At 67.3% G+C, this 114034-nt stretch carries 102 protein-coding genes, 1 tRNA gene and 6 pseudogenes (1 of these 109 cut by a window edge); 56 read left to right on the top strand and 53 right to left on the bottom strand.

What is annotated here, in order from left to right:
• The 8 genes from bamA to pyrH all read right to left on the bottom strand — a co-directional run.
• Positions 1-939: the 5' portion of an outer membrane protein assembly factor BamA gene (gene bamA, locus BLV97_RS08190; RefSeq protein WP_081825119.1), read on the bottom strand. 1443 nt of this gene lie to the left of the window's left edge; 939 of the gene's 2382 nt are visible here — the first part of the coding sequence; its start codon is at positions 937-939; its stop codon lies off the left edge, out of view.
• Positions 940-1146: 207 nt separating this feature from the next.
• Positions 1147-1284, bottom strand: a complete 138-nt coding sequence (locus tag BLV97_RS21165) for a hypothetical protein (RefSeq protein ID WP_176992639.1) — start codon at positions 1282-1284, stop codon at positions 1147-1149.
• Positions 1285-1501: 217 nt separating this feature from the next.
• Positions 1502-2839, bottom strand: coding sequence for an RIP metalloprotease RseP (gene rseP / locus BLV97_RS08180; RefSeq protein ID WP_035844373.1), 1338 nt, complete (start codon positions 2837-2839; stop codon positions 1502-1504).
• A 20-nt stretch (positions 2840-2859) separates the two neighbouring features.
• Positions 2860-4026: a 1-deoxy-D-xylulose-5-phosphate reductoisomerase gene (gene dxr, locus BLV97_RS08175; protein WP_035844375.1), complete on the bottom strand. Its 1167-nt coding sequence runs from the start codon at positions 4024-4026 to the stop codon at positions 2860-2862.
• A 3-nt stretch (positions 4027-4029) separates the two neighbouring features.
• Complete coding sequence (locus BLV97_RS08170) at positions 4030-4812, bottom strand: phosphatidate cytidylyltransferase (protein WP_035844377.1); 783 nt, start codon at positions 4810-4812, stop codon at positions 4030-4032.
• Positions 4813-4832: 20 nt separating this feature from the next.
• Positions 4833-5492 (bottom strand): polyprenyl diphosphate synthase, encoded by a 660-nt coding sequence (gene uppS / locus BLV97_RS08165; protein ID WP_244520997.1) that lies wholly within the window; start codon positions 5490-5492, stop codon positions 4833-4835.
• Between the two features lie 117 nt (positions 5493-5609).
• Positions 5610-6176 carry a ribosome recycling factor gene (gene frr, locus BLV97_RS08160; RefSeq protein WP_035844381.1) on the bottom strand — a complete coding sequence of 189 codons (567 nt, stop codon included), beginning with the start codon at positions 6174-6176 and terminating at the stop codon, positions 5610-5612.
• A gap of 140 nt (positions 6177-6316) precedes the next feature.
• Complete coding sequence (gene pyrH, locus BLV97_RS08155; protein WP_081825120.1) at positions 6317-7090, bottom strand: UMP kinase; 774 nt, start codon at positions 7088-7090, stop codon at positions 6317-6319.
• A gap of 128 nt (positions 7091-7218) precedes the next feature.
• On the opposite strand from pyrH, the gene miaA reads away from it, so the two are divergent.
• The 6 genes from miaA (at position 7219) to BLV97_RS08125 (ending at position 15665) form a co-directional block, all read left to right on the top strand.
• Complete coding sequence (miaA, locus tag BLV97_RS08150) at positions 7219-8085, top strand: tRNA (adenosine(37)-N6)-dimethylallyltransferase MiaA (RefSeq protein ID WP_035844382.1); 867 nt, start codon at positions 7219-7221, stop codon at positions 8083-8085.
• Positions 8086-8285: 200 nt separating this feature from the next.
• Positions 8286-9134 carry a helix-turn-helix domain-containing protein gene (locus BLV97_RS08145; RefSeq protein ID WP_081825121.1) on the top strand — a complete coding sequence of 283 codons (849 nt, stop codon included), beginning with the start codon at positions 8286-8288 and terminating at the stop codon, positions 9132-9134.
• A gap of 319 nt (positions 9135-9453) precedes the next feature.
• Positions 9454-11097 (top strand): ABC transporter substrate-binding protein, encoded by a 1644-nt coding sequence (locus tag BLV97_RS08140; RefSeq protein ID WP_035844405.1) that lies wholly within the window; start codon positions 9454-9456, stop codon positions 11095-11097.
• 91 nt (positions 11098-11188) lie between these two features.
• Positions 11189-12280: an ABC transporter permease gene (locus BLV97_RS08135; RefSeq protein ID WP_035844383.1), complete on the top strand. Its 1092-nt coding sequence runs from the start codon at positions 11189-11191 to the stop codon at positions 12278-12280.
• Between the two features lie 10 nt (positions 12281-12290).
• The gene (locus tag BLV97_RS08130) at positions 12291-13475 is read left to right on the top strand and encodes an ABC transporter permease (RefSeq protein WP_035844384.1); all 1185 of its coding nucleotides are present in this window, start codon (positions 12291-12293) and stop codon (positions 13473-13475) included.
• A gap of 102 nt (positions 13476-13577) precedes the next feature.
• On the top strand, positions 13578-15665 hold the full coding sequence (locus tag BLV97_RS08125; protein WP_035844385.1) for a dipeptide ABC transporter ATP-binding protein: 2088 nt from the start codon (positions 13578-13580) through the stop codon (positions 15663-15665).
• A gap of 6 nt (positions 15666-15671) precedes the next feature.
• On the opposite strand, the gene BLV97_RS08120 is transcribed toward BLV97_RS08125, so the two are convergent.
• The 3 genes from BLV97_RS08120 to BLV97_RS08110 all read right to left on the bottom strand — a co-directional run bounded on the left by BLV97_RS08120 (position 15672) and on the right by BLV97_RS08110 (position 17764).
• Positions 15672-16469: a hypothetical protein gene (locus BLV97_RS08120; RefSeq protein ID WP_035844387.1), complete on the bottom strand. Its 798-nt coding sequence runs from the start codon at positions 16467-16469 to the stop codon at positions 15672-15674.
• Positions 16470-16601: 132 nt separating this feature from the next.
• Positions 16602-17222, bottom strand: a complete 621-nt coding sequence (locus tag BLV97_RS08115) for a lytic transglycosylase domain-containing protein (RefSeq protein ID WP_081825122.1) — start codon at positions 17220-17222, stop codon at positions 16602-16604.
• A gap of 149 nt (positions 17223-17371) precedes the next feature.
• Positions 17372-17764: a VOC family protein gene (locus BLV97_RS08110; RefSeq protein WP_051646171.1), complete on the bottom strand. Its 393-nt coding sequence runs from the start codon at positions 17762-17764 to the stop codon at positions 17372-17374.
• 283 nt (positions 17765-18047) lie between these two features.
• On the opposite strand from BLV97_RS08110, the gene BLV97_RS08105 reads away from it, so the two are divergent.
• The 3 genes from BLV97_RS08105 to trpE all read left to right on the top strand — a co-directional run bounded on the left by BLV97_RS08105 (position 18048) and on the right by trpE (position 22819).
• The gene (locus BLV97_RS08105) at positions 18048-19238 is read left to right on the top strand and encodes an aminotransferase (protein WP_035844389.1); all 1191 of its coding nucleotides are present in this window, start codon (positions 18048-18050) and stop codon (positions 19236-19238) included.
• A 158-nt stretch (positions 19239-19396) separates the two neighbouring features.
• On the top strand, positions 19397-21298 hold the full coding sequence (locus tag BLV97_RS08100) for a peptidyl-prolyl cis-trans isomerase (protein WP_092164012.1): 1902 nt from the start codon (positions 19397-19399) through the stop codon (positions 21296-21298).
• 9 nt (positions 21299-21307) lie between these two features.
• A complete protein-coding gene (gene trpE / locus BLV97_RS08095) occupies positions 21308-22819 on the top strand; it encodes an anthranilate synthase component I (protein ID WP_035844415.1) in 1512 nt (503 codons plus the stop codon).
• Positions 22820-23004: 185 nt separating this feature from the next.
• Here the strand turns inward: trpE and trpD are convergent, their stop codons facing one another.
• Complete coding sequence (trpD, locus tag BLV97_RS08090) at positions 23005-24018, bottom strand: anthranilate phosphoribosyltransferase (RefSeq protein ID WP_035844417.1); 1014 nt, start codon at positions 24016-24018, stop codon at positions 23005-23007.
• The gene (locus tag BLV97_RS08085) at positions 24015-24596 is read right to left on the bottom strand and encodes an anthranilate synthase component II (RefSeq protein ID WP_035844429.1); all 582 of its coding nucleotides are present in this window, start codon (positions 24594-24596) and stop codon (positions 24015-24017) included. The genes trpD and BLV97_RS08085 overlap by 4 nt, the downstream gene beginning before the upstream one ends.
• Positions 24597-24822: 226 nt before the next feature.
• Here BLV97_RS08085 and BLV97_RS08080 point away from each other — a divergent pair, with 226 nt between their 5' ends.
• The 5 genes from BLV97_RS08080 to lexA all read left to right on the top strand — a co-directional run bounded on the left by BLV97_RS08080 (position 24823) and on the right by lexA (position 29771).
• Complete coding sequence (locus tag BLV97_RS08080; protein WP_051646174.1) at positions 24823-26487, top strand: divergent polysaccharide deacetylase family protein; 1665 nt, start codon at positions 24823-24825, stop codon at positions 26485-26487.
• A gap of 9 nt (positions 26488-26496) precedes the next feature.
• A complete protein-coding gene (gene trpC / locus BLV97_RS08075) occupies positions 26497-27315 on the top strand; it encodes an indole-3-glycerol phosphate synthase TrpC (protein WP_035844420.1) in 819 nt (272 codons plus the stop codon).
• Positions 27312-27791, top strand: a complete 480-nt coding sequence (gene moaC, locus BLV97_RS08070; protein WP_176992642.1) for a cyclic pyranopterin monophosphate synthase MoaC — start codon at positions 27312-27314, stop codon at positions 27789-27791. Before trpC ends, moaC begins: the two co-directional genes overlap by 4 nt.
• Positions 27788-28987, top strand: a complete 1200-nt coding sequence (locus BLV97_RS08065) for a molybdopterin molybdotransferase MoeA (RefSeq protein WP_035844424.1) — start codon at positions 27788-27790, stop codon at positions 28985-28987. The genes moaC and BLV97_RS08065 overlap by 4 nt, the downstream gene beginning before the upstream one ends.
• 67 nt (positions 28988-29054) lie before the next feature.
• Complete coding sequence (lexA, locus tag BLV97_RS08060) at positions 29055-29771, top strand: transcriptional repressor LexA (RefSeq protein ID WP_035844426.1); 717 nt, start codon at positions 29055-29057, stop codon at positions 29769-29771.
• Here the strand turns inward: lexA and BLV97_RS08055 are convergent.
• Positions 29768-31891 carry a ComEC/Rec2 family competence protein gene (locus tag BLV97_RS08055; protein ID WP_244520992.1) on the bottom strand — a complete coding sequence of 708 codons (2124 nt, stop codon included), beginning with the start codon at positions 31889-31891 and terminating at the stop codon, positions 29768-29770. The genes lexA and BLV97_RS08055 overlap by 4 nt on opposite strands.
• Positions 31892-31969: 78 nt before the next feature.
• On the opposite strand from BLV97_RS08055, the gene gltX reads away from it, so the two are divergent.
• From gltX to BLV97_RS08030, 5 genes are all read left to right on the top strand, one after another.
• The gene (gene gltX, locus BLV97_RS08050) at positions 31970-33373 is read left to right on the top strand and encodes a glutamate--tRNA ligase (RefSeq protein WP_035844441.1); all 1404 of its coding nucleotides are present in this window, start codon (positions 31970-31972) and stop codon (positions 33371-33373) included.
• A gap of 83 nt (positions 33374-33456) precedes the next feature.
• Positions 33457-34752, top strand: coding sequence for a citrate synthase (locus BLV97_RS08045; protein WP_035844443.1), 1296 nt, complete (start codon positions 33457-33459; stop codon positions 34750-34752).
• A gap of 273 nt (positions 34753-35025) precedes the next feature.
• Entirely contained in the window at positions 35026-36219 is a 1194-nt protein-coding gene (locus BLV97_RS08040; RefSeq protein WP_035844444.1) for a phosphoglycerate kinase, read from the top strand.
• A 61-nt stretch (positions 36220-36280) separates the two neighbouring features.
• Positions 36281-36670, top strand: coding sequence for a rhodanese-like domain-containing protein (locus BLV97_RS08035; protein ID WP_035844446.1), 390 nt, complete (start codon positions 36281-36283; stop codon positions 36668-36670).
• Between the two features lie 101 nt (positions 36671-36771).
• Complete coding sequence (locus BLV97_RS08030; RefSeq protein WP_035844448.1) at positions 36772-37701, top strand: class I fructose-bisphosphate aldolase; 930 nt, start codon at positions 36772-36774, stop codon at positions 37699-37701.
• A gap of 179 nt (positions 37702-37880) precedes the next feature.
• On the opposite strand, the gene BLV97_RS08025 is transcribed toward BLV97_RS08030, so the two are convergent.
• Positions 37881-39515, bottom strand: coding sequence for an acyl-CoA dehydrogenase family protein (locus BLV97_RS08025; RefSeq protein WP_035844450.1), 1635 nt, complete (start codon positions 39513-39515; stop codon positions 37881-37883).
• A 167-nt stretch (positions 39516-39682) separates the two neighbouring features.
• On the opposite strand from BLV97_RS08025, the gene BLV97_RS08020 reads away from it, so the two are divergent.
• Positions 39683-39985 (top strand): FtsB family cell division protein, encoded by a 303-nt coding sequence (locus tag BLV97_RS08020; RefSeq protein ID WP_035844451.1) that lies wholly within the window; start codon positions 39683-39685, stop codon positions 39983-39985.
• A 61-nt stretch (positions 39986-40046) separates the two neighbouring features.
• A complete protein-coding gene (locus BLV97_RS08015) occupies positions 40047-40784 on the top strand; it encodes a hypothetical protein (RefSeq protein ID WP_035844453.1) in 738 nt (245 codons plus the stop codon).
• Here the strand turns inward: BLV97_RS08015 and arsJ are convergent.
• From arsJ to BLV97_RS08000, 3 genes are all read right to left on the bottom strand, one after another.
• On the bottom strand, positions 40739-41956 hold the full coding sequence (arsJ, locus tag BLV97_RS08010; protein WP_092164021.1) for an organoarsenical effux MFS transporter ArsJ: 1218 nt from the start codon (positions 41954-41956) through the stop codon (positions 40739-40741). The two genes, BLV97_RS08015 and arsJ, sit on opposite strands and share 46 nt — an antisense overlap.
• Before the next feature lie 135 nt (positions 41957-42091).
• On the bottom strand, positions 42092-42790 hold the full coding sequence (locus tag BLV97_RS08005; protein WP_035844454.1) for a GntR family transcriptional regulator: 699 nt from the start codon (positions 42788-42790) through the stop codon (positions 42092-42094).
• The gene (locus BLV97_RS08000; protein ID WP_035844456.1) at positions 42787-44151 is read right to left on the bottom strand and encodes a formimidoylglutamate deiminase; all 1365 of its coding nucleotides are present in this window, start codon (positions 44149-44151) and stop codon (positions 42787-42789) included. Before BLV97_RS08000 ends, BLV97_RS08005 begins: the two co-directional genes overlap by 4 nt.
• Before the next feature lie 75 nt (positions 44152-44226).
• On the opposite strand from BLV97_RS08000, the gene hutI reads away from it, so the two are divergent.
• The 3 genes from hutI (at position 44227) to hutU (ending at position 48744) form a co-directional block, all read left to right on the top strand.
• Entirely contained in the window at positions 44227-45417 is a 1191-nt protein-coding gene (hutI, locus tag BLV97_RS07995; protein WP_373296448.1) for an imidazolonepropionase, read from the top strand.
• Positions 45407-46942, top strand: coding sequence for a histidine ammonia-lyase (gene hutH, locus BLV97_RS07990; protein ID WP_035844459.1), 1536 nt, complete (start codon positions 45407-45409; stop codon positions 46940-46942). The genes hutI and hutH overlap by 11 nt, the downstream gene beginning before the upstream one ends.
• A 104-nt stretch (positions 46943-47046) precedes the next feature.
• Entirely contained in the window at positions 47047-48744 is a 1698-nt protein-coding gene (gene hutU / locus BLV97_RS07985) for a urocanate hydratase (RefSeq protein ID WP_035844462.1), read from the top strand.
• Positions 48745-48836: 92 nt separating this feature from the next.
• Here the strand turns inward: hutU and BLV97_RS07980 are convergent, their stop codons facing one another.
• The 11 genes and pseudogenes from BLV97_RS07980 to BLV97_RS07935 form a co-directional block, all read right to left on the bottom strand.
• Entirely contained in the window at positions 48837-49748 is a 912-nt protein-coding gene (locus tag BLV97_RS07980) for an NAD(P)-dependent oxidoreductase (protein WP_035844464.1), read from the bottom strand.
• A gap of 139 nt (positions 49749-49887) precedes the next feature.
• The gene (locus BLV97_RS07975) at positions 49888-50613 is read right to left on the bottom strand and encodes an Ntn hydrolase family protein (protein ID WP_035844467.1); all 726 of its coding nucleotides are present in this window, start codon (positions 50611-50613) and stop codon (positions 49888-49890) included.
• A 75-nt stretch (positions 50614-50688) separates the two neighbouring features.
• Entirely contained in the window at positions 50689-51504 is an 816-nt protein-coding gene (locus BLV97_RS07970) for a transglutaminase family protein (protein WP_035844469.1), read from the bottom strand.
• Positions 51501-52457 carry an alpha-E domain-containing protein gene (locus BLV97_RS07965; RefSeq protein ID WP_035844472.1) on the bottom strand — a complete coding sequence of 319 codons (957 nt, stop codon included), beginning with the start codon at positions 52455-52457 and terminating at the stop codon, positions 51501-51503. The genes BLV97_RS07970 and BLV97_RS07965 overlap by 4 nt, the downstream gene beginning before the upstream one ends.
• 4 nt (positions 52458-52461) lie before the next feature.
• Positions 52462-53877, bottom strand: a complete 1416-nt coding sequence (locus tag BLV97_RS07960) for a circularly permuted type 2 ATP-grasp protein (RefSeq protein WP_092164011.1) — start codon at positions 53875-53877, stop codon at positions 52462-52464.
• A gap of 313 nt (positions 53878-54190) precedes the next feature.
• Positions 54191-54982 (bottom strand): ABC transporter ATP-binding protein, encoded by a 792-nt coding sequence (locus BLV97_RS07955; RefSeq protein WP_051646177.1) that lies wholly within the window; start codon positions 54980-54982, stop codon positions 54191-54193.
• A gap of 10 nt (positions 54983-54992) precedes the next feature.
• Complete coding sequence (locus BLV97_RS21950) at positions 54993-55127, bottom strand: ABC transporter ATP-binding protein C-terminal domain-containing protein (protein WP_425285086.1); 135 nt, start codon at positions 55125-55127, stop codon at positions 54993-54995.
• Positions 55128-55232: 105 nt separating this feature from the next.
• A pseudogene (locus tag BLV97_RS07950) lies at positions 55233-55751 on the bottom strand (ABC transporter ATP-binding protein); the annotation flags it as partial.
• 14 nt (positions 55752-55765) lie between these two features.
• Positions 55766-56980: a branched-chain amino acid ABC transporter permease gene (locus tag BLV97_RS07945; RefSeq protein ID WP_035844476.1), complete on the bottom strand. Its 1215-nt coding sequence runs from the start codon at positions 56978-56980 to the stop codon at positions 55766-55768.
• Between the two features lie 3 nt (positions 56981-56983).
• A complete protein-coding gene (locus BLV97_RS07940) occupies positions 56984-58015 on the bottom strand; it encodes a branched-chain amino acid ABC transporter permease (RefSeq protein WP_035844479.1) in 1032 nt (343 codons plus the stop codon).
• Between the two features lie 115 nt (positions 58016-58130).
• On the bottom strand, positions 58131-59474 hold the full coding sequence (locus tag BLV97_RS07935; protein ID WP_035844481.1) for a substrate-binding protein: 1344 nt from the start codon (positions 59472-59474) through the stop codon (positions 58131-58133).
• Positions 59475-59996: 522 nt separating this feature from the next.
• On the opposite strand from BLV97_RS07935, the gene recJ reads away from it, so the two are divergent.
• The 3 genes and pseudogenes from recJ to BLV97_RS21945 all read left to right on the top strand — a co-directional run.
• The gene (gene recJ, locus BLV97_RS07930) at positions 59997-61739 is read left to right on the top strand and encodes a single-stranded-DNA-specific exonuclease RecJ (RefSeq protein WP_092164010.1); all 1743 of its coding nucleotides are present in this window, start codon (positions 59997-59999) and stop codon (positions 61737-61739) included.
• Between the two features lie 82 nt (positions 61740-61821).
• Positions 61822-61896 (top strand) — tRNA-Glu (locus tag BLV97_RS07925).
• A gap of 11 nt (positions 61897-61907) precedes the next feature.
• Positions 61908-62159, top strand: a pseudogene (locus BLV97_RS21945) (DUF6538 domain-containing protein); the annotation flags it as partial.
• Positions 62160-62414: 255 nt separating this feature from the next.
• Here BLV97_RS21945 and BLV97_RS07915 read toward each other — a convergent pair.
• Together BLV97_RS07915 and BLV97_RS07910 are read right to left on the bottom strand one after the other, a co-directional pair.
• A pseudogene (locus BLV97_RS07915) lies at positions 62415-62703 on the bottom strand (transposase); the annotation flags it as partial.
• Positions 62704-63044: 341 nt separating this feature from the next.
• On the bottom strand, positions 63045-64160 hold the full coding sequence (locus tag BLV97_RS07910) for a PAS domain-containing sensor histidine kinase (RefSeq protein ID WP_051646178.1): 1116 nt from the start codon (positions 64158-64160) through the stop codon (positions 63045-63047).
• Between the two features lie 501 nt (positions 64161-64661).
• Here BLV97_RS07910 and BLV97_RS07905 point away from each other — a divergent pair.
• Genes BLV97_RS07905 through BLV97_RS07890 form a run of 4 tightly spaced genes read left to right on the top strand, consistent with a single transcriptional unit; the run spans position 64662 to position 68590 of the window.
• Positions 64662-65756, top strand: a complete 1095-nt coding sequence (locus BLV97_RS07905) for a substrate-binding domain-containing protein (protein WP_035844501.1) — start codon at positions 64662-64664, stop codon at positions 65754-65756.
• A 1-nt stretch (position 65757) separates the two neighbouring features.
• Entirely contained in the window at positions 65758-66663 is a 906-nt protein-coding gene (locus BLV97_RS07900; RefSeq protein ID WP_210184782.1) for an ABC transporter permease, read from the top strand.
• Positions 66648-67517, top strand: coding sequence for an ABC transporter permease (locus BLV97_RS07895; RefSeq protein WP_210184781.1), 870 nt, complete (start codon positions 66648-66650; stop codon positions 67515-67517). Before BLV97_RS07900 ends, BLV97_RS07895 begins: the two co-directional genes overlap by 16 nt.
• Entirely contained in the window at positions 67517-68590 is a 1074-nt protein-coding gene (locus BLV97_RS07890) for an ABC transporter ATP-binding protein (protein WP_035844503.1), read from the top strand. The genes BLV97_RS07895 and BLV97_RS07890 overlap by 1 nt, the downstream gene beginning before the upstream one ends.
• 114 nt (positions 68591-68704) lie before the next feature.
• On the opposite strand, the gene BLV97_RS07885 is transcribed toward BLV97_RS07890, so the two are convergent.
• The gene (locus tag BLV97_RS07885; RefSeq protein ID WP_035844506.1) at positions 68705-69625 is read right to left on the bottom strand and encodes a LysR family transcriptional regulator; all 921 of its coding nucleotides are present in this window, start codon (positions 69623-69625) and stop codon (positions 68705-68707) included.
• 218 nt (positions 69626-69843) lie between these two features.
• Between BLV97_RS07885 and BLV97_RS07880 the strand changes: the two genes are divergently transcribed.
• The 9 genes from BLV97_RS07880 to dsbG all read left to right on the top strand — a co-directional run bounded on the left by BLV97_RS07880 (position 69844) and on the right by dsbG (position 78840).
• Positions 69844-70617, top strand: a complete 774-nt coding sequence (locus BLV97_RS07880) for a 5-oxoprolinase subunit PxpA (protein ID WP_035844508.1) — start codon at positions 69844-69846, stop codon at positions 70615-70617.
• Positions 70618-70640: 23 nt separating this feature from the next.
• Positions 70641-70874, top strand: a complete 234-nt coding sequence (locus BLV97_RS07875; RefSeq protein ID WP_035844511.1) for an acetyl-CoA carboxylase — start codon at positions 70641-70643, stop codon at positions 70872-70874.
• A 1-nt stretch (position 70875) separates the two neighbouring features.
• A complete protein-coding gene (locus tag BLV97_RS07870) occupies positions 70876-72258 on the top strand; it encodes an acetyl-CoA carboxylase biotin carboxylase subunit (RefSeq protein ID WP_035844513.1) in 1383 nt (460 codons plus the stop codon).
• Complete coding sequence (locus BLV97_RS07865; RefSeq protein WP_035844516.1) at positions 72258-73133, top strand: 5-oxoprolinase subunit B family protein; 876 nt, start codon at positions 72258-72260, stop codon at positions 73131-73133. The genes BLV97_RS07870 and BLV97_RS07865 overlap by 1 nt, the downstream gene beginning before the upstream one ends.
• Positions 73123-74094, top strand: coding sequence for a 5-oxoprolinase subunit C family protein (locus BLV97_RS07860; protein ID WP_035844519.1), 972 nt, complete (start codon positions 73123-73125; stop codon positions 74092-74094). The genes BLV97_RS07865 and BLV97_RS07860 overlap by 11 nt, the downstream gene beginning before the upstream one ends.
• Before the next feature lie 70 nt (positions 74095-74164).
• Positions 74165-75229, top strand: a complete 1065-nt coding sequence (gene torT, locus BLV97_RS07855) for a TMAO reductase system periplasmic protein TorT (protein WP_035844521.1) — start codon at positions 74165-74167, stop codon at positions 75227-75229.
• Between the two features lie 63 nt (positions 75230-75292).
• A complete protein-coding gene (locus BLV97_RS07850) occupies positions 75293-76792 on the top strand; it encodes a sugar ABC transporter ATP-binding protein (protein WP_035844523.1) in 1500 nt (499 codons plus the stop codon).
• Complete coding sequence (locus BLV97_RS07845) at positions 76782-77789, top strand: ABC transporter permease (protein ID WP_035844525.1); 1008 nt, start codon at positions 76782-76784, stop codon at positions 77787-77789. Before BLV97_RS07850 ends, BLV97_RS07845 begins: the two co-directional genes overlap by 11 nt.
• 88 nt (positions 77790-77877) lie before the next feature.
• Complete coding sequence (gene dsbG / locus BLV97_RS07840) at positions 77878-78840, top strand: thiol:disulfide interchange protein DsbG (RefSeq protein WP_051646179.1); 963 nt, start codon at positions 77878-77880, stop codon at positions 78838-78840.
• Positions 78841-78933: 93 nt separating this feature from the next.
• On the opposite strand, the gene BLV97_RS07835 is transcribed toward dsbG, so the two are convergent.
• From BLV97_RS07835 to BLV97_RS07820, 4 genes are all read right to left on the bottom strand, one after another.
• Positions 78934-80616, bottom strand: coding sequence for an AMP-binding protein (locus tag BLV97_RS07835; protein ID WP_035844527.1), 1683 nt, complete (start codon positions 80614-80616; stop codon positions 78934-78936).
• Between the two features lie 372 nt (positions 80617-80988).
• On the bottom strand, positions 80989-82218 hold the full coding sequence (locus tag BLV97_RS07830) for an acetate/propionate family kinase (RefSeq protein WP_051646180.1): 1230 nt from the start codon (positions 82216-82218) through the stop codon (positions 80989-80991).
• A complete protein-coding gene (locus BLV97_RS07825) occupies positions 82215-83609 on the bottom strand; it encodes a bifunctional enoyl-CoA hydratase/phosphate acetyltransferase (protein ID WP_035844529.1) in 1395 nt (464 codons plus the stop codon). Before BLV97_RS07825 ends, BLV97_RS07830 begins: the two co-directional genes overlap by 4 nt.
• 245 nt (positions 83610-83854) lie before the next feature.
• Positions 83855-84997 carry an alpha-D-ribose 1-methylphosphonate 5-triphosphate diphosphatase gene (locus BLV97_RS07820; RefSeq protein WP_035844533.1) on the bottom strand — a complete coding sequence of 381 codons (1143 nt, stop codon included), beginning with the start codon at positions 84995-84997 and terminating at the stop codon, positions 83855-83857.
• 77 nt (positions 84998-85074) lie between these two features.
• Here BLV97_RS07820 and BLV97_RS07815 point away from each other — a divergent pair, with 77 nt between their 5' ends.
• Positions 85075-85764, top strand: coding sequence for a DUF1045 domain-containing protein (locus tag BLV97_RS07815; RefSeq protein WP_035844535.1), 690 nt, complete (start codon positions 85075-85077; stop codon positions 85762-85764).
• Here the strand turns inward: BLV97_RS07815 and phnN are convergent.
• Genes phnN through phnG form a run of 7 tightly spaced genes read right to left on the bottom strand, consistent with a single transcriptional unit; the run spans position 85740 to position 90675 of the window.
• Positions 85740-86297, bottom strand: a complete 558-nt coding sequence (gene phnN, locus BLV97_RS07810; RefSeq protein ID WP_035844537.1) for a phosphonate metabolism protein/1,5-bisphosphokinase (PRPP-forming) PhnN — start codon at positions 86295-86297, stop codon at positions 85740-85742. The two genes, BLV97_RS07815 and phnN, sit on opposite strands and share 25 nt — an antisense overlap.
• Positions 86294-86980 carry a phosphonate C-P lyase system protein PhnL gene (gene phnL, locus BLV97_RS07805; protein ID WP_035844538.1) on the bottom strand — a complete coding sequence of 229 codons (687 nt, stop codon included), beginning with the start codon at positions 86978-86980 and terminating at the stop codon, positions 86294-86296. The genes phnN and phnL overlap by 4 nt, the downstream gene beginning before the upstream one ends.
• 4 nt (positions 86981-86984) lie before the next feature.
• Positions 86985-87758, bottom strand: coding sequence for a phosphonate C-P lyase system protein PhnK (gene phnK, locus BLV97_RS07800; RefSeq protein ID WP_035844540.1), 774 nt, complete (start codon positions 87756-87758; stop codon positions 86985-86987).
• Entirely contained in the window at positions 87755-88588 is an 834-nt protein-coding gene (locus tag BLV97_RS07795; protein WP_092164007.1) for an alpha-D-ribose 1-methylphosphonate 5-phosphate C-P-lyase PhnJ, read from the bottom strand. The genes phnK and BLV97_RS07795 overlap by 4 nt, the downstream gene beginning before the upstream one ends.
• 4 nt (positions 88589-88592) lie before the next feature.
• The gene (locus BLV97_RS07790) at positions 88593-89669 is read right to left on the bottom strand and encodes a carbon-phosphorus lyase complex subunit (protein ID WP_035844544.1); all 1077 of its coding nucleotides are present in this window, start codon (positions 89667-89669) and stop codon (positions 88593-88595) included.
• The gene (gene phnH, locus BLV97_RS07785; protein ID WP_035844546.1) at positions 89669-90238 is read right to left on the bottom strand and encodes a phosphonate C-P lyase system protein PhnH; all 570 of its coding nucleotides are present in this window, start codon (positions 90236-90238) and stop codon (positions 89669-89671) included. Before phnH ends, BLV97_RS07790 begins: the two co-directional genes overlap by 1 nt.
• Complete coding sequence (gene phnG / locus BLV97_RS07780; protein WP_244520991.1) at positions 90238-90675, bottom strand: phosphonate C-P lyase system protein PhnG; 438 nt, start codon at positions 90673-90675, stop codon at positions 90238-90240. The genes phnH and phnG overlap by 1 nt, the downstream gene beginning before the upstream one ends.
• A gap of 121 nt (positions 90676-90796) precedes the next feature.
• Here phnG and phnF point away from each other — a divergent pair, with 121 nt between their 5' ends.
• Complete coding sequence (gene phnF / locus BLV97_RS07775) at positions 90797-91624, top strand: phosphonate metabolism transcriptional regulator PhnF (RefSeq protein WP_092164006.1); 828 nt, start codon at positions 90797-90799, stop codon at positions 91622-91624.
• Positions 91625-91674: 50 nt separating this feature from the next.
• Complete coding sequence (locus BLV97_RS07770; RefSeq protein ID WP_308430845.1) at positions 91675-92850, top strand: alpha-D-ribose 1-methylphosphonate 5-triphosphate diphosphatase; 1176 nt, start codon at positions 91675-91677, stop codon at positions 92848-92850.
• 28 nt (positions 92851-92878) lie between these two features.
• Here the strand turns inward: BLV97_RS07770 and BLV97_RS07765 are convergent, their stop codons facing one another.
• Together BLV97_RS07765 and BLV97_RS07760 are read right to left on the bottom strand one after the other, a co-directional pair.
• On the bottom strand, positions 92879-93796 hold the full coding sequence (locus tag BLV97_RS07765; protein ID WP_035844551.1) for a CehA/McbA family metallohydrolase: 918 nt from the start codon (positions 93794-93796) through the stop codon (positions 92879-92881).
• A gap of 251 nt (positions 93797-94047) precedes the next feature.
• A complete protein-coding gene (locus tag BLV97_RS07760; protein ID WP_081825125.1) occupies positions 94048-94515 on the bottom strand; it encodes a MarR family winged helix-turn-helix transcriptional regulator in 468 nt (155 codons plus the stop codon).
• Between the two features lie 299 nt (positions 94516-94814).
• On the opposite strand from BLV97_RS07760, the gene BLV97_RS07755 reads away from it, so the two are divergent.
• The 8 genes from BLV97_RS07755 to BLV97_RS07720 all read left to right on the top strand — a co-directional run bounded on the left by BLV97_RS07755 (position 94815) and on the right by BLV97_RS07720 (position 102611).
• Complete coding sequence (locus tag BLV97_RS07755) at positions 94815-95849, top strand: substrate-binding domain-containing protein (RefSeq protein ID WP_244520996.1); 1035 nt, start codon at positions 94815-94817, stop codon at positions 95847-95849.
• A gap of 70 nt (positions 95850-95919) precedes the next feature.
• Positions 95920-97161 (top strand): urea ABC transporter substrate-binding protein, encoded by a 1242-nt coding sequence (locus BLV97_RS07750; protein WP_035844554.1) that lies wholly within the window; start codon positions 95920-95922, stop codon positions 97159-97161.
• A 115-nt stretch (positions 97162-97276) separates the two neighbouring features.
• Positions 97277-98143: a branched-chain amino acid ABC transporter permease gene (locus BLV97_RS07745; RefSeq protein ID WP_035844559.1), complete on the top strand. Its 867-nt coding sequence runs from the start codon at positions 97277-97279 to the stop codon at positions 98141-98143.
• A complete protein-coding gene (locus BLV97_RS07740; RefSeq protein WP_035844560.1) occupies positions 98143-99198 on the top strand; it encodes an ABC transporter permease subunit in 1056 nt (351 codons plus the stop codon). The genes BLV97_RS07745 and BLV97_RS07740 overlap by 1 nt, the downstream gene beginning before the upstream one ends.
• A gap of 1 nt (position 99199) precedes the next feature.
• Positions 99200-99928, top strand: coding sequence for an ATP-binding cassette domain-containing protein (locus BLV97_RS07735; RefSeq protein ID WP_035844562.1), 729 nt, complete (start codon positions 99200-99202; stop codon positions 99926-99928).
• The gene (locus BLV97_RS21560) at positions 99925-100626 is read left to right on the top strand and encodes an ABC transporter ATP-binding protein (protein WP_035844563.1); all 702 of its coding nucleotides are present in this window, start codon (positions 99925-99927) and stop codon (positions 100624-100626) included. Before BLV97_RS07735 ends, BLV97_RS21560 begins: the two co-directional genes overlap by 4 nt.
• Before the next feature lie 75 nt (positions 100627-100701).
• Positions 100702-102216 (top strand): amidase, encoded by a 1515-nt coding sequence (locus BLV97_RS07725; RefSeq protein ID WP_035844565.1) that lies wholly within the window; start codon positions 100702-100704, stop codon positions 102214-102216.
• 95 nt (positions 102217-102311) lie between these two features.
• Entirely contained in the window at positions 102312-102611 is a 300-nt protein-coding gene (locus tag BLV97_RS07720) for a putative quinol monooxygenase (protein ID WP_035844566.1), read from the top strand.
• Positions 102612-102615: 4 nt separating this feature from the next.
• Here BLV97_RS07720 and BLV97_RS07715 read toward each other — a convergent pair whose 3' ends face one another.
• Positions 102616-103440 (bottom strand): HTD2 family dehydratase, encoded by an 825-nt coding sequence (locus BLV97_RS07715; protein ID WP_035844568.1) that lies wholly within the window; start codon positions 103438-103440, stop codon positions 102616-102618.
• A 21-nt stretch (positions 103441-103461) separates the two neighbouring features.
• On the bottom strand, positions 103462-104625 hold the full coding sequence (locus tag BLV97_RS07710; protein ID WP_244520995.1) for an acyl-CoA dehydrogenase family protein: 1164 nt from the start codon (positions 104623-104625) through the stop codon (positions 103462-103464).
• Between the two features lie 306 nt (positions 104626-104931).
• On the opposite strand from BLV97_RS07710, the pseudogene BLV97_RS07705 reads away from it, so the two are divergent.
• Positions 104932-105534: pseudogene (locus BLV97_RS07705) on the top strand (CoA transferase); the annotation flags it as partial.
• 97 nt (positions 105535-105631) lie between these two features.
• Entirely contained in the window at positions 105632-105817 is a 186-nt protein-coding gene (locus BLV97_RS21775; RefSeq protein ID WP_280138178.1) for a hypothetical protein, read from the top strand.
• Here the strand turns inward: BLV97_RS21775 and BLV97_RS07700 are convergent.
• Positions 105798-106088, bottom strand: a pseudogene (locus tag BLV97_RS07700) (integrase core domain-containing protein); the annotation flags it as partial. The gene BLV97_RS21775 and the pseudogene BLV97_RS07700 overlap by 20 nt on opposite strands.
• A gap of 136 nt (positions 106089-106224) precedes the next feature.
• On the opposite strand from BLV97_RS07700, the gene BLV97_RS07695 reads away from it, so the two are divergent.
• Positions 106225-107508, top strand: a complete 1284-nt coding sequence (locus BLV97_RS07695; RefSeq protein ID WP_035844572.1) for an IS110 family RNA-guided transposase — start codon at positions 106225-106227, stop codon at positions 107506-107508.
• Between the two features lie 214 nt (positions 107509-107722).
• Here the strand turns inward: BLV97_RS07695 and BLV97_RS07690 are convergent.
• The 5 genes and pseudogenes from BLV97_RS07690 to ectA all read right to left on the bottom strand — a co-directional run.
• Positions 107723-108610, bottom strand: a pseudogene (locus tag BLV97_RS07690) (transposase); the annotation flags it as partial.
• 466 nt (positions 108611-109076) lie between these two features.
• Complete coding sequence (locus BLV97_RS07685; protein WP_035844573.1) at positions 109077-110504, bottom strand: aspartate kinase; 1428 nt, start codon at positions 110502-110504, stop codon at positions 109077-109079.
• 3 nt (positions 110505-110507) lie between these two features.
• On the bottom strand, positions 110508-110906 hold the full coding sequence (locus BLV97_RS07680; protein ID WP_092164005.1) for an ectoine synthase: 399 nt from the start codon (positions 110904-110906) through the stop codon (positions 110508-110510).
• Positions 110907-110910: 4 nt separating this feature from the next.
• Positions 110911-112200, bottom strand: a complete 1290-nt coding sequence (ectB, locus tag BLV97_RS07675) for a diaminobutyrate--2-oxoglutarate transaminase (RefSeq protein ID WP_035844577.1) — start codon at positions 112198-112200, stop codon at positions 110911-110913.
• A 59-nt stretch (positions 112201-112259) separates the two neighbouring features.
• Entirely contained in the window at positions 112260-112793 is a 534-nt protein-coding gene (gene ectA, locus BLV97_RS07670) for a diaminobutyrate acetyltransferase (protein ID WP_244520990.1), read from the bottom strand.
• Positions 112794-113054: 261 nt separating this feature from the next.
• Here ectA and BLV97_RS07665 point away from each other — a divergent pair, with 261 nt between their 5' ends.
• A complete protein-coding gene (locus BLV97_RS07665; protein WP_035844582.1) occupies positions 113055-113561 on the top strand; it encodes a MarR family winged helix-turn-helix transcriptional regulator in 507 nt (168 codons plus the stop codon).
• 281 nt (positions 113562-113842) lie between these two features.
• On the top strand, positions 113843-114034 hold a 192-nt coding region (locus BLV97_RS07660; protein ID WP_143037501.1), incomplete at its 3' end, for an FAD-dependent oxidoreductase.

Below are 114034 nucleotides of genomic sequence, written 5' to 3'. Positions count from 1 at the left end.
CTTCTCATAGGGCTTCGCGCTCAGCCCGGGGACATCGCTGGCCATGGTGATCTTGCCGAAGGTATAGGGCAGCCCCTCATGCACCGTGAAGGTCAGGAAAAAGCCCGAGCGGTTGCGCTCGAATTCCGAGGCGACATCGAGGATCTCGAAGTCGATGAAGCCGCGGCGCTGATAGAATTCGGTCAGCTTCTGGCGATCTTCCGCGATGCGCTCGTGCAGGTAGGTGTCGGATTGGATGAACTGATGCAGCAGCCCAGCCTGCTTGGTCGCCAGCACCTGCCGCAGGCGGCGGTTGGTGAAATGCTGATTGCCGATGATCGAGATGCGCTGCACCTCGGTGGTCTTGCCCTCGCGGATCTCGAACACCAGATCGACGGCGTTGTCGGGCCGTTTGATGATCTTCGGCGTCACGATCGCCGCGTAGCGGCCGCGGGCGTAGTAGAACTTGGCGATCGTCGCCGCGTCGGCCTCGGCCTGGGCCGGGGAATAGACCCGATGCGCGGTTGATTTGATCAGCTTCGACAGTTCCTTGTCCTTGTAGCGCTCGTTACCCTCGAAGGCGATCTTGTCGATCGTCGGATATTCGGTGACCTTCACCACCAGCGTATTGCCGCGCGGGGTCAGAACGATGGACTCGAACAGGTGCTTCTGGGCAAGGCGCTGATAGGCGTCGTTCAGGTCGGCCGCGCTCAGGGCCTTGCCACGCTGAAGATGCAGGATCGAAACGATGGTGCCGCTTTCGATATGCTGGTTGCCTTCGACCTTGATCGAGGTGAAGCGGTAGCTTTGCGCCTGGGCCGCCGGCGCGCTTGCCACCAGCGCCGCGCCGGTGCCAAGGATCAATGGACTCGACAGCAGGAGGACACCCAGCGAAGACAAGCGCCGCCGCGCCCCGCGCCGTTCCGCGCCAGCCGCCCGGCAACCGGATGTGTCGTGCATTTTCTGTCCCCGCCTCTTGCTTTGATCGCTTCGTTCTGAGTAACGGCATTGGGGGGGGATGTCAAAATGGCACGCGCATCTTCGGGCCGCCAATCGGCGCCTTCGGGCCGGGCCTTCGCGGCGCCCCGCAAACCCCGCGGCAAACCCCGCGCAAGCGCGCAGCAACGCCGCCGCGGCGGCCCGCAGGTTCGCGCGAATGTCAGAGAATCACAGGCCCGCGATCGCCGTGCCCAGGAAGGCCCCGGCCAGAAGCCCGACAATGATCGTGCCGACCACGAACAGACGGTCGAAATTGATCTTCAGCAGCAGCGAAAGGCCCCGGTAACCGCTCTGGATCGTCTGCATCGCCTCACCTCGCCGCGGGTCGCCCGGCGGGCAACCTTGCCCGCAATCGCGCCCCGCATATTCACCCGCCTGCATTTCTAGGGGGTGAATATGGCGCGATTGCGGCGAAATGCCGGCAACGCTTTGAACCCAATAGCGCATTCGCGAAACCTGCGCCGCCGCAAAGGCCGGCAGGCCGGGTGCCGTGGTCCGGGTTCGCGGGCCGACCGAGGCAGCCTCAGGGGCAGGTCACGTCATTGGTCAGCGCGAACGCCATCAGCGCCAGGATGATCACCAGCCCGCCCCCCATCAGCAGCCGCAACGCCTTTTCGCTGGGCGGATGGCCGGTGATCGCCTCCCACAAATGGAAGACCAGATGTCCGCCATCGAGCACCGGCACCGGAAACAGGTTCAGAATCCCCACCGCCGCGGAAAGCAGCGCGATGAACCAGATGAAGCTGGACAAGCCCTGCGCCGCCGCCGCGCCCGAAGTCTCGGCGATGCCGATCGGGCCGCGCAGGTTGCACGAACTGATCGAGCCGGTCGCCACATGCCACAGCGCGGACAGGCTGGTCTTGGCGGTGTACCAGATCTGCTCGGTCCCAAGGCCGAGCGCCTCGATCACCCCCGGCGTGCGGGACTGAAGATCGAAGAAATACCCCCCCGAGATGCCCATCAGCCAGCGGGTCTCGAACCCGCCGCCGGGCTTCGGCAGATCGGTGCGTCGCGGCGTCAGCGTGACCGCGCGGGTCTTGCCGTCCTTCCACACGTCCAGCGTCAGCGGCTTGCCGTCCGAATTCGACACCAGATCCTGCAACTGCGAGAAGGCGTAGATCGGCTTGCCGTCGACCGCGGTGATCACGTCGCCATGGTCCAGCCCGGCCTCGGACGCGGCCGAAAGCGGCGACACCGCGGCGACATAGGGCGGCAGCGGGAAGGGCCCGGTGACCTGACGGCTCTTGCCGTCGCGGGTGACCTCGTAGGTCACCTGGGGGCTGGGCTTGAGCGTCTCGATCACAGCGGCGAAGGCCGCGCCGGTGGAGGTGGGCGTGCCGTTCACCGCGACGATCCTGTCGCCGGGCTGAAAGCCCTGCTCGCTGACCGGCATCGGATGCAGAGACCCGATCACCGCATTGCCCGTGGGCACCCCCTGATACAGGAAGAAGCCCGCGAAGATCAGCGCCGAGAGCATGAAATTGAACATCGGCCCGGCCAGCACCGTCGCCGCCCGCGCCCAAAGCGGTGCGCCATGCATGGTGTGGCGGCGTTCTTCCGGCGTCATCTGGTCCATGGATCCGTCGTCGCGCCCCGAGGCCGCGTCGGAATCGCCGGCAAAGCGCACATAGCCGCCCAGCGGCAGCAGCGCGATGCGCCAAAGCGTGCCGTGCCGGTCATGCGCCGAAATCAGCGTCGGGCCGAATCCCAACGAGAAGACCTCGGCCTTGATGCCGGAAATCCGGCCGACGATGTAATGGCCATATTCATGCACCGTGACGATGATCGACAACGCAATGATGAAGGCAACCGCCTGATAAAGAACCCCGCCCGACGACGGCAACAGCCCCAGAATGTCCAAACCAACGGTCCTCTCTCAACTCACGTCCTGTCGCGGATCACCTCGGCGGCCCGTACCCGAGCCAGATGGTCCATCTCGATCACGTCTACAAGGCTTTCCGGGGCGGAAGTAAGACCTGGATCGCGCGAAAGCCGGGCAAGCGCCTCTTCCACGACCACCGCCATCTGCGAAAACGGCAGCCGCCGCGCGATGAAGGCATCAAGCGCCACCTCCTTCGCCGCGTTGAAGGCCGCCCCCGCCAGGCCACCGATCGTCATCACCTCTCGGGCCAGGCGCAGCGCGGGAAAGCGGGTCTCGTCGGGGGCCTCGAATTGCAGCGTCGCGATGCGCGCCAGATCCAGCCGCTCGACCGGCAGCGCGCGGCGCTCGGGCCAGTTCAGCGCATAGCCGATCGCGTGGCGCATGTCCGCCGGCCCGATATGCGCCATCAACCCGCCGTCGATGAAACCCACCAGCGCATGGACGATGGATTGCGGGTGCACGATAACTTCGATCCGATCGGGGTCGATCCCGAAGAATTCCCGTGTCTCGATGACTTCCAACGCCTTGTTGAACAGGCTCGCCGAGTCGATAGAGATCCGCTGCCCCATGTCCCAATTGGGATGCACCACGGCCTGCGCGGGCGTGGCACTAGCCATGCGCTCAGAGCTCCAGCCCCGGAAGGGCCCGCCCGAGGCGGTGATGATGACCCGCTCGACGGTGTCGATGTTTTCGCCCGCCAGGGCCTGGAACACCGCCGAATGTTCGCTGTCCACGGGCAGGATCGTGGCGCCGTGGCGGCCGGCCTCGGCCAGCAGCAGGGGCCCCGCGGTGACCAGGCTTTCCTTGTTGGCCAGCGCCAGGGTCGCGCCCTGTTCAAGCGCCTTGAACCCCGGCGCAAGCCCCGCCGCGCCGACGATCGCCGACATCACCCAATCCGCCGGTCGCGCCGCCGCCTCGGTCAACGCGTGCGGCCCCGCCGCGACCCCGATGCCCGACCCCGCCAGCGCCGCCTTCAACGCATCATAGCAATCATCATGCGCGGTGACCGCCAGTTCGGCGTTCAGCGCCCGCGCCTGGCGCGCCAGACGCTCCACGTTGCGCCCCCCGGTCAGCGCCACGACCTGGCAGTCGTCGGCGCGCGCGATCAGATCGACGGTGCTCTCGCCGATCGAGCCGGTAGAGCCGAAGACGGTGACCCTGCGCATGGCCTAGATCCTCACACTGGGAACGGTCACGAAAAGCGCGACCAGAAGCATCATCAGCGCCGCGCCGAGCAGCCCGTCGAAACGGTCGAGCAGCCCGCCGTGGCCCGGGATCAGCCGAGAGCTGTCCTTGACCCCCTTGCGGCGCTTGATCGCGCTTTCGGTGATATCGCCCAGTTGCGACGCCAGCGCGACCAGGGCCGAGATCCAGATCAGATCGATGCCGGCGGTGGTGAAGCTGATGAACACCGCGCCCACGATCGCCGCGCCGATCCAGCCGGCGATGGTGCCCGACCATGTCTTCTTCGGGCTGACCCTGGGCCAGAATTTGGGCCCCCCGATCAGGCGGCCGGCGAAATAGCCGCCCACGTCCGAGGCGATGACCACCAGGATCAACCAGAACAACCAGACGCCGCCATTCTCCAGCCGGAACCAGTAAAGCCCATGCGCCGCGATCAGGATCGCCAGCGCATAGGCGGCAAAGATGAGCCGGTCGCAGCGGATCGCGCAGGCCCCGGCCAGCGGCGCCGCCAGCAGCAGCAACTGCGCCGCCCCCGGCGGGATCATGCTGGCCGAGAACAGCGACACCGCCGCCAGCGTCCCCAGCGGCACCGCGGCCTGACCGGCGCCCATCATCCCCGCCAGTTCCCACACCATCAGCCCGGCGGCCAGCACCGCCAGCGCGCCAAAGTACCAGCCGCCCAGAAATACCGCGACCATCCCCGCCAGCGCCATCAGCGCACCCGAGATCATCCGGATCTTCAGATCGTCCCAGCGCGCCGCGCTCATGCCCGCTTCCCCCAACCTGCCTAGATCACCGCGCCAAACCGCCGCTCGCGCCCCGCGAAACGGTCAAGGATTCGCGCCAGCTCCTCGGGCGTGAAATCGGGCCAAAGCGTCGGCGTGAACTCGTATTCTGCATAGGCCGCCTGCCAGAGCAGGAAATTCGACACCCGGGTCTCGCCGCTGGTGCGGATCACCAGATCCGGATCGGGTAGCGCATGGGTGTCCAGCGCGGCGGCCATTTCCCCGTCGGACAGCGCCGCAAGATCGCCGCCCTGCGCGGCCAGCGCACGCACCGCGCGCAGGATCTCGTCGCGGCCGCCGTAATTGATCGCCACCGTCAGATTGAGCCGGTCGTTGCCGGCGGTGCTGGCCTCGATCCCGGCCATCAGGCGCTGCAGCTTCTGGTCCAGGCGACTGCGCTCGCCGATGAACCGCACGCGCACGCCCTCTTCCGACAATCGCCCCGCCTCGCGCTGGATATAGCGCGAGAAGATGCTCATCAGGCCCAGGACCTCTTCGGTCGAGCGTTTCCAGTTCTCGGTGGAAAAGGCATAGACCGTCAGCCAGCGCACGCCCAGATCGGGGCAGGCGCGGACGATCTGGCGCACCCGTTCGGCGCCGCGGCGATGACCGACCAGCCGCGGCCAGCCGCGCTGGCTGGCCCAGCGCCCGTTGCCGTCCATGATGATGGCGACATGCTCGGCGCATTTGCTGGCCGCCGGCGTCCCTGCCGTCTCATCCTTGGCGGCCACCTGTGGTCCTTCCTCGGTCATTGCCTCGCCCGCGCCCGTTGCGGTCGCCTAGACCTGCATGATTTCCTGCTGCTTCGTTTCCAGCGCCTTGTCGATCAGGCCGATATGCTTGTCGGTCAGCGCCTGAACCTCGTCAGCCCACATCTTGTTGTCGTCCTCGCTCATGCCGGCGGCCTTGGCCTTCTTGAGCTGATCCATCCCGTCGCGGCGCACGTTGCGGATCGCCACGCGCGCACTTTCCGCATATTGCGCGGCGACCTTCGACAGCTCGCGCCGGCGCTCCTCGTTCAATTCGGGGATCGGCAGGCGAATGATGGTGCCGTCGACCACCGGATTGATGCCAAGGCCGCTTTCGCGGATCGCCTTCTCGACCTTGCCGACCATGGCCTTGTCCCAGACGTTCAGCGTCACCATGCGCGGCTCGGGCACGTTCACCGTGCCCAGCTGGTTGATCGGGGTCTGCTGGCCATAGGCATCGACATGCACCGGCTCCAGCATCGAGGCCGAGGCCCGCCCGGTCCGCAGGCTGGCGAATTCGTGGCGCAAGGACGTCAGCGCGCCGTCCATCCGGCGCTCTAGATCGTCAAGGTCAATCTCCGTCGCATCATCCGACATGGCTCATCCCTATTCTTATCGCCTCTTTGGGCATTTTCCGAACCGGTCCCCGCCCGAACCGGCCCATGCTTTTGCGGGGCCCGGCCGCCCCCGGGGTCTTCCGGCGCCCATATAGCAGCATGTTCGGGCCTTGGATAGGTTCAGGCATGCACCTCTGTATAGGTGCCCTCGCCCCGCAGAATGCCGCAAAACCCGCCCGGTTCGTCAAGCGAGAACACGATGATCGGCAGCTTGTTGTCGCGCGCCAGCGCGATCGCCGACGCATCCATCACCCCCAGGTGCTTTTGCAGCACCTCGTCATAGGTGACCTTGTCGTAGCGCTTGGCGTCGGGGAATTTCTTGGGGTCCTTGTCATAGACCCCATCCACCTTGGTGCCCTTGAAGATCGCCTGACAGCTCATCTCGTTGGCGCGCAGGGTCGCGGCGGTGTCGGTGGTGAAATAGGGGTTGCCGGTGCCGGCGGCGAAGATCACCACGCGCTTCTTTTCCAGATGCCGCACCGCGCGGCGGCGAATGTAGGGCTCGCACACCTGATCCATCGGAATCGCGCTGACCACGCGGGTGAAGATGCCCTCGGCCTCCAGCGCGGCCTGCATCCCCAGCGCGTTCATCACCGTGGCCAGCATGCCCATGTAATCGGCGGTCGTGCGTTCCATCCCCTGGGCGGATCCCTGCAACCCGCGGAAGATGTTGCCGCCGCCGATGACCATGCAGATCTCGACCCCCAGATCGTGCACCGCCTTGACCTCGCGGGCGATGCGCTGGACGGTGGGCGGATGCAGGCCAAAGCCCTGATCGCCCATCAGGGCCTCGCCCGAGATCTTGAGGAGCACCCGCTTGTAGGCAACCTCGCCGTGCTTGCCGGCCGGCGTTCTGGCGGCGTTCGGCTTCGGTTGCGCGGCGGTGTCGGGCATCGTGGGAACTCTCCGGCTGTGGGTTTCTTGACTTGGCGGCAAAATGTCGGAAAACGCGGCCGGGTTCAACGACGAAACAACCGCATCGCGGAAGCGCGCGCCGCGCGATATCACACAGGGCCTGTAACATGCTGGAATTGATCGACAATATATCGCCCGATCAACCTGTGCTGATCGCCGGGCCGACGGCGTCGGGGAAATCCGGCCTGGCGCTTGCGCTGGCCGAGCGCCAGGGCGGGGTGATCGTCAATGCCGACGCGCTGCAGGTCTACGACTGCTGGCGGGTGCTGACCGCCCGCCCCAGCCCGCAAGAAGAGGCGCGCGCGCCGCATCGCCTGTATGGCATGGTGGCGGCGGATCAGGACTGGTCCGTCGGCCATTGGCTGCGCGCCGTCGCGCCGCTGCTGCAAGGCCCCCAGCGGCCGATCATCGTGGGCGGCACGGGGCTTTACTTCTCGGCCCTGACCGAGGGCCTGGCCGAGATCCCCGCCACCCCGCCCGAGATCCGGGCCGAAGGCGATTCCCTGTCTCTGGGTCAACTGCTGGAGGCGCTCGACCCCGAAACCCGGGCGCGGATCGACACCCGCAACCGCGCGCGGGTGCAGCGCGCCTGGGAGGTGCTTCGTGCCACCGGTCGGGGGCTGGCCGTCTGGCAGGCCGAGACCGGCCCGCCGCTGCTGCCGCCCGGGCGCGCCGCGCGCCTGGCGCTGCGCCCGGGCCGCGACTGGCTGGCCGAACGCATCGCCCGGCGCTTCGATCAGATGATGGCGACGGGCGCGCTGGACGAGGCCCGCGCCGCGCTTGACGGCTGGGATCCCTCCCGCCCCGCCAGTCGCGCGATCGGCGCGCCGGAACTGATCGCCCATCTGCGAGGCGAGATGTCGCTACCCCACGCCGTGGAGGCCGCCAAACTGGCCACCCGCCAATATGCCAAACGCCAGCGCAGCTGGTTTCGCAGCCGCATGTCCGACTGGCAGGCGGTGCCCCTGCCCTAGCCGCCGCCGCGCCCGGTGGCAACAGACTGCCGATGCTCCATCCGGGCGAAAGAATCGGGTTTCGCTTCGAAGCCATGGCGCCTAGATTCGCTGCAATGACCCAATATCAATCCGCCGCAAGCCTGTCCCAGCGCCCTTCCGCGCCTGCGCCTGAACGCGCCGCACCGCCGGATCTGGCGCCGCATCGGAAGCAGGCCCCCATGCACGATCGCGCCAACAACCCGCCCACCGCCGCCACCCCGTCCGCCGACGGCGCCCCGGCCGACCCCGCCCCCGCGCAACTGCGCATGATCCCGATCCCGCGGCTGGCCGCGCATGGGCGCTGGCGGGTCGAGGCGATGCGCTCGCTGAACGAGCCGATGTTGTTGTGGTTCACCCGCGGCCAGGGGCGGATCACCGTTTCGGGCGTCACCCGCGGCTACGGGCCCCACAACGCGATCTTCCTGCCCGCCGGGGTGATGCATGGCTTCGACGTCTCGTCCCATGTCTTCGGCACCGCGGTCTTCTTCGGTGCCGCGCGCGGCCTGCCGCTGCCGGAAACGCCGCTGCATCTGCGCATCCGCGACCAGCAGCCCCAGGCCGAACTGACCGGCATCCTCGACAACATCCACCGCGAGCTGGAAGGCGGTCGCCCCGGATATGACCGCGCCGCCGGCCACCATCTGGGCCTGCTGGGCGTCTGGATCGAACGCCAGGTCGCCGCCCAGGACGGCGCGCCCGCCCCCGATGCCGCGGCGCGGCTGGTGGCGCGCTTCACCGCGCTGGTGGAACGCGATTTCCGCTCGGGGCTGGGGGTGGCCGATTACGCGGCGGCACTGGGGGTCACGCCCACGCATCTGACCCGCGTCTGCCGCCAGTGCTGCGGCCGCTCGGCGCATGAGATCGTCCAGGACCGGGTGCTGTTCGAGGCCCGAAAGCTGCTGAAGGAAACAGACCTGCCGGTGGGCGAGGTCTCGCGCGCACTGGGCTTCACCACGGCGGCCTATTTCACCCGCGCCTTCCAGAACGCCGTCGGCAAGACGCCCTCGGCCTTCCGCCGGGGCGCGTGACTCCGCTCCGGCGATCGGTGCCCACCGCGATCGTCACATCACCCTGTCCCATCCCGCCACCGGAGCGGCCGGGAGATGCATCGACTTCTCGGGGTTGACCTCCCCGCCGGTGTCGTTTCTGTTATGGTCGGATGTCGCATTCGACACATCATATGCCAAAGTCCAGCGTTGACGGCGGGCGTTTTCTGAGGCGCAATGGCGTGGTGGAAAATTCCCTCTGCAAACGCACGCCGGGCGGAACCGGCGGTGGACATCGGCGCGCGATGCGTCAGAGCGGACAACAGAAATCCATACAGGGAGCTAACACCAGATGACGGACATGTCTCATCCGCGGGTCCATCCCGCTGCGGAAATGTACGCGAAAGAATGCCGCGACGGAGAGATCAGTCGCCGCGAATTCCTCACGCGGACCTCGGCGCTGGGGGTTTCGGCCGCCGCGGCCTATGGCCTTCTGGGCCTGAACGCACCGGCCTATGCCGCGGGCGAAAAGCCCGTACACGGCGGCACGCTGCGGGTTCAGATGCAGACCAAGGCGCTGAAGGATCCGCGCACCTACGACTGGTCGCAGATGGCCAATTTCAGCCGCGGCTGGCTGGAATACCTGATCGAATACGAACGCGACGGCAGCTTCCGCGGCATGTTGCTGGAAAAATGGGAAGCCAACGCCGACGCCACCCAGTACACGCTTTACCTGCGCAAGGGCGTGACCTGGTCTAACGGCGACCCCTTCACCGCCGATGACGTGATCTTCAACCTGACCCGCTGGGCCGACGGCACCGTCGACGGCAATTCGATGGCCACCCGGATGGCCTCGATCCAGGACGCCAAGACCAAGAAGCTGAAGGACGGCGCGGTCGAGAAGGTCGATGATCACACCGTCAAGGTGCATCTCAACGCCCCCGACATCACCATCGTGCCGGGCATGGCCGACTATCCGGCCGCGATCGTGCACAAGGGCTACGGTGGCGGCGATCCGTCGAAGAACCCGGTCGGCACCGGCCCGTTCAAGCCGACCGAGAACCAGGTCGGCGTGAAACAGGTGCTGGAGCAGAACAAGGCGCATCCCTGGTGGGGCACCGATGTCTACGGCGGGCCCTATCTGGACAAGATCGAGTTCATCGATCTGGGCACCGATCCTTCGGCCTATGTCGCCGCCGCCTCGTCGGACGAGATCGACATGACCTACCAGACCACCGGCGATTTCGTGAAGCTGTTCGATCAGCTGGGCTGGGACAAGTCCGAGGTCACCACCGCCAACACGCTGTGCGTGCGTTTCAACCAGTCGGTGAAGCCCTATGACGATCTGAAGGTGCGCAAGGCGCTGCAAACCGCGGTCGACAACAAGGTGCTGCTGGAGCTGGGCAACAACAACGCCGGCACCGTCGCGGAAGATCACCATGTCTGCCCGATCCACCCGGCCTATGCCAAGATCCCGCCGATCCCGGTCGATCCCAAGGGCGCCAAGAAGATGCTCGACGACGCCAAGATGGGCGATCACGAGTTCGAGCTGATCTCGCTGGACGACGATTGGCAATCGGCCACCTGCGACGCCGTCGCCGCCCAGTGCCGCGACGCCGGCATCAAGGTCAAGCGCACCATCCTGCCCGGCTCGACCTTCTGGAACGACTGGCTGAAATACCCGTGGTCGTCGACCGAGTGGAACATGCGTCCCCTCGGCGTGCAGGTGCTGGCGCTGGCCTACAAGACCGGTGTGCCGTGGAACGAGACCCATTTCTCGGATCCCGAGTTCGACAAGCTTCTGGCCGAGGCGATGTCGATCGACAATGCCGACAAGCGCCGCCCGGTGATGGCCAAGCTGGAACATATCATGCAAGACAAGGGCGTGATCATCCAGCCCTACTGGCGCAAGCTGTTCCGGCACTACAAGAAGACGGTCCACGGCGCCGAGATGCATCCCACCTTCGAGATGCATTCCTACAAATGGTGGAAGTCCAAGGCCTGACCGGGCCTGACAGCGGGGCCGCCGCGCCGGCCCCGCCCTTCCTTCCCGGCGCGAACCGCGCCGCAAGACCCGGACCGGGAGTGGACGATCCATGCTCAAGTTCCTTGCCAGGCGTCTGGTGACGATGTTGCTGACGGCGCTGTGCCTGACCTTCATCGTCTTTGCGCTGACCAACCTGCAGCCCAATCTGGAAAAGCTGGCCAAGCAGCAGGCGTCGGTCCGCATGAGCGACGCCCAGGTCACCAGTTGGCTGGCCCGCCACGGCTATGCCCGGCCGCTGCTGCAGCGCTACGGCGAATGGCTGGGCGTCCTGCCCGGCTGGACCGGCAAGAATGCCGACGGCAAGCCCACCGGCCGCTGCCTAAGCCATTACGAAGGCGTCAAGGGCGCCAAGATCCCCACCTACTGCGGCATCCTGCAGGGCGATTGGGGCTATTCCACCGTTTTCCGCGAAGGCGTGGGCGGGATCCTGGCCACCCGCCTGACCGCAACCGGCTGGCTGATGCTGTGGGTGCTGATCGTGATGATCCCCACCTCGCTGATCATGGGCGTGCTGGCGGGGATGCGAGAAGGCTCGCGCCTGGACCGGTCGCTTTCCGTCGCCTCGATCGCCTCCACCTCGACGCCGGAATATGTTTCGGGCGTGGTGCTGATCGTGCTGTTCGGCTCGTCCTTCACCGGCCTGTCGCTCTTGTTCAAGCAATGGGGGCTGATCTCGGGCGGGGTGATCTTGAAGGGCAACGCCACCTCGGCGATGTCGCATATCACCTTCGACAACTTCGCCCTGCCGGTCCTGACGATCTCAATCTACGGGGTGGGTTATATCGCGCGCATGACCCGGGCCTCGATGACCGAGGTGATGACCGCGCAATATATCCGCACCGCGCGCCTGAAGGGGGTAAGCTTTCGCAACGTGGTGCTGCGCCACGCGCTGCGCAACGCGCTGATCGCGCCCTTCACGGTGATCATGCTGCAGATCCCCTGGCTTCTGAACGGCGTCGTCGTGACCGAGACGCTGTTCAGCTACAAGGGCTTCGGCTGGACGCTGGTCCAGGCGGCCTCGAACAACGATATCGAGTTGCTGATGGGCTGCTCGGTGGTGGCGGTGATCGTGGTGCTGCTGACGCAGCTGATCTCGGATATCGGCTACGTCTACCTCAACCCGCGCATCCGCATCTCGTGAGGATCTGACCATGGAAAAACTGACCTGGCCGCAGATCCTCCTGGCGATGGGCGAACGTTTCTGGCCCGTGTGGATCGCGCTGGCCCTGACCTTCGCGGTGTCGATCCTCTTCAAGCGCCGGCTCGGCCTTTACGGCAAGCTGTTCGACAGCCCGATCGCGATGATCGGCTTCGGCCTGGTGATGTTTTGGGTCTTCGCGGCGCTGTTCGCCCCGATCATCATCACCCATGGGCCGCTAGAGCAGCTGCCCGGGATGCGCAACGCCACGCCGGGAAAGGCGCTGCGCGACGCGCATGGTGGCTATCCCTATTACCTGTTGGGCGGCGATACGCTGGCACGCGACGTGTTCTCGCGCATGGTGGCGGGATCGGTCGTGGTGATCCGCATCGCGCCGCTGGCGACGATCTTCGCCTATATGGTGGGCATCACCCTGGGCCTGCCGGCGGGCTACTACGGCGGGCGGTTCGACACCGCGCTCAGCTTCGTGGCGAACCTGATCCTGGCCTTCCCGGTGATCTTGCTGTTCTACCTGCTGGTGACGCCGCAGATCGTGCAATCGGGGGTGCCGCAATACATGGCGGCGGTGCTGTTCCTGTTCCCGATCCTGTTCCTGGCCGTGCTGATCAATTCGCGCTTCCATGTGAAGCCCGCGTTTCGCAACGCCGCGATCGCGCTGATCCTGGCAATCGGCGGCTGGCTCTACCTCTCGACGCTCAGCCAGCCCGGCACGCCGTTCCACCTGCTGCCGCGCGCGCTCGATCTCTTCAACATCCCCGGCAACACGATGATCGTCTTCGTCTCGGTGGTGTTCGTCAACTCGCCCACCGTGTTCCGGATCGTGCGCGGCCTGACCTTCGACATCAAGTCGCGCGATTACGTCGCCGCCGCCCAGACCCGCGGCGAGGGGCCATGGTACATCATGCTGTGGGAAATCCTGCCCAACGCCCGCGGCCCCCTGATCGTCGATTTCTGCCTGCGCATCGGCTACACCACGATCCTCCTGGGCGTGCTGGGCTTCTTCGGCCTCGGCCTTTCCCCCGAAAGCCCCGACTGGGGCTCCACCATCAACGCCGGCAGCCGCCTTCTGGCGATCTATCCGATCCCGGCGCTGGCCCCCGCACTGGCCCTGATGAGCCTGGTTCTGGGTCTCAACCTCCTCGCCGACGGATTGCGCGAAGAAAGCCTGAAGGACTGAAGATGTTCCCCACCGGCTCTTCATCTTGGCGAAAATACTCCACGGGGGTCTGGGGGTGTGAAACCCCCGGCCCCGCCCCAACACCCCTCACCGGAGGTGACGATGTCTGATTGGGACCCCTCCCAGCCGATCCTGGAAATCGAGAACCTCTCGATTTCCTTCTTCACCCGCCTGCGCGAGATCCCGGCGGTGATGGATTTCTCCTGCACCGTGATGCCGGGCGAAGCGATGGGTCTGGTCGGCGAAAGCGGCTGCGGCAAGTCCACCGTGGCGCTTGGCGTGATGCAGGATCTGGGCCGCAACGGCCGCATCGTCGGCGGCCGCATCAAGTTCAAGGGCCGCGACCTGAACCTGATGTCGGATGCCGAACTGCGCCAGATCCGCGGCTCCGAGATCGCGATGATCTATCAGGAACCGATGGCCAGCCTGAACCCGGCAATGAAGATTGGCGCGCAGCTGGCCGAGGTGCCGATGATCCACCAGGGCATGGCCAAGAAGGCAGCCTGGGCGTTGGCCCGCCAGATCGTCGAGGACGTGCGCCTGCCCGATCCGGACCGCATCCTGAAATCCTATCCGCATCAGCTTTCGGGCGGGCAGCAGCAGCGCATCGTCATCGCCATGGCGCTGATGTCGAAGCCCGCACTTCTGATCCTCGATGAACCGACCACCGCGCTCGACGTCACGGTCGAGGCCGGCATCGTCGATCTGGTCAAGGAGCTGGGGCGCAAATACGGCACCTCGATGCTGTTCATCAGCCACAACCTCGGGCTGATCCTAGATACCTGCGACCGGCTGTGCGTGATGTATTCGGGCGAGGCGGTGGAAACCGGCAGCGTGCGGGAAGTCTTCGACAAGATGCGCCATCCCTATACCCAGGCGCTGTTTCGCTCGATCCCGCTGCCCGGCGCCGACAAGAACGCGCGCCCGCTGATCGCCATTCCGGGCAATTTCCCACTGCCGCATGAACGCCCCGAGGGCTGCAATTTCGGCCCGCGCTGCGATTATTTCCAGGCAGGCCGCTGCGACCGCGGCGCGATCCCGATGGAAGAGGTCCCCCATGGCGACCGGCACGAAAGCCGCTGCCTGCGCTTTGCCGAAATCGATTGGGCCGCGCCGCCCGCGGCCGGCAAGACCTATCAGAAGGCCGAGCCGGGCGAAGTGGTGCTGCGCATGGACGATCTGCGCAAGTACTACGAGGTCTCGGCCAACGCGCTTTTCGGCCGATCGGGCGAGACCAAGGTGGTCAAGGCCAACGAGACCCTGACCTTCGAGGCCCGCGAAAGCGAGACCCTGGCGATCGTGGGCGAATCGGGGTGCGGAAAATCCACCTTCGCCAAGGTGCTGATGGGGCTGGAAACCGCGACCGCGGGGCGGGTGCGCCTGTACGGCGAGGAAATCCAGGACACCCCGATCGAGAAGCGCAATACCAACACCGTGTCCTCGGTGCAGATGGTATTCCAGAACCCCTTCGACACGCTCAACCCGTCGATGACCGTGGGTCGCCAGATCATCCGCGCGCTGGAAGTTTTCGGCGAGGGCAAATCAGACCGCGAACGGCGCGAGAAGATGCTCGACCTGATGGATCTGGTGAAGCTGCCACGCGAATTCGCCGACCGGATGCCGCGCCAGCTGTCGGGCGGCCAGAAGCAGCGCGTCGGCATCGCCCGGGCCTTCGCCGGCGGCGCCAAGATCGTGGTCGCGGATGAACCGGTCTCGGCGCTTGACGTGTCGGTGCAGGCGGCGGTGACCGATCTGCTGATGGAGATCCAGCGCCGCGAGAAGACCACGCTTTTGTTCATCAGCCACGATCTGTCGATCGTGCGCTACCTCGCCGACCGGGTGATGGTGATGTATCTTGGCCATGTGGTCGAGATGGGCACCACCGACGAGGTCTTCGCGCCCCCCTATCATCCCTATACCGAGGCGCTGCTGTCGGCGGTGCCGATCGCCGACACGCGGGTGAAGAAGAAGCGCATCGTGCTGGACGGCGATATCCCCTCGGCGGTGAATCCGCCGCCGGGCTGCCCGTTCCAGACCCGCTGCCGCTGGAAATCGCAGGTGCCCGGCGGGATCTGCGAAACCGAGGTGCCGCCGATCAAGAAACTGCCCAGCGGCCATCAGATCAAGTGCCACCTGACGGAAGACGACTTTGCCACGATGGAACCGGTGATCGAGATCGCGGCCGAATAGCCGCGCCTAGCCGATCGGCAGATGGATCAGATGCAAGAGCCGGCCCATGTCGCCGCCGCTGACCTGCACCATCGCGGCCACGGCGGTGACGCCGCCCGCCGTGACGCGGATCATCGCCGCGCGGCGCGCGGCGCGCAGCCCGGCACGCATCTCGGCGCCGAAGCGGTGTCCGGCCTCGCCCGACACCATCTGACGCAGGCGCACGCCGCAGGCGTGAAAGGCGGCCTCGGACTCGGTTCCCATCCAGGCGGGCATGGGGCCCACGGGGCGCATCGTCGGCGCCGCTTCCAGCGCCCGCCCGGGCAGCGGCTGGAAGAAGGCGGGCGGGATCTCGAAGGCCGCCTGGCGGTTGCGCCGCGCCCGGCGTCCGCCCAGGGCCGCCAGCCCCGCGCGAAAGCGCAGCCGGTAATAGCGCGCCTCGGCGCGGCCAAGGCCCAACTGCCCGGTCGGATAGGCGCTGACCCCGAAGCGCGAGACGATCGCGCGCAGCGCCGCCAGCGTCGCGGCATCGGCCTCGGGCAGCGGGCCCGCATCGGCGGGGCGCAGATACAGTTCGGGGCGGAACAGGCGCCAGAACAGCCGGATCGCATTGGCGCGGTCCATCTTGCAGCGGATCATCCACAGCAGGCAAAGCCCTTCGGCGCCCGCAAGGTCGGTGTCGGCGCCCAGGATCATCCGCCCCCAGACATCCTGACGCTGGGTTTCGAGCCAGCGGATCATCATCGCCCAAGGCGCGGTGGGATCAGCCAGCCGATCGGCCTCGGTGACGGTACAGCGCGGCGGTTCGCGCGTCGCATCAAGCATGTCGCATCCCTTCGCAATCTTCCCCAGGATGAAAGTGGCAGGGGATTGGGGCGGTTTTCGGGCCGTCAATTCCGGCCCGGAAAACAATCGACGCATGATGTTGCGCAGATGGAAACAGTTGGCCCGCGCCGCCTAGCCGCCCAGAATGGCGCGCACATAGTTGCGGGTTTCTTGATAGGGCGGGATGCCGCCGTATTTTTCAACCGCGTCGGGGCCCGCGTTATAGGCCGCCAGCGCCAGCCGCCAGCTGCCGAAGCGTTCGTACATCATTTTCAGATACCGCGCGCCGCCGCGCAGGTTTTCCTGGGCATCCTGGGCGTCGACCCCCAGCCTGCGCGCCGTCGCCGGCATCAGCTGCGCCAGCCCACGCGCGCCCTTCGAGGACACCGCGCCGTGGTTCCAGCCGCTTTCGCGCTGCACCAGGCGCAAGAACAGCCCTTCGGGAATGCCATAGCGCCGCGCCGCCTCTCGGGCCAGCTTCATATAGCGGCCCCGGTAGCGGCCCGCATAGCGTTGCAGCGCCCCGGGCTCCAGCCCCGCATCGCCGTTCAGGCTACCGGACCGCGAATACTGGCTGGCAAGCTGGGTGTCGAGAAAGCGCACCTGCGAGCGGAAGATCTTGCTGCGGCTGGCGTTGCCCGAGATCACCAAGCCATCGTCGAACCCTCCGGCACGGGCCGGAAATGCGCTGCCGGCACAGGCCATGAACCCCAGTCCGGCCGCGGCCAGCGCCGCGATCGTGCCCCGTGTCATCTGATCCCCCGGTTCTGTCCCACGCCTGCCGGCGCCCCTGGCCGGCCCGGGCGCGACTATATGAAGAACCGCGGCACTTTTCCACCCCCCCGCCAGGCGCCGCCCTCGCCAGCACCGCGGGGCTCCGCTTCCCGCGCCGGCCGCGTCGATCAAGCCCGTCCAGCCGCCACGGCTGGTTCGTGATCGACATATTCGACCACCATGCCATCGGGATGCCGGAACCGGGTCTTGCGGCCGACCGGGGTTTTCCGGACCGGCGCCAATTGCGTGCATCCCGCGTCGGCAAGAACCGCGACGACGGGTTCGAGGCGCGCAACCTTGATCGTCAACCGTGTTGCCTCGAACGGGCGGCGGCGTTCCGGCGTGCCGGCGATGATCAGCACCGAGAGCCTGTCGGACGAGACCGCCGCCAGTTCAAGCCCGGCGTCGGGATAGGCAAAGCGCATCGTGACCCGTCCGGTCAGCAGCGCGGTATAGAAGGCGATCGTCCGATCAAGCGCGCCGGGATCGACAAAAACGCGGGTAAAGGTCTCGGTGATCATGCCACGATCCTGTCTTGCCATCGGCTGCGCGGCACGGGGCGCATCGGCGGGGGGGGCGCATCGGCGCGGGGGCGCATGTCCGATCCGCCCGCCATCCGCCCGCCCGGGCCCGTTTCGCCGCGTTCTCATCACAGCCAGTACACCGGGGACGCGGAACCAGCCGCAAGCCGGGCCCGGATCGCAAAAAGGCGCCGGCGGCGGCCGGCGCCCTGCCCCTTGCGTCGCCCCTTTTCCACCCGAAGGCGTGCTGCTACCGTCGCCGCGAACAGACGGAGCCCGACAGATGACCCATCCGCTCAACCCCCGCATGGCCGCGACCTTCCCGCCCCCGGTGATGGAGGCCCGGCGCTGGCTTGAGGGGGTGGACTTCGCCCGGGACCGGCCGCTGATCAACGTCAGCCAGGCGGCCCCCGTGGCGCCGCCGCCCGAACCGCTGCGCCAGGCGATCGCCGAGGCGGCGCTGTCGGACGACGGGGCCCACCTCTACGGCCCGGTCCTTGGGCTTGGGGAATTGCGCGCCGAACTGGCGCGGCACTGGTCGGGCGCCTATGGCGGCCAGATCGCGATGGACCAGGTGGCGATCACCTCGGGCTGCAACCAGGCGTTCTGCGCGGTGATGGCGACGCTGGCGGGCGAAGGCGACGAGGTGATCGTGCCGACGCCGTGGTACTTCAATCACAAGATGTGGCTCGACATGGCGGGCGTGCGCACGGTGCCGCTGATGCTGGACGACAGCCTGATCCCCGATCCCGACCAGGCGGCGGCGCTGATCGGCACGCGCACGCGGGCGATCGTGCTGGTCAGCCCCAACAACCCCGGCGGCGCCGAATACCCGCCGCAGGTGATCCGCGCCTTTCACGACCTGGCCCGCGACCGCGGCCTTGCGCTGGTCCTGGATGAAACCTACCGCGATTTCGACAGCCGCACCCAGGCCGGCGGCCCCCCGCCGCACGATCTGTTCGCCGATCCCGACTGGGGGCGCAGCTTCATCCATCTCTATTCCTTCTCCAAGGCCTATCGCCTGACCGGGCACCGCGTCGGCGCGATCGTGGCATCGAAGGCGCGCCTGGCCGAGGTCGAGAAATTCCTCGATACCGTCGCGATCTGCCCCAACGGGCTGGGCCAGCGGGCGGCGCTTTGGGGGATGCGCAATCTCGGCGATTGGCTGGCCGGCGAACGGGCCGAGATCCTGCGCCGCCGCGCCGCCGTGCGCGACGGGTTCGGCGGCCTCGAAGGCTGGCGCCTGCTGGGCTGCGGCGCCTATTTCGCCTATGCCGAACATCCCCATCCCATCGCCTCGGACGCGCTGGCGCAACGGCTGGTGGGCGAGGCCGGCATCCTGATGCTGCCCGGCACCATGTTCCAGCCCCAGGGCGCCGCGGAGGGCGCGCGCCAGATGCGCATCGCCTTCGCCAATATCGACCGCGCCGGGATCGCCGAGCTGTTCGCCCGCCTCGCGGCCTTCGCCCCCTAGGCGCGGCCCGCCCGGCACGGGTGGGGTGGGCAGGCCAGGCCGCGGCGCCGCGGCGATCAACAATCCGCATTTTCGGCCCGCGCCCAGCCTGACCGCTTGCCCCCCTGCCCCTGGCCCTTTACAGAACCAACCGACGCACCGGATTGGGAGGCCAGCGCATGGCGAGCCGAAAGACGCGGGACAAGACCGAAAAGGCGCCTCGGGGCGACGAGGAACGGCGCCCCAGAAAAGGCGCCTCGGTGATTTCCTGGATCTTGCTGGGGATGGTCGTGCTTGGGCTTGGCGGCTACGGCATCACCAATTTCGGCGGCAGCGCCACCACCGTCGCCAGCGTCGGCGGCACCAAGATCAGCGTGGACGACTACGGCCGCGCGGTGCGCAACGCGCTGCGCGCGATGTCGGCGCAATCGGGCAAGAACATCACCTTCCAAGAGGCACAAAAGCAGGGCCTCGACCAGCAGGTGTTGCAGCAGCTTGTGCTGCAGGCGGCGCTTGACGACGAAGACAGCCGCGTCGGCATCTCGGTGGGCGACGGCCGGCTGCGCCAGGACATCACCGCCATCTCCGCCTTCCAGGGCGCCGATGGCAAGTTCAGCGCCCAGACCTACAAGTTCGTACTGCAGCAGAACGGCTTGAAGGAAGGCGAATTCGAGGCCGAGACCCGCAAGCAGATGGCCCGCACCATCCTGCAAGATGCCGTGACCCAGGGCTTCGGCACGCCGACGACCTTTATCGACACGATCATGCACTATGTCGGCGCGCGCCGCGGCTTCGAGATCCTCAAGCTGGGCGCCGACGACCTGGCCCAGCCGGTCCCCGCGCCCACCGAGGCCCAGCTTCAGGCCTATTACAAGGCCCATCCCAAGACCTACACCAGCCTGCCGGCGAAGCGCATCACCTATGCCGAGCTTCTGCCCGATCAGGTGGCCAAGACGATGAAGATCCCCGAGGCCAAGCTGAAGGCCTATTATGACCAACACAAATCCGATTACGTGAAGCCCGAGCGCCGCCTGGTCGAGCGCCTGGTCTATCCGGCCGAGGCCGCCGCCAAGGCCGCCCGCGCCAAGCTGGACGCGGGTCAGGCGACCTTTGACCAACTGGTCAAGGAACGCGGCCTGACGCTAAGCGACATCGACCTGGGCGACGTCACCGCGGATGAGCTGTCCTCGGCCGCCGCCAAGCAGGTCTTCGCGGCCAAGCAGGGCGCCATCGTCGGCCCGGTCGAAAGCAGCGTCGGCCCGGCGCTGTTTCGCGTGAACAACATCATCGCCGCCCAGACCACCTCCTTCGACGCAGCCAAGACCGACATCCGAAACGAGCTTGGCCATCAGGAGGCGAAGCAGAAGATCCAGTCGCAGGAAGAGCACCTGAACGATCTTCTCGCCGGCGGCGCCACGCTGGAACAGCTGGCCAAGGAGACCGACATGACCCTGGGCACGATCGACTTCACCGCCAAGTCCGCGACCGGCATCGCCGGCTACGAGGCCTTCCGCGACGCCGCCCGCAAGGTCACCAAAAGCGACTATCCCTCGATCATCCAGCTTGACGACGGCGGCATCGTGGCGTTGCGCCTGGACAAGCCGATCCCGGCCGAGGTGCAGCCCTTCGCCAAGGTCAAGGACAAGGTGGCCGAGGATTGGACCCGCGACCAGACCGACAAGGCGCTGATGGCGCTGGCCCAGACCGACATCAAGACGGCCCAGGCCGCGGGCGGCGATCTGTCGAAGGCCGGCACCGTCGACGTGCAGGAACCGATCACGCGCTCGGGCTATATCGACAACGCCCCTCCGGGTCTGCTGGAGGACGTCTTCATGATGAAGAAGGGCGAGACAAAGGCCTTTCAGGGCGATGAATCGGTCTGGATCGTGAAGCTGACCCAGGTGCTGCCGCCAGCCCAGAACGACCCCGACATCAAGAAGATGCGCGACCAGATCGCCGGACAGGGCGCACAGGGGATGCAAAACGACGCCTTCCTCTACTTCGCCCAGGCGATCCAGGCGCATCAGGGGATCAACATCAACCAATCCGCGATCAACGCGGTCAACGCCCAGCTCCAGTAGGGGGGTGCCTTGGAACTGATCCCCACTTTCGAGGCCTTCGAGGCCGGCTGGAACGCGGGACGCAACCAGGTGGTCTATGCCCGCCTGGCCGCCGATCTGGACACCCCGGTCAGCCTGATGCTGAAGCTTGCCGGTGCCCGCAAGGACAGCTTCATGCTGGAATCGGTCACCGGCGGAGAAGTCCGCGGGCGCTATTCCGTGGTCGGGCTGAAACCCGATCTGATCTGGGAATGCGCCGGCCGCGAAAGCCGCATCAACCGCCAGGCCCGGTTCGACGAGACCGCGTTCGAGCCGCTCGACGCCCCGCCGCTCGACACCCTGCGCGCGCTGATCGCGGAAAGCCGGATCGACATGCCCGAGGCGCTGCCCGCGATCGCCGCGGGGCTGTTCGGTTTCCTGGGCTACGACATGATCCGCCTGGTCGAGGATCTGCCGAACGTGAACCCCGATCCCGTGGGCCTGCCCGATGCGCGGCTGCTGCGGCCGTCGGTCGTCGCGGTGCTCGACGGCGCGAAGGGCGAGGTCACCGTGGTGGCGCCAGCCTGGGTTTCCTCGGGGCTTTCGGCGCGGGCGGCCTATGCCCAGGCGGCGGAACGGGTGATGGACGCGGTGCGCGATCTTGAACGCGCGGCGGTGGGCGAAAGCCGCGACCTCGGCGCCGCCAGCGCCGGCACCGAGGCGGTCTCGAACTTCACCAAGGCCGAATACATGGCCGCGGTCGAGCGCGCCAAGGAATACATCCGCGCCGGCGACATCTTCCAGGTCGTACCCTCGCAACGCTGGTCGCAACCCTTCCCGCTGCCACCCTTCGCGCTTTACCGCAGCTTGCGGCGCACCAACCCCTCGCCCTTCATGTTCTTCTTCAATTTCGGGGCCTTTCAGGTGATCGGTGCCAGCCCCGAAATCCTGGTGCGCCTGCGCGACGGCGAGGTCACGATCCGCCCGATCGCCGGCACCCGCCCCCGTGGCGCGACACCGACCGAGGACGCGGCGCTGGAGGCCGACCTTCTGGCCGACAAGAAGGAGCTGGCCGAGCATCTGATGCTCTTGGACCTCGGCCGCAACGACGTCGGCCGCGTGGCCAGGATCGGCAGCGTCCACCCGACCGAGAAATTCATCGTCGAACGCTACTCCCACGTCATGCACATCGTGTCGAACGTGGTGGGAGAGTTGAACGAGGGCGAGGATGCGCTCTCGGCGCTTCTGGCGGGGCTGCCGGCGGGCACGGTCTCGGGCGCGCCCAAGGTCCGCGCCATGCAGATCATCGACGAGCTGGAACCCGAGAAGCGCGGCGTCTATGGCGGTGCGGTGGGCTATTTCGCCGCCAATGGCGAGATGGACATGTGCATCGCCCTGCGCACGGCGGTGGTGAAGGACGAAACCCTCTACATCCAGGCGGGCGGCGGTGTCGTCTATGACAGCGACCCCGAGGCCGAATGGCAGGAATCGGTGAACAAGGCCAAGGCGATCCGCCGCGCGGCCGAGGACGCCGGCCTCTTCGCGGGCCACGGCAACGCCTGAGGCGGGTCACACCCCGTCGCCATTGTCGCTCGAAGTTGCCATTGGGGCGCCATTGGTCCGAGCCCGAATGGCGACGGCGCGCCAAATGGCGACCCCGTGGAGTATTTTCTCCAAGATGAAGAAGCTTAGGGCGCGTTCTTCATCTTGGCCCAAGTACTCCCGCCGGAGGCTCCGGCGCAGCCGGATCAGCCGGCCTGTGTGACCAGCGCCAACGCCTCGACCTTGGCCTTGGCGGCGCCGGAGTCGATGCTTTCGGCGGCGATCTCCACCCCCGCCTTCAGATCGGCGGCCCGGTCCGCCACCACCAGCGCGGCGGCGGCATTCAACAGCACCGCATCGCGGTAGGCGCCCTTTTCGCCGCCCAGCAGCGCGCGCAGCGCAGCGGCGTTGTCGGCCGGGGTGCCGCCCAGGATCGCCTCGAACGGGTGGGTGGGCAGGCCCGCATCCTCGGGCGCGACCGTGAATTCGTGCACCTTCCCATCCTCCAACGCCGCCACCATCGAGGGCGCCGCGATCGACAGTTCATCGGTGCCGTCGCCGCCATGCACAAGCCAGGCCTTTTCGGATCCCAGCGCCTGCAGAACTTCGGCCATCGGGCGGATCAGATCGGCGCTGAAGGCGCCGGTGAGCTGGCGCCTCACGCCGGCCGGGTTGGTCAACGGCCCCAAGATGTTGAACAGAGTCCGCGTGCCCAGCTCGATCCGCACCGGGCCGACATGGCGCATCGCCGGATGATGCATCGGCGCCATCATGAAGGCGATCCCCACCTCCTTCAGCGCCTTTTCCACCACCTGCGGGCCGATCATCACGTTGATCCCCAACTCGGTCAGCGCATCCGCCGCCCCGGATCTGGAGCTGAGGTTGCGGTTGCCGTGCTTGGCCACCGGCACGCCCGCGCCGGCCACCACGAAGGCCGCCGCGGTCGAGATGTTCAGCGTCCCCTTGCCGTCGCCGCCGGTGCCGACGATATCCATTGCCCCCGCCGGCGCCGCGACCTTGAGGCATTTGGCCCGCATCACCGCCGCCGCGGCGGCATATTCGCCCACTGTCTCGCCCCGCGTGCGCAGCGCCATCAACAGGCCACCCATCTGCGCCGGTGTCGCCTCTCCGTCGAACAGGATCTGAAAGGCGCCCTCGGCCTCTTCGCGGGTCAGGGGGCGCTCGGGGGCGATGCCCAGGTAGGTCTTCATGTCGCTCATGCCGATACCTTGAGGCTGTCAAGGAAGTTGCGCAGCAGCGCGTGGCCATGTTCCGAGGCGATGCTTTCGGGGTGGAACTGCACCCCCTGGATCGGCTTTTCGCGGTGGCGCAACCCCATGATCGTGCCGTCCTCCAGCCAGCCTGTCACCTCCAGCTCCGGCGGCAGGCTGTCGCGGTCGACCACCAGCGAATGGTAGCGGGTCGCGGCGAAGGGGCTTGGCAGCCCGGCAAAGACGCCCGCACCTTCGTGCTGCACCTCACCCAGCTTGCCGTGGACGATCTCGGAATGGCGTACGATACGGCCGCCGAAGGCCTGGCCGATGGCCTGATGGCCCAGGCAGACGCCCAGCAGCGGCACCCCCTGTTCGGCGGCGGCGGCGGTCAGCGGCAGGCAGATCCCGGCTTGGTCCGGATCGCAGGGGCCGGGCGACAGCACGATGCCTTCGGGGCGCAGCGCGATGGCCTCCTGCACCTCGATCTTGTCGTTGCGCACCACCTTTACCTCGGTACCCAATTCGCCCAGGAAATGCACGAGGTTGTAGGTGAAACTGTCGTAATTGTCGATCAGCAGCAGCATGGCGGCCCTTTCCGCGGCGGCGCCCGGCGCTGGTGTCGCCGCGACGCGCCCCGCGTCCATGTCGATAGGGGGTGAACCCGGTTCCGTGTCGCGCTATACATGGTCAGAGCCGCGCGCCGGGGTCAAGGGTGGTCGGGGACCGAAGGGCCCGTTCCGGGGCAAACGCGCGGCACCAGACCCGGCGTCGGCCCGGGCGGGAACAACGGCAGAGGCTCGTGGAGGCAGGATGGCCAGTGGCTTTGTAAAAGGGGCGCTTGCGGGCGTGGTCGTCTCGGGGCTTGGGCTGAGCGTGGTGTCGGAACTGGCGCCGCCGCCCGCGCCGCAGATGCGCGCCGTGCCCGAGTCGCCCGCCGGCGCCAAGACCGCATCTGCCCCGCGAACCGCCCCCGAAACGGGCGCGTCGCACGCAGCCCCCCCGGTCGCGCCCCCTGCCCTGGTGGCCGCGCCGAACGCACCCGCCATGCCGGGCGTCTCGGAAACCGCCCCCGCGGCGCCGCGCGAAGCCGCAAGCAAGGCCGCGCCTGCCGCGGCCGCGCCCCTTCCCGGCCCGACGGGCGCGGATCGGGCGCCCGCGGCGTCCATGACCTCCGCAACCGCGCCCGAACCCGCCCCCGAAGCCTCGCTTGGCGCGGCGCCGGGGACCGAGCCCGCCGCGATGGCCGCGCCGAGCGGCGAGACGCCGGTGACCGAATCCGCCGCGACGCGGGCGCCCCAGGCGCCAAGCCCCGCCGGGTCGGCGCCCGGCCCGGTTCAGGCGCCGCCCAAGCTGCGCCTTGACACCGCCGCGCCCGCCGCCACCGCCCTGCTGCGCGAAGACCGCGCGCCCAACGCCCCGGTCGGCGGCGGCCCAGCCCCTGTGGTGCCCAAACAGACACCGCGCGCGACCGCGGGCCCCGCAACCCCCGAAGCCGCGCCCACCGCCGAGGCGCAGCCAGCGCCCCTGGTATTGCGGCCCGGCAGCCCCGGCACCGGGCTTGGCCCCCGGCCCCAACCCCAGAACCAGGAGGCGCTCGCCCGGAACCAGGCGCCGCGCCCGTCCGCGCTGCTTCCGAAGGTCGCTGAAGGGATGCCGCGCATTGCCGGGGCGCCGCAGCCGGGCTTTGGGCGGAACACTCAGGGCGTGGTCACCGACCGGCTGCCCACCGTCGCCGCGGCGCAAGGCACCACGCCGTCCGAAACGACGCCCGACGCCACCACGCCGCCAGCCCAGGACGATGCCGCGCTGCCCGCCTACCGGCGCTATGCCGTCGGCTTCGAGAACCCGCAGCAAAAGCCCCTGCTCTCGATCATCCTGATAGACACGGGCGGCACGCTGGACCGCGCCAAGCTGGCCGCGCTGCCGATGAACATCACCTTCGCGATCGACCCCGCCGCGCCGGATGCCGCCGCCGCCGCGCGCCTTTACCGGGCCGCGGGGCACGAGGTCGTGATCCTTGCCCGCGGAATTCCCGCCAGCGCCAGCGACGCCGACCTGCGCAAGATCTTCGCGCGCTATCAACAGGTGGTTCCGCAGGCCATCGGCGTTCTCGACTCCGCCGAGGGTGGGTTCGAAGCCGACCGCGGCCTGTCGCAAAAGATCGTGTCACTGCTGGCCGAACGCGGCCTGGCGCTGCTGACCTATGCACACGGCCTGGATGCCGCGCATCAGATCGCGCAAGTCAGCGATCTGCCCGCCGCGCGGATATACCGCCGCCTCGACGCCGCGGACGAAAACCCGTTCACGATCACCCGCTACCTTGACCGCGCCGCCTTCAAGGCCGCGCAAGAGGGCCGGGTCACCGTCCTTGGACACACCCGACCCGATACGATCGAGGGCCTGAAGGAATGGGCCGGCGACAGCCGCGCCCGCACCCTAGCCCTGGCGCCGGTCACCGCCACGCTCACCCCCTGAAGGAACCCCATGTCCACCATCCTCGACAAGATCAAGGCCTACAAACTGGAAGAGGTCGCCACCCGCAAGGCCCGGCGGCCGCTGTCGCAGGTCGAGGCCGCGGCGCGCGACGCCGATCCGCCGCGCGGCTTCGCACAGGCGCTGACGCGGGCCGCCGCCCACGGCTATGGCCTGATCGCCGAGATCAAGAAGGCCAGCCCATCCAAGGGGTTGATCCGCCCCGATTTCGACCCGCCGGCGCTGGCCCGCGCCTATGCCGAGGGCGGCGCCACCTGCCTGTCGGTGCTGACCGACACCCCCAGTTTCCAGGGCGCCGACGCCTATCTGACCCAGGCGCGCGCCGCCTGTGCCCTGCCGGCCTTGCGCAAGGATTTCCTGTACGATCCCTATCAGGTGGCCGAGGCCAGGGCGCTTGGCGCCGATTGCATCCTGATCATCATGGCCAGCGTCTCGGACGGCCAGGCGGCCGAGTTGGAGGCCGCCGCGACTGATTGGGGCATGGATGTGCTGGTCGAGGTCCACGATGCGCCCGAACTGGCCCGCGCGATGCGATTGACTTCTTCTCTACTTGGCATAAATAACCGCAATCTCAACACGTTCGAAGTATCTCTTGATGTAACGCGCGAATTGTCACGCGGCGCACCCAAGGACCGGACCCTGGTGTGCGAAAGCGGGCTGTTCACGCCGGCGGACCTGGCCGACATGGCCGGCTACGGCGCCCGCTGCTTCCTGATCGGCGAAAGCCTGATGCGCCAGCGCGATGTCGCGGCGGCCACCCGCGCGTTGCTGACCGATCCGGTCGAGCGCCATCCGGCGGAGGCTTCCTGATGGCGCTGACGCATTTCGACGACAAGGGCCATGCCCATATGGTCGACGTCTCCGAAAAACCGGTGACCGCGCGTATCGCAGTGGCCTCTGGCGCTGTAAAGATGGCGCCGGAAACCCTTGAACTCATTATAGAAGGTCGCGCGAAGAAAGGGGATGTCCTGGGCGTCGCGCGGCTGGCCGGGATCATGGGGGCGAAGAAGACGTCAGAGCTGATCCCGCTATGTCATCCGCTGCCGATCACCAAGGTGGCGCTGGACCTGACCGCCGACCCTGATTTGCCGGGCATCCGCATCACCGCCACGGTGAAGACTGGCGGCCAGACCGGGGTGGAGATGGAGGCCCTTACCGCCGTCTCGACCGCGGCGCTGACCGTCTATGACATGGTCAAGGCGGCAGACAAGTCCATGGTCCTGACCGATATCCGTCTGGATCTGAAAGATGGCGGAAAATCAGGACGCTACGAGGCAAAGCCATGATTTCAGTCGAAGAGGCGCTGGCCCATGTCCTGGCCCTTGCCAAGCCGTTGCCCACGGAAGAGATCCCGCTGGCCCAGGCCGCCGGCCGGGTCTTGGCCGCCCCGGTGGTCGCGGGTCGCGACCAGCCGCCCTTTGCCGCCTCGGCCATGGATGGCTACGCGATCGCCGACGCCGACCCGCAGCCCGGCGCCCGCTATCGGGTGATCGGAGAATCCGGTGCGGGCCATGGCTTTTCGGGAACGCTGAATCCGGGGCAAGCGGTGCGCATCTTTACCGGAGCGCCGGTTCCGTCTGGTGGCAAACGTGTTATTATACAAGAGGATGTAACGAGAACTTCGGATGAGATCCGTCTGGATGTGCGCCTCGATACCGGCCTTCATATCCGCCCGGCAGGGGCAGATTTCACCGTGGGCGACCAGCTTTCCGCGCCACGCTGCCTGCGTCCCACCGATCTGGCGCTGATCGCCGCGATGAACAGCGCCACGGTTACCGTTCACCGCCGGCCCCGGGTGGCACTGATCGCCACTGGGGACGAATTGGTGATGCCGGGCGAAACGCCCGGCCCGGACCAGATCATCGCCTCGAATACCTTTGCGCTCAAGGCGATGGCCGAATCCGTGGGGGCCGAGGGGCGGATGCTGCCGATCGCGGCCGACCAGGAAGCGGCGCTGCAAGAGGTTCTGCATCTGGCCCAGGACGCCGATCTGATCGTGACCGTCGGCGGCGCCTCGGTCGGGGATCACGACCTTGTCGGCAAGGTCGCGGAAAACATGGGGCTCGATCGCGCCTTCTACAAGGTCGCGATGCGGCCCGGCAAGCCGCTGATGGCCGGGCGCCTTGGTGGTTCAGCCATGCTTGGCCTTCCAGGAAATCCTGTTTCGTCAATCGTTTGCGGTCATATCTTCATGCTTCCGATGTTGCGGGCGATGCAGGGCCTTCCGGCTCAACCCCCGGCACACGCGCGGGCGGAACTGACATGCGATCTGGGCCCCAACGGGGCGCGCGCGCATTACATGCGGTCGCGTCTGTCGCCGGGCACGGGGCTGCCCCGCATCACCCCGTTCGAGCGCCAGGACAGCGCGCTTCTGACCATTCTGACAGAGGCCGATGCACTGTTGCTGCGCCCGGTGGGTGACGGGCCGCGCAAGGCCGGCGAGGTGGTCGAGTACCTACCTCTGCAACCCGCGGCAGGTTGACACAAAACCGGAACACGGGTAGAACATTCATCGAACCGCCCTACGAAAATGATTGGGAGCCCGCCGAATGTTGACCCGCAAGCAACTGGAATTGCTGGATTTCATCAATAAGCGGCTCAGCGCCGATGGCGTTCCCCCCTCTTTCGACGAGATGAAGGAAGCGCTGGATCTGCGCTCGAAATCGGGCATTCACCGGCTGATCACGGCGCTGGAGGAACGGGGTTTCATCCGCCGCCTGGCACATCGCGCCCGGGCGATCGAAATCGTCAAGCTGCCCGAAGCGCTTGCGGGCGGAGAGAGTGCGCACCCGGCTGCTCGGCCCTTCGCCCCCCGTGTGATCGTGGGAGACCGGGCGACGGCGACGACGGATTTCCCGCTTCCCGAGCAGATCCAGGCCCAGGCCCAGGAATTGCCTATGATGGGCCGTATCGCGGCGGGCACTCCCATCGAAGCAATCGCCCATGTCTCACATCATGTCACGGTGCCGGGCTCTATGCTGTCCAGCGCGGCCCGGCATTTCGCGCTGGAGGTGAAGGGCGATTCGATGATCGAGGCGGGAATCAATGACGGTGACGTGGTGGTGATCCGCGCCCAGGAAGATGCCGAGAACGGCGATATCGTCGTGGCCCTGGTCGACGATCACGAGGCCACGCTGAAACGGTTTCGCCGCCGCGGCGGGATGATCGCGCTGGAGGCAGCGAACCCGGATTACGAAACCCGGATGCTGCCGGGCGACCGTGTCAAGGTGCAGGGCCGCCTCGTCGGCCTGATCCGCAGCTATTAACGCGCCGCCCCGCCGCGAGACATTGGCGGCCCGCCATCCCGGCGACGCTGGGAATAGGGGCGCGGCATGCGCACCCAGGGCCGGTCGCCGGCGACCTGATCGGCACGCCGGACGATAAGCCTGTCGCCTTCGGGGTTGATCGCCACGGCGCCCTGCCGGGCAAGCGATCCGGCATCGAAGATCCGACATGGGCCGCGAAAGCCGGGCGCGGCGGCGGCGGTGATGACGATCGCGTCCTTGCGGCAGGCGGCCTGCAGCATGTCTGGCGCGGCACGGCGACCAAGAACGACGCCCGACCAGCGGCCGAGGTCAAAGGTCCGGGCGGTCTTCGACCCGGCGAATCCCGGCCGCGCGGCGGCGGCGTCCCGGGCGGCTGCGTCGCCGTCGTTTTCCAGCCAACTGCGGGCGGCAAAGCCCGCCGCGGTCGCCGAAGAAAGCGCGCGACCGGAGGGCGTCATCAGCCCCGCGAGGCGGCCATCGGCAGAGATCAGCAAGGCAGGGCGCTCTGCCATGGTCCAGCCGGCCAGCGCAGCCGCCATCACCAGCGCCCCGCCCCAGCGCAGGCGGCCGCGCCAGAGCATCAACAGCAAGGCGCCTAGCGCCAGCACGGGCAGCACCCATCCGGGCGGCGTCACCACCGGGACGACCGCGCCCGAAAGCCCCGCCACCCAATGCGCCACCGCCAGGATCCACTGCGCCCCCAGCCCCATGGCCCAAAGCGCCGGCCCGGCCAGGCCGACCGGCGCCATGAGCGCCGCGATCACCGCCGCCGGCATGACCACCAGGCCCATGACCGGCACCGACAACACATTGGCCAATAGCCCGTATTCGGCCAGCCGGTTGAAGCTGGCGGCGGCGATCGGCGCGGTGGCGAGCCCGGCGACGAAGGAGGAAAACACCAGCGCCAATGCGGCCCGCAACGGCGCCGCCCCCGGGCGCCAGGCGCGGCCGCGTAGCGCCCCGAAGGCCGCGACCAGCGCGGTGGTGGCGGCAAAGGACATCTGAAACCCCGGCTCGGTCAGGCTTTCGGGTTGCAGCAACAGGATGATCAGCGCCGCCAGGGCCACGGACCGCAGCGTCAAGGCGCGCCGGTCGGCCAGCACCGCGCCAAGCATCACCGCCGCCATCACGAAGGCGCGCTGAGTGGCGATACTGCCCCCCGACAGCGCCAGATAGGCCATCGCGGCGGCCAGCGCCCCGACCGCGGCGATCTTCTTCGCCGGCAGCCGCAGCGCCAGCGGCGGGATCAGGGCCAGCGCCAGACGCAGCGCCGCGAAGACGAAACCGGTCAACAGCCCCATGTGCAGCCCCGAGATCGCCAGCAGATGCGCCAGGTTCGAGGCCCGCAAATCATCGGCCGTGGCACGCGCGATCCCGCCGCGCTCGCCGGTGGCCACGGCCGCGGCGAAGGCACCCGGCTGGCCGGGAATGCGTGCCCGGATCGCGCGTGCCAGATCCATCCGCAGCCGGCCCAGCCAGGCGCCGCGCGCCGGCTGCCACAGCATCAGCGGGCTGGTCGCGTAGCCAGTGGCGCCCAGCCGGTCGAACCAGGCCATGCGACGAAAATCGAAACCACCGGGCTCGGCCGGTCCGGGCGGTGGCGACAGATGCGCGGTGATCATCACCACCTGCCCCGGCTCCGGCGTGATCCCCGGCAGCCGCCCGCGAAGGGTGACGCGAACGCGCGCCGGCGTCGCCTCGGATGCGACCCGCGACAGCATCACCCGATCAAGCGTCACGCGCGGGAAGTCCGAAAGCGACCGATCCAGCACCACGACGCGTCCGGTCACCGGCCCGTAGTAGCGATGTCCCAGCACCGGCGCCGCCACCCAGTGGCTGCGCGCCGCCGCCACCAGCCCGCCCCCCAGCACCAGCGCCAGCGCCAGCGCCAGCGGCCGCCAACGCGGCCCCGCGTACCAGGCCCAGACCAGCACCAGTGCCAGCCCCAGCCCGCACAGCATCCACAGCCCCGCCCCCGGTTCACGCGAAAGCGAGAAATAGCCGCCGATTCCACCGGCCATGCAGACCGGCGCCCAGACGAACAGCGTGCCGCGCGCCGCCACCAGCGCGTCAAGCGGATGGCCCAGGGCAGGACGGCCCAGAAGGCCCCCGTTCCGCACCCTTGTCCTTCCCCCCTCTCTTGCCTAGACAAGCGCCAAGCCTACCTTCCTCATGGTTTCCGAAAGGTTAACGCTCCCATGTCAGACGCGCCTGTCGTCACCCGTTTTGCCCCTTCGCCGACCGGCTATCTGCATATCGGCGGGGCGCGCACGGCGCTGTTCAACTGGCTTTACGCGCGTGGCCGGGGCGGCAGGTTCCTGTTGCGCATCGAGGATACCGACCGTGCCCGTTCGACCCCCGAGGCGACGGCGGCGATCCTCAAGGGGCTGACCTGGCTGGGCCTCGACTGGGACGGCGAGCCGATCAGCCAGTTTACCCGCGCCGACCGTCATGCCGAGGTCGCGCGCGAGATGCTGGCGCGCGGCGCGGCATACAAGTGCTTCTCGTCCCAAGAAGAAATCGAGGCCTTCCGCGCGGCGGCGAAGGCCGAGGGCCGCTCGACCCTGTTCCAGAGCCCTTGGCGCGACGCCGATCCCGCGACTCATCCCGATGCGCCCTTCGTGATCCGCCTGAAGGCGCCGCGCGACGGCGAGACGGTAATCGACGACCAGGTGCAGGGCCGTGTGACGATCCGCAACGATCAGCTTGATGACATGGTCTGTTTACGTTCCGATGGTACACCCACCTACATGCTGGCCGTGGTGGTGGACGATCATGACATGGGCGTGACCCATGTGGTGCGGGGCGACGATCACCTCACCAATGCCGCGCGCCAGACCCAGGTCTATCGCGCGATGGGCTGGCCGGTGCCGGTCTGGGCGCATATCCCGCTGATCCACGGCCCCGACGGCAAGAAGCTGTCGAAGCGTCACGGCGCGCTGGGGGTCGAGGAATACCAGGCCATGGGCTATCCGGCGGCGGGGATGCGCAACTATCTGGCGCGCCTGGGCTGGAGCCATGGCGACGACGAATTCTTCACCGACGCGCAGGCAAGGGAGTGGTTCGATCTGTCGGGAATCGGGCGCGCGCCGGCGCGGCTCGATTTCAAGAAACTGGAAAACCTCTGCGGTCAGCACATTGCCGCCGCGGACGATGCCGCGCTGCTGCAAGAACTGGTCGCCTATCTGCAGGCCGCCGGCCGTCCGGCCCTGACTCCGCGTCAGATGAAGGGGCTGGAGCGCGCCATGTACAGCCTCAAGGAGCGCGCGAAGACCTTCGAGGAACTCATTGAAAAAGCGCACTTTGTCCTGACGGACCGCCCAGTCCGGCCGGATGAGAAATCGGCCAAGGCCCTGGATGCGGTATCCCGTAGTATACTGGGCGAATTGACGCCGCAGGTGCAAAGTGCTACGTGGTCGCGGGACGGTCTGGAGGCCGCCGTCGCCAAGGTGGCCGAGGCGCATGGCCTGGGCCTGGGCAAGCTTGCGGGGCCGCTTCGGGCCGCGCTCGCCGGGCGCACGGTGACCCCCAGCGTTTTCGACATGATGCTCGTCATCGGGCGCGACGAAACCGTCGCGCGTCTGGGTGACGCGGCGGGCTGAGGCGGCGTTTCCCGCTGGCCCATGCCGGACATTCACATGCCGCGCGGGGTCCTTCCCGTCCGGCTTTCAGGAAAGGGATGAGGATGGCGGAGACCGACAAGAAAGCGACCTTGCAGTTCGACGGCAAGACGATCGAGCTGCCGATCATGAGCCCCAGCGCGGGGCCGGACGTGATCGACATCCGCAAGCTCTATGCGCAGGGCGATGTGTTCACCTTCGATCCGGGCTTCACCTCGACCGCGTCGTGCGAATCGACCATCACCTTCATCGACGGCGACAAGGGTGAACTGCTGTATCGCGGCTATCCGATCGACCAGCTGGCGAGCCAGTCGAACTATATCGAGGTCTGCTATCTGCTGCTTTACGGCGAACTGCCCGACAAGGCGCAGTACGACGAATTCAGCTACCGCATCACGCGCCACACCATGGTGCACGAGCAAATGCACAATTTCTTCCGCGGCTTCCGCCGCGATGCGCATCCGATGGCGACCATGGTCGGCGTGGTCGGCGCGATGTCGGCCTTCTACCACGATTCGACCGACGTCACCGACGAATGGCAGCGCGAGGTCGCGGCGATCCGCATGATCGCCAAGATGCCGACGATCGCGGCGATGGCCTACAAGTACTCGATCGGCCAGCCCTTCGTCTATCCGCGCAATGACCTCGACTACGCGTCGAACTTCCTCAACATGTGCTTCTCGGTCCCGGCCGAGCCCTACAAGATCGAACCGGCCCTGGCCCGCGCGATGGACCGGATCTTCACCCTGCACGCCGATCACGAACAGAACGCCTCGACCTCGACGGTGCGTCTGGCGGGGTCGTCGGGGGCCAACCCCTTTGCCTGCATCGCGGCCGGCATCGCCTGCCTCTGGGGCCCGGCCCATGGCGGCGCCAACCAGGCGGCGCTGGAGATGCTGCGCACCATCGGCACGGTCGACAAGATCCCGGAATATGTTGCCCGCGCGAAGGACAAGAACGATCCCTTCCGCCTGATGGGCTTTGGCCACCGGGTCTACAAGAACTTCGACCCGCGCGCCAAGGTGATGAAGGAAAGCGCCGACGAGGTGCTGGATCTGCTGGGCATCCACAACAACGAGACGCTGAAGGTCGCCAAAGAGCTGGAGCGGATCGCGCTGGAGGACGAGTACTTCATCGAGAAGAAGCTGTATCCCAACGTCGATTTCTATTCGGGCATCATCCTCGAGGCGATGGGTTTCCCGACCGCGATGTTCACCCCGATCTTCGCGCTGTCGCGCACCGTGGGCTGGATCGCGCAGTGGAAAGAGATGATCGGCGACAAGAACCAGAAGATCGGCCGCCCGCGCCAGCTGTACGTCGGCGAGGCCGCGCGCGATTACGTCGATATCGCGAAACGCTAGGGGCTACGCCCCATATCGGACGGTCACGGAATGCGGCGGGGCGCGGATATGCCCCGCCGTTTTCTTTGGTGGCCAGCCCCGCGATGGTGCCGGGCCCTCTGGCCGTCTGTTGTGCCCCTGAAATACCCAAGGTCCGCAGGCTGCTTGCGCCCGGCCAGGATCCGGTGCCGAAGGCGGGAAATCCCCTGATCCGCCGCCTCGTCCCGCCACGACCCGTTGACCTTGGCACCGGGTTCGGTGTGAATGGGCGCGCAACCTGATCGGGAGGAAACGATGGCCTGGAAAACGCTCGACGACATGGACCTCGACGGGAAGGTGGCGCTGGTCCGGGTGGATCTGAACGTCCCCGTCGAAGGCGGCCAGGTCACCGACACCACCCGCATCGACAAGATCGTGCCCACGATCACCGATATTCTGGCCAAGGGCGGCAAGCCGGTGCTGATGGCCCATTTCGGCCGCCCCAAGGGTGCGGTGGTCGCCGATCTCAGCCTGCGCATCACCCTGCCGGCGCTGCAGGCCGCCCTGCCCGGCCACAAGGTGATCTTCGCCGAGGACAGCATCGGCGGCCCCGCCAAGACCGCCGTCGCCGCGCTGCAGCCCGGTGAGGTCCTGCTGCTGGAAAACACCCGTTTCCACGCCGGCGAAGAGCAGAACGACAAGATGATGGCCGCCTCGCTGGCCGCCTTGGGCGACGTCTATGTGAACGACGCCTTCTCGGCCGCGCATCGGGCGCATGCCTCGACCGAGGGCATCGCGCAGCTTCTGCCCGCCTGCGCCGGCCGGCTGATGGAGGCCGAGTTGAAGGCGCTCAACGCCGCGCTGGGGGCGCCTGAACGGCCGGTCGTGGCCATCGTCGGCGGCGCCAAGGTGTCGACCAAGCTGGACCTGCTGGGCAATCTGGTCACCAAGGTCGATCATCTGGTGATCGGCGGCGGCATGGCCAACACCTTTCTGGTGGCCAAGGGGATCGAGGTGGGCAAGTCCCTGGCCGAGCGCGACATGGCCGGCACCGCGCGCGAGATCCTCGACAAGGCCGCAAAGGAGGGCTGCGCGATCCACCTGCCCGTCGACGTGGTGGTGGCGCGCGAATTCAAGGCCCATGCCGCGCATGAGACGGTCGCGGCCGACGCCTGCCCGGCCGACGCGATGATCCTGGACGCGGGGCCCAAGACGGTGGCCGCCCTGGGCGATGTCTTCGCCGAATGCCGCACGCTGATCTGGAACGGCCCGCTGGGCGCCTTCGAGTTGGAACCCTTCGACGCGGCGACCAATGCCGCGGCGGCACAGGCGGCAGAGCTGACGCGCGACGGCGCGCTGGTATCGGTCGCGGGCGGTGGCGACACGGTCGCGGCGCTGAACCGGGCCGGGGTGGCGGCGGATTTCACCTATATCTCGACCGCCGGCGGGGCCTTCCTGGAATGGATGGAAGGCAAGGTACTGCCGGGCGTGGCCGCGCTGGGGGCCTGAGGCGGGGCGCAGGCGGCACGGCCGCTGGCGTATTTGGGGAACAATGAAAGGCAGGGGCGCCATGGCGATCGGCTACAGGCAGATGCTGGACGAGGCCGAGGCCGAGGTGCGTTCGGTCTCGACCGAAGAGGGCGTGGCGCTGCGGGCGCGGGAGGATGTGGTTTTCGTCGACATCCGCGACCCGCGCGAGCTGGCGCGCGAGGGGATGATCCCGGGGGCGCATCTGGCGCCACGCGGGATGCTGGAATTCTGGATCGATCCGGAAAGCCCCTATCACAAGCCCTATTTCGCCGAGGACAAGCTGTTCGTGTTCTATTGCGCCTCGGGGTGGCGGTCGCTGCTGGCGGCGCAGGTGGCGCAGCGCATGGGGTTGCGCGTGGCCAGCCTGACCGGCGGTTTTGGCGACTGGCGCCGCGCGGGCCAGGAAGTGACCGAGCCGGAGCCGCACTGAGGCGCGAGAATTGCGCACCGTTAGCGCAACCGGCGTTGCGTGTTTTCACCGGGGCTTCTAGACCGCTTTTCAGGCCCATTTTCAGCGAAAGGACCTTTGCGATGAAGGCGACGAGAACGGTTCAGAAGATCCTGGCGAATTACGAAAGCGATACGCCCGGCGTGAAGGCCAACCTTTGCCGGATCCTGATGAACGGCAAGCTCGGCGGCACCGGCAAGATGATCATCCTGCCGGTCGACCAGGGATTCGAGCACGGCCCCGCGCGCAGCTTCGCGCCCAATCCGGCGGGTTATGATCCGCATTACCACTACCAGCTGGCGATCGATGCGGGGTTGAACGCCTATGCGGCGCCGCTGGGCATGATCGAGGCCGGTGCCGACACTTTCGCGGGTCAGATCCCGACGATCCTGAAGGTGAACTCGGCCAATTCGCTGATGTCGGAGACCGCGGGCAAGAACCAGGCGATCACCGCGAGCGTCGATGACGCGCTGCGGCTGGGCTGCGCCGCCATCGGCTTCACCATCTATCCCGGCTCGGACATGGCACTTGACATGTTCGAGGAGATCAGCGCGATGCGCGAGGAGGCCGCGGCCAAGGGCGTGGCCACGGTGATCTGGTCCTACCCGCGCGGCGAGGCGATCACCAAGGACGGCGAGACGGCGATCGACATCGCGGCCTATGCGGCGCAGATCGCGGCGCTGCTGGGGGCGCATATCATCAAGATCAAGCTGTCGACCGATCATCTGATGCTAGGCGAGGCCAAGAAGGTCTATGAGGCGCAAGAGATCGACATCGCGACCCAGGCGGCGCGAGTGCGGCACTGCATGGATGCGGCCTTCGGCGGGCGCCGGATCGTGGTGTTCTCGGGCGGTGCCAAGAAGGGCGCGGATTCGGTCTATGACGACGCCCGCGCGATCCGCGACGGCGGCGGCAACGGCTCGATCATCGGGCGCAACTCCTTCCAGCGCTCGCGCGAGGACGCGCTCGACATGCTGGGCAAGCTGGTCGATATCTACAAGGGCAAGGCCTGATTGAAAGGCCAGGAAGGGGGCTGTCTGCCCCCTCGCCATTCGGGCTCACCCCCGAGAGTATTTGCGCCAACGTGAAAACAGGGGCTTCTCCCTTCATCTTGGTGGAAATACTCCACGGGGGTCCGGGGGTGTGAAACCCCCGGCGCCGAGGCCGGAAACCACTCACGCAGACCCCACCCTCACACGGGGCCCAGCCGCGCGAGAAGCGCCCCGGCATCCAGGCCCCGCACTGCGCCGGGGACGCGGCCGCCCTGGCGGTCGAGCCGGGCCGCTGCGTAGCCGTCGGCCACCGCGGGCGGGGCGCGGCGGATCAGCGTGGCGGCGGTGAGCAGAGTGGCCAGGCTTTCGGCGAACCAGCGGGCCTCGGCCTCTTCGGGCAGGCCGGGCCAACGATCCAGATGGGCCTTGAGCGCCGCGTCATAGCGGCGGTCGGAGCCGGTGGCGGCGTTCAGTTCCGCGCGCATTGCCTCTGCCGCCGCGGGTTCGCGCGCCAGGGTGCGCAGGATGTCGAGGCAGATCACGTTGCCCGAGCCTTCCCAGATACCATTCAGCGGCGCCTCGCGGTAAAGCCAGGGCATGGCGCTGTCCTCGACATAGCCCATGCCGCCCATCACCTCCATCGCCTCGACCGTGACCTGCGGGCACAGCTTGTTCGACAGGAACTTGGCCACCGCCACGGCAAGGCGGGCGAAGGCGCGGTCCTGCGGCGCAGTGCTGTCGAAGGCCGCCGCGACGCGCATCCCCAGGGCTGTCACGCCTTCCCAATCCAGCACCAGATCGGCCAGAACCGATCGCATCAGCGGCTGATCGACCAGCTTGCGCTGGAAGGCCACGCGCCGCGCCACCCAATGATGCGCCTCGGCCAGCGCGGCGCGCATGATCCCCGCCGGCGCCACCGCCGTGTCGAGCCTTGTGTGATGCACCATCTCGATGATCGTGCGCACGCCTGCGCCCTCGTCACCCAGCCGGTAGGCCAGCGCGCCCGCGTATTCGATCTCTGACGACGCATTGGCACGGTTGCCCAGCTTGTCCTTCAGCCGCATCAGCCGGATCGCGTTACGCTCTCCCTCCAGCCAGCGCGGCACCAGAAAGCAAGTCAGCCCCCCCTCGGCCTGGGCCAGCGTCAGGAAACCGTCCGACATCGGCGCCGAGCAGAACCATTTGTGCCCGGTCAGCCGATAGGCCGCGCCGTCGGGCACCGCCCGGGTACTGTTCGAACGCAGATCCGACCCGCCCTGCTTTTCCGTCATCGCCATGCCCAGCGTGGCGCCCGCCTTCTGGTTCAACGGCGCGACCGAAGGGTCGTAGCTGCGCGATGTCAGCTTGGGCACCCACTGAGCCGCCAGATCCGGGCTGGCCCGCAGCGCCGGTACCGCGGCATAGGTCATGGTCATCGGACAGCAGGAGCCGGGCTCGACCTGGCTGTGCATGTAAAGCAGCGCCGCATGGGTCGCGTGGCCGCCCGGCTTGCGATCTTCGGGCGCGCCCTCCCAGGGCAGCGCGGCATAGCCCGCACCGATCCCCGCGGCCATCATCCGGTGATAGGCCGGGTGAAAGACCACCTCGTCCAGCCGGCGGCCGCCGGCATCGAACAGCCGCAGATCGGGCAGCACGCGCATCGCCTCGCGCCCCGCGGCGCGCATCTCGGCGGTGCCGAGGGCGCGACCGCGCTCGGCCAGATGGGCGGTATCCGCGCCGGCAGCCGCGGCGGCGCAGGCCAGCGCGGGGTCGCCGGCCCAAAGATCGGCATCACCGCGCAGCGGAGGCTGGTTGGTGACCTCATGGTCGGAAAGATCGGAGCGGCCGGGCAGCATGGGCGCCTCCCTCGTCATCTGCGCTTCGGGCCCGGGCCAATGCGCAAGGCTCCGCCGCGTCACGCGAAAAACATGCGTCCGCGGGATTCACAAAGCAACCCGCATGTGCAACTATCGTTGCGTCACCGCCCCAGCAGAGGGCGGGAAGAGGCAAATCGAGGCGCAGCATGGCCCATAGCCAAAGACGGCCCGCCCTGGGCCCGGTGATCTTCTACTCGCTGGCCTTCGTGCTGGCGAGCTACTTCACCTTTGCCGCCGTGCAGGGCGATTACGGCGTCTTCCGCCGGGTCCGGATCGAAGCCGATATCCAACAGTTGACCGCCGAGCGCGACCAGTTGCGCGAAGAATTGGCGGTGCTGAAGAACAAGACCCATCGGCTGACCGACAATTACCTTGATCTCGATCTGCTGGATCAACAGGTACGCAAGGTGCTGGGCTATATGCGGGCCGACGAAATCGTGATCCGCTAACAGCCGACGCGGCGCCAAGGGTACGGCGCTTGCATCGCGGCGCCAAGGGCGCAGGGCTTGTATGGCGGCGCCAAGGGCGCTCGACATCGGCATGGCTCTGCGCTTCACTGGTGTCATGACAGGCCCCGACCTTCCCGATATCACCGGCGATGCCCGCGACTTCTTTCGCAAGGGCCTGAAGCCGGATTATGAACTGACCTGGTGCATCACCGGCATCCATGGCGAACTGGGCTATACCGGCAAGTTCGTGCAGCGCGCGCCGGGACAGGACGACAGCCCGCTGAACCCCTTGGGGGCCATGACCACGGCGGCATTCGGCGGCGTGACCTTCTTTTGCTCGCACATGATGCTCGATGGCCAATATGCGGCGATCTCGGGGGTTCTGGGAGAGGCCTGGCGGCTGATGGTCGCGGGGTATGAGACCGACGTGCGTCACCGCCGCCTGGATGGTGCAGCGGGGGATTTCCACCTTTGGGCGGCCGACATGGTGCGCCAGGGGCTGATGCCGCGCTCGGGGCTGCTGCATGGCCGCCCCGCCCCCAGCCCGATCCGCCTGCGCGCGGTGCTGACCGAGGCCGATATCGACGCCCTCGCCGCCCGGCTGCGCGAAGCGGCACAAGGCGCGTGGGAGATCCACGACAACCCGGCGATGAAATCGCCCGGGCTGATCACCCATGTCGAACTGGTGCGCGAAGAGGACGCCGAGCTTCTGGAACAGGAATTCGGCGCCGCGATCTGCGGCTCGAACTGGTTCTACCGCGACAGGGAGCCGCTGGCCGCCGGGGGGCCGGCGGGCTGAATGTCCCTGGCCAGACGCCAGCTGGCCGCCGCCATCGCCGCGGCCGTGGCCAGGCACAGCGGCAGGCCGCCCAGTTCATAGGTCAGGCCCGACAGCAGCGTACCCACCAGCCGCCCGGCGGCATTGGCCATGTAATAGAAGCCCACATCCATCGTCACCCGATCGCCGCGGCTGAGCGCCAGGATCAGGTAGGAATGCAGCGACGAATTCACCGCAAAGACAAAGCCGAAGGCCAGAAGACCCAAGACCAGCACCAATGTCAGCCAAAGCGCCGGCGCGCCCGCCAGCAGCGCCACTGCCGCCAGCGCCGCGGGGATCAGCGCCAGCCCTCCGGCCCAGCGCCGGGCCATGGCGACCAATTCGTCGCGGGGGCGGTGGCTGGCGCGCAGCAGCCGCGGCGCGGCCGCCTGCACGCCGCCGTACAGCACCACCCACAGCGCCATGAACCCGCCCACCGCGAAGAAGGCCGCGCGCATCCCCGCCGGGGTGCCGTCGGACAGCACCCCTTCGAAATAGATCGGGATGCCGACGACGAACCAGACGTCGCGCGCGCCGAACAGAAACAGCCGCGCCGCCGCCAGCCGGTTGATCGCGCGGTTTTTCGAAAACACCTCGGCGAACTTGGCATCGCGGCGCCCCGCGGGCAGACCGCGCGGCATGAACGCCACCACCGCCACCAGGATCAACCCCAGCCCGATCGCCATCGCCCAAAGCGCCGGGCGGAACCCGACCAGCGCCAACAGCATCGCACCAAGGCCGAAACCCAGCCCCTTGACCGCGTTCTTCGATCCGGTCAGCGCCGCGACCCAGCGAAACAGCGCACCCTCGGCTTCGGGCGCCAAAAGCTTCACCGCGCTCTTGGCCGACATCTTGGCCAGATCCTTGGCGACACCCGAAAGCCCCTGCACCACCATCACGAAGGCGACCGAGACCGCCAGCGTCCAACCCGGATCCAGCTGCGTCAGCGCCGCCAGCGACGCCACCTGCAACGCCAGCCCGCCGTAAAGCGTCGGCGCCAGCCCGAAGCGCGCCGCCAGCCAGCCCGCCGACAGCGTCGTGGCGACGCCCGCGATCTCGTACAGCAGGAACAGCCAGGCCAGGGTGATCGGTGAAAAGCCCAGATTGTTGAAATGCAGCAGCACCAACATGCGCATCGCGCCGTCGGTCAGCATGAAGGCCCAATAGGCCGCCGTCACCGCCGCATAGGCCGCCCCTTTCACCACAATCCTCCGCCGCGAACACGATCCGGCACCCCGCGCCGGATTACTCCGGTCTCCTGACAGGATCACATGTCAGTTTCATGACAGCTAAAGCAAGGTGTGCAGCCGATAGCCCGGCGCATAGGCCAGCCGCACCAGGGTGATCGGCACCTCGCCCGCCCAGGTGGTGCGCTCGATCACGAACAGCGCGGCGCCCGGGGCGATGCCCAGATGCGCGGCCTCGGCCTCGCCCGCCGCCTCGGCGGAAAACGAGATGTCGCCGAAGGTATAGGCCACGTTGCGCACCAGCCATTCGTTGATGCTGATCTGCGCCGCCTCGGCGGGCGGCGCGCGCCCCGGCAGCGGCGCCGGGTTCAGCCAGCGGTCCTCGTACAGATAGGGCCTGCCATCGGCGAAATGCAGCGTGCGCAGATGCCACAGCCGCGCCCCGGGCGCCAGGCCCAGCCGACCGGCCACCACCGGCGGCGGCGCGGCGAACACGCGCTCGAGCAGGCGAAATTCGTAGCGCTGGCCGCGGCCCTCGACCTCCAGCCGGGTCACGGGGATGTCGAGCGTGGCCTTGCGCACCGGATGAGTGGCGACGCGGGTGCCCGCGCGGCGGCGGCGTTCCACCACGCCCTGCCGCGCCAGTTCGCGCAGCGCGCGGTTCACCGTGGCCCGCGCAACACCGAATTCCTCGGCCAGGTCGGCCTCGGACGGGATCACCGCGCCGGGGGCCCAGTCGCGCCGGTCGATGCGGGCCAGAACCTCGGCGCGGATCGCCTCCCACCCCTTCGGCGCGCTCACAGCAGATCCCCCAGCCGGGCGGTGGCGGCGCGGTAGCGCGCGGTGATCGCGGCGCGGTCGCGATGGCGCCCGCCGGTCACCATATGCCGCCCCGCCGCCCAGGTATCGGTGACCATCCGATCGTCACCCGCGAAGATCCAGGCATCGAGCAATCCGTCACCCCGGCGCATCGCCAGATCGGCATGACCCGCGTCCAGCGCCACCAGATCCGCCCAAAGCCCTTCTGCGATCGCCCCGCTTTCGCGTCCGGCGGCCTGCGCCCCGCCTTGCACCGCACCCTGAAACAGCACGCGGCCGGTCGACCGGTCGGGACGTGCCAGGACCGCCCGGCCCCGGTCGCGCAGCCGCTGGGAATATTCCAGCTGCCGCAATTCCTCGGCCAGGGAAATGCGGATGTTGCTGTCCGAACCCACGCCGAACCGCCCGCCCGCGCCCAGATAGCGCACCCCATCGAAGATGCCGTCGCCCAGGTTCGCCTCGGTGATCGGGCAAAGCCCTGCGACCGCGCCGGTCGCCGCCAGCGCCCGGGTCTCGGCCGGCCGCATCTGCGTGCAGTGGATCAGGCACCAGCGCGGGCCGACCTCGTGCTGCGCCAGCAGCCATTCCACGGGCCGCGCCCCGTAGGCGGCCAAAACCTCTTCGACTTCCGCGACTTGCTCGGCCAGGTGCATGTGGATCGGGTGCCCGCCCGCCGCCGCCACGACCTCGGCAAGACCGTCGCGGCTGACCGCGCGCAGCGAATGCGGCGCCACCCCGATCCGCGCATCCGCAAGCCCCCCCAACGCCGCCTTGGCAGCCTGCCACAGCCGCGCGAAACGCTCGGGGTCATTGCCGAACCGCACCTGCCCGGGCCCCAGCGCACGCCCGTCGCACCCGCCCTGCGAATAAAGCACCGGCAGCAGCGTCAGCCCGATCCCCGTGGCCTCGGCCGCCGCCGCGATCCGGCCCGACATCTCGGCCGGATCGGCATAGGGCGCGCCGCCGGGGCGGTGGTGCAGATAGTGGAATTCCGCCACCGCGGCAAAGCCGGCCTCAAGCATCTCCATCTGCACGAAGGCGGCGATCGCCTCGACATCCTCGGGCGTCAACTGATCCAGAAAGCGGAACATCAGCTGGCGCCAGGTCCAGAAGGTATCGCGCGGATCGGGGCCGCGGGCTTCCGTCATCCCGGCCATGGCGCGCTGAAAGGCGTGGCTGTGCAGGTTCACCGGCGCCGGCAGCAGCAGATCGCGCCGCACCCCCTCGGGCGCAACGCCCGGGCTGATGCGAAAGATGCGTCCGCCGCGCAGCTCCAGCCGCACTTTCTCGGCCCAGCCGCCCGGCAGCAGCGCCCGCTCGGCCCAGATTACGCCAGTGCCCATTTGTTGTCCTTGACTCGGGTTAATATGTGCAGACATATTTTTCAAAATTGCGCACATAAGGCAAGCGAAATGGCGATGATTCTTGGCAACCTGCGGCTTGCGACGATGCAGCCGGGCGGCGCGCCCTATGGGCTGATCGAAACTGGCGCGGTGGCGATCGAGGGCGGCCGCATCGCCTGGGCCGGGCCGCTGGCCGAGGCCCCCCCCGGCCCGGTCCGCGACATGGGCGGGCGGCTGATGACGCCCGCGTTGATCGATTGCCACACCCATGTGGTCCATGGCGGTCAGCGGGCGCGGGAATTCGAGATGCGGCTGAACGGCGCGAGCTATGAAGAGGTCGCGCGCGCCGGCGGCGGTATCGTCTCGACCGTCGCCGCGACCCGGGCCGCCAGCGAGGACGATCTTGTCGCCTCTGCCCTGCGCCGGGTCGATCAGATGCTGGCCGAAGGCGTTGGCACGATCGAGGTGAAATCCGGCTATGGCCTTGATATCGAAACCGAACTTCGCATGCTGCGCGCCGCCCGCCGGATCGGTCGCGCGCGCCGCGTGGGCGTCGTGACCAGCTTCCTCGGCGCCCATGCCGTACCGCCCGAATACCGGGGCCGAGACGATGCCTATCTAGCTGAACAGGTGATCCCCGCGCTGCACGCCGCCCATGCCGAAGGGCTGGTCGATGCGGTCGACGGCTTTTGCGAGGGCATCGCCTTTTCGCCCGCGCAGATGGAGGTGGTCTTTGCCGAGGCGGGCGCGCTTGGCCTTCCGGTGAAGCTTCATGCCGAGCAGCTTTCCAACCTTGGCGGCGCGGCGATGGCGGCGCGGCACGGGGCGCTTTCGGCCGACCATCTGGAACATCTCGACGCGGACGGGGCACGCGCGATGGCCGCCGCCGGCACCGTCGCGGTGATCCTGCCCGGCGCCTTCTACACCCTGCGCGAAACCCAGGTGCCGCCGATCCAGGCGCTGCGCGATGCGGGCGTCGCGATGGCGGTGGCGACCGACGCCAACCCCGGCACCGCGCCGATGACGTCGCTGTGCCTGGCGATGAACATGGCCTGCACCCTTTTTCGCATGACGCCGGAAGAAGCCCTTTCCGGCACCACGCGCGTGGCCGCCCAGGCCCTGGGCCTGACCGATCGTGGCCGGATCGCCCCGGGCCTGCGCGCCGATCTGGCGATCTGGGAGGCCGAGGATCCGGCCGAGCTTGCCTATCGCTGCGGCCCCACGCCGCTTCACGCCCGCATCATCGGAGGCGAATTTGACGCCTGAAACCCTGACCCCCGGCGCCACGCCGCTGGCGCAGATCGAACGGATCTGGAACCTGGGCCTGCCCGCCCGGCTTGACCGCGCCTGCCGCCCCGCCGTCGAGACCGCCCAGGCCGCGATCGCCCGCGCCGCCGCCGGATCCGCACCGGTCTATGGGGTTAACACCGGATTCGGCAAGCTTGCGAACCTGAAGATCGCGTCACAAGACACGGAAACATTGCAGAAAAACCTGATCATTTCGCATTGCTGCGGGGTCGGTGAAACCTGCCCGGAGGCAATTACCCGGCTGATGATGGTGCTAAAGCTCCTGTCCCTCGGCCGCGGCGCCTCGGGCGTGCGGTGGCAGGTGATCGCGCTGATCGAAGGGATGCTTGCCGCCGGCGTCACCCCGGTGATCCCGGCGCAGGGATCGGTTGGCGCCTCGGGCGATCTGGCGCCGCTTGCCCATATGGCGGCGGTGATGATCGGCTCGGGCGAGGCCACCCTGGACGGCCACATCATGAGCGGCACGGAAGCTCTTGCCAAAGCAGGGCTTTCTCCGATCACGCTCGGCCCGAAAGAGGGCCTCGCGCTGATCAACGGCACGCAATTCTCGACCGCCTGGGCGCTGCATGGCCTCTTCAGTGCCTGGCGCGCGGCACAGGGCGCGCTGGTCACCTCGGCGATGTCGACCGATGCGATCATGGGCTCCACCGCGCCGCTGCAACCCGAAATCCACACCTTGCGCGGCCATGCCGGGCAGATCGAGGCGGCCGCGGCGATGCGCGCGCTGCTCGAAGGCTCGACGATCCGCGAAAGCCACCGGGTCGGCGACAGCCGCGTGCAGGATCCCTATTGCATCCGCTGCCAGCCCCAGGTTCTGGGTGCCGCGATCGACGTGCTGCGCCAGGCCGCGCGCACGCTGGAAATCGAGGCCAACGCCGCCACCGACAACCCGCTGGTGCTGACCGAGGCCGGGCTGATCGTCTCGGGCGGCAATTTCCATGCCGAACCCGTGGGCTTCGCCGCCGACATGATCGCGCTTGCCGTGGCCGAGATCGGCGCCATCGCCCAGCGCCGCGTGGCGCTGATGGTCGATCCGACCCTCAGCCACGACCTGCCGCCCTTCCTGACCCCCGATCCCGGCCTCAATTCCGGCCTGATGATCGCCGAAGTCACGACGGCGGCGCTGATGAGCGAGAACAAGCACCTCGCCACCCCCACGGTCACCGACAGCACCCCGACCTCGGCCAATCAGGAGGATCACGTCTCGATGGCCGCCCATGGCGCCCGGCGCCTCGCCCGCATGGTCACCAATCTCGAAACCATCCTCGGGGTCGAGGCGTTCTGCGCCGCCCAGGGGCTGGAATTCCGCGCGCCCCTCACCACCTCGCCCCCACTGCAGGCCGCCCTCACGCGCCTGCGCAAAGACATCCCGCCCCTGCAGGAGGACCGCTACCTCGCCCCCGACCTTGCCGCCGCCGCCAGCCTCATCGCGACAGGCGCCCTGGCCGAGGCCGCCAATCCACCTTCCCTTCATCTTGGCTGAAATACTCCACGGGGTTCGCCATTGTCGTGCCATTGGCCCGAGAGACAATGGCCACGGGGTGTGAAACCCCGGTTCCGCCCCCGCCGCTTCAGAAAGGCACGCCGATGACCAATCCCCGCCACAACCTGCGCGACGTCTTCCCCCCGACCGGCCCCGAGATCACCGCGAAAAGCTGGCTGACCGAGGCGCCAATGCGGATGCTGATGAACAACCTCCACCCTGACGTGGCCGAGAACCCGCACGAGTTGGTGGTCTATGGCGGCATCGGCCGCGCCGCCCGCACCTGGGAGGATTTCGACCGCATCGTGGCCGCGCTCAAATCGCTTGAAGCGGACGAAACCCTCCTTGTCCAGTCCGGCAAGCCGGTAGGCATCTTCCGCACCCATGCGGATGCGCCACGCGTGCTGATCGCCAATTCCAACCTGGTGCCGCACTGGGCCACGTGGGATCATTTCAATGAACTCGACCGCAAGGGCCTGGCCATGTACGGCCAGATGACCGCCGGGTCCTGGATCTACATCGGCACGCAAGGCATCGTGCAGGGCACGTTTGAGACCTTCGCCGAGGCCGGGCGCCAGCACTACGGCGGCGACCTGACCGGGCGTTGGATCCTGACCGCCGGCCTTGGCGGCATGGGCGGCGCGCAGCCGCTGGCGGCGGTGATGGCGGGCGCCTGCTGCCTTGCGGTCGAATGCGACGAGGCGCGCGCCGATTTCCGCATCCGCACCCGCTATTGCGACGTCAAGACCCACGATCTTGACGAGGCCCTCGCCCTGATCGAACGCTGGACCAAGGCTGGGGCGGCCAAATCCGTCGCGCTGATCGGCAATGCGGCGGACATCTTCCCCGAACTCGCCGCGCGCATGAAGGCCGGCGCCCCGCTGCCCAACGGGCGCCCCGATATCGTAACCGATCAGACCTCGGCCCACGATCCGCTGCACGGCTATCTGCCCAGGGGCTGGACCGTCGCCGAATGGCGCGCCAAGCAGGAAACCGCCCCCAAGCAGGTCGAAACGGCCGCCCGCGCCGCGATGCGCGACCATGTCGCCGCAATGGTCGATTTCTGGAACGCCGGTGTCCCCACGCTCGATTACGGCAACAACATCCGCCAGATGGCCAAGGAGGAAGGCCTGGAGAACGCCTTCGCCTTTCCCGGCTTCGTGCCCGCCTATATCCGCCCGCTGTTCTGCCGCGGCGTCGGCCCGTTCCGCTGGGTCGCGCTGTCCGGGGACCCGGAAGACATCTACGCCACCGACGCGGCGATGAAGCGCCTGTTTCCCGAAAACGCCCATCTTCACCGCTGGCTCGACATGGCGCGCGAACGCATCGCGTTCCAGGGCCTGCCCGCGCGGATCTGCTGGATCGGCCTGGGAGAGCGCCACCGCGCCGGGCTGATGTTCAACGAAATGGTGCGCTCGGGCGAATTGAAGGCCCCCGTGGTGATCGGCCGCGACCACCTCGACAGCGGCTCCGTCGCCTCGCCCAACCGCGAGACCGAGGCGATGCGCGACGGCTCCGACGCGGTCTCTGATTGGCCGCTTCTGAACGCGCTTCTCAACACCGCCTCCGGTGCCACCTGGGTCAGCTTGCACCACGGCGGCGGCGTCGGCATGGGTTTCTCGCAGCATTCCGGCATGGTCGTGGTCTGCGACGGCACCGAGGATGCCGACCGCCGGCTTGAACGCGTGCTTTGGAACGACCCGGCCACCGGCGTCATGCGCCACGCCGACGCGGGGTACGAAATCGCCCGCGACTGCGCCCGCGAACACGGGCTGAACCTTCCCGCGATCCTGGACACCTGATCTTTCTTTGCGGCGCGAGTATCCTCGGGGGGGGAATAGGCCGCAGCCCCATAGAGGGCGGAAAGCCCCCCTCCCGTGGCCCATCCGCGGCCCTAGCCGCCCCGCACCACCACATGCGCCGGATCGACCCGTCCGGCCAGCGCATCCAGGACGTTCTGCGCCGCCATCAGCCCCATCTGCCGGAACGCACCATCGCTCAGCGCCGCCGAATGCGGCGTCAGGATGCAATTGGGCAGGTCCAGCAGCGGGCTGTCGCGCGGCAGCGGCTCGGTCTCGGTCACGTCCAGCGCGACGCCGCCCAGATGCCCCGCCCGCGCCAGCGCGTCCTCGTCGATCAATCCACCCCGCGCGGTATTGATCACGAAGGCGCCCGGCGGCAGCGCCGCCAGTTCCCTTGCCCCGATCATCCCGCGCGTGGCCTCGGTCAGCGGGCAATGCAGGCTTAGAACATCCGCCGCGGCCAAGGCCGCGCGCAGATCGCGTGCCACGGCGTAGCCCTCGGGCGACACCGCGCCGCTCAGTGACCGCGAAAGCACCGTCACCCGCATCCCCACCGCCGCCGCCAGCGCCGCCAGCCGCCGCCCCGAGGCGCCGAACCCCACCACCAGCAGCCGCCGCCCCGCCAGATCGACGACCCGCGCCCGGCCAAGACCGGTCTGACCGGCCCGCGCCGCGCGCTCCATCGCCGGCAGGGCCTTGGCCAGCGCGAAGATCAGCGCCAGCGCATGTTCGGCCACCGAGGCCGCATTGGCGCCCGGCGTGTTGGTCACCAGGATGCCGGCGGCGCGCGCGGCCGCCAGGTCGATGTTATCCACCCCCACGCCATGCTTGGCCACATGCCGCAGCCGCCCCGCGCACATCTGTTCCGCCGGCAACCGCTTGATCCGCGCGATCAGCGCGTCGGCCTCGCCCGGCGGCCCTTCGCGCAGGATCTCGCAGCCCGCGTCGCGCAGCAGCGCCTCGGCATCGGGATGGATCGGCTCCGTCAACAGCACGCGCGTCATGCGGGCCCCCGTTCCCGCGCGCCAATCAGGGCCCCGATCAGGGCCCCGGCCGCCGCTTCATCTTGGCCGACACGCACCGCACGAACCCGGGCGCATGTGCCCCCCGGCGCCCATGCCTCGACCCCGCGCCGCGCCGTCATCAGATCTCGATCCGCGCGAAGCCATCGCGCAAGGCCTGGCTCCAGGCCTCGCTCATGGCGCGGAAACTCTCGTCCCCCGGCTCGAACCTGCGCTGCGCGGTTACCCGGCAGTCGTCCTTGGCGATCACCGTCAGATCCAGCGGCATCCCCACCGAAAGGTTCGAACGCAGGGTCGAATCCATCGACAAAAGCACCGCCTTCTGCGCGTCCAGCAGCGATGTCTGCGTCGTCACCACCCGGTCGAGGATCGGCTTTCCGTATTTGTGCTCGCCGATTTGCAGATAGGGCGTATCCGCCGTCGCCTCGATGAAATTGCCCTCGGGATAGATCAGGAACATCCGCATCGGGCCGCCCCGGCGCTGGCCCGCCAGGATCATCGACGCCTGGGTCGAGACCTTCTCGGCACTCATCTTGGCCTCGATGTCCTGACGCACCGAGGCCAGGGTATTGCCGACGATCTCGGCCACCTTCAGCATCGACGGCGCCGCCAGGATCGAATGTTGCGGCTCGGCGTCGGGATCCTCGATGGCGTCTTGCAACAGCGCGATCGCCGTCTGGGTGACGGACAGGCTGCCCGCGGTCAGGATGGCGATCACCCGCTCGCCCGGGTCCTCGAAGACAAAGGTCTTGCGATAGACCGAGATGTTGTCGAGCCCCGCATTGGTGCGGGTGTCAGAGAGCAGGACGATGCCCTCGTTCAGAAGCAGGCCGACGCAATAGGTCATGGGTTTTCACGCATAGGCGCCAAAGGGGGCGCAGGGGGTTGAAACGGGCGACCGGCGGGGCCGAGTCGAACGACCCTATTGCTGCACCGCCGCGATCGCAACCGTGACATCGAGGCGCTCCTCGCCCGTGCCGCGCGCGGTGCCGCGGATCGGCGCGGCGTCGCGGGCGTCGAAGCCGGACCCAAGGCGGATATATTGCGCGTTCGGGCAGCAGCGGTTGGCGGCGTCGAAGCCGACCCAGGCGGAAAGCCCCTCGATCCAGATCTCGGCCCAGGCATGGGCGGCCTCGTGCGGCCCCTCGTCCTCTCCGGCCATCAGATAGCCCGACACATAGCGCGCCGGCAGGCCCAGGCTGCGGGCGCAGGCGATCATCGCATGGGCATGGTCCTGACAGACCCCGGCGCCACGCGCCAGCGCCTCGGCGGCCGAGGTGCCGGCATCGGTCTGTCCGGGGCGATAGTCGATCGCATCGGCCACCGCGGCCATCAGCCGATGCGCCTGATCGAGCGGATCCTGCGTGCCCGTCTGCGCCTTCTCCGCAAGCGCGCGCAGGGCATTGTCGGCGCGGGTAGCCGCGGTCTTTCGCAGATAGACCGGGGGCGCCACGGCCTCGCGGTGGCCGCGCAGCACGCCGGCGGTGTCGGCGGTCTCGATCACGCCCTCGACCAGCACCTCGATCTCGGACACCGGGCCCTGCACCGTGTAACCTTGCACCCAATCCCCGGCGCCGTCGCGAAACCCGCCGCCGGTCACCCCGCCCGTGACGGTGACCCGCCAGTCGCGCGGTCGCTGGCCCTCGAAGGCGGCCGGGGTCAGGCGATGGCTTTGCACCACGCCGCGCACCGGCGCATCATAGCGGTACAGCGTGCGGTGGGTGACGGTCAGGATCATCGCACATCCCCGCTGAGGTAATCCTCATGCACCAGCCGGGCCAGCGCGGCCACGTCGCGCACGAAGCGGCCCAGGAATTCATGCAGCCCCTCGTCGAAGATCGTGTCCGGCGTCATGCCCGCCAGATCCGCATGTATTCGCCGGGCCAGGGCCTGCGCCCCGGTCGGGCGGGCGTAGCCCTCGGCCAGGCGGTCGAGATGGGTGACCATGCTGCACGCGCAGGTGATCAGCGACCGCGGACATTGCCCGTTCAGGATCAGGAAATCGGCGATCTTGCGCGCCGTGACCTCGCCGCCATAGGCCCAGCGGAACGCGCGCAGCACCGACAGCGCGCGCAGCAGGGTGATCCACTGGTAGTTGTCATAGCCGGTTCCGACCAGGTCAAGCTGCGGCAGCAGCACATAATATTTCACATCCATCAGCCGGGCGGTATTGTCGGCGCGTTCCAGATTGTAGCCCAGATGCAGGAAATCCCATCCGTCGTTGCGCAGCAGCGTGGTGTCGATCGCGCCCTTGATCATCGCCGTCTTGTTGGTCGTCCATTCCGCAAGCGCCAGGATGTCCAGTTCCGACCTTTCCGTGCGCTCCAGTTGCCGCAATTCCTGAAAGGCGGTGTTCAGCGCGTCCCAGACCTGGGCGGTCAGCGCGGTGCGCACGATGCGCGCGTTCTCGCGGGCCTGGGCCACGCAGGAGGCAATGGACGAAGGATTGTCGTGATCGAAGAAGACATAGCTTTCGATGTTGCGCTGCACGGCCTCGCCGTATTTGCGCGCGAACCCGTCGGCGGTGCCCGAGGCCTGCAAGAGGCTGTCCCATTCGTTGCGAAAGCCGCCACCGCCCACATGGGGAACCAATGATATCCGCTCTCCGACCTGAAGAAGGCGCGCCATGGTCTCGGCCCGCTCGATGTAGCGGGCGATCCAGTACAGGTTGTCGGCGGTCCGGCTTAGCATCGCGTCACTCCGCCAGCACCCAGGTGTCCTTGACGCCACCCCCTTGCGAGGAATTCACCACCAGGCTGCCTTCCGTCAGCGCCACCCGGGTCAGACCGCCGGGGACCAGCTCCACCCGCTCGCCCATCAGGCAATAGGGCCGTAGATCGACATGGCGGGGCGCGATGCCCTCTTCGACGAAGGTCGGACAGGTCGACAGCGCCAGCGTCGGCTGGGCGATGTAATTGCCGGGGTTCGCCTCGATCTTGGCACGGAAGGCGGCGATCTGCGCCTTGGTGCTGCACGGCCCCACCAACATGCCGTAGCCGCCCGACCCGTGCACCTCCTTCACCACCAGTTCGTGCAGGTTCTCCAGCACATGTTTCAACTCGTCCGCGCGCGCGCATTGCCAGGTGGGCACGTTTTCCAGGATCGGCGCCTCGCCCAGATAGAAGCGCACCATTTCGGGGACATAGGTGTAGATCGCCTTGTCGTCCGCGACCCCGGCGCCGGGCGCCGACGCGATCGTCACCCCGCCCGAGCGATAGACATCCATCAGCCCCGGCACCCCCAGCGCGCTGTCGGGCCGAAAGCACAGCGGATCGAGAAAGGCATCGTCGATCCGGCGGTAGATCACATCCACCTTCCGGGGCCCTTCGGTGGTGCGCATCCAGACGAATTCGCCCTCGACGAAAAGGTCCTGGCCCTCGACCAGTTCCACCCCCATCATATCGGCCAGGAACGAATGTTCGTAATAGGCGCTGTTGTAATGGCCCGGCGTCAGGATCGCGACGGTCGGATCACGGTCGCATTTCGCCGGCGCGACCGAGGCCAGGGTGCGGCGCAGAAGCTCGGGGTAGCGGTCGACGGGCAGGATCGGATTCTCGCGAAAAAGCGCCGGGAACATCCGCATCATGATCTCGCGGTTTTCCAGCATGTAGCTGACGCCAGACGGGGTGCGGCAATTGTCTTCGAGCACATAGAACTGATCGGGGCCGGTCCGCACCAGATCGACGCCCACGATATGCGAATAGACCCCGCGCGGCGGAACAAAGCCGACCACGGCCTTCTCGTAGGCCGCGTTCCGGTAGACCAGATGTGCGGGAATGCGGCCCGCGCGCACGATCTCTCCGCGGCCGTAGACATCGACGAGAAAGGCATTCAGCGCCCGCGCCCGCTGCTTGATGCCGCGTTCCAGCCGCAACCATTCGGCCTGGGTGAAGACGCGCGGGAACATGTCGAACGGGATCAGCCGATCGGGATCTCCGCCCTCGCCGTAGACCGCGAAGGTTATGCCGATGCGGCGAAACAGCGCCTCGGCCTCGGCCTGTTTCAGATGCCGCAGTTCGGCGGGCATCGCGCGGGTCCAGTGTTCGAGCCGCGCGTAGGGCGGGCGCACCTGCCCGTCTTCGTACATCTCGTTGAAACAGCTTGGCGGCATGCTTGTTATCGTTCGCTTTCTGCCAATCCCCGTTTCCATACCTTAGACAACCCACCGCCGCTATTGAAAGGGGTCGCGAAAGTTGAACCCGCGAACCCGGATCGAACCTTGCGCATCCGCCCAGAATTTGGGCACCGGCTTTCAAACCCCGTGGCCATCGCCGCCCGTACCGACGGCGCTCGGTGGCGACCCAAGGGGAAATTCCCCCCGAAGGAAAGCCGAAACGCCATTGCCTTTCATTGTTCCCGAAATACGCCGGGGGTGCGGGGGCAGCGCCCCCGCCGCCGACCCGGGGCGACAAGACCGCGCCGCGCTAGATCGCCAGGTATTCGGCCCGCAATTCGGCGTTTTCCAGCACCTCCTTAGCGGTGCCGTCGAAGACCACGGCCCCGGTATCCAGGATCACCGCGCGATCGGCCAGCTTCAGCGCCCGCACCGCGTTCTGTTCCACGATCACCGTCGTGATCCCCTGTTCCTTGATGATATTCAGGGTCTTCTCGATCTCGTCCACGATCACCGGGGCAAGGCCCTCGTAGGGTTCGTCCAGAAGCAGCACCTTGATGTCGCGCGCCAAAGCCCGGGCGATCGCCAGCATCTGCTGCTCGCCGCCCGACAGTGTCACCCCCTCTTGCCGCCGACGCTCGCCCAGGCGCGGAAACAGCGAATAGAGCCGCTCCAGCGACCAGCCCACGGGCGGCGCAATCTGGGCCAGTTGCAGGTTCTCCTCGACTGTGAGGCCGGGGATGATGCGCCGGTCTTCGGGCACCAGCCCCATGCCCGCACCCGAAGCCTGGTAGGAGGTCATCTGATGCAGCGGCTGATGATCCAGCCAGACCTCGCCATGGGTCAGGCGCGGGTTGTCGAGCCGCGCGATGGCGCGCAGGGTCGAGGTCTTGCCCGCCCCGTTGCGGCCCAGCAGCGCCAGGATCTCGCCCTCGTGGACGTTGAAGCCGACGCCCTGCACGATGTAGCTTTCGCCGTAATAGGCGTGCAGGTCCCAGACCGACAGAAACGCCGGCGCGGTCTCGGCGCGGTTGGCATGGGCCGAGAAATCGCGCCGCTCGGGCTGCAGGGTGGCGCTGTCGGAAATAAGCTTGTTCGGCATCCTGGCCTCCCTATTGCGCGGCTTCGCCGAGATAGGCCTCGCGGACCTTCGGGTTGCCCTTGATGTTTTCTGGCGTGTCCTCGACCAGCGGCGTGCCCTGGGCCAGAACGGTGATGCGCTCGGCCAGCGAAAACACGACGTGCATGTCATGTTCGATGATCGCCATGGTGATCGGCCGGCTCGCCTTGATCTCGCGCAGCAGGTCGATGGTGTTGTTGGTGTCGGCCCGCGCCATGCCCGCGGTGGGCTCGTCCAGCAGCAAAAGCTTGGGCTCCTGCACCAGACACATCGCCATCTCCAGCCGCCGCTTGTCGCCGCGCGACAGCGTGCCCGCGTGCAGGTCGCGCTTGTCCAGCATGCGCAGGTCGGCCAGCATCTTCTCGGCCTGATAGACGATCTCCTCCTCGGCCTCGACGCGCTCGAAGGCATGCAGCCGGAAGCTGCCATCGCGCTTAGCGAAACAGGGGATCATCACGTTCTCGATCACCGTCAGGTCGCCGAAGATCTCGGGCGTCTGGAACACGCGGGAAATCCCCATCTGGTTGATCTCATGCGGTTTTCTCCCCAGCACCGACTTGCCGTCGAACAGTACTGACCCGGTGTCGGGGATCAGCTTGCCGACCAGCACGTTCAGCAGCGTGGATTTCCCCGCCCCGTTCGGCCCGATGATCGCGTGCACGGTGTTCTCGGCCACCGAAAGGTTCACGTCGCCCAGCGCCTGAAGGCCCCCGAACCGCTTGCCCACGCCCTTGACTTCCAGAATGCCCATCCGCCTGTTCCTTCCTATTCGGCCACATGGGGCGCGGGTTTCGGGCGATGCGCGGGACCGTCGCCGCCCGCGTCGCGCCCGCGGCGAAACAGCCGCCCGATGCGCTGGCCGCCCTCGACCAGACCTCCCGGCAGGAAGATCACCACCAGCATGAACAGCACGCCCAGCGTCAGGTGCCAGCCCTCGCCGGTGAAGCGCGCGGCGAGCCAGACCAGAGGATCCTGGATCCAGTGCGGCAGGAACGAGAACCAGCCATGCAGCACGTTGTCGTTGATCTTCGAGAAGATGTTCTCGAAATACTTGATGAATGCCGCGCCCAGCACCGGCCCCAGCAGGGTGCCCGCGCCGCCAAGGATGGTCATCAGCACGACCTCCCCCGATGCCGTCCACTGCATGCGTTCGGCCCCCGCCAGCGGATCCATCGCCGCCATCAGCCCGCCGGCCAGGCCCGCGTACATCCCCGAGATCACGAAGGCCGCCAGCGTATAGGGCCGGGCATTCAGGCCGGTATAGCTCATCCTGTTCTGGTTCGACTTCACCGCCCGCAGCATCATCCCGAAGGGCGAGCGGAAGATGCGCAGCGCGATGTAGAACATCAGCACGGAAATCAGCCCGCAGACGTAATAGCCCACGTTGAACTGGAACACCCGGCCCAGGAAATCGACCTTGGCGGTGGAATTCATCGCCAGGCCGAAAAGGCTGGTGTCGGGCAACGAGCCGGAGGTGTTCGCCGCGTCCAGCACCCGCGGGTCGTCCAGCGCCAGCTGCAGCCCGGTCTCGCCATTGGTCAGCGGCGTCAGCACCGAATAGGCCATGTTGAACGACATCTGCGCGAAGGCCAGCGTCAGGATCGAGAAATAGATGCCCGAGCGGCGCAGGCTGATATAGCCGATCACCAGCGCGAAGGCCCCCGCGATCACCACCGAAAGCGCGATCGCGGGCAGGATGTTCATGCTCAGCAGCTTGAACATCCACATCGCGGCATAAGAGCCCACGCCCAGAAAGGCCGCGTGGCCGAACGACAGATAGCCGGTCAGCCCGAACAGGATGTTGAACCCCACCGCGAAGATCGCGAAGATCGCGATGCGCTGCATCAGGTCGGGATAGCCCGCGTTGAACTGCGCCAGCGGCGAGGCCTCGGCGAAGGGGTTCAGCAGGATCGGCGCGGCCAGCGTCAGGGCCAGCACGATCAGCAGGAACATCAGGTCCTTCTTTTCCAGTCCCAGCATGGCCTAGTCCTCCATCACGCCGCGGCGCCCCATCAGGCCGCGCGGCCTGGTCAGCAGCACGATGATGGCGATCAGGTAGATGATGATCTGGTCGATGCCCGGCAGCAGCGCCTTGACTTCGTTGAGCGAGGCATAGGCCTCGAGTATCCCCAGAAGGAACCCGGCGGCCACGGCGCCCGGAAGGCTGCCCATGCCGCCCACGACCACCACGACGAAGCTGATCACCAGGAAATCCATCCCCATGTGGTAGTTGGGGCTGTTGATCGGCACATACATCGCCCCCGCCATGCCCGCCACGGCGGCGGCGATGCCGAACATCAGGGTGAAGCGGCGGTCGATGTTGATGCCCAGCAGGCCCACGGTCTCGCGGTCGGCCATGCCGGCACGCACCACCATGCCGAAGGTGGTGAAGCGCAGGAAGCTGAACACCGCGCCGATCACCACCAGCGAGAACAGGAAGTAGATCAGCCGCCAATACGGGTAGACGATGGTGTTGGCGGCAAAGCCGATCAGCGCGCCGAAATCTATCGAGCCCGCGAACTGCACCGGCGCGGGCGTCGGGATCGGGTTGGCACCGAAGACCTGCTTGACGATCTCCTGCAGCACGATCGCCAGGCCGAAGGTCACCAGGATCTGGTCGGCATGTGGGCGCTTGTAGAAATGCTTGATCAGCCCGCGCTCCATCACGAAGCCCAGGATCAGCATCACCGGGATCGCCAGCAGGATCGACAGCGGCACCGACCAGTTGATGATCGCCGCGCCCATATCATGGCCGAACCAATGTTCCACATAGGGGGTCTGCACCTTCAGCGGATTGCCCAGGAAATCCTTCTTCGTCGGGTCCAGCACCGTGTAGGACAGGTTCAGGATGCGCTGCATGGTGACGGCGCAGAAGGCGCCGATCATGAACAACGCGCCATGGGCGAAATTCACCACGCCAAGCGTGCCGAAGATCAATGTCAGCCCAAGGGCGATCAGGGCATAGGCGCTGCCCTTGTCCAGCCCGTTCAGCGTTTGCAGGATGATCGCGTCCATCGCTCCCCCAGAGGTCGGTGGTCAGGTGGTCCCGGAATGCCGGCCAATATGTCGGAATAGGGCGGAAGCGGCCGCGCGTGGGATCACGCGCGGCCGATCCGGTTCGGTCTGCGGCTCAGGCGCCGTTGTTGCACTTGCCCAGCTCGCCGCCGGCGAAGAACTTGTTGTCGGGCTCGTACATGACCTTGTCGACCGGGGTGATCTCGGCCACGTTCAACAGGTCATATTCGTTCTGCGGCTTGTCGTTGCCCTGCACCACCAGCACGTCCTTGAAGCACTGGTGATCGGCGGCGCGGTACAGCGTCGGGCCGTTGCCGAGGCCTTCGAACTTGAAGCCTTCCAGCTTCGCCCCCACCGCACAAGGATCGAATGACCCCGCGCGTTCGGCCGCATCGGCGTAAAGCAGCGTTTGCACATAGCAGGTCTGCGCGGCCTGGCTGGGCGGCACGCCATATTCGGTGCCGTAGCTTTTCACGAAAGCCTTGGTGCCCTCGTCGCCAAGCTTCCAGTTCCAGTTCGACGAGCCCAGGATGCCGGCGATGTTCTTGCCCGCGCCCTTGGCCATCAACTCGGAAATCAGCGGCACGACGATCTCGAACTGCTTGCCGTTGACCTGCTTGTCGCGCATGCCGAACTGCACCGCCTGGGTCAGCGAGTTGACCATGTTGCCGCCGTAATGGTTCAGGATCAGCACATCGGCGCCCGAAGACAGCACCGGCGCCAGGTAGGACGAGAAATCGGTCGAGGCGAGCGGCGTCTTGACGTCCTTCACCATCTGCCAGCCCTCGCCCTCCATGAATTCCTTCATCGAGGCCGCCTGGGTCCAGCCCCAGGTGTAATCGGCGGTCAGCATGTAGAACTTGCGGTCCTTGCCGTATTGCTTGGCCAGCACCGGCGCCAGCGCGGCGGCCGACATGTAGGCGTCGAAGAAATGCCTAAAGCCGTTGGCCTTCTTGTCCTTTCCGGTGGTGTCGTTCGAATGCGTCAGACCGGCCATGAAGATGATCCCGGCCTCCTGGCACAGCGACTGCACGGCGACGGCCACGCCCGAGGACGAGCCGCCCGAGATCATCACCACGCCGTCCTTCTCGATCATCGACTTGGCCGAGGCGCGGGCCGCATCGGATTTGGTCTGGGTGTCGCCGGTGACGAATTCCACCTTCTTGCCCAGCACGCCGTTGCCCTTCAGCGCCTTGGACGAGAACGTGCCCATCATGCCGCCATCGCCCTCGCCGTTGAGGTGCTTCACGGCCAGCTTGAAGGCCTTCAGCTCATCCGCGCCCTCGTCGGCATAGGGGCCGGTCTGGGGCACGTTGAAGCCGAAGGTGACGGCCTTGCCCTTGGGCTCGTTGGTGTAGCCGTAGGCTGACGAGGTGAAGACGGTCGGCATGGCAAGCCCCGCGCCGGCGATCATGCCGGTGCGCAGCAGGCCTCGGCGTGTCAGGTCGAATCTGGACATCAAATTTCCTCCCGTTAGATGGCGTCGAAATCCGCGCCTCCTCTGCGCGGGGTCCGGGCCCTGCTTGGTCGCAAGGTCGCAAACATCATGCCGCCGGATGGAAAATTTTTCAACAACTACCTAAAACAGAAGTATTTTTTTGTCATTTTCTAGACAATAATTCTGTCAACTTCGTCAAGAAGTTTGCGCGGCGATGCAGCGAATTGCCTCACGAAGACTCACGCAATCGCGATATTTGAGTGAGGCGACAACCGCTTGCCGCAGCGCGGCGTGGTGATGCCGTGGCGCGCGCAGGCACGGGGATCGCGCGGGCGGCGGATGCGGTGGCGGGGGCGCTGCCCCCTGCACCCCCGGCGTATTTTGGGAACAATGAAAGCCAGCTGTCGCCCTTGCCGGACTGGCCGAGGGACATGCGCGGCGCAGCCGAGAGGGGCGAGCGCGGGTCCGGGGCTTTGGCGCCCGCGGCCCTGGCGTCGCGAATTGGGGGCGGACATGGCGCGGTGCCTCGGCTAGGAAGGCGGCATGACTGCTTTTCTTGGAATCGATTGCTCGGCCACCGGGCGCCGCTGGATCGGCCCTTCCGTCGAGGAGGAGCGCCTGGCCGAAGCGATCGCCCAGAGGACGCGGCTGCCGCTGCCGGTTTGCGCGACGCTGGCGCGGCGCGGGGTGGCGCCGGAAGAGGCCGCGGGTTTTTTGGCCCCGACGCTGCGCGAATTGCTGCCCGATCCGCTGCGACTGCGCGACATGGGCACGGCGGCCGCGCGCGTCCTGAAGGCGGTGCGGGCGGGCGAACGCATCGCGATCTTCGCCGATTACGACGTCGACGGCGGCGCCTCGGCCGCGCTGCTGCTGGCCTGGCTGCGCGAGGTCGGACGCGATGCCACGCTATACATTCCGGATCGGATCGACGAGGGCTATGGCCCCAATGTTCCCGCGATGCAGGCCCTGGCGCACGATCACGACCTGATCGTCTGCGTCGATTGCGGCACGCTTTCGCACGAACCGATCGCCGCTGCCCGGGGGGCGGATGTGATCGTGCTCGACCACCATCTGGGCGCCGAGACCCTGCCCCCGGCGCTGGCGGTGGTGAACCCCAACCGCCAGGACGAAAGCGGCGATCTGGGGCATCTTTGCGCTGCGGGCGTGGTCTTCTTGATGCTGGTCGAGGCCAACCGTCAGATGCGCGCCGAGGGCCGCCAGGGGCCTGATTTGATGGCGCAGCTCGATCTGGTGGCGCTGGCCACGGTGGCGGACGTGGCGCCGCTGACGGGGGTCAACCGGGCGCTGGTGCGCCAGGGGCTGAAGATCATGGCGGGGCGCGGCAGGCCCGGGCTGGTGGCGCTGGCCGATGTCGCCCGCCTGACCGAGCCCCCCGCCCCCTATCACCTGGGGTTCGTGCTGGGGCCGCGGGTGAATGCCGGTGGCCGCGTCGGCCGCGCCGATCTGGGTGCGCGTCTGCTGGCCTGCACGGACCCTGCCGAGGCCCGCGCCCTGGCCGAGCGCCTGGACGAGTTGAACGGCGAGCGCCGCGATATCGAGGCCGCGGTGCGCGCCGCGGCGCTGGCCCAGGCCGAGGCGCGCGGGCTGGATGGGCCGTTGGTCTGGGCGGCGGGCGAGGGCTGGCACCCCGGCGTCGTCGGCATCGTCGCGGCGCGGCTGAAGGAGGCCACCAACCGCCCCGCCGTGGTCATCGGGTTGGACGGCGCAGAGGGCAAGGGTTCGGGCCGCTCGATCGCCGGGGTCGACCTGGGCGCGGCGATTCAGCGGGTGGCGGCCGAGGGGCTGTTGCTGAAGGGCGGCGGCCATAAGATGGCGGCGGGTCTGACGGTGGCGCGTGACCGGCTGGAGCCCGCGATGGAACGGCTGGCGGAACTTCTGGCGAAGCAGGGCGCCGACCGGGCCGGTGCCGCGGATCTGCGGCTTGACGCCTTGCTGATGCCGGGCGCCGCCACGCCCGAACTGATCGACGAGATCGAGGCCGCCGGCCCCTTCGGTGCCGGCGCGCCCGCCCCGCGCTTCGCCTTCGCGGCGCAGGCGGTGCATTTCGCCAAGCGCGTGGGCGAGACCCATCTGCGGTTTTCGTTCTCTGACGGCACTGGCCCCAAGCTTGACGCGATCGCCTTCGGCGCCTTCGACGGGCCCCTCGGGCCATTGATCGAGGGCCATGGCGGGGCGCGGCTTCACCTGGCGGGACGGCTGGAAATCAACAGCTGGGGCGGCCGCCGCAAGGTGCAGTTGCGGCTGGAAGACGCAGCGCGGGCCTGAGTTCGAAATTCCGCGAAGGTGGGGCAATTTCCCTCTTGCGAGTCACGTTCCAACCGCCTAAACACCGCCCCACGCCAAACGCGGCCCGTTCGTCTATCGGTTAGGACGCCAGGTTTTCAACCTGGAAAGAGGGGTTCGACTCCCCTACGGGCTGCCACGCTCCCCCGCATGTCTTTTTCACCGATTTGTTGGGTTTATCCGTCCAGTTCCAGGTACAAACTTAGGTACAACGGAAGCGGCAAGGGCGTGGGCGACTACCTCATCAAGCAAGGTCAGAAGTGGTCCGTGAAGGTCTCGAACCCGGCGGATGTTCAGCACATCTTCGGCAAACATGCGCTCAAACAGGCCCTCAAAACCTCTGACAAGGCGGCTCCCATCGCACGTTCCGGCCCGTTGGTGGCCAAGTTCAAGGACGCCATAGAGGAGGCGCGAGGAAACCCCACGCAACACCTCGAAGACTACCTGGCGCACACCCGGCTGTACCTGCGAGACGCCCACAGGAACCCCAACACGGAAGTTGCTGCCCTCGAGGGGATCGAGGAGGAAGCCCACGGTCGCCTCTTGCAGGCACACGGCGTGCAACACGCAGAGCAACTGCCTACGCAGGCACCACAACCGAGGTCAGCGAGGGGGACAAGATCGCCCTCCTCACCACCTGCATCCGGCTGCGATGTCGCGGACATCTGTGTCCTTGCGCAGCTTGGACACCGTGCTCTTAGAGATGCCGCTCAACCCCACGGCCTGCACCAGGCCGTCGCCCCGCCAGGTGGAGACGCCGCCGATCCAGGCCTCCTGGAACGAGCCATGTCACGCCATTGGTCCGCGTTACAATGGCGAGTGCCACGAGTGCCTGTTCCGAGGTCTTGCGGGCCTCGAGGAAGCCCAGGAAATAGCTGCCCTGCCGGAGCTTCGGCGCCCGCAGGTTCAGCGTGCCCAGACGGGTATCGAGAGCCTGCTCTCGATATTGGATGGGCCAGACGGAAGGTAAGGAGCATGCCGGGCGGCCACGCTGTCTGAGACCGTACCGAATATTGTATTTTGCCCCGGCCCGGACGCAGCCTACCCAGATTTCCCACAAACGGCGGCCGGGCGCTGTGAATTGGAGGGCATCCCACCCATCCCGCGCCGACGTCCGCGGGCAGCGGGGCGCGGCGGATCATGAACTTGCCGCAGGAGAAATCATGAAACCCGCGCCGTCACGCCGCCGCGCCCGGGGCGTCCTGGCGGGCGTCAAAAGCCCGGGGCTCCATGTAAGGGGCGCCATGTCCCGTTCGGGGCGGCGCCGGTCAGAGACGGCCGCGTGACCTAGACGGAAACGGGCGGCTCGGTCATCGGCAACGGAAACGACAGGGTAAAGGTCGAACCTTCGCCCAACTCACTTTCGACGCGAACCGTCCCGCCATGGGCCTCGATGATCTTCTTGGTGATCGCAAGCCCCAGGCCCGTGCTCTTTTCGCCCGCGGTGGGGGTCGAGCTGAGCTTTTCGAAGGGCATGAAGATCCGGTCGATCTCGCCCGCCGCGATACCCTGGCCGAAATCGCGCACCGTAAGATCAAGCGAGGCCCCCATGCGCCGCACCGACGCTTCGACCTTGCTGCCCCGTTCGGAATATTTCACCGCATTGGTCAGCAGATTGTCGATCGCTTGCGACAGACGGTCGGGATCAAGCTCGATATCGGTCTCGTCGTCGACCTCGCATGACAGCCGGATCGCCTTTTGCTCGGCATTGATCGACACCAGGCTGACGCGCTCTTCCAGAAGCGTGCCCAGGCTGGCGGTGCGCCTCTTCAGGCTGAATTCGCTGCTCTCGATCGCCGAGACGTCCAGCAGATCGTTGAGCAACGCCAGCATCTGATCGCTGGTGCGCGAGATCATCTGCAGAAACCGCGCCTTCTTGCCGTCCTCCAGGTCAAGCGTGAGGATCATGTTGGCCAGCGCGTGGATCGCGCCGATCGGGTTGCGAAGATCATGCGCCGCCATGCCAAGAAAGCGGTTCTTGATCTCGTTCAGCTCGCGCAGCTCTGCCTCGACACGCTTGAGCTTGGTGACGTCTTTGAAGGCGAATAGCAGCAGATCGTCGTCATCCACCGGAATCGGTGCCAGCGAGGCAAGACCACACAGGACCCTGTCGTCCTTGCCGCGCAGGCGCAGGCTGAAATCGCGCACCTCGTCTTGCACCGACAATTCCACCATCATCTGCTGGCGCTCTTCGCGGTCGACGAAGAAGTCCTCCCAGTGCTCGCCCAGCAAGGTCGGGCCATCCACACCGAAAGCCTCGTTGAAATAGCGGTTGGAGAACACCACCCGGCCGTCGTGAAGCCGGATCACCAGGATGCCGGCCGGCACCATGTCATTGAAGATCCGCAGCTTGCTGTCCGCTGCAAGCATGCGTTCGAAGGAGGATTCAAGCTGTTGGGTCATCACTGTCCGATCGCGCATGCACAGGGGTAGGTTGGCCGCGTCACAATACCCAACACCCAAATTGCGTCAATAAAAGTCGAAATTTCCGACCGGCAGGCCCCGCATGGCCCCGGCGGCGATCGCCCGCCGGCCGGGGCGCCGACCCCGGGCTTGCCCCGGGCCCGGCCCGGATCCGACCGCCGCCGCGCCCGCCCCGCGAGCCCCCTTGCCAAACCTGCCCCGCCCCCGCCCGTCCGGGCGGCGGATCGGCATATCCAATATTTCTCTTGCCAGAGCGGAACCACCGGGGGAAGCTGCCTGCGATCGGCTGCGCGCCGCCCCGCGACCCTGCGTCGCGCCGCCGATCCAGGCGCCCCGCGGCCAGGTACCGGAGCGTCGGTCAGAGCGGCGCTCACCCTCCGGGTGAAAATGTGCTCTGATCCGGTAATTGGTGCCTGCTGTCATTTCACTGTTAACAACCCGTGCCAAGGAGGCGCGATCACGCCGAAAAGGGAGTAATCCATGGCATCGCAAATCACCCGTCGTTCCATCCTCAAGGGCAGCGCCGCGCTTGGCGTCATGTCCGCTCTGCCCGGTATCGCGCTGGCGGAGGGCATGGATGACCTGATCGCCGCCGCGAAGAAGGAAGGCAAGCTGAACACCATCGCCCTGCCGCCCGATTGGGCCAACTACGGCAAGATGATGAAGGCCTTCACCGAGAAATACGGCATCACCATCAACAACGCCTCGCCCAACGCCTCGTCGGCGCAGGAACTGCAGGCGGTCAAGTCGACCCGCGGCCAGGACCGCGCCGTGGACGTGGTCGACGTCGGCCCGTCCTTCGCGCTGATCGGCCAGTCGCAGAAGCTGTTCAAGCCCTACAAGGTCTCGACCTGGGACACGATCCCCGATTCGATGAAGGACAAGGACGGCTACTGGTACGGCGACTACTTCGGCGTCGTGTCCTTCGGCGTGAACACCAAGGTGGTGAAGAACGTCCCGCAGACCTGGGCCGACCTGCTGAAGCCCGAATACAAGAACATGATCGCGCTGAACGGCAACCCGCTGAGCGCCGGCGCGGCCTTCGGCGGCGTCTTCGCGGCGGCGCTGGGCAACGGCGGTTCGCTTGACAACATCAAGCCGGGCGTCGAGTTCTTCGCCAAGCTCGCCAAGTCGGGCAACTTCATCCCGGTCGGCGTGACCCCGGCGACGCTGGAATCGGGCCAGACCCCGATCGCGATCAACTGGGACTACCTGAACCTGGGCTACCGCGACAAGTTCGCCGGCAAGGCCCCGATCGAGGTGGTCGTGCCCGCCGACGGCGTGTTCGGCAACTTCTACGCCCAGGCAATCAGCGCCTTCGCGGCCAACCCCGAAGCCGCCAAGCTGTGGGAGGAATTCGTCTATTCCGACGAAGGCCAGCTGATCTATCTGGAAGGCTATGCGCACCCGGCGCGGTTCAACGATCTGGCCAAGCGCGGCAAGATCCCGGCCGATCTGGAAGCCAAGATGCCGCCGTCGAAGTTCTACACCGATGTGAAGTTCCCGACCCAGGCGCAGCAGAAAGCGGCGCAGAAGGTGCTGCAGGAAAACTGGCAGTCGATGGTCGGCCAGTAACGTGACGGATCTTGCCACAGCCGGCGGCGCCCTGCGCCGCCGACCGAAGCAGCGCGCCGGCCTTGCCGGCGCGCTGCCCGTTTTCTTCATCGGGTTGTTCTTCATCTACGTCCTGGCCTTCCTGGCCGGGCCGGCGCTGTCGATCCTGTTCCAGGCCTTCCGCTCCTCGTCGGGCGATTTCACCACCCAATACGTCGATCAGCTGTTTGGCCGCTTCTACGCCAAGGCCTATGTCACAACCGCCGCGCTGTCGGCGGTGACGGCGCTGATCGGGGTAGTCGCGGGGCTGCTGACCGCCTATCAGATCCAACGCCAAAGCACGCCCGGATGGCTGCGCAATGCGGTCAACTCATTCTCGGGGGTGGCGGCCAACTTCGCCGGCATCCCGCTGGCTTTCGCCTTCATCTCGACGCTGGGCACGCAGGGCATGCTGACGCTTTGGCTCAAGGCGCTGGGGATCGACATCTATGGCGCGGGCTTTTCGCTGTTCTCGTTCTGGGGGCTGGTGCTGACCTACCTCTATTTCCAGATCCCGTTGATGGTGATCATCATCACCCCCGCCCTGCAGGGCATGCGCCGCGAATGGCGCGAGGCCGCGATGGGGCTGGGCGGCAATGGCTGGCACTACTGGCGCCATGTCGGCATCCCGATCCTGACGCCCTCGGTGCTTGCCTCGTTCATCCTGCTGTTCGGCAATGCCTTTGCCTCCTATGCCACGCCTTACGCGCTGACTTCGGGGCTGGTGCCGCTGGTGCCGATCGAGATCGGCAACCTGATGTCGGGCAACGTGATCGCCGATCCGCAGCTGGGCAACGCCCTGTCGCTGGGCATGATCGTGGTCATGGGCGCGGCGATGACGCTTTACACTCTCTTGCAACGTTGGACGGGCCGATGGCAGAAGCGATAGCATTCCCCCCCGGCGCCGAGACCGCCACCCCAGCCCCGCCGCCGCCCCCGGGGCGCGCGCGGCGCCGGCCGAAACTGTTGTCGGTGATCTGGATCGCGATCGTCGCCGCCTTCTTCCTGCTGCCGCTGCTGGGCACGGCGATCTTCAGCCTCTGGGCCGGCGGCGACCGCTACAACCTGACGAACTATGTCGCGCTGGTGAAGACCCCCGAGGTCTGGGCCTCGCTGGGCCTGTCGGTGAAGCTGGCGATCTACACGGTGGTGATCTCGCTGGCGCTGCTGATCCCGACGGTGCTGTTCGTGCGGCTGCGCGCGCCCTGGCTGCGCCCGGTGCTGGAAGTCATCTCGGTCATGCCCTTCGTGATCCCGCCGATCGCGCTGATCCAGGGCCTGACCGGCCTTTATTCGGTGCCCGGCGCACCGCTGGCGATGCCGATCTGGTTCGTGTCGCGGCCCGAATTCATGGTGATCGGCTATGTGATCCTGTCGCTGCCCTACAGCTACCGGGCACTTGACGTGGGCATCAGCGCTCTGGATGTCTCGACGCTGACCCAGGCCGCGCTAAGCCTGGGCGCCAGCTGGTCGCAGATCTTCACCCGCGTGATCATCCCCAACCTGCGCACCGCGATCCTTGGTGCGACACTTCTGACCTTCGCGATCGTGCTGGGCGAATTCGTCTTCGCCAACATCCTGCTGTTCAACACCTTCGCGGTCTACATCAACTATATCGGCCAGGTGAACGGCACCGAGGCGGCGGCGCTGTCGCTGTTCTCGTTCTTCGTGACCTGGCTCGGCATGCTCGGCATCCTCGCAGGGGGCGGCCGGGGACAAGTTCGTACGGGAGGCGTCGGCTGATGGCCCGCTTGGAAATTCGTGACGTCAACAAATCCTACGGCGCCCAGCATGTGCTGCGCGACGCCGGGCTGGACTTCGACGAGGGGGAATTGGTCACCCTGCTGGGCCCCTCGGGCTGCGGCAAGACCACGCTTCTGCGCATCATCGCGGGGCTGGAGACCGCCGATTCCGGCGCCGTGCTGCTGGACGGCAAGGACATCTCGCCGATGCCGCCCAACAAGCGCAACATGGGCATGGTGTTCCAGGCCTATTCGCTGTTTCCCAACATGAACGCGGCCGACAACGTGGCCTTCGGCCTGCAGGTGCGTCACACGGAAAAGAGCGGCCGCCAAAGCCGGGTCGGGGAACTGCTTGAAATGGTGGGGCTTTCGGCCTTTGCCCACAAGTACCCCCACCAGCTGTCGGGCGGCCAGCAGCAGCGCGTCGCGCTGGCACGGGCGCTGGCGATCCGCCCCGACCTGCTGCTGCTGGACGAGCCGCTCTCGGCGCTCGACGCCCGCGTGCGGGTGCAGCTGCGCGACGAGATCCGCCGCATCCACGAGGAAACCGGCGTGACCACGATCTTCGTCACCCACGACCAGGAAGAGGCGCTGTCGATCTCGGACCGGGTCGCGGTGATGAACCGGGGACAGATCGACCAGTTCGACAGCCCCCATGCGATCTATCAGCGCCCGGCGACGCCCTTCGTGGCGGGTTTCATCGGGGTTTCCAGCTGCCTCAGCGCCACGGTGGTCGACGCCGGCATGGTGCGGGTCGAGGCCGAAACCTTCGCCGCCCCGGCCGCGCGGGGGCTGGCCGCAGGCACCGCGGTGTCGATCTACCTGCGCCCAGAGGACGTGCGCCTGCTTCCCGCCGCGCAGACGGCGCAGCAGACCATGGCCCGGCGTGGCACGGTGCGGACCCATACCTTCATGGGCGCGATGACGCGGGTCACGGTACGGCTTGCCAACGGCGCGGATATCTTCGCCGACCTGGCCACGCCCGAGGCCGGCGATTTCCCCGCCGGCACCGAGATCGCCGTCGACTGGAACGCCGACCGCGCCCAGGTGCTGCCGGCCGCGCGCGAAGGCTGATACCCCCGACCCGCGCGGTCTGGCGCGGACTGTCCGGTGCGGACTGTCCGGTGCGGACGGTCTGGCGCGGGACTGTCCGGTGCGGGCGGCCCGGCCCCGGCGCCACCCCGGCCGCTAGCGGCTGGGATGGCCCATCACCTGGTTCTGCGGTGTCAGGAACAGCTGCCGGAAATAGCCGATCAGGCTTTCCGCCGCCGGGCTTGGCGCTCGGTGGCGGCCCCAGGCCAGGCCCACGTCCATCGTCGGGATCGGGTTCTTCGGCACCATGGTCAGGATCCGCCGCCCCTCCAGCGACCAGGGGCGATAGACCATGTCGGACAGGATCGTCACCCCCGAGCCGTTCGCCACCATCGAACGCACCGCCTCGACCGAGGAGGTGCGCAGATGCACCCTGGGCCGGTGCCGGGTCGTGCTCCAATACCGCATCGAGGTATGCGCCGCCTCGTCGATGGTCAGCATGATATAGGGTTCGCGCGCGATATCGCCGAAATCGATATCGTCGCGCTGGCTCAGCGGATGGCCGTTGGGCAGCCACAGACGCCGGGCCGAGCGCAGCAACGTCTCGACATGCAGCGCCGGGTTGGCGGTGTTCGAGGTCAGCATGATCGCCAGATCGTAGCGATCGGTGGCCAGCCCCTCCTCGATCGCCTCTCGGGTCAATTCGTGCACATGAACATCCAGCGCCGGGTAAAAGCGCCGCAGCCGATCCAGGTGGTAGGGCAGGAAATACCCGATCACCGTATAGGTCGCGGCGATGCTGATCTTGCCGCCCCTGGTGCGGGTGCGCCGCGTCAGTTGCTGGGCTTCTTCGAGCTTTTGCAGCACCTCGTAGCACGAGCCCAGCAATTCACGCCCTTCGGCGGTCAGCTCCATCCCGTGTCCGGTGCGATCGAACAGCGCGGTGTTGAACTCGGCCTCCAGTTCCTTGATCGCCGCGGTGATAGAGCTTTGCGAGATGTTCATAGCCAGCGCGGCCCGGCTGACCTGCCCGGTTTCGGCGGTGGCGACGTAATAGCGAATCTGGCGAATGTTCATCGGTTTCCTCGAAATCCGCGCGGAAAACAGGCAGGCCGGCGCTGCGACGATACCGGGCACTGCCGGCCAACCTGTTGAATTATAGACACTTCAAGTTTCAACCGATCTGCCTTGGTTATCGGAATATCCGATAATGTTAGTTTCAAAAATGCTAATTTACAAACGCTTCGCCCTCGCGAAACCTGATGGGGACAGAGGGATGGCAAGGCATTAGACGCATGATCACGATGGTCGACCTGAATTGCGACATGGGCGAGGGCTTCGGTCAATGGGTGTTGTCCGAGGCCCCGGACGAGGCGCTGATGGCGCTGATTTCCTCGGCCAACATCGCCACCGGATTTCATGCGGGCGATCCGAATTCGATGGACCGGGTGGCGCGGTTGGCGAAGGAATTCGGCGTCGGCATCGGCGCCCATCCGGGCTATCGCGATCTGCAGGGCTTCGGCCGCCGCACCATCGCCGCGCGGCCCGACGAATTGATCAACGACGTCCTCTATCAGGTTGGCGCGCTGCGTGAATTCGGCCGCCGCTACGGGCTGGGGCTGCAGCATGTCAAGCTGCACGGCGCGCTTTACATGGAGGCCGCCGCCAACGCGGCACTGTCCGAGGCGCTGGTCGATGCGCTGGCCCGCACCTGCCCCGATGCGCTGATCTTCTGCATGGCGGGGTCGCAGACCGAACGGGCCGCGCGCGCGGCGGGCCATGGCATTGTGCGCGAATTCTACGCCGACCGCGACTATGACGACAGCGGCTCGATCGTTTTCGCGCGCAAGGTATCACGCCCGGATCCGCAGGCCGTCGCGGACAAATGCCTGCGCGCATGCCGCGAGGGCACGGTCGAGACGGTCTCCGGCAACGCGATCGAGATCCCGTTTGAATCGATCTGCTTCCATTCCGACACGCCCGGCGCGCTGGAGATAGGCACCGCGATCCGCGCCACCCTGACAGAGAACGGCATTACCATCGCCCCGGCGGCGAACGTGGTACAATGACAAATTCCAACAAGGAGGCCACCATGAAAGAGATCCCGTCGCCCCTGCCCGGCACCTTCTATCACAAGCCCGCCCCCGACCAGCCGCCTTTCAAGGCAAATGGCGACGCGGTGGCGCCGGATGACACCATCGGCCTGGTCGAGGTGATGAAGACCTTCATCGAGGTCAAGGCCGAGGTCGCGGGCAGCTTTGCGGGCTATGTCGCGCAAGACTCCTCCCCCGTGCAGGCGGGCGACACGCTGGCGAAGGTGGAATAGGATGCCGATCCGCAGCCTTTTCATCGCCAATCGCGGCGAAATCGCGGTGCGGATCATCCGGGCCGCCCGCGCGCTGGGGATCGAGACGATCCAGGCCCATTCCGAGGCCGACGCCGACATGCTGGCGGTGCGGCTGGCCGACCGCGCGGTCTGCATCGGGCCGGCCAAGGCGGCCGACAGCTATCTGAACATCCCCGCCGTGGTTGCCGCCGCCCGAAAGGCCGGCGCCGACGCGGTGCATCCTGGCTATGGTTTCCTGGCCGAAAGCGCCGACTTCGCCCGCGCGGTGCGTGCCGCCGGCATGGCCTTCGTCGGCCCGGCGGCCGAGATCATCGACGCGATGGGCGACAAGGTGGCCGCGCGCTCGGCCGCGATCCTGGCCGGGGTGCCGGTGGTGCCGGGCTCGGACGGGCGGCTCGACGATATCGAGCGCGCCGTCGAAGTGGCGGCCCAGGTGGGTTACCCGGTGATGATCAAGGCGGCCGCCGGCGGCGGCGGGCGCGGCATCCGCGTGGCCGAGACCGAGGCCGACTTGCGCCGCCTCGCCCCCCAGGCGCGGGCCGAGGCCGAGGCAGCCTTTGGCGACGGCGGCATCTATCTGGAACGCGCGGTCCGCTCGCCCCGCCATATCGAGGTGCAGATCCTCGGCGACGGCACCGATGCGGTGCACTGCCATGAACGCGAATGTTCGCTGCAACGCCGGCGCCAGAAGGTCTGGGAAGAGGCCGGCGCCACCTGCCTGTCGCCCGAGACGCGCGCGGCACTTTGCGCCTCGGCGGTGGCGCTGGCGAAATCGGTGGGCTACGCGGGCGCCGGGACGCTCGAATACCTTTACGAGGAAGCCACCGACAGTTTCTTCTTCATCGAGATGAACACCCGCATCCAGGTGGAACATCCGGTGACCGAGATGACCACCGGCATCGACCTGATAGAGGAGATGCTGCGCATCGCCGGCGGAGAGCCCCTGCGGCTGCGCCAGCAAGACATCGCCGCGACCGGCCACGCCATCGAGGTGCGCATCAACGCCGAGGACCCTGCGCGCCAGTTCCTGCCCTTCCCCGGCCGCGTCGGCGCCCTGCAGATCCCCGAGGGCGACGGCCTGCGTTTCGACCACATGCTGTATGAGGGCTACCAGATCCCGCCCTTCTACGACAGCCTGCTGGGCAAGTTGATCGTCCATGCGCCGACCCGTGCCGAGGCGATCGCCAAGATGGCCGGGGCGCTGAAGTGTTTGAAGATCGACGGGGTGAAGACCACCATCCCCCTGCATCTGGCGCTGGCCGCCGACCCGCAGGTGCAGGCCGGGCGGTTCCATACCCAATGGCTCGAACCCTGGCTCGCCGGTGGCGGGCTGACCCGACACCAAGAGAAGGAGGCGGTGTGATGAAGACCCGGTATACCTTCGGCGGCGACGAGCAGGTCTATGTCGAGATCGACGAGGAGATGTCGCTTGACGCCTTCTTCGTCAGCCTCTCGATGTCGAACGCGGTGCGCGCGGCGAAGATCGACGGCGTGACCGAGATCTGCCCCGCCAATGCCTCTTTTCAGGTGCGGTTCGACCCCGACGTGATCGCACCCGACGAAATGCTGAGCCGCATCAAGGCGCTCGAGGCCGAGGCCGAACAGGCCGAGAAGCGCCTGACCACGCGGATCATCGAGATCCCGGTCTATTACCAGGATCCCTGGACGCATGAGACGCTGATGCGGTTTCGCGAGCGCCACCAGGACCCCTCGGGCAGCGATCTGGATTATGCGGCGCGGATCAACGGCTACGACGATGCCGCGGGCTTCATCGCGGCGCATCACGCGGCGCCGTGGTTCGTGTCGATGGTGGGCTTCGTGTCAGGGCTGCCGTTCCTTTACCAGCTGGTCGAGCGGGAAAAGCAGTTGGAAGTGCCGAAATACCTGCGCCCCCGCACCGACACGCCGAAGCTGACGGTGGGGCACGGCGGCTGTTTCGCCTGCATCTATTCGGTGCGCGGCGCGGGCGGCTACCAGATGTTCGGCATCACCCCGATGCCGATCTACGACCCCGAACAGAAGGTCGGCTACCTCAAGGATTTCATGGTCTTCTTCAAGCCGGGCGACATCGTCAAATGGAAGCCGATCAGCCGCGAGGAACACGACCGGATCGAAGCCGAGGTCGCCGCCGGCACCTATTTCCCGCGCATCGCCGAGGTGGAATTCGATCTCGACGCCTGGAACGCCGACATCGCCGGCACCAACGCGAAGCTGATGGAGGCCCTCGATGACGCTTAAGATCGTGAAACCCGGCCTGGCGACCTCGATCCAGGATCTCGGCCGGCCCGGCTATTTCCACCTCGGCATCCCCATGGGCGGCGCGATGGACCGGCTGGCGCTGCGCGCGGCCAACCTGCTGGTCGGCAATGACGAGGGCGCGGCCTGTCTGGAAGCGGCCTTCCTGGGGCCGGAAATCGAATTCACCGCCCCCGCCACCATCGCCGTCACCGGCGCCACCATGCCGGTGAAGGTGGACGGCGCGGAACATCCCGGCTGGACCGCGATCGCGGTGAAAGCGGGCCAGGTGCTGAGCTTTGGCTACCTCAAGGCCGGCGCGCGGATCTATATCGCGGTGTCGGGCGGCATCGCCACGCCGCCGGCGCTGGGCAGCCGCTCGACCTATCCGATCGGCGCGCTGGGCGGCGTCGACGGCCGCGCCGTGCAGGCCGGCGACGAATTGCCGGTGGGCCGGTCCGCCGGCGCGCCCGAGGGCCGCAGCGTCCCCCCCGAGCTGCGCCGCGCCGTGTCCCGGCCGGCCGAACTGCGGGTGCTGCCGGGCCTTTACATCCACCGCATCACCGACGAGGCGCGGGCGCGCTTCTTCGGAGAGGAATGGCAGGTCGCCCCCGAGGCCGACCGCATGGGCGTGCGCTTTCGCGGCGGCAGCCCCCTGGATTTCGTGCCCCGCACACCGCCCTTCGGGGCGGGATCGGACCCGTCGAACATCGTCGACGGCTGCTATTCCTACGGCTCGATCCAGGTGCCCTCGGGCACGGAGCCGATCGTGCTGCACCGCGACGCGGTGTCGGGCGGGGGCTATTTCACCATCGGTGCGGTGATCTCGGCCGACATGGACCAGATCGGACAATTGCAGCCGCACACGCCCGTCCATTTCATACCGGTCTCCATGGAGACCGCGCTTGCCGCCCGGGCCGAGCGCCGCGCGGCGCTGAACCGAATTCGCGAAGCGCTCGGCTAGAAGCGCGCGGATACCTCACCGATGGCGGACAACCGTCCCGAACGGAAGAACTGACAAGGAGGTCAGAACGATGAAACATACCCTGATGACGGCGCTCTTGGCGGGCGCGATGGTGCTGCCGGCGGCGGCGATGGCCGATTGGGCGCCCTACCCGGCCGAGAAGGTCGTGCCGCCCTTCAGCACCGACGGCAAATCCGAGCCGGTCACCTACACGCCGCTGAAGAAGGCCGAAAAGAAGTGGGACATCTGCGTGTCCTTCCCGCATATGAAGGATCCCTATTGGCTGGGCGTCGATTACGGCGTGGTCGAACAGGCCAAGGCCGAGGGCGTCAAGCTGCATGTGGTGGCGGCCGACGGCTATACCCACCTCAACCAGCAGATCTCGCAGATCCAGGACTGCGTCGCGGCGGGCGCGCAGGCGGTGGTGGTGGGGGCGATCTCCTACACCGGGCTGAACGGGCTGATAGAGCAGATGAAGGGCAAGGGCATTCCGTGGATCGACGTGATCAACGGCGTCTCGTCCCAGGATATCGCGGCGAAATCGTTGGTGTCGTTCTATACGATGGGCGCCGAGACCGGCAAATACCTGGCCGCCAAGCATCCCGCCGGATCGAAGGAAATCACCGTCGGCTGGTTCCCGGGACCCGCGGGCGCGGGCTGGGTCGAGGCCGCGAACAAGGGCTTCCTGGCGGCCGTGAAGGGGTCCGCCATCAAGGTACTGGAGCCGAAATACGGTGACACCGGCAAGGAGGCGCAGCTGAAGCTGGTCGAGGACACGCTGCAATCGAACCCCGACGTCAGCTATATCGTCGGCACCGCGGTGACCGCGGATGTCGCGCAGAACCTGCTGCGCCAGCGCGGATTGTCGAAGAAGATCAAGGTTCTGGCCTTCTACATGACGCCCGATGTCTACACCGGCATCAAGCGCGGCACGATCCTGGCGGCGCCGGCGGATTCGATGGTCATCCAGGGCCGGATCGCCATCGACCAGGCGGTGCGGATCCTGGAAAAGAAGGACTACATCAAGCATGTGGGTCCGAAGATCTTCGTCGTCGATCACGACAATGTCGACAAGACCCCGCGTGACGCGATCCTGCCGCCCAAGGGGTTCCGGCCGGTCTTCAACGTCGATTGAAATCTCCCCGACTCCGGGCCGGCCCTGCTGCCGGCCCGGGCTTTTTTCGATGCGGAGCCCCCGATGCTGATCCAGACCCGCCGGCTGACCAAGCGCTATCCGGGCGTCACCGCCCTGGACCAGGTCGATTTCGACCTGGCGGCGGGCGAGGTCCATGTCCTGTTCGGTGAGAACGGCGCCGGCAAATCCACCCTGATCGCGCTGCTGTCGGGTGCCGGCACGCCAACCTCGGGCACGATCGAGATCGACGGCGCCCCGGTCGCGTTCGAAAGCGTGGCCGAGGCGCAGGCGCACGGCATCTTCACCGTGTTTCAGGAATTCTCGCTGATCCCGACGATGAGCGTGGCGCAGAACATCCTGCTGGGCCGCGAACCCCGCCGCGGTCCCTTCATCGACACCCGCGCGCTGAAGGCCCGCGCGCGCGAGGTGCTGGCGGGGCTGGAGTTCGACCTGCCGGTCGATCAGCCTGTCTCGCGTCTCAGCCGCGCCGCGCAGCAGATGGTCGAGATCGCCAAGGCCTTCGTCGGCGCGCCCCGGGTGCTGATCCTCGACGAGCCCACCGCCTCGCTCTCGGATCACGAGGTCGACCACCTGTTCAAGTTCATCCTGCGGGCCCGGGCGCGCGGCGTGGGAATCATCTACATTTCGCACCGGATCCAGGAATTTGCCCGCATCGGCGATCGGGTGACGGTGCTGCGCGACGGCGCCAGGATCGACACCGTCCCGGTGGCCGGCACCTCCGAGGCCCGTCTGGTCGAGATGATGGCCGGCCGCGCCATCGCCGAAATCTACCCCAAGATCGCCCGCCGCCCGGGCAAGGAGCTGTTGCGCGTCGAGGACCTGCGCGCCGCGGGCGTCGCGGGCGTCGATCTGACCTTGCGCGCGGGAGAGGTGGTGGGGCTTGCGGGCCTTGTCGGTTCCGGAAAGTCGCGGCTGGTGCGCACGATCATGGGGTTGCAGCCGCCCTCGGCCGGCCGCGTCACGCTGAACGGGGCCGAGATCACCGGCCTGTCCACGGCGGCGGTGATGGCGCGCGGGCTGCATTACCTGTCGCCCGACCGCAAGGCCGAGGGGCTGATCCTGACGCGCAGCGCGCGCGACAACATCGGCATCGACCTGGCGATGAGCCCGGCCTTTCGCCGCGCCGGCTGGATCGACGCGGGCGCCGTGCGCCGCCAGGTGTCGCAGACCGCCGGGCGCGTCGAGCTAAGCCCCGACTACCTGCCGCGCCCGGTGTCGCAGCTGTCGGGCGGCAACCAGCAGAAGGTGCTGTTCGCCAAATGCTTCGCCCGCCCCGCGCAGGTCTATCTGCTGGATGAACCCACCGTCGGCGTCGACATGGGCACGCGCGCTGCGCTCTACCAATTGATCCGGCAACTGGCGGAGGCGGGCAATGCGGTGCTTGTCGTGTCCTCGGACCTGCCGGAGGTGATGAACCTGTCGCATCGGCTGCTGGTGATGGCCCATGGCCGCCTGCGGGCGGATCTGGAAGGGCCGGCGATCGCCGAGGACCAGGTGCTGAAACATTTCTTCGACGAAGCGGAGTCCGAGCATGCAGGCTGATCGACAAGCAACCCCGACCCGGGACAACCCGATCCGGCGGCTGTTCATAAAGGTGGGGGTGCTGCCCTTCTTTCTGGCCGTGGCGCTGGTGCTGTTCACCGCGCTGTCGCCGCGCTTCCTGAGCGCCGAGAACCTGATGAACGTGGCACGGCAGTCCGTCTATCTGGTGCTGGTGTCGCTGGGCCAGATGCTGGCGCTGATCTCGGGCGGGTTCGATCTGTCGGTGGGCACCGCCATCGCGGTGACCTCGGTGGTCTCGGCCCTGGCGATGACCACCTTCGTGGGCGCGATGCCGGTCTGGGCCGCGATCTTGCTGGGCTGTCTGGTGGGGTTGGCGGCGGCACTGCTGATCGGCCTGGTGAACGGGGTGGGCATCGCCTATTTCGACGTCTCGCCCTTCATCATGACGCTGGGTGTCTCGTCGGTCGGGGCGGGATTGGCGCTGTTCCTGACCGGCGGCGTGCCGGTGTCGGACCTGCCGCCGGAATTCGGAGACGCCTTCGGCTTCGGGCGGCTCTGGGGCGTGCCGGTGCCGGTGCTCGTCGCGCTGGTCTGCATCGCGGTAATGTGGGTGGTGATGGCGCGGATGGGGTTCGGCATCCGCATCTACGCGGTCGGCGGCAATATCAAGGCCGCGCATCTGTCGGCGATCAACACCCGCCGGGTGCTGTTGATGGCCTATGTCCTGTGCGCCCTGATCGCGGCGCTGACCGGGTTGTTACTGACCGCCCGGGTGGAAAGCGGCGACGCCACGCTGGGCGGCAACACGGCGCTTGAATCCATCGCCGCCTGCGTCATCGCCGGGGTGTCGCTGCGCGGCGGCATCGGCCGGGTCGAGAACGTGGTGCTGGGCGCCTTCTTCATCGTGCTGGTGCAGAACGGCATGAACCTGGCGCAGATCTCTTCCTACATGCAGATGGTGCTGCTTGGGCTGTTGCTGATCCTGGCCGTGATCCTCGATCAGGTGCGCTTTCGCATGATCATGAGCGGCAAGTGACCGACCCCGGGCACGAGATCGTGAGAAGGGGTGCAATCCGCGTGTGATGCGTTAGGACATGAGACAGCGAAACAGACAGGATGACCCCATGCGCCCGAACGCAACCCCCAAGACCCGCCGCCCCGCACTGGCCGCCGCCCTGACCGCCGCCCTGGCGGTCGCGGGGGCCTTCGGCCCGGCGGCCTGGGCCGACAGCGGCACGACCGCGGCGCCCGCGGCCCCCAAGGCAGCCGCCACCGCCACGGCGCCCGCGACCCCCAAGGCGCCCGCCGCCGCAGCCGCGCCCGCCGCCCCCGCAGCCACCGCCGACGGCACCGCATCGGCGGCCATCGCCGCGACGCTGGACAAGCTGTCGGGCGGCCGGGTGAAGGTGCTGCGGGTCTTTCCCGCGCCCGCCGGCCTGGTCGGCGTGGCGATCACCGAGGGCCCCGGCCGCAACGGCATCGTCTACATGACCGCCGACGGCAGCTACATCCTGCGCGGCGAGATCCTGAAATCCGACGGCACCAACGTCACCCAGGACGAGGCCGACCAATACCTGCCCAAGCCCCCGACCGCGGCGCAGAACTTCGCCGCGCTGGACCAGACCCATTCCTTCGTCTGGGGCAAGGCCAGCGCCAAGAAAGAGCTGTGGATCGTCTTCGACCCGAACTGCATCTACTGCCACAAGACCTATGAGGATCTGAAATCCGACGTCGCCAAGGGCGAGGTGAAGGTCCACATCATCCAGGTCGGCTTTCTCAAGCCCAGTTCTCTGGGCAAGGCCGCGGCCATCCTGGGGGCCAAGGATCCGGCAAAGGCGCTGGCGACCGACGAGGAAGGCTTTGACGTCGCCGCCGAGGAAGGCGGCATCAAGCCCGATCTGAGCAACTCGGACGCGGTCGCGCAGGTGAAGGCCAACAACGCCTGGATGCAGGCGCAGGGCATCGGCGGCACGCCATACCTTCTGTTCCGCGACGCCCAGGGCAAGGCCCATGCGATCGGCGGCTACGACCCCGACACCGCCAAGCTGCTGGCCGCCATCGGTGATGGCAAACCCGCCGCGAACTGATCGCCGCGCGAAAGATCGAAACGGCGGGGCGCCCGGTACGCCCCGCCGTTTTTCTTTGCCCTACCCCGGCCCGGGCGCGGCCGCGAGCCGCCCCTACGCCGTCGGCGCCGCGGCCTGTTTCTGGCGCGCGATCTCGGCGTTGCGCAGAAGAAAGCGCTGGATCTTGCCGCTCGGGGTCTTGGGCAGTTCGGTCACGAAGTCGATCTGGCGCGGATAGGCATGGGCCGACAGCCGCCGCCGCACCAGCTGCTGCAACGTCTCGCGCAGCGCATCGTCCCTGGTGGCGCCGTCGCGCAGGATGACGAAGGCCTTGACGATCTCGGTGCGCTGGGGGTCGGGCACGCCGATCACCGCGGTCTCGACGACATCGGGATGTTCCAGCAGCACGCTTTCCACGTCGAACGGCCCGATCCGGTAGCCCGAGGAGGTGATCACGTCATCCGCGCGGCCGATGAAGCTGACCGATCCGTCGGGTTCCAGCTCGACCGAGTCGCCGGTGCGGTAATAGCCGCCCGCGATCGCCGGGGTGTCGTTGTTCAGATAGCCGGTGAACCACAGCGCGGGCGAGCGCGCGATATCCACCGCCAGCGTGCCCGGCTGGTTCGGCCCCAGTTCGCGCCCGGCCTCGTCCAGCACCGCCATGCGGTAGCCCGGCATCGCCAGCCCGGCGGACCCCGCGCGCACCGGATGGTCCAGCCCGTGATGGTTGTTGACGCACATGCCCAGCTCGGTCTGGCCGTAATGGTCGTGGATCGGCACGCCCAGATGCTGGGCGAACCAGCGGATCACCTCGGGGTTCAGCGGCTCTCCGGCGGAACTGACCACCCGCAGTCGCCCCTTCAGCGCCGCCGCCGCCGCGGGCCCCGCAGCCAAGAGCAGCCGAAACGCGGTGGGAGAGCCCGCAAGGCTTGTCACGCCCAGCCCGTCGATGACGCGATAGCAGCTCTCGGCGGTGAAGCCGGCCTCGCAAAGCGTGGTCGCGCAGCCCAGCAGCAGCGGGCCGCAGACGGCATAGTAAAGGCCATAGGCCCAGCCGGGATCGGCAATGTTCCAAAACACGTCGTCGCGGCGCAGGTCGATGGCCTGGCGCATGTAAAGCCCGAAGGACAGCATCGCGAACAGCGGCACCGGCACCCCCTTCGGCGCGCCCGTCGTGCCCGAGGTCGACATCAGCATGAACAGATCCGTGCCGCGCCGCATCACCGGGGCGAACTCGGCCGGGGCCGCCGCCATCGCGGCGCGATAATCCAGATCTCCCTCGGGCAGCGCCGCGCCCTCGGCGCGCACCAGCACCACGCGGGGGCGGTTCGGCACCTCGTCCAGCTTGGCGCGGTTGGCGCTGTCGGTCACGATCACCTTCGCCCGACTGGTTTGCAGCCGCTGCTCGATCGCGCGGGGGCCGAAGGCGGTGAACAGCGGCTGATAGACCGCGCCCAGGCGCCAGGCGCCCAGGATCACCGCGATCAGCTCGACGCGGCGCGGCAAGAGGCCCGAGACCACGTCACCCGGCCCCACGCCCTGGGCGCGGAACAGATTGGCGGCGCGGGCCGACAGATCGCGCAGATCCTCGAAACTGTATTCGCTCAGCACCGCATCCGCCGACAGGCAGCGCAGCGCGATCCGGCCGGCGCCGCAATGGCGGTCGCAGCATTCGACGCAGGCGTTGACCGCGGCGTCGAGATCGCCCGCGAAGCCGCTTTTCTCGGCCTCCAGATCGAACCCGGACCAGGCCGCGCCATAGTCGGGACGCGGCGTCTCTTCAGGCCTATCCACCATCGCAAATCCTCCCTTCCTTCCCCTCGCCATCTTCGTACAGGAGCCGCGCGGCCAAAGGAAGCGGCGGGGGCGCTGCCCTTGGAGAGATCCCGCAACAGCGTGGCGTCGAAATCGCGCAGCACCGGGTTCCTCGTGGCCTATCCCGGCGGCGGCGGGGACTCGGCCGCCAGCGCCTCGGGGGTGGCCTTCAGGCTGTCATGGATCATGCCGAGGCCCGCGGCCTCCATCCCATCGCGGCGACCATGGGCCGGAACCAGGGCAGGCCTTGCCCGAATTTCGGGGCTTGATCTTGCGGGCGGCCTCGCTCTCGTGCTTCGGCCCGGCGCCTCCCCCTCCGCGATCTGGCCCCACCCTGCTCCGCCCCCCCCCGGATCAGGCCCCGGCCCGATCCGGGCCACCGCGATGTCGGGGCGGCCAGGTTCGAAGTACGCCAAGCGTGTGACGGGCGATGATCAGGTCTTCGTCCGTGGGGATCACGAAGGCCGGAACCGCGGCGCCCTCGGGGCTGATGCGCGGCCCGTCCGCTTCATTGGCCGCCGGGTCCAGCCGCAGGCCCAGCCAGGCAGCCGCCTCGATCACCCGGGCGCGCACCTGGGCCGCGTGCTCTCCGATGCCGCCGGTGAAGATCAGCGCGTCAAGCCCGCCCAGCGCGGCCGCCAGCGATCCCAGCTCGCGCCCGATGCGGTAGGTGAACAGATCCACCGCCTCGCGCGCCTGCGCCGCATCGCTGGCCAAAAGCCGGCGCATGTCGCCCGAGATCCCCGACACCCCCAGCAGCCCCGAGCGGCGATAGAGCAGATCACCAAGCTCGGCCGCGCGCATGTCCTTCTCGGCCATCAGATAAAGCAGCACCCCGGGGTCGATCGCGCCCGAACGCGTGGCCATCGGCAGCCCGTCGAGCGCCGAGAACCCCATGGTCGAGGCAACCGAGCGGCCCTGATGCACCGCGCACATGCTGGCGCCGCCGCCGAGATGGGCGATGACCACCCGGCCACCGGCCGCCGGCCCCAGATGCGCGTGCAGGGTCGAGACGATGTATTCATAGGACAGGCCGTGGAAGCCGTAGCGCCGGATGCCCAGGTCGTGCAGCGCGCGCGGGATCGCGTAGCGGCTGGTCAGGGGGGCATTGGTGGCGTGAAAGCCGGTATCGAAACAACCGACCTGCGGCAGGCCCGGATGGCTATGCGCCAGCGCCCGCACCGGGGCCAGATTGTGCGGCTGATGCAGCGGCGCCAGCGGGTTCAGCGCCGCCAGCCGCCGCACGATCGCCGGCGTCAGCCGGACCGGCGCGGCGAAATCCGGCCCGCCATGCACGATCCTGTGGCCCGCCCCGATCAGCCGCAACCCGGCGCCGTGGGCCTCGGTCCAGGTCAGAACGCGTGCCAGCACGGACTCGTAGCCCCCGTCAGGATCAAGATCCTCCTCGATCGCCTCGCCCGCGCCCCGCGCCTCGGCCCGGATACGCAGATGTGGACGCCCGTCCAGCCCCTCGGCCCGGCCCCGGGCCAGCGGCCGGGGATCGCCACCGCCGTCCGGCACCGCGTAGAGCGTGAACTTCAGGCTGGTCGAGCCCGCGTTCAGGATCAGAAGCGCGTCGGTCATGCCGGGTTTTCCTTTGCGGTGGCTACCCCGCCCGTGGTGACATGCGCATGGATCAGCGCCGCCACCGCGCAAGAGGCCAGCCGGCTTTGGGCGCTGTCCGCGCGGCTGGTCAGAACGATCGGGACCCGCGCGCCCAGCACCACGCCCGCGGCCTCGCTGTTGGCCAGATATTTCAGTTGTTTGGCCATCATGTTGCCGGCGTCCAGATCGGGCGCCAGCAGGATATCGGCGCGGCCCGCCACCTCTGACCGGATATGCTTGATCTCGGCGGCCAGCGTCGAGACCGCGTTGTCGAAGGCAAGGGGCCCATCCAGCACGCCACCGGTGATCTGGCCGCGTTCGGCCATCTTGCACAGCGCGGCGGCGTCCAGCGTCGAGGGGATGCGCGGATTGACCGTCTCGACGGCAGACAGGATCGCGACGCGGGGCGCGGCGATGCCCAGCGCATGGGCCATGCCGATCGCGTTTTGCACGATGTCGCGCTTGGCCTCCAGGTCGGGGGCGATGTTGATCGCGCCGTCGGTGATGAACAGGGGCCGGTCGGTGCCGGGCACATCCATCAAGAAGACATGGCTGATGCGCCGCCCGGTGCGCAGGTTCATCTCCGGGCGCAGGACGGGGCGCAGGAATTCGTCCGTGTGCAGGCTGCCCTTCATCAGCGCGTGGACCTTGCCGTCATGCGCCATGCGGGCGCCTTCCTCGGCGGCGGCGTCGGAATGTTCGGTCGCCAGCAGCGGCCAGGGCGACAGGTCCAGACCGGCGGCCTGCGCCGCGGCGCGGATGCGCGCCTCGGGTCCCACGAAGACGGGCGATATCAACCCCGCCCGCGCCGCCGCGACCGCACCAGACAGGGCGTTGGGTTCGACCGGATGAACGACCGCGATGCGCAATGGCGGCAATCGGGCCGCCTGGGCGATCAGGCGGTGGAACTTGGCGCCGCGCTCCTCGATGATCAGCCCGGGGCGCGTGGCGGGACCGGGTTGCATGGCCTCGGCCGGGGCGATCACCTCCAGCCGCCCCTCGAACACCGGCGCATCCAAGGGCCCGGTGGCCCGGCACCGCAGGCCGACGGTACGGGTGGCGGCCCTCACCGTTTCGACGGTCAGAGTCAGATCCAGCGTCTCATCCACTTGCGGCGCGGCGTGGAACTGCAGCTCGGCCCGCGCGATCCGGCTGCCCAGGCCCGGCAATTCGCCGCCCACCAGCGCCCCCAGCATCAGCCCCGCCCAGGCGGTTGGCCCGCTGTCCGTGGCCACCGCCACCTGCCCCCCCGCCAGCGCCGCGATCAATTCCAGATCACGCAGCGTCAGCTTGCGGACAAGCCGGGCGCTGTCGCCGGGGCGGATCCGGTCCACCGTGCGGCTGAGGATCGGCGGGGGTGTCTCGGTCATGGGGCCTTGTTGGTCATAGGGCCTTGCCTGTCATGAATGCGCCGCGCCGATGCGTGTCGCGCGACATGGATGGACGCGGTAGGTGGGCGAAACCACCGTGCCGCCCCCCGCAATTCCTTGATAGCGTCCTGGCAGGTCTTCGTGATTGATCTGGATCACGCCCCGGCGCGATCCCGGCGCGATCCCGGTGCGCCGGGGCGCCGCATCAGCGTGGGGCTTCGGTGCCCCGCGGCCCGGCCCCGCCGCTAGCCCACCTGGCGGCCGTGGGCCCAGACGCCGCGGATCACCGGCTGATCTTCCACCTGCGCCACCCGCACCAGATCGGCATGCAGCCCCGGCGCGATGCGGCCACGATCCTCCAGCCCCGCTGCGCGGGCCGGGGCGGCGGTGACGGTGGCGATGGCGCGGGGCAGATCATCCCACAACCGCGCCAGACCAAAGGCCGCCAACAGCAGCGCCGAAGGCACATAATCCGACGACAGGATGTCCAGAAGCCCAGCCTGGGCCAGTTCGCGCGCCGCCACATTGCCCGAATGCGACCCACCCCGGATCACGTTGGGCGCACCCATCATCACCGCGATCTTGTGGTCGTGACAGGCCTGGGCGGCTTCCAGCGTGGTGGGGAATTCCGCCAGGCGGATGCCGTATCCGGCGCTGACGGCGACATGATCGGCGGTGGTGTCGTCGTGACTGGCCAGCACGGCGCCCAGCCGCCCCGCTGCCGCCACCGCCGCGGCCTCATGCGCCGCGCCCAGGCGGTCGCGCGTGGCGGTCTGCTGGCTGACATGGGCCTCGAATTCGGCCTCGCTGAGGCCGTGCTTGCCAATGACGTAATCGCGCAGCTTCGACACGTCGCGGAACTGGCGCTGCCCCGGCGTGTGATCCATCAGCGACAGGATGCCGACCCGGTCGTCGGGGCCGAACTCGGCCAGTTCGTCGATCAGCGTCTCGGAACAGATCTCGGCCCGCAGATGCAGGAAATGGCTGATCTTCAGCAGGCCCCGCGCCCGGATCGCCAGCAATTCGCGCGACAGCGCCCGTGCGTAGCTGCCGTATCCCAGCCGTTCGTTGGAAACGACCGAACCCACCCGCATCGCGTCGAACACCGTGGTGATGCCGCAGCCCGCCAGTTCCGCGTCATGCGCCAGGATCGCCGCCGGATGCGGCCAGTCCACCCTTGGGCGCGGCTCGATATGGCGCTCCAGATTGTCGGTATGCAGCTCGATCAGGCCGGGGATCAGCAGATCCTCGCCGCAGTCGACGGCGCCGGATGCGCGGGTCGGGCCCTCGTCCATCGCGCAGATGCGGCCCCCAGAGATCGCGAGGCTGCCACGCACCACGCCAGCCTCGGTCACGATCCGCGCATTACCCAGTATCAGATCCGTCATCGTCTTTTCCCTTGCACCCCGGTCCCGACGCGGCCAGCGTCACCGAATTGTCTTCTGTTGCTGTCAGAAACCGGCCCATGACCGATTACGCCCGTTACGCGATCTATTACACTCCCCCGCCCGGTGCGCTGGCCGATTTCGGCGCACGTTGGCTGGGCTGGGATGCCGCCCGGGGGCGTGCCCGCGCGCATTTCGACCTGCCCGCCCTGCCCCGCCCGGTGGCGGACCTGACCGCCGCACCGCGCAAATACGGCTTTCACGGCACGCTGAAGCCGCCGTTTCGCCTGGCCCCCGGTCAAAGCCGCGCGACGCTGGACACCGCGCTGGAGGATCTTGCCGCCAGGCTTGCCCCCGTCACCCTGGCCGGGCTGCGGCTGGCGCGGCTTGGCGGTTTCCTGGCACTGGTCCCCGAGGGCGAAGCCGCCGCGCTGGCCGCGCTGGCCGCCGAGGTGGTCGCGCGCCTCGATGCCTTCCGGGCACCGCCAACGCGAGACGAACTGCAACGCCGCCGCGCCGCCGGGCTGAGCCCCGCGCAAGAGGCGAACCTTCTCCGCTGGGGCTATCCCTATGTGATGGAGGAGTTCCGCTTTCACCTGACACTGACCGGCGCGCTGCCGCCCGAGGCGGCCGAGGCCACGCGCGCGGCGCTTGCCCCCGTGCTGGCGCCGCTGCAGCCGCGGCCCTTCGTGCTGGACGCCCTGAGCCTTTGTGGCGAGGATGGGGCAGGTCGTTTCCATCTGCTTCACCGCGTGCCGCTGTCGGGCTGAAGCGCGGCCAGAAGCATCGCAACCGCGCCATCGAGCGGGCCTGAATTGTCGATCTCCGTCACCGCCACGCCCGCAGGCAGCCCCGGCAGCACCAGATCCGCGCGCGCCAGCCGTGCCCCGATCTGATCCGCGCATTCGCGGCCGCGGGCGGCCAGGCGGGCAGCCAGGACCTCTGGCCGGGCGGTGATGTGCAGCACGCGCAGCGCCGGAAAGGCGGCGGCCGCCTCGGCCAACCCGGCGCGCGAGCCGTTGAACAGCACGTCCCGCCCCGCCGCCAGATCGGCGCGCACCGCGCCCGGCACCCCATAACGCAGCCCATGGGCGCGCCAGTGCAGCACGAACGCCCCCGCCGTCATCCGACGGGCGAATTCCGCCTCGTCCACGCCCTCGAAATCCTCGCCGCCGGCCTCGGTCGGGCGGGTGATCACCCGCCGCGCCAGCACCACCCCGGGCCGCGCCGCGCGCACCGCCTGCATCAGCGTGTCCTTGCCCGCGCCCGACGGCCCGACCACGGCGAAGAGCCGTCCGCTCATGCCCGCGCCCCCCGCGTCGCGAAGGCGGTGACATCGACCTCGCGGTCGGCCACCTCGGCGCGAGCCTCCAGATCGTGGAAGATCCCCACGATCGCCGCGCCGCGCGCCTTGGCCTCGGCGATCAGTTCCAGCACCACGGCGCGGTTGGCGCCATCAAGGCTCGCGGTCGGCTCATCGAGCAGCAGCGCCGGATAGGGATGGGCAAAGCCGCGCGCGATGTTCACCCGCTGCTGTTCGCCCCCCGAGAAGGTGGTGGGCGAAAGCGGCCACAGCCGTTCGGGGATATTGAGCCGCGCCAGCAGCGCCCGCGCCCGGTCGCGCGCCGCCTCGCGCGCCGCGCCGGCCGCCAGCGCCGGTTCCGCCACCACATCAAGCGTCGGCACCCGCGGCACCACGCGCAGGAACTGGCTGACGTAGCCCAGCACCTCGCGCCGCAGCGCCAGGATCTCACGCGGGGGGGCCCGCGCCACATCCACGCCGCCCACCAACACCTGCCCGGAGGCCGCCAGATAATTGCCGTAGAGGATGCGGATCAAGGTGGATTTACCGGCACCAGAGGCCCCCGTCAGCGCCACGCATTCGCCAGGCGCGACCGATAGGCTGGCGCCCCGCATCACTTCGATCACCGCGCCACCCTGATTGTGCAGCGTGAAGCTTTTCGAGACGTTTTCCACCCGGATCATCGCGTTACACCTGCAAAACAGAAGAGACCAGAAGCTGGCTATAGGGGTGCTGCGGATCGTCAAGCACCTGATCGGTCAGCCCGGTCTCGACCACGCGGCCCGATTTCATCACCATCAGCCGGTCGGCCAACAGCCGCACGACCGCCAGATCGTGGGTCACGATCACCGCGCTAAGCCCCATGTCGCGCACCAGCCCGCGCAGAAGATCCAAAAGCCGCGCCTGGACGCTGACATCGAGGCCCCCGGTCGGTTCATCCATGAACACCAGCCGCGGACCGGACACCAGATTGCGCGCGATCTGCAGCCGCTGCTGCATGCCGCCCGAGAAGGCCGAAGGCCGATCGTCCATGCGCGCGCCGTCGATCTCGACCCGGCCCAGCCAGTCGCCGGCACGGGCGCGGATCGCGCCGTAGTTGCGCGCGCCCACCGCCATCAGCCGCTCTCCGACATTGCCGCCGGCGCTGACGTTCATGCGCAGCCCGTCGCGCGGGTTCTGATGAACGAAGGCCCAGTCGGTGCGCAACAGCCGCCGCCGCGCGGCCTCTGGCATCGCGGTCACGTCCTGCGCGCCGCTACCCGCGCCCGCGTCATAAAGGATGCGCCCCGTGTCCGGCGTCAGATGCCCCGCAAGGCAGCCCAGCAAGGTGGACTTGCCAGAGCCGCTTTCGCCGACGATACCCATCACCTCTCCGGGCCACAGATCAAACCCCACGCCTTCGCATCCGATCCGCGCGCCGTAGCGCTTGGTGACGCCCTCGACCTGCAGCAGCGGGCTCATGCCGCGCCCTCCGCCCGGCGCCCGGCGCAGTAATCGGTGTCGGAACAGACAAACATCCGCGCGCCCGTGTCGTCGGTGATCACCTCGTCCAGATAGCTGTCGGTCGCGCCGCACAGGGCACAGGGGTGATCAGGTTTCGAGGCCTCGAACGGATGGTCCTCGAAATCGAGGCTGACGACGCGGGTATAGGGCGGCACCGCGTAGATGCGTTGCTCGCGCCCCGCGCCGAACAGCTGGATCGCGGGGCTTTCAAGCTTTGGGTTGTCGAATTTCGGGATCGGCGAGGGATCCATCACATAGCGCCCCGCCACCTTCACCGGATAGGCGTAAGAGGTCGAGATCGCGCCATGCCGGGCGATATCCTCGTAAAGCTTTACATGCATCAGGCCGTAATCCTCCAGCGCGTGCATCCGGCGGGTTTCGGTTTCCCGCGGCTCCAGAAAGCGCAGCGGTTCCGGGATCGGCACCTGATAGACCAGGATCTGCCCCTCGCGCAGCGGCGTTTCGGGGATCCGGTGCCGGGTCTGGATCAGCGTGGCCTCGGCAGTGCGTTCGGTGGTGGCGACGCCGGCGGTACGGGCGAAGAAGCCGCGGATCGACACCGCGTTCGTGGTGTCGTCGGCGCCCTGGTCGATCACCTTCAGCCGATCCTCGGGCACCAGGCAGGCGGCGGTGACCTGCACGCCGCCGGTGCCCCAGCCATAGGGCATCGGCATCTCGCGGCTGGCAAATGGCACCTGATAGCCCGGGATCGCCAGCGCCTTCAGCAATGCGCGGCGGATCATCCGCTTGGTCTCTTCGTCGAGATAGGCGAAGTTGTAATCTTGCATCCCGTCAGTCATCCGGGGCCTCCCCGGCCGCAGCACGAAGTTTACGCACAAGTTCAATTTCGGACTGGAAGTCCACGTAATGCGGCAGTTTTATGTGTTCCAGAAATCCCGTCGCCTGGATGTTGTCGGCGTGTTGCAGCACGAATTCCTCGTCCTGTGCGGGGGCGCCGGTGTCGTCCTCGCCCAGTTCGCGCCAGCGCAGGGCGCGGTCGACCAGCGCCATCGAGATCGCCTTGCGCTCACCATGGCCGAAGACCAGCCCATAACCGCGCGTGAATTGCGCGGGCTCGGTCTTAGACCCGGCGAACTGGTTTACCGTCTCGCATTCGGTCACTTCGACCTCACCGATCTCGACCGCGAAGCCAAGTTCCGGAATTTCCATCTCAACTGAACATGTTCCGATACGAAGCTCACCCACGAATGCGTGATTGCGCCCGTAGCCGCGCTGGGTCGAATAGGCCATTCCCAGAACGAACCCCTCATCCCCGCGCGTCAGCGCCTGCTGGCGCAGGGCGCGGCATGCGGGAAATTCCAGCGGCGCGCGCGTCAGGTCGGGGGGCGCATCCTCTGCCTTAGCTTCATCCTGTATCAGACCTTCTTGATTGAGAAATTCCGTCACCCTTGGCTTCGGGCGAAGGTCGGGCGCGGCGCGCTCCGCTTCGGGCTGCGCGGCTTCGGCGGCCAGCTTGAAATCCAGCAGCCGGTGCGTGTAATCGAAGGTCGGGCCCAGCACCTGGCCGCCGGGCAGATCCTTGAAGGTGGCGCTGATACGGCGGTCGCAGGCCATGGCGCCGGTGTCGACCGGAAGCGTGGCGCCCAGGCGCGGCAGCGTGGTGCGATAGGCGCGGATCAGAAAGATCGCCTCGATCAGATCGCCCCGCGCCTGCTTGATCGCCAGCGCCGCCAGATCGGGATCGTACAGCGAGCCCTCGGCCATCACCCGGTCCACCGCCAGCGTCAACTGACCGCGGATCTGCGCCACCGACAACTCGGCCACCCCCGGGTCGCCGCGCCGTTCCTCGGCCAGCCAGGCATGGGCGTTCTCGATCGCCCGCGCACCGCCCTTCACCGCCACATACATCAGCCGGCCTCCACTTGCGTCGTGCGCGGCAGCGCGGCCAGTTGCGCGCCGGCGGTGAAGAAGAAATCGAGCCCCAGCGGAAAACGCGCCGCGTTACTGCGAAAGCCCGCGATCCCGGGCAGGGACAGATGCGTTGCATCGCGGATGCCCGGGCCGGTGAGGCGCGCGCCTTCGGGCCGCAACGCGGCGCATTCGACGATCAGCGTGGCCGACCGGTCCGGGTAGTCGGCCGTGCCCTGGGCATATTCGTCCAGCGCCCCCAGCGCCGGCCAGCCCCCCACGGCGAAGCGCGCCGCCCCGCGCCCGACCAGCGGCGCGCCCGTGTGGAAGGTCACCCAGGCGCGGACATCGGCGCCGTCGTGGCCGGGCGCAAGATGAAGCGGCGTGCCGCCATCGCACAGCATCAGCAGCAACGTGGCCGCGGCGGAGGAAAGCGGCGCCGGCGCCCGGGCGCCCTCGATCCGCCGGATCGTGCCGGGGCGGGCCATCGCTTCCAGCGCGGCGCGAAAGGCGCGGGCCGAATCCATCGGCGGATCTGAAAAACCGCCGCCAAGAGGTTGCGTCTCCATCAGTCTTCCCCCCGCACCATGGTGAAGAACTCCACCTTCGTGGCCGCTGCCTTTTCGGCGCGAAGCCGCCGCGCTGCCGCTGCTTCCTCTGCCAGCGGGGCGATCACCGTGGCCTCGACCTCGGGCGCGCGCGCACCCTGCATGAGCGCATCGACCAGCGCCGCCTGACGCGCGTGCCGCCGGTCGCGGCCCTGCACATGGCCGTGGCCCACTGTGCCATCCGGCAGCCGCAACGCGCAGCGCGTCACCGTCATCTCACCCAGGTTGAACGGCGCGCCGGTGCCGCCCATCCGGCCGCGCACCATCACCGCCCCCACCTCGGGCGGGCGCAGCCAGTGAATTGCCGGCTCCTCACCCAGCCGCGCCACACATTCCGCCAGACGCTCGGGCCGGGCCTTCGCCAGCACCCCCATCCAGCATCGCCGCGCCGCAATCATTTCGACTTCCGCCATCGCCATTGGACAATTTACCGACTTGTCTAGATTGATATACAACTATACAAATCATACCCGCGCCGCGCCGCCGCAGGAACCCCTCGTTTGGTGAAATTTAGGTAACATGCCCGCATCCGACCCCCCGACACCGCCCGCCGCCCCGCGCACGCCGCTGTGGCAATCCATCGCCGCCACGCTCGGGGCCGAGATCGCCGCGGGCCATTACCGCCCCGGCGACAAGCTGCCGACCGAGGCCGAGCTGTCGCGCCGCTTCGGCGTCAACCGACACACCGTGCGCCGCGCGCTGGCCGATCTGGCCGATCGCGGCCAGGTGCTGCCGCGCCGCGGCGCCGGGGTTTTCGTGCGCCACAGGCCGACCGAATATCCGCTGGGCCGCCGGGTACGCTTTCACCGCGCGGTCGAGGCCAGCGGCCGGCTGCCAGGCCGCCGCATCCTGCGGCTCGAGACCCGCCCCGCCACCGCCGAGGAAGCCAGGCATCTGGCGCTGCCCCCGGATGAGCCGGTGCTGGTCTGCGAGGGTCTGTCGCTGGTCGGCGCGGTGCCGATCGCGCATTTCCACAGCCTCTTTCCCGCGACCCGGCTGCCGGGCATCGGCGCCGCGCTGGCCGAGGTCGCCTCGATCACCGAGGCGCTGCGCCGCGCCGGCGTCGCCGATTACACCCGCCGCCAGACCCGGCTGTCGGCCGAGCCGGCGGATGCGACCCTGGCGCTGCATCTGGGACTGCGCGAAGGCGATCCGGTGCTGAAATCCGAAGGCCTGAACTGCGACCCGCAGGGCCGGCCGGTGGAATTCGGCACCACCCGCTTCGCCGGCGATCGCGTGGCCATCACCGTGGGGTCCGATCCAGAGGACGGGAACGCGGGGGAAGATGCTGACCACGCAATGAAAAACAAGGAAAAACGTCACGCGGACGATACATCCCCAGGGTAGAGTGCGGGCAAAGAGCAGGCCTTAAACAGTGCCCGAGGCAGGACATGACGATGACGCTTCCCCCCCTGCGCCTGACCGGCGCGACGGTTCTTCGCGATGCGCGGCTTCTGCCCGAGGCGATCGGTCTGGCCGATGGCATGCTGACCGATGCCGCCCTGCCCGAGGTCGATCTGACCGGCTATCTGGTGCTGCCCGGGATCGTCGATCTGCATGGCGACGGGTTCGAGCGCCACATCGCGCCGCGCCCCTCGGCGCCGATGCCGCTGGCCTTCGGTCTGCGCGCCGCCGAACGAGAAGCCGCTGCCCATGGCCTGACCACCGCCTGGTTCGCCCAAAGCTGGAGCTGGGAAGGCGGGCTGCGCGGCCCGGACCATGCCGAACGGGTGATGGCGGCGCTGGCCGAACACCGCGCCGAGGCGATGCTGGATCTGCGCCTGCAGATCCGCTGCGAAACCCATCTGTTCGACGAGGACGATCGCCTGCTTGCCGCGATCGGCCGCTTCGGGGTGGATTATGTGGTTTTCAACAACCACCTGCCCGAGGCGATCTTGCTGGCCGAGGCCGGGTCCCCGACCCTCGCCGCCTGGGCCGAGCGCGACGGCTGCGCGCCGGAAACCTTCCGCAGGCGGCTTTACGATGCGCTGGCGCGGGCCCGGTCGGTTCCGCGGCGGCTCTTGACGCTGGCGCGGGCCTTCGATGCGCTGGGCCTGCGCTATGGCAGCCATGACGACCCCGACGGCGCGACACGCGACTATTTCCATGCGCTGGGCGCGCGGATCGCGGAATTCCCGCAATCGCGGGGGGCCGCCTCGGTCGCGCGCACGCTGGGCGACCCGGTGCTGATGGGGGCGCCGAACGTGGTGCGCGGCGGCTCTCAGGCGGGGCATGTCGCGGCGCGCGATCTGCTGGTCGAGGGGCTGGTCGACGCTTTGGTGTCGGATTATCACACCCCCTGCCTGCCAGCCGCCGCCTGGGCGTTGTCCGATTGCGGCCTGCTGCCCTTCGCCCGCGCGTGGGAGATGATCTCGACCCGCCCGGCGGCGATCATGGGGTTGGCCGACCGGGGCACGCTGGCACCGGGGCAGCGCGCCGATCTGGTGATCATGAACCCCCGCACCCGGGGCATCGAGGCCACGATCGCGGGCGGCCGGCTGGCCTATCTGGCGGGCGAGGCCGGCGCCCGGTTGCTGGCGCGCACCCCGGGCCTGCGCTACGCCGCCGAATAGGCGGCGGTACGGGCCCGGAGGCGGATGCTCACATCCAGATCGGGTTGCTCCAGGCGCGGCGCCCGGCACGGTCGATCACCGTCACCCGGATCCAGGGACTGGAGTGGAAACGCATCAGCGGCACCTCGGTCGAGGTCATGGATTGGCCATGTACCGCGGTCGCGGCCGAGCCCTGCCCCTGCACGATGACGCTGGCTACTGCGGAACTGTCGACCCGGATCGCACCCTTGCCCAGTTCGACCCCGCGCAACTCGGGTCCTTGCGAGGAATAGAAATCGCCCGCCTTCAGCGCCGCCAGCAAGGCCTCGGGGGTGTTTTCCTCGGCCTTGACCATGACCCAGCCGCCGAAATGGTCGGGCTCGGTGAAATGCGCGTCGTCGGTGGCGATCAGATGCAGCCGGCGGCCTTCGCTTAGCAGCAGGTCCGCGGTATGGGCGCCGTCGGCGCGATCGCAGCCCATGGCGCAGCCGTGGTTGTAGATCTCGACGGCATGGGCCGCGTCGATGCCGCGCGCGTCCTCCAGCGTCAGGCCCGACCATTGCGGATGGGCGATGGCGACGAAGGCCCCCGCGTCACGCGCGCGCCGGGCGATCTGGGCGCCGCTTTCCTGATCCTCGACCGGAAGGAAACCGGGCGCGTTCGGCGGGGTGAAATCCTCGGGCAGGCCGACGGCCAGGATATGCCACAGCTCACCGTTTTGCATCGCGCCGGAATGCAGCTCGGCGCCGAGGATGGTGGTGAAATCGTTGCGCCGGTATTCCTTGGTGTCGGTGATCGGGTATTGGTACATGCCGATGAAATGATCGGTCAGCGCCAGGAAATCATACCCTTCCGCGCGGTAGCGGCGGCAGACCTCCTCGGCCGTCAGGCAGCCGTCGGAGCGATCCGAATGGGTGTGCAGATTGCCGCGCCAGAAGCGGCCCGGGGCGGTGAAGGCGGAAAGCATCGTGAACTCCTTGTTGATCGTCCGCCGCCCTACATGTGCCAGGCGAAGGATTTGTGACGATTCCCTGAAACCGCTTTTAGCCGGGGCGAATGCCGGATCCCATCATCTTTGCCCGGCCGCGGCCGGCGGGATCACAGCCCCGCTCCGCGTGGGATATTTCGGCCAAGGAGAAGACCGAAGCGTGCCTGTCACTTTACTTTCCGGTGACGCTGTCGCCGGGGATGCGGCGGCCGCGCCCCGGTGGCGGACCCTTAGCCGTCGAACGCCCGCGCGCCCTGGGCCGTCCCCTGCGACACGGGGTTGGCCGGGACCGCCTCGACCCCGTCCAGCAGCCGCTTCAGCCCCGCGGTCAAGCGCTCCAACCCCTCGTCACCAAGGACTCGCGCCAGCTCGGCCTGCAATTCGGCCTCGACCCCGGAAAGCGACTCGAAGATCTGCGCGCCGCGCCGGGCACGGTAGATCAGAACCTTGCGGCGGTCGTTCGCATCCGGCGCCCGATAGACCAGCCCCGAGGAAACCATCCGGTCGACGATCTTGGTGAGGGTGGGAGAATCGACAAACACCACCGCCGCCAGACTGCCCATCGAGCGGCCATCGGTTTGCGTCAGCGCCTCGAGAATGCGATATTGTTCAACGGACAGGCCAACCGCCTTGATCCGCTGCGCGATGAACTCCTCGACGTTGCGATGAACGCCGCGGACCAGATTCGAAAATCGCATGCCTGCCTCCGCCTCGATCGTTAGATATTCAATAGTTGAAAGTTGTAGTTTGATGCCAGCGAATTTCCAGCCGTTGCCCGAACAATGGTATTTGCCCAATTATTAGGCAGCATTCGCAGGGGTTGTGCCCCAAACCCGGCCCGCGCGGGTTCCGCTTTGCGCAACAGCGCGGCTGCCCTACAGTCACCTTCGCGGCATCTGCGATTTCCGGCTCTCGGCCCTCCACGCCTTGCATGGATCTTGCCGCGAAACTCGCTACGGGGCCAGCCCGAAAGACGAAGGGGAATTCCTTGCGCAGGGTGCAGATCGGCCTTTTGATCCAGCAAACCGGCCCGGCCGGCATCTGGTCGCCCTCTGCCGAAGCCTGCGCGCGCCTGGCGGTCAGTGAAATCAACCGCCACAGCGGGATCCTGAAACAGCATGTCGAACTGGTGGTCCAGGATGCCGGCACCAGCGCCACCGATGCCCATGCCGCCACCCGCCGGGCGCTGCGACATGGCGCCCACGGCATCGTGGGGATGCTGCCCAGCTATGCCCGCCGCGCCGTTGCCGATGCCGCGATGAACGCCGTGCCCTTCATCTATACCCCGCAATACGAGGGCACCGCGGCAGAGGCCCAAACCATCACCACCGGCGAAACCGCGGCCGAATTGCTGGCGCCCGGCCTGCACTGGCTGTCGGAACACCGCAAGGCGCAGAGCTATTTCCTGTGCGGCAGCGATTACGTCTGGCCCCGCGCCAGCCTGTCGATCGCCCGCGCCATGATCCCGCGCTTCGGCGGAAAGGTCGTGGGCGAGGCATTCACCCCGGTCGGCACCGATACCTACGACGGGCTGATCGAACGCATCAAGCGCGCCCGGCCCGATGTGGTGCTGCCCTATTTCCTGGGCACCGACGGGATTTCCTTCAACCGCAGCTTCCATGAGGCCGGCCTTTGCCCGCGCGTGCTGCGCTTCACCTCGGCCATCGACGAGACCATCGTCTACGGCCTGCCGCCCGAGGCGACCGAGAACCTGTTCGTCAGTTCCGGCTATTTCGCCTCGGTGCGATCGCACAACAACGGCGCCTTCCTGGAACGCTACCACACCGCTTACGGCGAGACGCCGCCGCCGGTCAATTCCTTCGGCCAATCCTGCTATGAGGGGATCTACAGCCTGGCCTCGCTGGTCGAGCAGGCCGAAGCCTTCGACGCCCGCAGGGTCCACCGACTCGCCGGGCGCACCGAACAGCAGCGCACAGCCCGGGGATTGAAGTCAAAAGCCGTCGTCGGTGGGCGCCAGCCGATCTTCCTGGCGCGCCTGGACGGCTATGATTTCAAGGTGATGACCGTTTGATGAATATTACTTGACAATTTAATAATTGAAACATCAACTATCATGGAATTCTGGCTCAGGAGACCATGAAATGAAGCTGTCGCGTCGTAATTTCATCAAGCAATCCACTGTCCTTTCGGCCACCGCGCTGACCGCGCCGGTGGTGTTCCGGCAATCGGCCTTTGCCTCGGACAAGCCGATCCTTCTGGGCAGCCTGCTGGATCTTTCGGGGGGCCTGGCGGCCTCGGGCGTGCCGATGAAATATGCCCTGGAACTGGCCGTCGAAGAAATCAACGCCGGCGGCGGCCTGATCGGCCGGCCGGTCAAGATCGTCGGCTACGATACCCAGTCGAACATCCAGCTTTATTCGCAATACGCCCAGCAGCTGGCGCTGAAGGACCGCGTCGACGTGGTTCATGGCGGCATCACTTCCGCCTCGCGCGAGGCGATCCGCCCCACCTTCGACCGCTTCCGCATCCTCTATTTCTACAACGTGCTCTACGAGGGCGGCGTGTGCGACCGCAACACCTTCTGCACCGGCACCACGCCAGCGCAGACGGTGCAAAAGCTGGTGCCCTACGCGATGGATCACGCCAAGGGCAAGACCGCCTACATCATCGCGGCCGATTACAACTACGGCCAGATCACCGCCAAGTGGATGACCAAATACGTCCAGGACAACGGCGGCAAGGTGCTGGAAACCGACTTCTTCCCGCTCGATGTCACCAACTTCGGCTCGGCCATCTCGAAGATCCAGGCGGCCAAGCCCGATCTGCTGCTGTCGGCGCTGGTGGGCGGTAACCACACCGCATTTTACCGGCAGTGGCAATCGGCCGGCATGAAGGGCCAGATCCCGATCGCCTCGACCACCTTCGGCCTGGTGAACGAGCCCGAGACCCTGGCCCCCGATGTCAGTAACGGCATCGTCGGCGCCTATGGCTATTTCCAGGAACTCGACACGCCCGCCAGCAAGAAATTCGTGGCCGACATCAAGAAGGCCCACCCCGACACCCCCTATATATCCGAGCTGGCCTCGGCCACCTACGAGGGCGTGAACCTGTGGGCCGAGGGCGTGCGCAAGGCGGGGTCGATCGACCGCATGAAGGTGATCGAGGCACTGGAATCGGGGATTTCCTTCGACGGGCCCAGCGGCAAGGTCAGCCTGGATCACGCCACCCATCACACCACCCGCAACGCCTATCTCGCCAAGGTCGAGGACAAGAAGTGGGATGTGCTGGAAACCTACAAGAACGTCGCGCCGTCGGACACCGCAAGTGTCTGCAACCTGATCAAGAACCCCAACGACAACAAGCAATACGTCATCAAGCTGTAAACGGCGCAAGCCAAGCGGCGGCCCCGGGGTTCGGGGCCGCCCAATCCCGCCCGAGCAGCCCGCCGCGGCCGGGGCGGACCGAAGCGGGGACATGCGCGGGCAAGGGGCACCGACGATGGATATCTACCTGATACTTGGGCTGAACGCGTTGAATGGCGTGGCCTCTCTTTTCCTGCTTTGCGTGGGGCTGGCGATCATCTTCGGGATGATGAAGATCGTGAATCTTGCGCATGGCGAATTCATCATGCTGGGCGCCTATGCCACCGTGGTCTCGACCAACGCCGGGGTGAACATCTGGATCTCGATGCTGGTGATCTCTCCGGTCTTCGTCGGTGTCGCCGGGCTGGTGATCGAGCGGCTGCTGATCCGGCATCTCTATGGTCGGCTGATCGATTCCATGCTGGCCACATGGGGGCTGAGCCTGTTGATCACCGGGATCGTCACCACGATCTTCGGCAACACGATCAAGGGCGTGCAGACGCCACTGGGCGGGTTCTCGGTCGGGCAATACAGTTCGAGCTACTATAACCTGTTCATCGCGGCGATGGCGGTGGTGGTGATGGCCATCGTCTTTGCGGTGATGCGCTTTACCCGCTTCGGGCTGATCGCGCGGGCCACGATGCAGAACCCGGGGATGTCGGCGGCGCTGGGGATCAACCCGGATCGTGTCTACATGCTGACCTTCGCCGCGGGCGCCGCGCTGACGGGGCTTGCCGGCGGGCTGATCGCGCCGGTCGCAGGCATCACCCCGGGCATGGGCGCGGCCTATGTCGCCAAGGCCTTCATCACCGTGGTGGGCGGTGGCGCCTCGATCATCAGCGGAACGATCTCGGCCGCGTCGCTGTTCGGCACGATCGACCAGATCGGATCCTATCTGACAACGCCGGTCTACGGGCAGGTCATCGTCTTCACCACGGCGATCGTGCTGATCCGCCTGCTGCCCCAGGGGATCTCGGGGCGCTTCTTCAAGGGGCAATTGTAATGACCGCGAAGACCGCCCTTGGGCTGCAACTGGCCGCGCTGGCGATCGTGATCGTGGCGATCGCGCTGGTGCCGGGCTATGTGCAGATCTTCACCGTGATGCAGCTGACGCTGTTTGCCTCGATGGCGGTGCTGGCGCTGTCGCTGGCCTTCATCTGGGGCTTCGGCGGGATCCTGTCCTTCGGCCAGACCGCCTTTTTCGGCCTGGGCGCCTATGCCTATGCGGTGACGGCGGTGAACTTCCAGGATTCCACCCCCGCGATCGTGATGGCGGTGCTGGTGCCGTCGCTGTTTGCCGCGATGCTGGGGTACTTCACCTTCTATGGCCGGATCTCGGACGTCTATTTCGGTGTGATCACCCTGACCGTCACGCTGATCCTGTTCAACGTGGCGAACTCGACCTCCGGGCAGGAATACCATATCGGCAGCGCCCAGCTGGGCGGCTTCAACGGGATGCCCGCCGTGCCGACCTTCAACATGCCCTTCAACCCACAGGCGCCGCTTTACCCCGAACAGGGCTGGTATGTCACCGCCGGCGCGCTGGTCGCGGTCTATTGTCTGCTGCGGGTGATCCTGGCAGGCGGGTTCGGGCGCGTCGTCGTGGCGGTGAAAGAGAACGAAACCCGCGCCTCGCTGCTGGGCTACGATCCGCGGCTGATCAAGCTTCTGGCCTTCACCATCGGCGGCGCGATCGCGGGGCTGGCGGGCGCGCTTTACGTCAACTGGGGCGCCTTCGTCAGCCCCAACGTGTTCAGCCTGTCGCTGTCGGCGCAGATCATCATCTGGGTCACCGTGGGCGGCCTCGGCACGCTGCTGGGGCCGGTGATCGGCGCGGTGCTGATCGAATACATCATCTCTTCGATCGGTTCCCAGCAGGTGGTGAACGCGAACCTGGTGCTGGGCGCGGTGCTGCTGATCTTCGTGCTGATGCTGCCCAGGGGCCTGGTGCCGACGCTGCGCCACCTGGCGCGCGAGGCGCTGCACCGCGCCCGCCGCCCCGCCGCGCCGCAACCCGATACGACCGTGCCGCCGGCCCAACCCCTGGGGAGCAAGTGACATGACCGATCCCGTCCCCCTGATCGAGACCGAGCACCTGACCATGCGCTTCGGCGGCGTCGTCGCCAATGACGACATCACCTTCCGCCTGCGAGAGATGGAGCTGCGCTGCCTGATCGGCCCCAACGGCGCCGGCAAGAGCACCTTCTTCAAATCGCTCACCGGCCAGCAGATCCCGACCTCGGGCACGATCCGGTTCCGCGGCCAGGAGATCGCCGGCAAGCTGCCGCATCAGATCGCGCGCATGGGCATCGGCATCAAGACGCAGGTGCCCAATGTCTTCAACGGCCTCTCCGTGCGCGAACATTTCTGGCTGGCGGCGCGGCGCAAGTCGATGCCGAAGGAATTGCTGCGCAGTGTGGACGAGATCCTCGAACTCACCCGTCTGACGGATGTGGCCGAAAGCATCGTCGGCACGCTGTCGCACGGCCAGCGCCAATGGGTCGAGATCGGCACCGTGCTGGCGGCGAAGCCGGAACTGATCCTGCTGGACGAACCCGCCGCCGGCATGACGGATGAGGAAACCTACCGCACCGCCCAGATCATCCACGATATCAACCGCACCCGCGCGATCGTGGTGGTGGAACATGACATGGAATTCATCCGCCAGATCGCCAAGACGGTCACCGTGTTCCATCGTGGCCGCGTGCTGATGGAAGACAGCGTCGAGGCCGTGCTTGCCGACCCGCGGGTGCGTGACATCTATCTGGGCAAGAAGGTGGCGGCATGAATACCCTGCTGGAGGTAAGCGACCTGCGCGCGGGCTACGGGCGGATCCCGATCCTGGCCGGCGTGACGATGACCATGGCCGAGGGCGAATATCTTGGCATCCTGGGCCACAACGGCATGGGCAAGACCACGCTTCTGCGCAGCCTGATGGGGCAGTTGCCGGCCACCGGTGGCCGCGTCGCCTTTCTGGGCACCGACATCACCCGCAAGCGCGCGCATGAACGGGCGCGAATGGGCATCGGGCTGGTGCCGCAGGGGCGAGAGATCTTCCCCGACCTCTCGGTCCACGACAACCTGCGCATGGGTCTGGCCGCCGCGCGGTCCGAGGACCTTTCGGTGATCGAGGCTGTGCTGGAGGATTTCCCCCGCCTCACCCCGCTGCTCGATCGCCGCGGCGGCGCGCTTTCGGGCGGCGAGCAGCAGCTTCTGGCGCTGGCGCGGTGTCTGTGCACCAAGCCGAAGCTGGTGCTGCTGGACGAGCCGACCGAAGGCATCCAGCCGTCGATCATCGAGGAAATGATCGAGACGCTGCTGGCGCTGAAAAAACGCTGGAGCCTGTCGCTGGTGGCGGTCGAGCAGAACCTCGAATTCATCACCTCGCTCTCCGACCGGATCCTGAAGATCCAGAAGGGGCGCATCACCGGCGAGGCCGGACGCGAGGAACTTCTCTCGGGGCAGGCCGGCATGGGCGCAATCTGACCCTGCGGCGCCCGGCGCCTGACCCGACCGAAAATTCGACCTGAAGCAACCTAGATCCATTAGGAAGGATATCCCATGTCCATTACCCGTCCAACCGTTGACGATGTCGTTGCCCTGGCACAGTCGCTGCATCTGCACATGTCGCACGAGGAAGCCGCCGAATATCATGCCCTGATGGGCGGCATGTTCGACATGTACGACGTGATCGACGAACTGCCCAACCCGATGCCGGCGGTCACCTATCCGCGCACCCCGGGCGCCAAGCCCGCCCCCGCCGACAACCCCTACAACGCCTGGGCCTGCAAGAGCGAAGTCAAGGGCGCGCCCGAGGGCAAGCTTGCCGGAAAGACCGTGGTGCTGAAGGACAACGTGGCGCTGGCGGGCGTGCCGATGATGAACGGCTCGACCACGCTGGAAGGCTTCGTCCCCTCCGCCGACGCCACCATCGTGACACGCATGCTGGATGCGGGCGCCACCATCCTGGGCAAGGCGACGTGTGAGCATTTCTGCCTGTCGGGCGGCAGCCACACCTCGGATCCGGCGCCGGTGCACAACCCGCGCAAGATGGGCTATTCGGCGGGCGGGTCGTCCTCGGGCAGCGCGGCGCTGGTGGCGGCGGGTGAGGTCGACATGGCGATCGGCGGCGATCAGGGCGGCTCGATCCGCATTCCCGCGTCCTATTGCGGGATCTACGGCATGAAGCCCACGCATGGCCTGGTGCCCTACACCGGCGTGATGCCGATCGAGAACACCATCGACCACACCGGCCCGATGACCGCGACCGTGGCCGACAACGCCCTGCTGTTGGAGGTGATCGCCGGCGCCGACGGTCTGGACCCGCGCCAATACGCGCCCCAGACCGCGCCCTATACCGAGGCGCTGTCGAAGGGCGCGAAGGGCCTGAAGATCGGCATGCTGAAGGAAGGGTTCGAGCTGCCCAACATGCAGCCCGGCGTGGCCGACAAGGTGCGCGCGGGGGCCCAGATGCTGGCCGACGAGGGCGCCTCGGTCTCTGAGGTGTCGCTGCCCGAGCATCTGATCGCGCTGGCGGCGTGGAACCCGATCACGCTGGAAGGTTTCACCGCCCAGATGATGCATGGCAACGGCATGGGCTTCAACTGGAAGGGCCAGTATGACGTGGGCCTGCTGGATGCCCATGCGACCTGGCGCGAGAAGGCCGATGATCTGTCGCAGACGCTGAAGATCTGCATGCTGGTCGGCCAATGGGGGCTGTCGCACTATCGCGGCCGCTACTACGCCAAGTCGCGCAACGTGGCGATCCAGGCCAAGGCCGCCTATGATGCGCTGTTCGGGCAGTATGATCTGCTGTTGATGCCCACCCTGCCCTGCGTCGCCACCAAGCTGCCGGAGAAGGACGCGCCGCTGGAAGAGATCATCATGCGCGCCTTCGAGATGACCAACGCCACCAGCCCCTTCGACGTGACCGGCCATCCGGCGATGTCGGTGCCTTGCGGCCTGTCCGACGGGCTGCCGGTGGGCTTGATGCTGGTCGGGCGCGACTATGCCGAGGCCACGATCTATCAGGCCGCCGCCGCCTTCGAGGCCCTCGGCGACTGGACCAAGTTCTGATCCCTTCCGGCTGCCCGGCCCGCCCGGGCAGCCGTTCCCGCCCCTGCCCCCCGACCTCGCCCCCTGACCCCGCCCCCCTGACAAGGAAGCGCGTCATGCTGACGATTACCGCCGTGATCCGCGCCCGCGAGGGCACGCAGGACGTGATGCGCCGGGCGCTTCTGGACGTGGCCGCGCATGTGCAGGCGCACGAGCCGGGCACCCTGGGGTTCCACATTTCGCAGGATGTGGACGATCCCTGCCTATTTACCACCTATGAACGCTTCACCGATCGCGCGGCGATGGATCTGCACAACGGATCCGACGCGGTCGCGCGGTTCTTCGGCATCGCCAAGCTGATCCTCGACGACAAGGTGGTGCTGGTCACCGCCAGGGAAATCTCGGCCAAGGGCTGAGCCGCTAGCGCGCGCGGGCCTGCATGGTCACCGCGTCGGCCCCCAGATCGCGCACCCGCAGTTCCAGCCCCTCCGCGTCCGCGCGCGCCTCGACCGCCGCCGGACGGTCGCAGATCAGCGGCGTCAGCCCGCGATAGGTGAATTCGGTGGGCAGCCGCCCCAGCAGATGGGTCGCCAGCACCTGCATCCAGGTCGCCTGCAGCGGCCCGTGCACGACCAGCCCGCCATAGCCTTCCACCCCGGTCGCATAGGGCAGGTCGTAATGGATGCGGTGGCCGTTGAAGCTGGCCGCCGAATAGCGCAGCAGCAGCGTAGCGTCGGGGGTGACCTGCACCGCCTCGGCCCCGGGCCAGGGTGCGGCCTTCGGTGGCGCGGGCGGCGGCGGGGCGCCGGGGCCCGGGTCCCCGCGGTAGACGATATCGTGGCGTTCCTCGATGCGGGTCTTTCCCGCGACCTCATAGCGGTGGGTGAGCGCGACGAAGGCCAGCCGCCCGCTGCGCCCCTGCTTGAAGCTGATATCGGTGATCTCGGTGCGGCGGGTCACGTCGCAGCCCACCGCAAGCGCGCCGTGATAGGCGATGCGCCCGCCCGCCCACATCCGACGCGGCAAGCCCGGAGCGGGCAGGAAAAGGCCCAGCTTCGGGTGCCCGTCACGGCCCAGATCGCGCGCCGGGTAGATTTCGGGCGCCAGGCACCAGTGCAGGCCCGGCATCAGATCGTGGCCGCCGCGGATCGCCTCGGTCGTCACCCGGTATTCGCGCGCCAACCGCTCGGTCACCAGATCATGCGCCTCACGCTTGCGGCCGAGCCAATCGTTCAGGTCGTCCATGCCTCCCCCCATCGCGGCGCCTCAGAAAGAGCGTGGCAGGCCCAGCACATGCTCGGCCAGATAGCTCAGGATCAGGTTGGTCGAGATCGGCGCCACCTGATAGAGGCGGGTCTCGCGGAACTTGCGCTCGATATCGTATTCCTCGGCGAAGCCAAAGCCGCCATGGATCTGCAGGCAGGCATTGGCGGCCTCCCACGAGGCATCGGCGGCCAAGAGTTTCGCCATGTTCGCCTGCGCGCCGCAATCTTCGCCCGCGTCGAACCGGCGACTGGCCTCGAACCGCATCAGGCTGGCGGCCTCGACGTTGACATAGGCGCGCGCCAGCGGGAACTGCACCCCCTGGTTCTGGCCGATGGGGCGGTCGAAGACCACGCGTTCGCCGGCATAGGCGCGGGCGCGTTCGATGAACCAGTAGCCGTCGCCGATGCATTCGGCCGCGATCAGCGTGCGCTCGGCATTCAGCCCGTCGAGGATGTAGCGAAAGCCGCGCCCCTCTTCCCCGATCAGGTTCTCGGCCGGGATTTCCAGATCCTCGAAGAACACCTCGAAGGTCTCGTGGCCCACCATGTTGCGGATCGGGCGGATCTCCATCCCATGCCCGAGGGCGTGTTGCAGATCGACGATGAAGACCGACATGCCGTGGGACTTGCGCGCGACCTGTTCGATCGGCGTGGTGCGGGCCAGCAGGATCATCAGGTCGGAATGGGCGATGCGGCTGATCCATACCTTCTGGCCGTTGACGATGTAGCGATCGCCCCGGCGCCGGGCCACGGTCTTCAGCTTTGTCGTGTCGGTGCCGGTGGTGGGTTCGGTCACCGCCATGCTTTGCAGACGCAATTCGCCGGCGGCGATGCCCGGCAGGTAGCGGCGCTTCTGTTCGTCCGAGCCGTGCCGCAAGAGCGTGCCCATGTTGTACATCTGGCCGTGGCAATGGCCCGCATTGCCGCCGCCGCGATTGATTTCCTCCATCACGATCGAGGCTTCGGTGAGGCCGAGGCCGGAGCCGCCGAATTCCTCGGGGATCATCGCGGCGAGCCAGCCGTCGCGGGTGAGCGCGGCGATGAATTCCTCGGGGTAGGTGCCGGCGGCGGCGTGGTCGCGGTGGTAGCTGTCGGGGAACCCGGCGCAGAGCGCGCGCAGGGCTGCGCGCAAGTCGTCGTGGTCGGTGCTGGCGCTGGTGGGCAGGGGCATCAGGGGATCGCTCCGGGCTTGGGCGTGCGGTGGGGGCGTGCGGGGCGAGGCTAACCGCTGGCCGCGGCGAGGGAAAGGCGGGATCCGGCGGTGGGGGCGCTGCCCCCTGCACCCCCGGCGTATTTTCGGAACAATGAAAGCAGATGTGCCCCCTGTGTCGGGTCCGAAGACCCCACATGGGTCCGGGAGGTGCCCCCTCGGGGGCGGCGCCGTAGCACCTGCGCGGCTTTGGGTGCCTATTTCCCTGGCCCCGCCCACCGTGCCAGGGTGACACGCGGGGCCAAGCGGAGAGGCGGCGCCATGACCAGCGATCTGGAAGGTGTTCTCGTCGTTTCGATCGAACAGGCGGTGGCGGCGCCCTATCTGCCGGCGCGGCTGGCCGAGGCCGGGGCGCGGGTGATCAAGATCGAGCGCGAAGAGGGCGACTTCGCCCGCCGCTACGATCAGGCCGTACTGGGCCAGAGCGCCCATTTCGTCTGGCTCAACCGCGGCAAGGAATCCGTCTGTCTTGATCTGCGCGCGCCCGGGGACCGGGCCGTGCTGGAGGCGATGCTGGCGCGTGCCGACGTGTTCATCCAGAACCTCGCGCCCGGTCCGATCGAGCGGCTGGGGTTCGCGCAGGGGCAGCTTCGGGCCACCTATCCGCGGCCGATCACGGCATGGATTTCGGGCTATGGCGACGAGGGCCCCTACCGCGACCTCGAGGCCTATGACCTGTTGGTACAGGCCGAGGTGGGGCTTTCGGCGATTACCGGCAATGCCGCCGGGCCGGCCCGCGTGGGCGTGTCGGTCGCCGATATCGCCTGTAGCATGACCGTGTATCAGGCGGTGTCGCGGGCGCTGATCGGGCGGCAGGCGACCGGGCGCGGGCGCCATGTCGCGGTCAGCCTGTTCCATGCGCTGGCCGACTGGATGAACGTGCCCTATCTGCAGCATGTCTATGGCGGCGTGACCCGGGCGCCTTGCCGTCCTCAGCCATCCCACCATCGCGCCTTATGGCGTGTTTCAGTCCGCGGATGGCGCCTCGGTCCCGCTGTCGATCCAGAACGAGCGCGAATGGCACCGGTTCTGCGCCGAAATCCAGGATCACGCCGATCTGGCCGCAGACGCGCGCTTCGCTGCTCTCCATCGTTGGCCCGCCGGAAGCCGGAATTTCCCGGCTCTGATCACGATGACGGGCTGGTGACGCCATCGGGATAATGCTTGTCGATCGGGACGTTGTAACCGATCGCGCTGTGGGGCCGAACTTCGTTGTAGTATCTGCGCCAATCCTCCAGCTTTTCGCGGGCGTCGGCAAGGCTCATGAACCAGTGAGCGTTCAGACATTCCGCCCGAAGCTTGCTGTTGAATGCCTCGATGAACCCGTTGTCCGTCGGTTTCCCGGGCCGTGAGAAGTCCGGAATGACGTCGTTGGCATAGGCCCAGAGATCGAGATCCCGGGAGATGAACTCGGTCCCGTAGCACATCAGGAAGCCGGCTGTTTTTTGAAGGTTGTGGCCGCGCGCGGAGCCCTCCCATCGCGCAGCGGGCGGCCATAACCGGGCTTGGGTCTCTATGGTGGTTTTGGGAACCACACCACAGAGGAGACCGGCCATGACCAAGGTTCAGCATACTGCGGATGCCCGTGTTCTGGTAGGCATCGACATTTCCAAACACCGCCACGAGGTGCTGATTGCCGCCCCCGGCAAGCGGCGCCGGCGGCGATTGACCATCACGAACACCGTGGACGATATCGACCGTCTGATTGCCTTGCTCGGAGATTACAACTCTCCGGTGCAGATAGGCTTCGAGGCCACCGGCAACTATCATCGGGCGCTGATGTATCGGCTCGGCGCCGTGGGGTTCGATCTCAAGCTCGTCTCCTCGATCGCGATGGCGCGGACCCGTGAAGCCCTGCACAACAGCTGGGACAAGAACGATCCGAAGGACGCCCAGGTCATCCTCCACAGGCTGCAGATCGGGGCCACCCAGATATTCCTGGACCCTCTGCGTGCCGGCACCAACGACATTCAGGAATTGTCGAAGACGCATGAGGTCGTCTCGCGTGCCAAGACGGAACTGTGGCACCGGATCCAGGGGCACTCCCTGCCGCTCTACTTTCCCGAGGCGACACGTTTCCACCGCAACTCGCGCAGCGACTGGTTCCTGGCCTTTCTTGAGATGTTCCCGTCGCCGCATCTGATCGCCGCGATGGACAAGGAGGCCTTCATCGCCGCCGCCTGGCAGGTGGTCGGGCGGAAGGTCTCCAAAACTGCCCTCATCTCGGACATTTACGAGACCGCACGCGGCTCGGTCGGCCTGCCGGTCGCGGAAGATTCCGATGCCTTGCGCATGTTCCGGATGGTGCTCGCCGAAGGGCGCAGCCTGATCCGCCAGCGCAAGGCGATCGAGGACTGTGCCACCGAGCTGCTCGGCGATCACCCTGACTGCCGGCTGCTCACCTCTGTTCCGGGCATCGGGCCGATCAACGCGCTGACGATCCTGGCCGAGGCCGGGGATCTGCGCCGCTTTCCCCACCATCGCCAGTTCCTGAAGTTCTGCGGCATGGATCTCGCCACGGTCCAGTCCGGCATGTTCCGCGGCCAGAGCCGGATCTCGAAGTATGGCAATGCCCGGCTGCGGTGCACGCTCTGGACGGCCGGCCAGACCGCCGTGCTCCAGCGCACCAACAGCTTCCGAGACAAGTTCGAGCGCTATATCGCACAGGATCGCCACAACCCGCATCTCAGGCGCAAGGCCTACACGGCTGTCGCAGCCAAGATGGCCCGAACCATTCACGCCGTGATCAAGTCCGGCGCCCCTTATCGCCCCTTCTTCGAAGGGGTGAGCCCAGGCGGAAGGACCCCTCTCTGTCGTGCCGTGGAGGCAGTCCGCTGACCTCGTAGATAATGTTCGGGCCTTTCGCTTGGGAATTCGGATCTCGTCTTGAGGACGGTGAGGGCCGCGCTCAGGCCGACCCTGTGTTTGCTATGGGAGAGACCACTTCTTGACGGCGAAGCCCGCCTGGGCAACCATCTTCAGGGTGTCCGACAAATCGGATGCCCCGTGACCCAAGGCCAAAAACGGCAAATTCTTCCCGACGTAGGACGTTGTCGACCCGGATGATCTTCGGGTGGCCGATGCAGGCACACACGCGCTCAAGGGTCTGGACGACGTCCTCGCCGCGGTAGGTGAAGCGGGGATCGACCGCCGGGGAGAACCGCGAATGGGTGTCGACGATAGTGAGGATGCGCAGCTTCTTGCCCGTGGCGAGCTGATCGTGGACGAAATCCATGGCCCGGACGTCATTCGGTCCGGCCGCTTCCTGGCGGTCTTCCCGCAGCTTCGCTTTCACCCTGCGCTTCGGATGCTTGTTTCTGAGCTGTAGTCCCAACTCGTTGTAAACCCTGCGGGTCTTCTTCATGTTGATCGTCCATCCTTCCCATCGAAGCAGGATGTGGACGCGCCGGTAGTCATACCGCACGCGTGTCTCGCAAATCTCTCTGATCCGTCTTTCGACGGCCGCCTGATCGGTGCGGCGGAACTTGTAGTGGAACGTGGAGGTATCGAACCGCAGGGCCCCACAAGCCCCGCGGATCGACACCCCCCAATCAATGCACATCCCGCGAACCAGCTCGCGCATCCGGCGAGGCGTCAGAGCTTTCGGCGAATGACTTCCTGCAACATCTCCCGGTCGAGCGGCAGGTCCGGGGCGATCTTCTTCAGCCGCGCATTCTCATCCTCGAGCGCCTTCAATCGCCGCGTCTCGTCAGGCAGCAACCCGCCATACCGCTTCTTCCAGCTGAAATAGGTCGACTGGCTGATCCCGTTGTGCGCTACGATTTTGTGCGCTACGATTGATCCACCGGATCAATCGCTTAACGCTTCAACTGCGGCAGATCTCCGCAACCGGCGTGCCTTCCTCGCCCTGCTTCAGGATAAACGCCTTCTGTTCACTCAGGCTTGCGCGGCCCCACTGGGGCCACGGTCCCTCGCTCATCCGTGAACTTCGATACCTTCATGCAAATCCGCTCCTTTCCCAGCCAGGAAAACGTAACGGAAAACTCCAGCTTCAGGCGGTCCAGTTCTCACGGGGGCAGAGCAGCGCTTCGCCACCAACACCGACCGCGTGCGCCACTGCAAGTCGCTTGACGCCATTGTCCGCGGCACTTCTGGAACGGCTGCGCGCCGCCGGCATCGCCTGCGGTCGGGTCAGCACGCTCGGCGATCTGGCGCGCCATCCGCAGTTGCGCCTGACAGAGGCCGACACGCCCGGCGGGCGGATCCGCCTGCTGGCCCCCGGGGCGGCGGCGGACGGAGAGACGCCCACATTCGGCCCGGTGCCCGCCCTGGGCGCCGACAGCGCGCGGGTGCGGGCCGAATTCGGGCCGGGCGGGGAAAAGGCCAAGGGCTGCCCCCCCCGCGCGCCCCCCCAGGGCCACCGGCGCAGGCAAGAGCCCCGGCGCTCAGGCCGCCTTCAGCGCCACGCGCGGCTGTTCCACCAGCGCCCGGTGCAGCGCGATGATCACCGTGCGCAGGGCCTCGCGGTCGACGATGAACTGCACGTCCACGTTGCGCGGCCCCTGGCTGGCACCGATCGCCTCGGCCCCGGCGCCGGCGATCGCCTGCAGCCCGCGCGTCAGGGCCGATAGCCCGGACAGATCGCGCCCTACGACGGAAGCCATCGACACCGCGCGCGAACTGATCTGGGCCGAGGGGTAAAGTGCTTCCAGATCCTTCTCGACCCGGCGCAGGATCTTCAGCGAGACGTCCACGTAGTGGGTGATCGTGTTGGCATTCGACACTTTCGACACGATCCGCACCGCGTGCCGCGTCAGCACATCGAGGATCGCCGCGTCATAGCCCTTCACCCCCACCATGTCCTGTTCGAACAATTCCAGCGCATAAAGATCCAGCCCGGTCACGATCTCGACCGCCGGCGCCTCGGGCGGGCTGTCGTCGATCAAGGTGCCCGGGTCGTCGGGCTCGAAGGCGTTGGTCACGCGCAAGGGCACGCAGGCCTGGCGCAGGGTCTTGGCGGCCTTGGGGTGGATCGCCTCCATCCCGAGGTTCGACAGCTGGTCGGCCACGTCATAATTGGTGCGCTCCAGCTTGCGCACCGCATGCTGACCCACCAGCGCCGGATCGGCCGAGGAGAGGTGAAATTCCTTGTGGATGATCGCCTCGCGCGCGCCGGTCAGCGCCGCCAGCCGCGAGAAGGTGACCTCGGAATAGCCCCGATCATATTCGCGCATCAACCCTTCGGCGCATTGCGCGTAGCCGGTGACGATCGGCATCTCGGCCGCCGGGTCGATGCCCTCCATCGCCTGAAGGATACGGTCGTCGAGGCCGACCTCGCCCTGATCCTGCCAGCCCGAGAGATCGACGAAGCGCGCATTCACCCCGGCGCGTTGCAACAGCAGCGTGGTGACAAAGGCCGAATGGGCCTCGCCCAGGCCCGACAGCAATTCGCGGGTCTGGGCCATATGTTCCGACAGGCGGAAATGGCCGTAGGAACACAGTCTTTGCAAGTCGATCAGGCAGTTGCGCGCACCCAGCAGGCGGTCGCGCAGGAAGGCGTCGGCCTGTTCGATATCACCGGCATGGTCGAGCGCGCGGTGATGCGCCTCGGTCATCGCCTCGGCCACGCGGTCCAGCCGGTCGTGCCACTGGTGATCGCCGCCGGCACCGGCACCGGCAAAAGCGGCGAAGACGCCCGGCTCTCCGGTTTTCTTATGCTCCAGCAATAGGTTAGTGATCCCGCCGAAGGCCGACACCACGAAGATCCGGCCATAGACGTCAGCGCCCGTCCGCCCCCCCAGGATCAGCGTGTCGCGCAATTCGTCGATGCGCGACATCGAGGTCCCGCCGATCTTTTCGACTGTATGGGCCATGGTTCAGGCGTTTTCTACCGCAGGCGCGTAAGAGCCGTCTTCGCGGTGCACCTCGGTGCCGGTGACCGGCGGGTTGAAGCAGCACGCCATCACCAGTTCTTCCTCGGCGCGCACGGTGTGGCGGTCATGCTGGTCCAGCGCATACATCACGCCGGGCTTGATCTCATGCGTCTCGCCGGTGGCCAGATCGGTGATCGAGCCCTTGCCCTGCATGCAGTAGACGCTCTCATAATGGTGCTTGTAGTGGAAGGTATGCTCGGATCCGGCCTCGAGGAAGGTGACGTGGAAGGAAAAGCCCATCCCGTCCTCGGCCAGCAGCATGCGCACCGAGCTCCAGTGTGCATCGCTGACGACACGGCCGCGCTCATTCTCGATGATCTTGTTGAAATCGCGTACAATCATGGGCTTACTCCGCAGCAATCTGGGCCTGATTGGCCAGGGCTTCGCGCGTGGCATCGCGCAGGATGTCAAAACCCTTGCGGAAGGTGGCCTCTGGCGTGGTCAGCGGCGCAAGGACCTTGACGACCTGATCCTCGCTGCCCGAGGTCTCGATCACAAGGCCCTTCTGGAAGGCGCGCGCGCAGATGTCCGCGGCCAGCGCGCCCGCGCCCACGTCGACCCCCTGCATCAGTCCGCGGCCCTTCAGCTTCGCTTCGGGCACCATCTTCGCGATGTTCGACAGCGCGCCGCCGATCAGCTCGGCCTTCTCTTCCAGCTTTTTCTGAAACTTGCCGTCGGCCCAGAATTTCTCGATCGCGACGCGGGCGGTGACGAAGGCATGGGTATTGCCGCGGAAGGTGCCGTTATGCTCGGCCGGGCCGAAGACGTCGTATTCCGGCTTCACCAGCACCAGCGCCATCGGCAGCCCGAACCCCGAGATGGATTTCGCCATCGTCACGATATCGGGCATCACGCCCATCTCCTCGAACGAGAAGAAGCGCCCGGTGCGGCCGCAACCGGCCTGGATGTCGTCGACGATCAGCAATGCGCCATGTTCGTGCGCCAGTTCGGCCACGCGTTGCACCCATTCGGGGCGCGCGGCGTTCAGCCCGCCCTCGCCCTGCACTGTCTCGAGGATGATCGCGGCGGGCGCGTCGACGCCGCTGGAGCGATCGGCAAGCATCGCCTCCAGGAACCGCGTGGTATCGCAATCGCGCCCCATGAAGCCGTCATAGGGCATCCGCGTCACACCGTTCAGCGTGGTCCCCGCCCCGCCGCGGTGATAGCCGTTGCCGGTGGCCGCCAGCGCACCCAGCGTGACGCCGTGGAAGCCGTTGGTGAAGGCTATGATGTTGGTGCGGCCGGTGACCTTGCGGGCGATCTTCATCGCCGCCTCGACCGCGTTGGCGCCGGTCGGGCCGGTGAACATCACCTTGTGATCCATGCCGCGCGGCCCCAGGATGTGGCGATCGAGCGCCTCCAGCAGGTCGGCCTTCACATCGGTGTGCAGATCCAGCCCATGGGCGATGCCGTCGCCGGCGATATGCTCGACCAGAGCGGCCTTCATGTCGGGATCGTTATGGCCGTAGTTCAGCGACGAGCATCCGGCCAGGAAATCGATCCAGCTGCGTCCGTCGCTGCCTTGCAATTCGGAGCCGCGGGCCTGGGTGAAACGCTCGGGCATGCTGCGGCAGTATGACCGCGCAGCGCTTTCGCGCTGCTCGAAAATATCGTTGGGAATCACGTCCTTGGGCATGAGACGTCCTTTCAGGGGAAAGCTGCTTTCCGGGGGGGGGGCGGCGGGGGGCCGGTCGATCATGCGGCGCGCGCGACCGCTCCGGTCTCTGGCAACGCGATGGTCACCATGTGTTCGGTGTCGTGACGACCGTCGAAATGGCGGTCGCTTTCGAAATGCGGCGCCTCGTCCAGTGCGCCACCGATCGCGCGGGTGAGGCTGCGAAACAGCGACCAGGAGGCGGCGTTGTCCGCAGTGATCGTGGTCTTCAGCGCGCTGGCGCCGTCACAGGCGTCGCGCTCTAGCAATTCGAGCAGCATCTTCTTGCCCAGACCCAGGCCACGCGCACTGGGGCAGACCGCGACCTGCCAGACGAACAGCGCGTCCTCGGCCGGGATCATGTGCCCCGACACCCAGCCCACGATGCGGCCATCGCGTTCCGCCACCACGCAGGTGTCGCGGAAATGTTCGGCCTGAACCAGGTTGCAATACATCGAATTCACGTCAAGCGGCGCGCAGCGCTTCACCAGCGCCCAGATATCGGATCCATCCGTCGGCCGCGGCTTGCGCAGGCGCAGGGTCTGAGGTCGGGGCGTGTCGCTGGTTTGGGGCATGCTCGCGCTCATAGGTCGTTTCGTTCGGCTACCTAAGTACTTCACGGAATCAAAAATTTCAACCCCGCATCATATTTTGGCTGTTTTCAGCCTATTTTCTAAATTTTTCCCTAAGATATTCTAAACATTCCAGCAGGCTGACCGCGGAACACTTGGACAGCCTAACCACTTTCAATCCCGCGACAGAAGGGAATCGCAACTTCTGCGCGACTCTGATGCCGGCTGTTGAAGGGGTTTTCCCATTCGTGCGATACTGCCGGGATGAGCACCGAAAATCGCCTGGACGACAGCCTGATCGCGTTGCGCAGAATCCTGCGCGCGACCGAGCTTTATGCCCGCGACCTGGCCCAGGCGGCGGGGCTGACGCCGGCGCAGCTGCGCGTGCTGCAGATCGTCAATGGCCGCGACAGCGCCACACCGAAGACGCTGGCACGCGAGATGGGGGTAAGCCAGGCGACCGTCACCTCCCTGGTCGACAAGCTGGTGGCGCGCGGGCTGGTGACGCGGCTGCCATCAAAGATCGACCGGCGCCAGACGGATGTGGTGATCACCCCGGACGGACATCGCACCATGACCGAGGCCCCCGACGCGCTGCAGCAACGCTATGTGCGCGCCTTCGTCCGCCTGGCGGATTGGGAGCAGGCACAACTGGTGTCTTCGCTGGAGCGCGTCGCGGGGATGCTGAACGCCGAGACCATCGACGCCTCGCCCGTTCTGACGATGGGCGACATCCACCCCGGCAAGAAATCCCCGCCGACCGGTTCCTGACCCTCGCCCTGACGGCGCGACATCGGCGCGGCACCCGCCCGCCTCCATCGCACTCGGACCGCAGCGCGCCGATTCCCTCCCCCGTCACGCCACCAAAACGTCACGCAAACCAATCATAAGCACATTTTTGTGCGTTATGCGGTTTCGCTTATATCGCGTACGTGATCAATTTTTACCGTAAATTCAGCGGACTTGCCAACAACCGAACAGAAACGAACACAAAACTTGACATACCGCGCAGTTTTGTCGTCCGATGCGCTCGGGGGAGGCTCGTTCGAACGATGCGGGACGCTCGATTCAACACGGTGTTCGACATTTTCGTGATCGGCGGCGGGATCAACGGCTGCGGGATCGCGCGGGATGCGTCGGGCCGGGGGTTGAGCGTGTGCCTGGCCGAGCAGGACGATCTTGCCCAGGCGACCTCGTCGAAATCGACCAAGCTGTTCCACGGCGGGCTGCGCTATCTGGAATAT

The organism is Allgaiera indica (genome assembly GCF_900106675.1).
GTDB lineage: Bacteria > Pseudomonadota > Alphaproteobacteria > Rhodobacterales > Rhodobacteraceae > Acidimangrovimonas > Acidimangrovimonas indica.
Note: the sequence above shows the minus strand (reverse complement) of the source record. Positions and strands in the feature narration are given on the sequence as shown.

Bases quoted from the DNA above. Each gene is read 5' to 3' on its own strand.
- BLV97_RS21165 (WP_176992639.1), bottom strand. From the start codon at position 1,284: ATGCAGACGATCCAGAGCGGTTACCGGGGCCTTTCGCTGCTGCTGAAG.
- dxr (WP_035844375.1), bottom strand. From the start codon at position 4,026: ATGCGCAGGGTCACCGTCTTCGGCTCTACCGGCTCGATCGGCGAGAGC.
- BLV97_RS08170 (WP_035844377.1), bottom strand. From the start codon at position 4,812: ATGAGCGCGGCGCGCTGGGACGATCTGAAGATCCGGATGATCTCGGGT.
- uppS (WP_244520997.1), bottom strand. From the start codon at position 5,492: ATGGACGGCAACGGGCGCTGGGCCAGCCAGCGCGGCTGGCCGCGGCTG.
- frr (WP_035844381.1), bottom strand. From the start codon at position 6,176: ATGTCGGATGATGCGACGGAGATTGACCTTGACGATCTAGAGCGCCGG.
- pyrH (WP_081825120.1), bottom strand. From the start codon at position 7,090: ATGCCCGACACCGCCGCGCAACCGAAGCCGAACGCCGCCAGAACGCCG.
- miaA (WP_035844382.1), top strand. From the start codon at position 7,219: ATGCTGGAATTGATCGACAATATATCGCCCGATCAACCTGTGCTGATC.
- BLV97_RS08145 (WP_081825121.1), top strand. From the start codon at position 8,286: ATGCACGATCGCGCCAACAACCCGCCCACCGCCGCCACCCCGTCCGCC.
- BLV97_RS08140 (WP_035844405.1), top strand. From the start codon at position 9,454: ATGTCTCATCCGCGGGTCCATCCCGCTGCGGAAATGTACGCGAAAGAA.
- BLV97_RS08135 (WP_035844383.1), top strand. From the start codon at position 11,189: ATGCTCAAGTTCCTTGCCAGGCGTCTGGTGACGATGTTGCTGACGGCG.
- BLV97_RS08130 (WP_035844384.1), top strand. From the start codon at position 12,291: ATGGAAAAACTGACCTGGCCGCAGATCCTCCTGGCGATGGGCGAACGT.
- BLV97_RS08125 (WP_035844385.1), top strand. From the start codon at position 13,578: ATGTCTGATTGGGACCCCTCCCAGCCGATCCTGGAAATCGAGAACCTC.
- BLV97_RS08120 (WP_035844387.1), bottom strand. From the start codon at position 16,469: ATGCTTGATGCGACGCGCGAACCGCCGCGCTGTACCGTCACCGAGGCC.
- BLV97_RS08115 (WP_081825122.1), bottom strand. From the start codon at position 17,222: ATGACACGGGGCACGATCGCGGCGCTGGCCGCGGCCGGACTGGGGTTC.
- BLV97_RS08110 (WP_051646171.1), bottom strand. From the start codon at position 17,764: ATGATCACCGAGACCTTTACCCGCGTTTTTGTCGATCCCGGCGCGCTT.
- BLV97_RS08105 (WP_035844389.1), top strand. From the start codon at position 18,048: ATGACCCATCCGCTCAACCCCCGCATGGCCGCGACCTTCCCGCCCCCG.
- BLV97_RS08100 (WP_092164012.1), top strand. From the start codon at position 19,397: ATGGCGAGCCGAAAGACGCGGGACAAGACCGAAAAGGCGCCTCGGGGC.
- trpD (WP_035844417.1), bottom strand. From the start codon at position 24,018: ATGAGCGACATGAAGACCTACCTGGGCATCGCCCCCGAGCGCCCCCTG.
- BLV97_RS08085 (WP_035844429.1), bottom strand. From the start codon at position 24,596: ATGCTGCTGCTGATCGACAATTACGACAGTTTCACCTACAACCTCGTG.
- BLV97_RS08080 (WP_051646174.1), top strand. From the start codon at position 24,823: ATGGCCAGTGGCTTTGTAAAAGGGGCGCTTGCGGGCGTGGTCGTCTCG.
- trpC (WP_035844420.1), top strand. From the start codon at position 26,497: ATGTCCACCATCCTCGACAAGATCAAGGCCTACAAACTGGAAGAGGTC.
- BLV97_RS08065 (WP_035844424.1), top strand. From the start codon at position 27,788: ATGATTTCAGTCGAAGAGGCGCTGGCCCATGTCCTGGCCCTTGCCAAG.
- lexA (WP_035844426.1), top strand. From the start codon at position 29,055: ATGTTGACCCGCAAGCAACTGGAATTGCTGGATTTCATCAATAAGCGG.
- gltX (WP_035844441.1), top strand. From the start codon at position 31,970: ATGTCAGACGCGCCTGTCGTCACCCGTTTTGCCCCTTCGCCGACCGGC.
- BLV97_RS08045 (WP_035844443.1), top strand. From the start codon at position 33,457: ATGGCGGAGACCGACAAGAAAGCGACCTTGCAGTTCGACGGCAAGACG.
- BLV97_RS08040 (WP_035844444.1), top strand. From the start codon at position 35,026: ATGGCCTGGAAAACGCTCGACGACATGGACCTCGACGGGAAGGTGGCG.
- BLV97_RS08035 (WP_035844446.1), top strand. From the start codon at position 36,281: ATGGCGATCGGCTACAGGCAGATGCTGGACGAGGCCGAGGCCGAGGTG.
- BLV97_RS08030 (WP_035844448.1), top strand. From the start codon at position 36,772: ATGAAGGCGACGAGAACGGTTCAGAAGATCCTGGCGAATTACGAAAGC.
- BLV97_RS08025 (WP_035844450.1), bottom strand. From the start codon at position 39,515: ATGCTGCCCGGCCGCTCCGATCTTTCCGACCATGAGGTCACCAACCAG.
- BLV97_RS08020 (WP_035844451.1), top strand. From the start codon at position 39,683: ATGGCCCATAGCCAAAGACGGCCCGCCCTGGGCCCGGTGATCTTCTAC.
- BLV97_RS08015 (WP_035844453.1), top strand. From the start codon at position 40,047: ATGGCGGCGCCAAGGGCGCTCGACATCGGCATGGCTCTGCGCTTCACT.
- arsJ (WP_092164021.1), bottom strand. From the start codon at position 41,956: ATGCTGACCGACGGCGCGATGCGCATGTTGGTGCTGCTGCATTTCAAC.
- BLV97_RS08000 (WP_035844456.1), bottom strand. From the start codon at position 44,151: ATGGGCACTGGCGTAATCTGGGCCGAGCGGGCGCTGCTGCCGGGCGGC.
- hutI (WP_373296448.1), top strand. From the start codon at position 44,227: ATGATTCTTGGCAACCTGCGGCTTGCGACGATGCAGCCGGGCGGCGCG.
- hutU (WP_035844462.1), top strand. From the start codon at position 47,047: ATGACCAATCCCCGCCACAACCTGCGCGACGTCTTCCCCCCGACCGGC.
- BLV97_RS07980 (WP_035844464.1), bottom strand. From the start codon at position 49,748: ATGACGCGCGTGCTGTTGACGGAGCCGATCCATCCCGATGCCGAGGCG.
- BLV97_RS07975 (WP_035844467.1), bottom strand. From the start codon at position 50,613: ATGACCTATTGCGTCGGCCTGCTTCTGAACGAGGGCATCGTCCTGCTC.
- BLV97_RS07970 (WP_035844469.1), bottom strand. From the start codon at position 51,504: ATGATCCTGACCGTCACCCACCGCACGCTGTACCGCTATGATGCGCCG.
- BLV97_RS07965 (WP_035844472.1), bottom strand. From the start codon at position 52,457: ATGCTAAGCCGGACCGCCGACAACCTGTACTGGATCGCCCGCTACATC.
- BLV97_RS07960 (WP_092164011.1), bottom strand. From the start codon at position 53,877: ATGCCGCCAAGCTGTTTCAACGAGATGTACGAAGACGGGCAGGTGCGC.
- BLV97_RS07955 (WP_051646177.1), bottom strand. From the start codon at position 54,982: ATGCCGAACAAGCTTATTTCCGACAGCGCCACCCTGCAGCCCGAGCGG.
- BLV97_RS21950 (WP_425285086.1), bottom strand. From the start codon at position 55,127: ATGCACGTCGTGTTTTCGCTGGCCGAGCGCATCACCGTTCTGGCCCAG.
- BLV97_RS07945 (WP_035844476.1), bottom strand. From the start codon at position 56,980: ATGCTGGGACTGGAAAAGAAGGACCTGATGTTCCTGCTGATCGTGCTG.
- BLV97_RS07940 (WP_035844479.1), bottom strand. From the start codon at position 58,015: ATGGACGCGATCATCCTGCAAACGCTGAACGGGCTGGACAAGGGCAGC.
- BLV97_RS07935 (WP_035844481.1), bottom strand. From the start codon at position 59,474: ATGTCCAGATTCGACCTGACACGCCGAGGCCTGCTGCGCACCGGCATG.
- recJ (WP_092164010.1), top strand. From the start codon at position 59,997: ATGACTGCTTTTCTTGGAATCGATTGCTCGGCCACCGGGCGCCGCTGG.
- BLV97_RS07910 (WP_051646178.1), bottom strand. From the start codon at position 64,160: ATGACCCAACAGCTTGAATCCTCCTTCGAACGCATGCTTGCAGCGGAC.
- BLV97_RS07905 (WP_035844501.1), top strand. From the start codon at position 64,662: ATGGCATCGCAAATCACCCGTCGTTCCATCCTCAAGGGCAGCGCCGCG.
- BLV97_RS07895 (WP_210184781.1), top strand. From the start codon at position 66,648: ATGGCAGAAGCGATAGCATTCCCCCCCGGCGCCGAGACCGCCACCCCA.
- BLV97_RS07890 (WP_035844503.1), top strand. From the start codon at position 67,517: ATGGCCCGCTTGGAAATTCGTGACGTCAACAAATCCTACGGCGCCCAG.
- BLV97_RS07885 (WP_035844506.1), bottom strand. From the start codon at position 69,625: ATGAACATTCGCCAGATTCGCTATTACGTCGCCACCGCCGAAACCGGG.
- BLV97_RS07880 (WP_035844508.1), top strand. From the start codon at position 69,844: ATGATCACGATGGTCGACCTGAATTGCGACATGGGCGAGGGCTTCGGT.
- BLV97_RS07875 (WP_035844511.1), top strand. From the start codon at position 70,641: ATGAAAGAGATCCCGTCGCCCCTGCCCGGCACCTTCTATCACAAGCCC.
- BLV97_RS07870 (WP_035844513.1), top strand. From the start codon at position 70,876: ATGCCGATCCGCAGCCTTTTCATCGCCAATCGCGGCGAAATCGCGGTG.
- BLV97_RS07865 (WP_035844516.1), top strand. From the start codon at position 72,258: ATGAAGACCCGGTATACCTTCGGCGGCGACGAGCAGGTCTATGTCGAG.
- BLV97_RS07860 (WP_035844519.1), top strand. From the start codon at position 73,123: ATGACGCTTAAGATCGTGAAACCCGGCCTGGCGACCTCGATCCAGGAT.
- torT (WP_035844521.1), top strand. From the start codon at position 74,165: ATGAAACATACCCTGATGACGGCGCTCTTGGCGGGCGCGATGGTGCTG.
- BLV97_RS07850 (WP_035844523.1), top strand. From the start codon at position 75,293: ATGCTGATCCAGACCCGCCGGCTGACCAAGCGCTATCCGGGCGTCACC.
- BLV97_RS07845 (WP_035844525.1), top strand. From the start codon at position 76,782: ATGCAGGCTGATCGACAAGCAACCCCGACCCGGGACAACCCGATCCGG.
- dsbG (WP_051646179.1), top strand. From the start codon at position 77,878: ATGCGCCCGAACGCAACCCCCAAGACCCGCCGCCCCGCACTGGCCGCC.
- BLV97_RS07835 (WP_035844527.1), bottom strand. From the start codon at position 80,616: ATGGTGGATAGGCCTGAAGAGACGCCGCGTCCCGACTATGGCGCGGCC.
- BLV97_RS07830 (WP_051646180.1), bottom strand. From the start codon at position 82,218: ATGACCGACGCGCTTCTGATCCTGAACGCGGGCTCGACCAGCCTGAAG.
- BLV97_RS07825 (WP_035844529.1), bottom strand. From the start codon at position 83,609: ATGACCGAGACACCCCCGCCGATCCTCAGCCGCACGGTGGACCGGATC.
- BLV97_RS07820 (WP_035844533.1), bottom strand. From the start codon at position 84,997: ATGACGGATCTGATACTGGGTAATGCGCGGATCGTGACCGAGGCTGGC.
- BLV97_RS07815 (WP_035844535.1), top strand. From the start codon at position 85,075: ATGACCGATTACGCCCGTTACGCGATCTATTACACTCCCCCGCCCGGT.
- phnN (WP_035844537.1), bottom strand. From the start codon at position 86,297: ATGAGCGGACGGCTCTTCGCCGTGGTCGGGCCGTCGGGCGCGGGCAAG.
- phnL (WP_035844538.1), bottom strand. From the start codon at position 86,980: ATGATCCGGGTGGAAAACGTCTCGAAAAGCTTCACGCTGCACAATCAG.
- phnK (WP_035844540.1), bottom strand. From the start codon at position 87,758: ATGAGCCCGCTGCTGCAGGTCGAGGGCGTCACCAAGCGCTACGGCGCG.
- BLV97_RS07795 (WP_092164007.1), bottom strand. From the start codon at position 88,588: ATGCAAGATTACAACTTCGCCTATCTCGACGAAGAGACCAAGCGGATG.
- BLV97_RS07790 (WP_035844544.1), bottom strand. From the start codon at position 89,669: ATGTATGTGGCGGTGAAGGGCGGTGCGCGGGCGATCGAGAACGCCCAT.
- phnH (WP_035844546.1), bottom strand. From the start codon at position 90,238: ATGGAGACGCAACCTCTTGGCGGCGGTTTTTCAGATCCGCCGATGGAT.
- phnG (WP_244520991.1), bottom strand. From the start codon at position 90,675: ATGATTGCGGCGCGGCGATGCTGGATGGGGGTGCTGGCGAAGGCCCGG.
- phnF (WP_092164006.1), top strand. From the start codon at position 90,797: ATGCCCGCATCCGACCCCCCGACACCGCCCGCCGCCCCGCGCACGCCG.
- BLV97_RS07770 (WP_308430845.1), top strand. From the start codon at position 91,675: ATGACGCTTCCCCCCCTGCGCCTGACCGGCGCGACGGTTCTTCGCGAT.
- BLV97_RS07765 (WP_035844551.1), bottom strand. From the start codon at position 93,796: ATGCTTTCCGCCTTCACCGCCCCGGGCCGCTTCTGGCGCGGCAATCTG.
- BLV97_RS07760 (WP_081825125.1), bottom strand. From the start codon at position 94,515: ATGCGATTTTCGAATCTGGTCCGCGGCGTTCATCGCAACGTCGAGGAG.
- BLV97_RS07750 (WP_035844554.1), top strand. From the start codon at position 95,920: ATGAAGCTGTCGCGTCGTAATTTCATCAAGCAATCCACTGTCCTTTCG.
- BLV97_RS07745 (WP_035844559.1), top strand. From the start codon at position 97,277: ATGGATATCTACCTGATACTTGGGCTGAACGCGTTGAATGGCGTGGCC.
- BLV97_RS07740 (WP_035844560.1), top strand. From the start codon at position 98,143: ATGACCGCGAAGACCGCCCTTGGGCTGCAACTGGCCGCGCTGGCGATC.
- BLV97_RS07735 (WP_035844562.1), top strand. From the start codon at position 99,200: ATGACCGATCCCGTCCCCCTGATCGAGACCGAGCACCTGACCATGCGC.
- BLV97_RS21560 (WP_035844563.1), top strand. From the start codon at position 99,925: ATGAATACCCTGCTGGAGGTAAGCGACCTGCGCGCGGGCTACGGGCGG.
- BLV97_RS07725 (WP_035844565.1), top strand. From the start codon at position 100,702: ATGTCCATTACCCGTCCAACCGTTGACGATGTCGTTGCCCTGGCACAG.
- BLV97_RS07720 (WP_035844566.1), top strand. From the start codon at position 102,312: ATGCTGACGATTACCGCCGTGATCCGCGCCCGCGAGGGCACGCAGGAC.
- BLV97_RS07715 (WP_035844568.1), bottom strand. From the start codon at position 103,440: ATGGACGACCTGAACGATTGGCTCGGCCGCAAGCGTGAGGCGCATGAT.
- BLV97_RS07695 (WP_035844572.1), top strand. From the start codon at position 106,225: ATGACCAAGGTTCAGCATACTGCGGATGCCCGTGTTCTGGTAGGCATC.
- BLV97_RS07685 (WP_035844573.1), bottom strand. From the start codon at position 110,504: ATGGCCCATACAGTCGAAAAGATCGGCGGGACCTCGATGTCGCGCATC.
- BLV97_RS07680 (WP_092164005.1), bottom strand. From the start codon at position 110,906: ATGATTGTACGCGATTTCAACAAGATCATCGAGAATGAGCGCGGCCGT.
- ectB (WP_035844577.1), bottom strand. From the start codon at position 112,200: ATGCCCAAGGACGTGATTCCCAACGATATTTTCGAGCAGCGCGAAAGC.
- ectA (WP_244520990.1), bottom strand. From the start codon at position 112,793: ATGCCCCAAACCAGCGACACGCCCCGACCTCAGACCCTGCGCCTGCGC.
- BLV97_RS07665 (WP_035844582.1), top strand. From the start codon at position 113,055: ATGAGCACCGAAAATCGCCTGGACGACAGCCTGATCGCGTTGCGCAGA.